The sequence below is a fragment of the Ottowia thiooxydans genome, assembly GCF_040548795.1.
Classification (GTDB): domain Bacteria; phylum Pseudomonadota; class Gammaproteobacteria; order Burkholderiales; family Burkholderiaceae_C; genus Ottowia; species Ottowia thiooxydans_A.
Window position 1 is genome coordinate 57,672 of record NZ_JBEPSH010000010.1, and the last position, 113,392, is coordinate 171,063.

General features: G+C 59.9%; 107 protein-coding genes (2 of these 107 only partly in view). 33 read left to right on the plus strand and 74 right to left on the minus strand.

Annotation, left to right across the window (positions count from 1 at the left end; translation table 11 throughout):
- The 5 genes in view from prfA to ABIE13_RS22690 are tightly spaced (at most 38 nt apart) and all read left to right on the plus strand, a layout consistent with a single transcriptional unit that may run on beyond the window.
- A protein-coding gene (prfA, locus tag ABIE13_RS22670; protein ID WP_354447692.1) for a peptide chain release factor 1 crosses the window boundary here: on the plus strand, positions 1 to 465 show its end. Its footprint begins 618 nt before the window's first position; 465 of the gene's 1,083 nt are visible here — the last part of the coding sequence; its start codon lies beyond the left edge, outside the window; it ends in the stop codon at positions 463 to 465.
- A 16-nt stretch (positions 466 to 481) separates the two neighbouring features.
- Positions 482 to 847, plus strand: coding sequence for a BON domain-containing protein (locus ABIE13_RS22675; protein WP_354447694.1), 366 nt, complete (start codon positions 482 to 484; stop codon positions 845 to 847).
- Positions 844 to 1,740 carry a peptide chain release factor N(5)-glutamine methyltransferase gene (gene prmC / locus ABIE13_RS22680; protein WP_354447696.1) on the plus strand — a complete coding sequence of 299 codons (897 nt, stop codon included), beginning with the start codon at positions 844 to 846 and terminating at the stop codon, positions 1,738 to 1,740. Before ABIE13_RS22675 ends, prmC begins: the two co-directional genes overlap by 4 nt.
- Before the next feature lie 30 nt (positions 1,741 to 1,770).
- Positions 1,771 to 2,715, plus strand: a complete 945-nt coding sequence (locus ABIE13_RS22685) for an ATP-binding cassette domain-containing protein (RefSeq protein ID WP_354447698.1) — start codon at positions 1,771 to 1,773, stop codon at positions 2,713 to 2,715.
- A gap of 38 nt (positions 2,716 to 2,753) precedes the next feature.
- Complete coding sequence (locus ABIE13_RS22690; protein WP_354447962.1) at positions 2,754 to 3,515, plus strand: ABC transporter permease; 762 nt, start codon at positions 2,754 to 2,756, stop codon at positions 3,513 to 3,515.
- Between the two features lie 108 nt (positions 3,516 to 3,623).
- Here ABIE13_RS22690 and ABIE13_RS22695 read toward each other — a convergent pair whose 3' ends face one another.
- The 4 genes from ABIE13_RS22695 to ABIE13_RS22710 form a co-directional block, all read right to left on the minus strand.
- The gene (locus ABIE13_RS22695) at positions 3,624 to 4,463 is read right to left on the minus strand and encodes a fumarylacetoacetate hydrolase family protein (RefSeq protein WP_354447700.1); all 840 of its coding nucleotides are present in this window, start codon (positions 4,461 to 4,463) and stop codon (positions 3,624 to 3,626) included.
- Positions 4,464 to 4,729: 266 nt separating this feature from the next.
- The gene (locus tag ABIE13_RS22700) at positions 4,730 to 5,725 is read right to left on the minus strand and encodes a Bug family tripartite tricarboxylate transporter substrate binding protein (protein ID WP_354447702.1); all 996 of its coding nucleotides are present in this window, start codon (positions 5,723 to 5,725) and stop codon (positions 4,730 to 4,732) included.
- Between the two features lie 88 nt (positions 5,726 to 5,813).
- Entirely contained in the window at positions 5,814 to 6,713 is a 900-nt protein-coding gene (locus ABIE13_RS22705; RefSeq protein WP_354447704.1) for an alpha/beta fold hydrolase, read from the minus strand.
- A gap of 57 nt (positions 6,714 to 6,770) precedes the next feature.
- Positions 6,771 to 7,307, minus strand: coding sequence for a VOC family protein (locus ABIE13_RS22710; protein WP_354447706.1), 537 nt, complete (start codon positions 7,305 to 7,307; stop codon positions 6,771 to 6,773).
- 112 nt (positions 7,308 to 7,419) lie between these two features.
- Between ABIE13_RS22710 and ABIE13_RS22715 the strand changes: the two genes are divergently transcribed.
- Entirely contained in the window at positions 7,420 to 8,202 is a 783-nt protein-coding gene (locus ABIE13_RS22715; RefSeq protein ID WP_354447708.1) for an IclR family transcriptional regulator domain-containing protein, read from the plus strand.
- An 81-nt stretch (positions 8,203 to 8,283) separates the two neighbouring features.
- Here ABIE13_RS22715 and ABIE13_RS22720 read toward each other — a convergent pair whose 3' ends face one another.
- Both ABIE13_RS22720 and ABIE13_RS22725 read right to left on the minus strand, forming a co-directional pair.
- Positions 8,284 to 8,661 carry a dihydroneopterin aldolase gene (locus ABIE13_RS22720; RefSeq protein WP_354447710.1) on the minus strand — a complete coding sequence of 126 codons (378 nt, stop codon included), beginning with the start codon at positions 8,659 to 8,661 and terminating at the stop codon, positions 8,284 to 8,286.
- The gene (locus ABIE13_RS22725) at positions 8,658 to 9,446 is read right to left on the minus strand and encodes an SDR family oxidoreductase (RefSeq protein ID WP_354447712.1); all 789 of its coding nucleotides are present in this window, start codon (positions 9,444 to 9,446) and stop codon (positions 8,658 to 8,660) included. The genes ABIE13_RS22720 and ABIE13_RS22725 overlap by 4 nt, the downstream gene beginning before the upstream one ends.
- 19 nt (positions 9,447 to 9,465) lie before the next feature.
- On the opposite strand from ABIE13_RS22725, the gene ABIE13_RS22730 reads away from it, so the two are divergent.
- Both ABIE13_RS22730 and ABIE13_RS22735 read left to right on the plus strand, forming a co-directional pair.
- Entirely contained in the window at positions 9,466 to 10,569 is a 1,104-nt protein-coding gene (locus ABIE13_RS22730; RefSeq protein WP_436278459.1) for a class I SAM-dependent methyltransferase, read from the plus strand.
- Between the two features lie 15 nt (positions 10,570 to 10,584).
- Positions 10,585 to 10,779, plus strand: coding sequence for a DUF2905 domain-containing protein (locus tag ABIE13_RS22735; RefSeq protein ID WP_028604972.1), 195 nt, complete (start codon positions 10,585 to 10,587; stop codon positions 10,777 to 10,779).
- A gap of 96 nt (positions 10,780 to 10,875) precedes the next feature.
- Here ABIE13_RS22735 and ABIE13_RS22740 read toward each other — a convergent pair whose 3' ends face one another.
- The 7 genes from ABIE13_RS22740 to ABIE13_RS22770 form a co-directional block, all read right to left on the minus strand.
- On the minus strand, positions 10,876 to 11,943 hold the full coding sequence (locus tag ABIE13_RS22740) for a hypothetical protein (RefSeq protein ID WP_354447714.1): 1,068 nt from the start codon (positions 11,941 to 11,943) through the stop codon (positions 10,876 to 10,878).
- Positions 11,944 to 12,093: 150 nt separating this feature from the next.
- Positions 12,094 to 13,050: a transposase gene (locus ABIE13_RS22745; protein ID WP_354447716.1), complete on the minus strand. Its 957-nt coding sequence runs from the start codon at positions 13,048 to 13,050 to the stop codon at positions 12,094 to 12,096.
- Between the two features lie 638 nt (positions 13,051 to 13,688).
- Positions 13,689 to 14,954, minus strand: coding sequence for a CaiB/BaiF CoA transferase family protein (locus ABIE13_RS22750; protein ID WP_354447717.1), 1,266 nt, complete (start codon positions 14,952 to 14,954; stop codon positions 13,689 to 13,691).
- Entirely contained in the window at positions 14,951 to 15,988 is a 1,038-nt protein-coding gene (locus ABIE13_RS22755) for a Bug family tripartite tricarboxylate transporter substrate binding protein (RefSeq protein WP_354447718.1), read from the minus strand. Before ABIE13_RS22755 ends, ABIE13_RS22750 begins: the two co-directional genes overlap by 4 nt.
- A 28-nt stretch (positions 15,989 to 16,016) precedes the next feature.
- Positions 16,017 to 17,582, minus strand: a complete 1,566-nt coding sequence (locus ABIE13_RS22760; RefSeq protein WP_354447720.1) for an acyl-CoA carboxylase subunit beta — start codon at positions 17,580 to 17,582, stop codon at positions 16,017 to 16,019.
- A gap of 31 nt (positions 17,583 to 17,613) precedes the next feature.
- Positions 17,614 to 18,627, minus strand: coding sequence for a tripartite tricarboxylate transporter substrate binding protein (locus tag ABIE13_RS22765; protein ID WP_354447722.1), 1,014 nt, complete (start codon positions 18,625 to 18,627; stop codon positions 17,614 to 17,616).
- 151 nt (positions 18,628 to 18,778) lie between these two features.
- Entirely contained in the window at positions 18,779 to 19,000 is a 222-nt protein-coding gene (locus ABIE13_RS22770) for an acetyl-CoA carboxylase biotin carboxyl carrier protein subunit (RefSeq protein ID WP_354447724.1), read from the minus strand.
- 186 nt (positions 19,001 to 19,186) lie between these two features.
- Between ABIE13_RS22770 and ABIE13_RS22775 the strand changes: the two genes are divergently transcribed.
- Together ABIE13_RS22775 and ABIE13_RS22780 are read left to right on the plus strand one after the other, a co-directional pair.
- Entirely contained in the window at positions 19,187 to 19,675 is a 489-nt protein-coding gene (locus ABIE13_RS22775; protein WP_354447726.1) for a MarR family winged helix-turn-helix transcriptional regulator, read from the plus strand.
- Positions 19,672 to 20,625: an NAD(P)-dependent oxidoreductase gene (locus ABIE13_RS22780; protein WP_354447728.1), complete on the plus strand. Its 954-nt coding sequence runs from the start codon at positions 19,672 to 19,674 to the stop codon at positions 20,623 to 20,625. Before ABIE13_RS22775 ends, ABIE13_RS22780 begins: the two co-directional genes overlap by 4 nt.
- A gap of 56 nt (positions 20,626 to 20,681) precedes the next feature.
- Here ABIE13_RS22780 and ABIE13_RS22785 read toward each other — a convergent pair whose 3' ends face one another.
- Positions 20,682 to 22,262 carry a phospholipase D-like domain-containing protein gene (locus ABIE13_RS22785; RefSeq protein WP_354447730.1) on the minus strand — a complete coding sequence of 527 codons (1,581 nt, stop codon included), beginning with the start codon at positions 22,260 to 22,262 and terminating at the stop codon, positions 20,682 to 20,684.
- A gap of 74 nt (positions 22,263 to 22,336) precedes the next feature.
- Positions 22,337 to 23,485: a rod shape-determining protein RodA gene (gene rodA, locus ABIE13_RS22790; protein ID WP_354447732.1), complete on the minus strand. Its 1,149-nt coding sequence runs from the start codon at positions 23,483 to 23,485 to the stop codon at positions 22,337 to 22,339.
- Between the two features lie 50 nt (positions 23,486 to 23,535).
- Here rodA and ABIE13_RS22795 point away from each other — a divergent pair, with 50 nt between their 5' ends.
- Positions 23,536 to 24,126 (plus strand): YqiA/YcfP family alpha/beta fold hydrolase, encoded by a 591-nt coding sequence (locus tag ABIE13_RS22795; RefSeq protein ID WP_354447734.1) that lies wholly within the window; start codon positions 23,536 to 23,538, stop codon positions 24,124 to 24,126.
- Positions 24,127 to 24,215: 89 nt separating this feature from the next.
- Here the strand turns inward: ABIE13_RS22795 and ABIE13_RS22800 are convergent, their stop codons facing one another.
- From ABIE13_RS22800 to ABIE13_RS22810, 3 genes are all read right to left on the minus strand, one after another.
- Positions 24,216 to 26,012: a patatin-like phospholipase family protein gene (locus ABIE13_RS22800; RefSeq protein ID WP_354447736.1), complete on the minus strand. Its 1,797-nt coding sequence runs from the start codon at positions 26,010 to 26,012 to the stop codon at positions 24,216 to 24,218.
- An 80-nt stretch (positions 26,013 to 26,092) separates the two neighbouring features.
- Positions 26,093 to 26,560, minus strand: coding sequence for a CesT family type III secretion system chaperone (locus ABIE13_RS22805; RefSeq protein ID WP_354447738.1), 468 nt, complete (start codon positions 26,558 to 26,560; stop codon positions 26,093 to 26,095).
- Entirely contained in the window at positions 26,557 to 26,988 is a 432-nt protein-coding gene (locus ABIE13_RS22810) for a hypothetical protein (protein WP_354447740.1), read from the minus strand. The genes ABIE13_RS22805 and ABIE13_RS22810 overlap by 4 nt, the downstream gene beginning before the upstream one ends.
- A 365-nt stretch (positions 26,989 to 27,353) precedes the next feature.
- On the opposite strand from ABIE13_RS22810, the gene ABIE13_RS22815 reads away from it, so the two are divergent.
- From ABIE13_RS22815 to hmgA, 7 genes are all read left to right on the plus strand, one after another.
- Positions 27,354 to 29,426 carry a ribonuclease catalytic domain-containing protein gene (locus ABIE13_RS22815; protein ID WP_354447742.1) on the plus strand — a complete coding sequence of 691 codons (2,073 nt, stop codon included), beginning with the start codon at positions 27,354 to 27,356 and terminating at the stop codon, positions 29,424 to 29,426.
- A complete protein-coding gene (locus ABIE13_RS22820; RefSeq protein WP_436278464.1) occupies positions 29,426 to 30,307 on the plus strand; it encodes an energy transducer TonB in 882 nt (293 codons plus the stop codon). The genes ABIE13_RS22815 and ABIE13_RS22820 overlap by 1 nt, the downstream gene beginning before the upstream one ends.
- Positions 30,308 to 30,349: 42 nt before the next feature.
- Positions 30,350 to 31,075, plus strand: a complete 726-nt coding sequence (gene mtgA / locus ABIE13_RS22825) for a monofunctional biosynthetic peptidoglycan transglycosylase (RefSeq protein WP_354447746.1) — start codon at positions 30,350 to 30,352, stop codon at positions 31,073 to 31,075.
- Positions 31,072 to 31,701, plus strand: coding sequence for a lysophospholipid acyltransferase family protein (locus ABIE13_RS22830; RefSeq protein WP_354447748.1), 630 nt, complete (start codon positions 31,072 to 31,074; stop codon positions 31,699 to 31,701). The genes mtgA and ABIE13_RS22830 overlap by 4 nt, the downstream gene beginning before the upstream one ends.
- Positions 31,702 to 31,703: 2 nt before the next feature.
- Positions 31,704 to 32,708: a phosphatidate cytidylyltransferase gene (locus tag ABIE13_RS22835; protein ID WP_354447750.1), complete on the plus strand. Its 1,005-nt coding sequence runs from the start codon at positions 31,704 to 31,706 to the stop codon at positions 32,706 to 32,708.
- 59 nt (positions 32,709 to 32,767) lie between these two features.
- The gene (gene ruvC / locus ABIE13_RS22840) at positions 32,768 to 33,307 is read left to right on the plus strand and encodes a crossover junction endodeoxyribonuclease RuvC (protein WP_354447752.1); all 540 of its coding nucleotides are present in this window, start codon (positions 32,768 to 32,770) and stop codon (positions 33,305 to 33,307) included.
- 129 nt (positions 33,308 to 33,436) lie between these two features.
- Positions 33,437 to 34,753 carry a homogentisate 1,2-dioxygenase gene (gene hmgA / locus ABIE13_RS22845; RefSeq protein WP_354447753.1) on the plus strand — a complete coding sequence of 439 codons (1,317 nt, stop codon included), beginning with the start codon at positions 33,437 to 33,439 and terminating at the stop codon, positions 34,751 to 34,753.
- A 131-nt stretch (positions 34,754 to 34,884) separates the two neighbouring features.
- On the opposite strand, the gene ABIE13_RS22850 is transcribed toward hmgA, so the two are convergent.
- Positions 34,885 to 35,715, minus strand: coding sequence for an urease accessory protein UreD (locus tag ABIE13_RS22850; RefSeq protein ID WP_354447755.1), 831 nt, complete (start codon positions 35,713 to 35,715; stop codon positions 34,885 to 34,887).
- Between the two features lie 1,322 nt (positions 35,716 to 37,037).
- On the opposite strand from ABIE13_RS22850, the gene ureA reads away from it, so the two are divergent.
- From ureA to ureG, 7 genes are read left to right on the plus strand one after another with little or no spacing between them, the layout of a single operon-like run.
- On the plus strand, positions 37,038 to 37,340 hold the full coding sequence (gene ureA / locus ABIE13_RS22855; RefSeq protein WP_354447757.1) for an urease subunit gamma: 303 nt from the start codon (positions 37,038 to 37,040) through the stop codon (positions 37,338 to 37,340).
- Between the two features lie 38 nt (positions 37,341 to 37,378).
- Entirely contained in the window at positions 37,379 to 37,981 is a 603-nt protein-coding gene (locus ABIE13_RS22860; protein WP_354447759.1) for a HupE/UreJ family protein, read from the plus strand.
- Between the two features lie 13 nt (positions 37,982 to 37,994).
- The gene (locus ABIE13_RS22865; RefSeq protein WP_354447761.1) at positions 37,995 to 38,303 is read left to right on the plus strand and encodes an urease subunit beta; all 309 of its coding nucleotides are present in this window, start codon (positions 37,995 to 37,997) and stop codon (positions 38,301 to 38,303) included.
- A gap of 47 nt (positions 38,304 to 38,350) precedes the next feature.
- The gene (gene ureC / locus ABIE13_RS22870) at positions 38,351 to 40,069 is read left to right on the plus strand and encodes an urease subunit alpha (protein ID WP_354447763.1); all 1,719 of its coding nucleotides are present in this window, start codon (positions 38,351 to 38,353) and stop codon (positions 40,067 to 40,069) included.
- A gap of 16 nt (positions 40,070 to 40,085) precedes the next feature.
- On the plus strand, positions 40,086 to 40,619 hold the full coding sequence (gene ureE, locus ABIE13_RS22875) for an urease accessory protein UreE (RefSeq protein ID WP_354447765.1): 534 nt from the start codon (positions 40,086 to 40,088) through the stop codon (positions 40,617 to 40,619).
- Positions 40,603 to 41,316, plus strand: a complete 714-nt coding sequence (locus ABIE13_RS22880) for an urease accessory protein UreF (protein WP_436278465.1) — start codon at positions 40,603 to 40,605, stop codon at positions 41,314 to 41,316. Before ureE ends, ABIE13_RS22880 begins: the two co-directional genes overlap by 17 nt.
- Positions 41,313 to 41,975 carry an urease accessory protein UreG gene (gene ureG, locus ABIE13_RS22885; RefSeq protein ID WP_354447767.1) on the plus strand — a complete coding sequence of 221 codons (663 nt, stop codon included), beginning with the start codon at positions 41,313 to 41,315 and terminating at the stop codon, positions 41,973 to 41,975. Before ABIE13_RS22880 ends, ureG begins: the two co-directional genes overlap by 4 nt.
- Before the next feature lie 534 nt (positions 41,976 to 42,509).
- Here ureG and ABIE13_RS22890 read toward each other — a convergent pair.
- From ABIE13_RS22890 to dksA, 24 genes are all read right to left on the minus strand, one after another.
- Positions 42,510 to 42,686: a hypothetical protein gene (locus ABIE13_RS22890; RefSeq protein ID WP_354447769.1), complete on the minus strand. Its 177-nt coding sequence runs from the start codon at positions 42,684 to 42,686 to the stop codon at positions 42,510 to 42,512.
- 9 nt (positions 42,687 to 42,695) lie between these two features.
- Positions 42,696 to 43,619 carry a UDP-3-O-acyl-N-acetylglucosamine deacetylase gene (gene lpxC, locus ABIE13_RS22895; protein ID WP_354447771.1) on the minus strand — a complete coding sequence of 308 codons (924 nt, stop codon included), beginning with the start codon at positions 43,617 to 43,619 and terminating at the stop codon, positions 42,696 to 42,698.
- Positions 43,620 to 43,703: 84 nt separating this feature from the next.
- Positions 43,704 to 44,456: a LamB/YcsF family protein gene (locus ABIE13_RS22900; RefSeq protein WP_354447773.1), complete on the minus strand. Its 753-nt coding sequence runs from the start codon at positions 44,454 to 44,456 to the stop codon at positions 43,704 to 43,706.
- Positions 44,457 to 44,499: 43 nt separating this feature from the next.
- Positions 44,500 to 45,492 (minus strand): biotin-dependent carboxyltransferase family protein, encoded by a 993-nt coding sequence (locus ABIE13_RS22905; protein ID WP_354447775.1) that lies wholly within the window; start codon positions 45,490 to 45,492, stop codon positions 44,500 to 44,502.
- Positions 45,489 to 46,211 (minus strand): 5-oxoprolinase subunit PxpB, encoded by a 723-nt coding sequence (pxpB, locus tag ABIE13_RS22910; RefSeq protein WP_354447777.1) that lies wholly within the window; start codon positions 46,209 to 46,211, stop codon positions 45,489 to 45,491. Before pxpB ends, ABIE13_RS22905 begins: the two co-directional genes overlap by 4 nt.
- A gap of 167 nt (positions 46,212 to 46,378) precedes the next feature.
- Complete coding sequence (gene ftsZ / locus ABIE13_RS22915) at positions 46,379 to 47,596, minus strand: cell division protein FtsZ (RefSeq protein ID WP_354447779.1); 1,218 nt, start codon at positions 47,594 to 47,596, stop codon at positions 46,379 to 46,381.
- A gap of 279 nt (positions 47,597 to 47,875) precedes the next feature.
- Positions 47,876 to 49,105, minus strand: coding sequence for a cell division protein FtsA (ftsA, locus tag ABIE13_RS22920; RefSeq protein ID WP_354447781.1), 1,230 nt, complete (start codon positions 49,103 to 49,105; stop codon positions 47,876 to 47,878).
- Positions 49,106 to 49,141: 36 nt separating this feature from the next.
- Positions 49,142 to 49,936, minus strand: coding sequence for a cell division protein FtsQ/DivIB (locus ABIE13_RS22925; RefSeq protein WP_354447783.1), 795 nt, complete (start codon positions 49,934 to 49,936; stop codon positions 49,142 to 49,144).
- Positions 49,933 to 50,916: a D-alanine--D-alanine ligase gene (locus ABIE13_RS22930; RefSeq protein ID WP_354447785.1), complete on the minus strand. Its 984-nt coding sequence runs from the start codon at positions 50,914 to 50,916 to the stop codon at positions 49,933 to 49,935. The genes ABIE13_RS22925 and ABIE13_RS22930 overlap by 4 nt, the downstream gene beginning before the upstream one ends.
- Positions 50,913 to 52,346: a UDP-N-acetylmuramate--L-alanine ligase gene (gene murC / locus ABIE13_RS22935; RefSeq protein WP_354447787.1), complete on the minus strand. Its 1,434-nt coding sequence runs from the start codon at positions 52,344 to 52,346 to the stop codon at positions 50,913 to 50,915. Before murC ends, ABIE13_RS22930 begins: the two co-directional genes overlap by 4 nt.
- Positions 52,343 to 53,452 (minus strand): undecaprenyldiphospho-muramoylpentapeptide beta-N-acetylglucosaminyltransferase, encoded by a 1,110-nt coding sequence (gene murG / locus ABIE13_RS22940; RefSeq protein ID WP_354447789.1) that lies wholly within the window; start codon positions 53,450 to 53,452, stop codon positions 52,343 to 52,345. The genes murC and murG overlap by 4 nt, the downstream gene beginning before the upstream one ends.
- An 8-nt stretch (positions 53,453 to 53,460) precedes the next feature.
- Positions 53,461 to 54,741 carry a putative lipid II flippase FtsW gene (ftsW, locus tag ABIE13_RS22945; protein ID WP_354447791.1) on the minus strand — a complete coding sequence of 427 codons (1,281 nt, stop codon included), beginning with the start codon at positions 54,739 to 54,741 and terminating at the stop codon, positions 53,461 to 53,463.
- Positions 54,738 to 56,264 carry a UDP-N-acetylmuramoyl-L-alanine--D-glutamate ligase gene (gene murD / locus ABIE13_RS22950; RefSeq protein ID WP_354447793.1) on the minus strand — a complete coding sequence of 509 codons (1,527 nt, stop codon included), beginning with the start codon at positions 56,262 to 56,264 and terminating at the stop codon, positions 54,738 to 54,740. The genes ftsW and murD overlap by 4 nt, the downstream gene beginning before the upstream one ends.
- Entirely contained in the window at positions 56,264 to 57,442 is a 1,179-nt protein-coding gene (mraY, locus tag ABIE13_RS22955) for a phospho-N-acetylmuramoyl-pentapeptide-transferase (protein WP_354447795.1), read from the minus strand. Before mraY ends, murD begins: the two co-directional genes overlap by 1 nt.
- A complete protein-coding gene (locus ABIE13_RS22960) occupies positions 57,432 to 58,841 on the minus strand; it encodes a UDP-N-acetylmuramoyl-tripeptide--D-alanyl-D-alanine ligase (protein ID WP_436278466.1) in 1,410 nt (469 codons plus the stop codon). Before ABIE13_RS22960 ends, mraY begins: the two co-directional genes overlap by 11 nt.
- Positions 58,842 to 58,846: 5 nt before the next feature.
- Positions 58,847 to 60,358 (minus strand): UDP-N-acetylmuramoyl-L-alanyl-D-glutamate--2,6-diaminopimelate ligase, encoded by a 1,512-nt coding sequence (locus ABIE13_RS22965; protein ID WP_354447799.1) that lies wholly within the window; start codon positions 60,356 to 60,358, stop codon positions 58,847 to 58,849.
- A complete protein-coding gene (locus ABIE13_RS22970) occupies positions 60,358 to 62,088 on the minus strand; it encodes a peptidoglycan D,D-transpeptidase FtsI family protein (RefSeq protein ID WP_354447801.1) in 1,731 nt (576 codons plus the stop codon). The genes ABIE13_RS22965 and ABIE13_RS22970 overlap by 1 nt, the downstream gene beginning before the upstream one ends.
- Entirely contained in the window at positions 62,085 to 62,384 is a 300-nt protein-coding gene (ftsL, locus tag ABIE13_RS22975) for a cell division protein FtsL (protein WP_354447803.1), read from the minus strand. The genes ABIE13_RS22970 and ftsL overlap by 4 nt, the downstream gene beginning before the upstream one ends.
- On the minus strand, positions 62,381 to 63,295 hold the full coding sequence (gene rsmH, locus ABIE13_RS22980; RefSeq protein WP_354447805.1) for a 16S rRNA (cytosine(1402)-N(4))-methyltransferase RsmH: 915 nt from the start codon (positions 63,293 to 63,295) through the stop codon (positions 62,381 to 62,383). Before rsmH ends, ftsL begins: the two co-directional genes overlap by 4 nt.
- A 7-nt stretch (positions 63,296 to 63,302) precedes the next feature.
- Positions 63,303 to 63,731 (minus strand): division/cell wall cluster transcriptional repressor MraZ, encoded by a 429-nt coding sequence (gene mraZ / locus ABIE13_RS22985; protein WP_354447807.1) that lies wholly within the window; start codon positions 63,729 to 63,731, stop codon positions 63,303 to 63,305.
- Positions 63,732 to 64,175: 444 nt separating this feature from the next.
- Positions 64,176 to 65,510, minus strand: a complete 1,335-nt coding sequence (hslU, locus tag ABIE13_RS22990; protein WP_354447809.1) for an ATP-dependent protease ATPase subunit HslU — start codon at positions 65,508 to 65,510, stop codon at positions 64,176 to 64,178.
- 93 nt (positions 65,511 to 65,603) lie between these two features.
- A complete protein-coding gene (gene hslV / locus ABIE13_RS22995) occupies positions 65,604 to 66,149 on the minus strand; it encodes an ATP-dependent protease subunit HslV (RefSeq protein WP_354447811.1) in 546 nt (181 codons plus the stop codon).
- Positions 66,150 to 66,200: 51 nt separating this feature from the next.
- A complete protein-coding gene (locus ABIE13_RS23000; protein ID WP_354447813.1) occupies positions 66,201 to 67,994 on the minus strand; it encodes an STAS domain-containing protein in 1,794 nt (597 codons plus the stop codon).
- A gap of 145 nt (positions 67,995 to 68,139) precedes the next feature.
- Entirely contained in the window at positions 68,140 to 68,709 is a 570-nt protein-coding gene (gene dksA / locus ABIE13_RS23005; RefSeq protein WP_354447968.1) for an RNA polymerase-binding protein DksA, read from the minus strand.
- Here dksA and ABIE13_RS23010 point away from each other — a divergent pair.
- Entirely contained in the window at positions 68,633 to 68,992 is a 360-nt protein-coding gene (locus ABIE13_RS23010) for a hypothetical protein (RefSeq protein WP_354447978.1), read from the plus strand. The two genes, dksA and ABIE13_RS23010, sit on opposite strands and share 77 nt — an antisense overlap.
- Positions 68,993 to 69,145: 153 nt before the next feature.
- Here ABIE13_RS23010 and ABIE13_RS23015 read toward each other — a convergent pair whose 3' ends face one another.
- Positions 69,146 to 70,213 carry a CobW family GTP-binding protein gene (locus ABIE13_RS23015; RefSeq protein ID WP_354447815.1) on the minus strand — a complete coding sequence of 356 codons (1,068 nt, stop codon included), beginning with the start codon at positions 70,211 to 70,213 and terminating at the stop codon, positions 69,146 to 69,148.
- A 197-nt stretch (positions 70,214 to 70,410) separates the two neighbouring features.
- Here ABIE13_RS23015 and ABIE13_RS23020 point away from each other — a divergent pair, with 197 nt between their 5' ends.
- The gene (locus tag ABIE13_RS23020; protein WP_354447817.1) at positions 70,411 to 71,253 is read left to right on the plus strand and encodes a phosphate/phosphite/phosphonate ABC transporter substrate-binding protein; all 843 of its coding nucleotides are present in this window, start codon (positions 70,411 to 70,413) and stop codon (positions 71,251 to 71,253) included.
- A 612-nt stretch (positions 71,254 to 71,865) separates the two neighbouring features.
- Here ABIE13_RS23020 and ABIE13_RS23025 read toward each other — a convergent pair.
- From ABIE13_RS23025 to ABIE13_RS23050, 6 genes are all read right to left on the minus strand, one after another.
- A complete protein-coding gene (locus ABIE13_RS23025; RefSeq protein ID WP_354447819.1) occupies positions 71,866 to 72,849 on the minus strand; it encodes a tyrosine recombinase XerC in 984 nt (327 codons plus the stop codon).
- 20 nt (positions 72,850 to 72,869) lie between these two features.
- On the minus strand, positions 72,870 to 73,535 hold the full coding sequence (locus ABIE13_RS23030) for a DUF484 family protein (RefSeq protein ID WP_354447821.1): 666 nt from the start codon (positions 73,533 to 73,535) through the stop codon (positions 72,870 to 72,872).
- Between the two features lie 11 nt (positions 73,536 to 73,546).
- A complete protein-coding gene (dapF, locus tag ABIE13_RS23035) occupies positions 73,547 to 74,437 on the minus strand; it encodes a diaminopimelate epimerase (RefSeq protein ID WP_354447823.1) in 891 nt (296 codons plus the stop codon).
- A gap of 128 nt (positions 74,438 to 74,565) precedes the next feature.
- The gene (aqpZ, locus tag ABIE13_RS23040) at positions 74,566 to 75,252 is read right to left on the minus strand and encodes an aquaporin Z (protein ID WP_354447825.1); all 687 of its coding nucleotides are present in this window, start codon (positions 75,250 to 75,252) and stop codon (positions 74,566 to 74,568) included.
- 337 nt (positions 75,253 to 75,589) lie between these two features.
- Entirely contained in the window at positions 75,590 to 76,663 is a 1,074-nt protein-coding gene (ruvB, locus tag ABIE13_RS23045; RefSeq protein ID WP_354447826.1) for a Holliday junction branch migration DNA helicase RuvB, read from the minus strand.
- A 119-nt stretch (positions 76,664 to 76,782) separates the two neighbouring features.
- Positions 76,783 to 78,249 carry a trypsin-like serine peptidase gene (locus tag ABIE13_RS23050; protein ID WP_354447828.1) on the minus strand — a complete coding sequence of 489 codons (1,467 nt, stop codon included), beginning with the start codon at positions 78,247 to 78,249 and terminating at the stop codon, positions 76,783 to 76,785.
- Between the two features lie 177 nt (positions 78,250 to 78,426).
- Here ABIE13_RS23050 and radA point away from each other — a divergent pair, with 177 nt between their 5' ends.
- Positions 78,427 to 79,815 carry a DNA repair protein RadA gene (gene radA / locus ABIE13_RS23055; protein ID WP_354447830.1) on the plus strand — a complete coding sequence of 463 codons (1,389 nt, stop codon included), beginning with the start codon at positions 78,427 to 78,429 and terminating at the stop codon, positions 79,813 to 79,815.
- 57 nt (positions 79,816 to 79,872) lie between these two features.
- On the opposite strand, the gene ABIE13_RS23060 is transcribed toward radA, so the two are convergent.
- From ABIE13_RS23060 to ABIE13_RS23075, 4 genes are all read right to left on the minus strand, one after another.
- Complete coding sequence (locus ABIE13_RS23060; RefSeq protein ID WP_354447832.1) at positions 79,873 to 80,667, minus strand: ABC transporter ATP-binding protein; 795 nt, start codon at positions 80,665 to 80,667, stop codon at positions 79,873 to 79,875.
- Positions 80,664 to 81,578, minus strand: coding sequence for an ABC transporter permease (locus ABIE13_RS23065; RefSeq protein WP_354447834.1), 915 nt, complete (start codon positions 81,576 to 81,578; stop codon positions 80,664 to 80,666). Before ABIE13_RS23065 ends, ABIE13_RS23060 begins: the two co-directional genes overlap by 4 nt.
- A 114-nt stretch (positions 81,579 to 81,692) precedes the next feature.
- Positions 81,693 to 82,673, minus strand: a complete 981-nt coding sequence (locus tag ABIE13_RS23070) for an ABC transporter substrate-binding protein (protein ID WP_436278460.1) — start codon at positions 82,671 to 82,673, stop codon at positions 81,693 to 81,695.
- Positions 82,674 to 82,816: 143 nt separating this feature from the next.
- On the minus strand, positions 82,817 to 83,722 hold the full coding sequence (locus tag ABIE13_RS23075; RefSeq protein ID WP_354447836.1) for a LysR family transcriptional regulator: 906 nt from the start codon (positions 83,720 to 83,722) through the stop codon (positions 82,817 to 82,819).
- Positions 83,723 to 83,820: 98 nt separating this feature from the next.
- Here ABIE13_RS23075 and ABIE13_RS23080 point away from each other — a divergent pair, with 98 nt between their 5' ends.
- Genes ABIE13_RS23080 through ABIE13_RS23090 form a run of 3 tightly spaced genes read left to right on the plus strand, consistent with a single transcriptional unit; the run spans position 83,821 to position 86,195 of the window.
- Entirely contained in the window at positions 83,821 to 84,141 is a 321-nt protein-coding gene (locus ABIE13_RS23080; protein ID WP_354447838.1) for a hypothetical protein, read from the plus strand.
- 9 nt (positions 84,142 to 84,150) lie between these two features.
- Positions 84,151 to 85,170 carry an alpha/beta hydrolase-fold protein gene (locus ABIE13_RS23085; RefSeq protein ID WP_354447840.1) on the plus strand — a complete coding sequence of 340 codons (1,020 nt, stop codon included), beginning with the start codon at positions 84,151 to 84,153 and terminating at the stop codon, positions 85,168 to 85,170.
- Positions 85,171 to 85,217: 47 nt separating this feature from the next.
- The gene (locus ABIE13_RS23090; protein ID WP_354447842.1) at positions 85,218 to 86,195 is read left to right on the plus strand and encodes a Bug family tripartite tricarboxylate transporter substrate binding protein; all 978 of its coding nucleotides are present in this window, start codon (positions 85,218 to 85,220) and stop codon (positions 86,193 to 86,195) included.
- Positions 86,196 to 86,258: 63 nt separating this feature from the next.
- Here ABIE13_RS23090 and ABIE13_RS23095 read toward each other — a convergent pair whose 3' ends face one another.
- From ABIE13_RS23095 to ABIE13_RS23175, 17 genes are all read right to left on the minus strand, one after another.
- Entirely contained in the window at positions 86,259 to 87,263 is a 1,005-nt protein-coding gene (locus ABIE13_RS23095; protein ID WP_436278461.1) for an ABC transporter substrate-binding protein, read from the minus strand.
- A gap of 163 nt (positions 87,264 to 87,426) precedes the next feature.
- Positions 87,427 to 88,164 (minus strand): enoyl-CoA hydratase/isomerase family protein, encoded by a 738-nt coding sequence (locus tag ABIE13_RS23100; protein ID WP_354447844.1) that lies wholly within the window; start codon positions 88,162 to 88,164, stop codon positions 87,427 to 87,429.
- A 49-nt stretch (positions 88,165 to 88,213) separates the two neighbouring features.
- On the minus strand, positions 88,214 to 90,334 hold the full coding sequence (locus ABIE13_RS23105; RefSeq protein ID WP_354447846.1) for an acetate--CoA ligase family protein: 2,121 nt from the start codon (positions 90,332 to 90,334) through the stop codon (positions 88,214 to 88,216).
- 388 nt (positions 90,335 to 90,722) lie between these two features.
- On the minus strand, positions 90,723 to 92,162 hold the full coding sequence (locus ABIE13_RS23110; protein ID WP_354447848.1) for an NAD-dependent succinate-semialdehyde dehydrogenase: 1,440 nt from the start codon (positions 92,160 to 92,162) through the stop codon (positions 90,723 to 90,725).
- Positions 92,163 to 92,228: 66 nt separating this feature from the next.
- Positions 92,229 to 93,872, minus strand: a complete 1,644-nt coding sequence (locus ABIE13_RS23115; RefSeq protein WP_354447850.1) for an ABC transporter ATP-binding protein — start codon at positions 93,870 to 93,872, stop codon at positions 92,229 to 92,231.
- Positions 93,869 to 94,702, minus strand: coding sequence for an ABC transporter permease (locus ABIE13_RS23120; RefSeq protein WP_436278462.1), 834 nt, complete (start codon positions 94,700 to 94,702; stop codon positions 93,869 to 93,871). The genes ABIE13_RS23115 and ABIE13_RS23120 overlap by 4 nt, the downstream gene beginning before the upstream one ends.
- Positions 94,699 to 95,676 carry an ABC transporter permease gene (locus ABIE13_RS23125; RefSeq protein WP_354447852.1) on the minus strand — a complete coding sequence of 326 codons (978 nt, stop codon included), beginning with the start codon at positions 95,674 to 95,676 and terminating at the stop codon, positions 94,699 to 94,701. The genes ABIE13_RS23120 and ABIE13_RS23125 overlap by 4 nt, the downstream gene beginning before the upstream one ends.
- 25 nt (positions 95,677 to 95,701) lie before the next feature.
- On the minus strand, positions 95,702 to 97,282 hold the full coding sequence (locus tag ABIE13_RS23130; protein WP_354447854.1) for an ABC transporter substrate-binding protein: 1,581 nt from the start codon (positions 97,280 to 97,282) through the stop codon (positions 95,702 to 95,704).
- A gap of 22 nt (positions 97,283 to 97,304) precedes the next feature.
- Complete coding sequence (locus ABIE13_RS23135) at positions 97,305 to 98,687, minus strand: aminotransferase (protein WP_354447856.1); 1,383 nt, start codon at positions 98,685 to 98,687, stop codon at positions 97,305 to 97,307.
- A gap of 29 nt (positions 98,688 to 98,716) precedes the next feature.
- Positions 98,717 to 99,751, minus strand: a complete 1,035-nt coding sequence (locus tag ABIE13_RS23140; protein WP_354447858.1) for a histone deacetylase family protein — start codon at positions 99,749 to 99,751, stop codon at positions 98,717 to 98,719.
- A 291-nt stretch (positions 99,752 to 100,042) separates the two neighbouring features.
- Complete coding sequence (locus ABIE13_RS23145; protein ID WP_354447860.1) at positions 100,043 to 101,080, minus strand: AraC family transcriptional regulator; 1,038 nt, start codon at positions 101,078 to 101,080, stop codon at positions 100,043 to 100,045.
- Between the two features lie 405 nt (positions 101,081 to 101,485).
- Positions 101,486 to 103,051 (minus strand): acetolactate synthase large subunit, encoded by a 1,566-nt coding sequence (locus ABIE13_RS23150; protein WP_354447862.1) that lies wholly within the window; start codon positions 103,049 to 103,051, stop codon positions 101,486 to 101,488.
- Positions 103,052 to 103,066: 15 nt separating this feature from the next.
- Complete coding sequence (locus ABIE13_RS23155) at positions 103,067 to 104,056, minus strand: Bug family tripartite tricarboxylate transporter substrate binding protein (RefSeq protein ID WP_354447864.1); 990 nt, start codon at positions 104,054 to 104,056, stop codon at positions 103,067 to 103,069.
- Between the two features lie 110 nt (positions 104,057 to 104,166).
- Positions 104,167 to 105,153, minus strand: coding sequence for an acrylyl-CoA reductase (NADPH) (gene acuI / locus ABIE13_RS23160; protein ID WP_354447866.1), 987 nt, complete (start codon positions 105,151 to 105,153; stop codon positions 104,167 to 104,169).
- Positions 105,154 to 105,257: 104 nt separating this feature from the next.
- Complete coding sequence (locus ABIE13_RS23165) at positions 105,258 to 105,926, minus strand: 3-oxoacid CoA-transferase subunit B (RefSeq protein ID WP_354447868.1); 669 nt, start codon at positions 105,924 to 105,926, stop codon at positions 105,258 to 105,260.
- Positions 105,923 to 106,621 carry a 3-oxoacid CoA-transferase subunit A gene (locus ABIE13_RS23170; RefSeq protein ID WP_354447870.1) on the minus strand — a complete coding sequence of 233 codons (699 nt, stop codon included), beginning with the start codon at positions 106,619 to 106,621 and terminating at the stop codon, positions 105,923 to 105,925. The genes ABIE13_RS23165 and ABIE13_RS23170 overlap by 4 nt, the downstream gene beginning before the upstream one ends.
- Positions 106,618 to 107,538, minus strand: a complete 921-nt coding sequence (locus ABIE13_RS23175) for an enoyl-CoA hydratase/isomerase family protein (protein WP_354447872.1) — start codon at positions 107,536 to 107,538, stop codon at positions 106,618 to 106,620. Before ABIE13_RS23175 ends, ABIE13_RS23170 begins: the two co-directional genes overlap by 4 nt.
- Before the next feature lie 188 nt (positions 107,539 to 107,726).
- Here ABIE13_RS23175 and ABIE13_RS23180 point away from each other — a divergent pair, with 188 nt between their 5' ends.
- The gene (locus tag ABIE13_RS23180) at positions 107,727 to 108,512 is read left to right on the plus strand and encodes an IclR family transcriptional regulator domain-containing protein (RefSeq protein WP_354447874.1); all 786 of its coding nucleotides are present in this window, start codon (positions 107,727 to 107,729) and stop codon (positions 108,510 to 108,512) included.
- A 23-nt stretch (positions 108,513 to 108,535) separates the two neighbouring features.
- Here the strand turns inward: ABIE13_RS23180 and ABIE13_RS23185 are convergent, their stop codons facing one another.
- The 3 genes from ABIE13_RS23185 to ABIE13_RS23195 form a co-directional block, all read right to left on the minus strand.
- Positions 108,536 to 109,606: a PDR/VanB family oxidoreductase gene (locus ABIE13_RS23185; protein ID WP_354447876.1), complete on the minus strand. Its 1,071-nt coding sequence runs from the start codon at positions 109,604 to 109,606 to the stop codon at positions 108,536 to 108,538.
- A 186-nt stretch (positions 109,607 to 109,792) separates the two neighbouring features.
- The gene (locus ABIE13_RS23190) at positions 109,793 to 110,797 is read right to left on the minus strand and encodes an NAD(P)H-quinone oxidoreductase (protein WP_354447878.1); all 1,005 of its coding nucleotides are present in this window, start codon (positions 110,795 to 110,797) and stop codon (positions 109,793 to 109,795) included.
- A gap of 199 nt (positions 110,798 to 110,996) precedes the next feature.
- Positions 110,997 to 112,352: an amidase gene (locus tag ABIE13_RS23195; protein WP_354447880.1), complete on the minus strand. Its 1,356-nt coding sequence runs from the start codon at positions 112,350 to 112,352 to the stop codon at positions 110,997 to 110,999.
- 141 nt (positions 112,353 to 112,493) lie between these two features.
- Here ABIE13_RS23195 and ABIE13_RS23200 point away from each other — a divergent pair, with 141 nt between their 5' ends.
- A protein-coding gene (locus tag ABIE13_RS23200; protein WP_354447882.1) for a Bug family tripartite tricarboxylate transporter substrate binding protein crosses the window boundary here: on the plus strand, positions 112,494 to 113,392 show its 5' portion. The gene runs 88 nt beyond the window's last position; 899 of the gene's 987 nt are visible here — the first part of the coding sequence; it begins with the start codon at positions 112,494 to 112,496; its stop codon lies off the right edge, out of view.

Below are 113,392 nucleotides of genomic sequence, written 5' to 3' on the forward strand. Positions count from 1 at the left end.
CCGGAACCCGACGAAGCCGAAGCGATCACGCTCAACCCTGCCGATTTGCGCATAGACACCTTCCGTGCGTCCGGCGCCGGCGGCCAGCACATCAACAAAACCGATTCTGCCGTGCGCGTGGTGCATTTGCCGACCGGCATCGTGGCGGAATGCCAGGACGGGCGCAGCCAGCACGCCAACAAGGCCAAGGCTTTGCAAGTGCTGCAAGCCCGGATCCAGGAGAAAGAACGCAGCGAGCGTGCCGCCAAGGAAGCCGCGACGCGCAAGGGACTGATTGGCTCAGGCGATCGCAGCGACCGCATACGCACCTACAATTTCCCGCAGGGACGGCTCACCGACCACCGGATCAACCTCACGCTGTACAAGCTTTCCTACATCATGGAAGGCGACCTGACCGAAGTGATCGGCGCACTGCGCGCTGAGCGGGAAGCCGAACAAATGGCAGAGCTGGAAGTCAACACCTGAACGAAGGGGCATTTCTATGCAACAACCCAAAGTACCGTTGGCCATTTTGTGCTGCACCGCGCTGGCGCTGGCCGGATGCAGCGGCGGCACGCCGTGGGGCGCCACGCCGCAGAACATACCTTTGCCGCGCCTTGAAAACATCCCCGCCACGCTGGATGCGGGCTCCACCGCAGGCTCTCAGCGGCTGGCCGATCGCGTTCGCGCCACTCTGACGGCCGAGCCTCGCCTGGCGGGCTCCAACCTGCGCGTGGAAGGCCTGGAAGGCGGCGTCGTAGTGCTGAGCGGCTCTGTGCCTTCCGCAGCCGACCGAGACCTTGCCCGGCAGACGGTGCAGAAAGTCCCTGGTGTGCGGGACGTCGTGGACCGCATGGCCAACCCTTGACCACACAGCCACTCGCACAGAAACTGGCTCAGGCACTGGCGCATGCGCAGGACCTCGGCGTCGCGCGCGAGGACGCACGGATATTGATGCTGCATTCCCTGGGGCGTCCGCTCCATGAGCGCGCGTGGCTGGTAGCCCACGACACGGACACCTTGCCCCCGGAGACTCTGGCCCAATTCAAAGCCTTGCTGGTCCGCAGGATCAATGGCGAACCAGTGGCCTACCTCACAGGCCGCAAACCCTTCTACGGTCTCGAGCTGGCCATAGACTCGCGCGTGCTGGACCCCCGCGATGACACCGAAACCTTGATAGATTGGGCGCTCTCTCTTTGCGCCCATCCTGCTGGCCCGGCACCCTTGCGGCTGCTCGATCTGGGTACGGGCAGTGGAGCGATCGCGTTGGCGCTTCGCAGCCAGCTTCCAGAAGCGGAGATCACTGCCATAGACCAAAGTGAAGACGCGCTTGCCGTGGCCTCGGAAAATGCCCATCGCTTGCGCCTGCCGGTTCGATTTCTGGCCGGTAGTTGGTTCGCCCCAGTGGCGGGCGAACGGTTCAATCTGATTCTGAGCAACCCGCCCTACATCTCAGAGAACGACCCGCATCTACAAGCCTTGCAGCACGAACCCAGAGAAGCCCTGGTCAGTGGATCAGACGGACTGGACGATATCCGGCACTTGGTGGCCCACGCGGCATCGCACCTGGTCCCTGGTGGCTGGCTTCTGATGGAACATGGCTGGGATCAGGCTGTCGCAGTGCGCGCCTTGCTGATGGACGCCGGTTTCGAACACGTGCAGTCACGCAAAGACCTTGCAGGCACCGAGCGCTGCACTGGTGGGTGCATGAGTAGTGCCGGAAACGCTCCCGCTGAATTCAGCTCTGCCACGCCACGCTGACCGCCCGCATTCAAGGCAAAATAGGCTCCCATGAATGTCCCTCCGCTTCTGGATGCCCGAGGTCTCGTCAAGCGCTACGGCGAAAACCGCGTAGTCGATGGCGTTGATCTTTCCATCGCGCCCGGCGAGTGCCTGGGTGTGATCGGGCCCAACGGCGCGGGCAAGACGACCACCATTCGCATGTGCCTGGGTCTGACGGGAGTGGATGAAGGCCAACTCCATTACTTCACCCAGGCTGATGGCTCCTCCTGGGCCATGCCCCAGGACGCGCTTGCCATCAAGGCCAGGCTGGGCGTGGTGAGTCAGTTCGACTCCCTTGACCCTGATTTCACATGTGCTGAGAACCTGTTTGTCTTTGGCCGCTATTTTGGCCTGGGGCGCGCGGCGCTGGCTGAGCGCGTACCGCAACTGCTTGATTTCGCGGCTCTGAGGCACAAAGCGAATGCCAAGCCGGGTGAGCTCTCTGGCGGCATGAAGCGGCGCCTGTCTTTGGCGCGGGCGCTCATCAACAACCCAGACCTGCTTTTGCTGGATGAGCCCACCACGGGGTTGGACCCGCAGGCGCGCCATTTGATGTGGGAGCGGCTGCAGATGCTGCTGCAAAGTGGCAAATCCATTCTGCTGACCACGCATTTCATGGATGAGGCCGAACGGCTGTGCCACCGCCTGCTGGTGCTGGACCATGGCCGCAAGATTGCCGAAGGCCGGCCAAGAGAGCTCATTGCGGAACACCTTGAGCCCGAGGTCGTCGAGGTTTACGGCCAAGGCGCCCTGGAGCTTGCCGGATCGCCCCTGGCGCAGCACGCTGCGCGCATGGAGCGAAGCGGCGAGACACTTTTTTTCTACACCCATCATGCGCGGCCCCTGATTCAGGCGCTTGAGGCCTATCCCCAGTTACGCACGCTGCACAGGCCCGCGAATCTGGAAGATCTGTTTCTCAAGTTGACTGGCCGCCAGATCCGGGAGGACGGTTGAGCAACGAAACTTCCCCCTGGGCCCCGCCGCGCCTGAGCATGCGCTGGTGGCCGATTTTTCTGCGCAACCTCCTGGTATGGCGCAAGCTGGCCGTGCCCAGCCTGCTGGCCAACATTGCCGAACCGCTGATCTGGCTGGTCGCCTTCGGCTACGGCCTGGGCGCCCTGGTGGGCCAGGTGGAGATTCAAGGGCGCCAGGTGCCCTACATCCTGTTTCTGGCCAGCGGCTCCATCTGCATGAGCGCCATGAACGCGGCCAGTTTTGAGGCGCTGTATTCGGCCTTTTCTCGAATGCACGTTCAAAAAACATGGGACGGCATCCTGAATGCCCCCGTGAGGCTGGACGACATTGTGCTGGCCGAGATGCTGTGGGCCGGTTTCAAGGCGCTGTTTTCCGTCACGGCCATTTTGTGCGTGATGTTCGCGCTCTCCATCAGCCACAGCCCCAAGCTGTTGATTGCGTGGCCCGTATTGCTCGGCGTCGGCATCACCTTCAGCTGCATTGCCTTGATTTTCAATGCACTGGCCAAAGGCTACGACTTCTTCACCTATTACTTCACGCTGGGACTGTCGCCGATGATGTTCCTGTCCGGGGTGTTCTTTCCGCGTGAACAGTTGCCTGGATTCATACGGGCTATTGCAGACTGGTTGCCGCTTTCGGCAGCCATTGATCTGGTGCGTCCGCTGTTTCTGGACCAATGGCCTGAGAACCCCTGGCGCCATGCCGCTGTCCTGATCGTCTACACCGTCTCGGCGTTCTGGATTGCACTGGCACTGACCCGCAAACGCTTCAAAGGCTAGCCTGCGCTTCAGAAGGATCGTCTTCTGTCGCGCAAACCTCCAGGGACACACTGCCGCTGACTGCGTCAGATTTGCTGGAAACGCCTTGTTAACCAGGGCGCGTTCACACTAAACAACCCGCTGGCGCTGGTTCCCGAGGGGGCCACCGTCTAGTGTCATCACGTCGCCGCGCTTGAGGAATACAGGTGCCGGTTTGGCACCCAAGCCGACGCCTTCTGGTGTGCCGGTGATTACCAGGTCGCCGGGCAGCAAGGTCATGAAATGGCTTAGATAAGACACGATTTCGGCCACAGGAAAAATCATGTCGGCGGTGTTGCTTTGCTGTTTGGTTTGGCCATTGACTGCGAGCTTGAGCGCGATGTTTTGCGGATCCGGCAATTCGTCACTGGTCACCAACCAGGGGCCGATGGGACCAAACCCATCAAAGCTCTTGCCCTTGCTCCATTGCCCATTGCGCTTCATCTGCCAATCGCGTTCGGAGATGTCATTGGCAAGGCAGTAGCCAGCCACGTGCGAGAGCGCTTGTGCGACGGGGACTTTCCGCGCCCAGGTACCCATCACGAAACCAAGTTCGATTTCCCAGTCGCTGGCTTGTGAGCCTTCGGGGAGTTCGACGTCATCGTTCGGGCCTGCGATACAACTGACGGCCTTTGTGAAAACAACAGGCTCTTTGGGAATTTCCATACCGGATTCTTCGGCATGCTTGCGGTAGTTCAAGCCAATGGCCACGAACTGCCGAATGCCGGTGAGAGGCGCACCCAGGCGCGTACCTTCTGGCACCAGCGGCATGCGCGATAAATCGATGGCCGCCAAGGCCTGCAGCTTGGCGGGCGCCATCCAGTCGGGGGTGAATTCAGGGACCAAAAGCGACAGGTCGCGGATTTGTCCGTCGGCATCAAGTGCGCCGGGTTTTTCCTGGCCTGCGGTTCCGTGGCGTAACAGCTTCACTGGTTGTTCCTGGAGTTGATTGGCGAATGTCGGAGAGGAAAACGTCTTGGCTTGTAAGTCTAGTGGCGTGGATGGCTGATGGCTGAACCGAGCGTTTGAATCACAAACCTCCGTTCGGGCTGAGGTTCTATGGTTCTCAAGCGGAAGGTGGCGTTTGAACCAAAAAACACCGTTCGGGCTGAGCCTGTCGAAGCCTGCCCTGAAACTGTCGAAGTGACCTTGCGCAAGGCTTCGACAGGCTCAGCCCGAACGGGAGGGGGAGGCCATCAATCCTCGCGCTCGATATTGCGCAACTTCACCACACGCGTCCAGCGGTCTATCTCCCGTTGAACGCGAGAGCGCATTTCTTCGGGTGAAGAAGGTGCGGGGACACCCCCCAGTTGCGCAAACCGCTCGGCCGTTGCCGGCTCGGCGAGAACTGCCCGCAACTCCGTATTGAGACGGTCAATGATGGCCCGTGGCGTGCCGGGCGAGACTACGAGTCCCAGCCACGAAGTGGGGTCAACGCCGGGAAGGGTTTCAGAAATCGTCGGCACATTGGGAAAGTCTTTGAGGCGCTGCGAGGAAGACACCGCAAGCGGCCGCACCTGGCCATTCTTGAAGTTGACATTCAAGAAGGTCATGGTCTCGACGAACACATCAAGCCGCCCGCCCAGCAACTCTGTGTACGCTGGCGCTGCCCCCTTGAAGGGCACATGAATCATCTCCGTGCCTGATTCAATCTTGATCCACTCGCCAAGCAGGTGATGAAGGCTGCCGATGCCAGCGGACGACATGCTGAGTTTGCCCGGCTCTGCCTTGGCACGTGCCAGTAAATCCGCAAATGACTTGATGGGAGAGTCTGGCCTCACGCCAATGGCCATCGGGTATTCGATGATCGTCGACACCATGCCGAAGTCGTTCACCGGGTGGTAGGGCAGCTTTTTCTTCATTGCCGCAGATGTAGGATGCCCGCCGGTGAGCAACACCATGGTGTAGCCATCCGGCGGAGCTTTGGAGACGGCATCTTGCGCAATGATGCCGGTGGCTCCCAGGCGTTGCTCCACCATAATGGGCTGTCCAAGCCGCTCGCCAAGCTTTTGGGCTACGAACCGGCTGATGAGATCAGCGCTGCCGCCAGGCGTGAACCCGACGAGGAACTTGATGGGTTTTGACGGATAGTCCTGGGCCGCTGCAGGCACGCCCGACAGGAGACCGCAAAGTCCCGTGCAGACCGCCAGGGCGGTGAAAGCCAGGTGCCGACGGCGCGCGCGAATGTTCATGATTTGTCTCCTGTGGGTATATGTGCCTTCTGAGAGGCATCTGACGTGGTCGACATCGCCCTTTCGGGCAGGCTCGGGGTGGAGCGAATCAGCGCACTGTGCGTTGCAGAAAATCCAGCCCCGCGCGGTTGAACTCCTGCGGAGACTCAAACTGGGACCAGTGAGAAGAGCGGTGAACTTCCACATATTCCACTTGCGGAATCAGCTCTGAAATGCGTTGGGCGGTTTCAAGAAAAATGTCCTTGTGGTCCACCGCGCCTATGACCAGCGTGGGCGCTTGAAGGCCGCGCCACTCGCTCTCTGCAATCATGTTGCGGGCACGAACCTCGGGCTCCTGCAGGCACAGAATGTGTTCCATGGCACGGCGCATGCCGGGTTGGCTGTAGACCGCTTGCCTCACACCCACAAAGTCGTCTATACGGTTGTGCTCCTCAAGAATGAGGCCCTTGAACACGGCACTGACATTCGCCCAGCTGGGGTCATCCACCGCCTTGAAACGCGCACCCTTGATGTCTGCCGACGTTTGCGCGTCGGTGAGCAGCCCCGCCGCAGAAACCAGCACCAGGCTCTGCGTTTTCTCCGGATGCGTCAAGGCAAATCGAACCGCGACCCACGCACCGAGAGACACGCCGATGATGGACGCCTTATCAATACCTACCGCCTGCATGAAGTTTCGCACGTGTTCGACATACACCGGGATCTCGTAATCGATGTCTGGCTTGCTGCTGAAACCTGCGCCCACGGTGTCGAGGGCGTAGCAGTTGTAGCGTTTGGAGAAAGCCGCCAGGTTCGCACAAAAGCACTCCCAGCTACCGCCGGTGCCGTGCACCATCAGCAGCGGCGGGCCATCCGCGGGTCCCGCTTGCACGTAGCGCGTACTGATGCCACCCGCGTCGACCCATCCCTGACGGAAAGAGGTTTCTCGCAGTTCGGACCAGACGCTGCGAAACGCTGGAGGCAAGGTGGCGGTGGGCGCGTCGGTTTTCATTTCAGTGCTCATGTCTCGTGGGGGTTGTGGTGTACAAAGAAGTTCCTGACGACCGTCTCAAGCGGCCAGGCGCGCACTCAGCGTGCTTTGCCATGTCTCACGCGGCTGAAAGCTTGCATCGCGCCTGACCATGGCTTCTGTACTGGCACGGATTTCATCAGCGGGTGCGTCGAGGTCCAGCGGCTGCAGGTGCGGCTGGTTCACGTACCAAGGCGATGCTGCATAGATCTCTACCTTGTTGCCTTCGGGATCCAGGAAGTAGATGCTCCATGCGTTGCCGTGGTTGGAAGGACGCACATCACGCAATCCCATCGCTGCCACGGCGCGGTGGTAGTACTGCAGATCCTCCAGCGTCCCCACGCGAAAGGACATCTGGCTGACAGGGGAATATTCATCATCAGGACGACCGCTGATCATCACCAGCTGGTGATGTTCTTCTGGATTGCGGCTCATGAACGTGATGCGCGCACCGCGCAGCTCACCGCTGTCTGTCACCACCATGCCAAGCAAGTCGGCGTAAAACGCCACCATCGTGTCGAGGTCACGGACATAGAGCCCCAGGTGGGTCAGCTGCGCATCAGGAGGGCGGGTCATGGGTTCTTCCTTCAGTGGCGTCATTCGAAGCGATGGCCGAAGGATATGGATTGCTATGATCCGAAGTCAAACGATTTCACCTGAATGTCCAGCCCTTGAACATTGCATTTTCATGAGCGAGTCGTCTTACCACTCTGTGCGCGGGCTTGAGCGCGGCCTGGCTGTGCTGCGCGCCGTGAACGCACTGGGGCATGCCACTTCGGTAGAAGTGGCGAGCCATACAGGCCTGCCTCGGCCCACCGTGCATCGGCTGCTGGAAACGCTGCGCACAGAAGGTTTTCTTCGCCGCAGCGGTCTACGCGACCCCTACCGCTTGACACTGAAGGTCAAGAGCCTCTCCGGTGGATACAAGGACGAGGACTGGATCACCGAGATTGCCGATGTCGTACTCGCTGAACTTTTCGATGAGGTGGTGTGGCCGACCGATATCGCCACGTTTGAAAATGAAGGCATGGTGATCCGATCCACCACACATACCCGAAGCCCACTGTCCATAGAACGCTCATGGGTCGGCCGGCAGCTACCCATGCTGAGCACAGCAGTCGGCTGGACCTACCTGGCTTTCACGCCCGCGAAGGAACGCCATGCCATTTTGGAGCGCATCGGCGCCATGGCGGGTCCGGATCAGGACAAGGTGCGCGATCCGGAGGCGGTGCGCAAAACGCTGGCCACGACAAGGCGGCGTGGTTACGGTACCCGGCAACGCGAATTCATGCCCAAGACTTCAAGCATCGCCGTACCGATCATGAACGGCACCCACGTATTGGGCTGCATCAACATCATCTGGATAGATTCTGCGATGACTTTCGATGTCGCCACCCGCCGTTATCTGCCCCTGCTGCGTCAGGCCGCAACCCGCATCGAAGTAGCCTACGCCGAACGCGTGGCGGTATGAACAAGGCCGGCCTCAAGGCGGCGTGAGCGGAATGAGCCGTATGAGTGCGTTGAGAAACGGATCACGCCAGGACGTGGGTTCTTACCACTCTCCCGATTCCATCCGGATCGCCACTTCGCAATCGTCAAAAATCTCCAGCTTGGCGATCTTCACGCGCACCCCCAGCACGCCGGGTAGCTGCAGCAGGCGCTGAGTCAACTTGCCGATCAGCGTCTCAAGCAGATTCACATGGTCAGCGGTGCATTCATCAATGATGATCTGGCGCACTTTGCGGTAATCCAGCACATGGTTGATGTCATCGTCGTGCGGCTTGAGCGCCTGGACACCGAGGTTCAGCTCTGCGTCCACCTGGATGGGCTGGGTGTCCGTCCGCTCATGCGCCAGGATGCCTAAAGTGGCGTCAAAGCGCAGGCCGGTAAGTGTCAGGGTCTGCTGACCTGTGGAGAGTGAAGATGTCATGGTTTCATCAAGGAAAAATCGCGCTCGAACTTCATCAGGTGTTGGCCACCATCAACCAGCAACGTCGTGCCTGTGATGGAGCGGTTCTCCAACGCAAACACCACAGTACGCGCTACATCTTCTGGCGTGGATGAGCGGCCAAGGGGGCTGAGTGTATGCAATGCGGCAAACTCATCTTGCTCCAGCAGGTGGCTGGTGAGGGTGAGGCCTGGCGCCACACCCACCACCCGCACCAAGGGACTGAGAGACTGTGCCAGCAGGGTGGTGGCCGCGTGCAAGGCCGCTTTGCTGAGCGTATAACTGAGAAAATCCGGGTTTGGATTGAAAAGTTTCTGATCCAGCAGGTTCACCACCGCTCCACTGGCTGCATCGGCGGCACGCTCGGTTAAGTGAGCGTGCAAGGCTTGAGCCAGCAAGATAGGTGCGGCGGTATTGGTGCGCCAATGGCGCTCCATGGCCGCGGAGGTGAAGCTGGCGGCATCATCAAATTCGAACAGGCTGGCGCTGTTGACCACCGCGTCGATTCGGCCCATTTCAGAGACCACGCGGGGCAACAGGGCACGCACCGCTGGCTCATCCGCAAGATCCGCCTCAAAAAGGCCAGCGACGCCTGACAACTGTTTGCAAGCGGTGGCGGTCTCCACAGCATCCTGGCTGGAAGTGCGGTAATGGACTGCGACATGCCAGCCGGCACGCGCCAAAGCCAGGGCAATCTCGCGGCCAAGCCGCCTGGCGGCTCCCGTCACCAACACGGTTCTCGGCGCGTCGGAAGAAGGTGTAGGCATTTGGAGAGACAATCAAGGTGTGCAAAGCGAAGCAATCAGTTTAGCCTCCCCCTTGCAAACCCGGGTGGAAAAGGTCATCGCTGCCTCTGGTGGCTGGATAGGGTTCGACCATTTCATGCAGCTGGCACTTTATGAGCCCGGCCTGGGCTACTACGCCAACACCACGCCAAAATTCGGCGCCATGCCCTCCAGCGGAAGTGATTTCATCACCGCCCCGGAGCTTTCACCCCTGTTTGGCAAGACGCTGGCGATACAGGTGGAGCAAGCGCTTGATGCCACTCGCAGTGACGATATCTGGGAGTTCGGCGCGGGCTCCGGCGCGCTCGCGGCTCAGCTGCTGGGGTCGCTCAGCGCACGGGTCAAGCGCTATCACATCGTCGACGTCTCCGGAACCCTTCGACGCCGGCAGCAGACGGCTCTGGCCCAGTGGGCAGAGCAAGTGCAATGGCACGACAGCCTGCCTGCGGCCATCAACGGCGTCGTGGTCGGCAATGAGGTGCTTGATGCCATGCCGGTGCAGTTGCTGGCACGAATAGACGGGGTATGGCACGAGCGCGGCGTCGCTGTGCATGGCCACGCGTTGGCTTGGGCTGATCGCCCTACGGACCTACGCCCTCCGCTTGACATCGAAGGCGAGCACGACGTGGTGACGGAAATCCACCCCCAGGCACGCGCTTTCATAGCCACGCTGGCAGCCTGCATGCGTGCCGGGAACGGCGGCGCCGCATTCTTCCTGGATTACGGCTTTCCTGAGGCGGAGTATTTCCACCCGCAACGCACAGGCGGCACTATGGTGTGCCACCGGGCGCATCAGGTAGATGACAATCCGCTGATAGATCTGGGCCTCAAGGACATCACCGCCCACGTTGACTTCACCGGCATTGCCATGGCGGCCCAGGACGCGGGACTTTCCGTGCTGGGCTATACGTCCCAGGGCAGATTTCTACTTAACTGCGGTATTGGCGAACTCATGCAGGCGTCCAGCCTGCCAGAACGCGCCACCGCCATGAAACTGGTGGCTGAACATGAAATGGGCGAGTTGTTCAAAGTCATCGGTTTTTCCACCAGTGAAAACTGGACCGCGCGCGGGTTCGCCGAGGGCGACCGCACTCACCGACTCTGATCCAAGGCCAGTTCCATGATCCGTTGGATTATCGTCATCTTCGTCGCGCTGATGTTCATCAGCTGGTTTACTCCGCTGCTGCAGAAACTTGGATTCGGACGCTTGCCCGGGGACTTTCGCTTTCGCCTCTTCGGGCGAGAGTGGTTCATACCGCTCACCACCACGTTATTGCTCAGCGGGGTGGCGAGCTTGATCGCACGCGTGCTGTGATCACGAAAGCCTGCTTGCACTGCTGAGGCAAGTCAGCGACTGACCGGTCCGAGGCCCGAAGTCTCTTAGACAACCCCGGAGCAGGCCTAGCAATGCTCAATCACCTAGCAGGGTCAAATGCTTCGTCAATGCCGCATTGGGTTGCAGGCAAACATCATTCACCGGAGACGTGGCAGGCATGCATTGAGCCAAATGGGTGGAGATGGCGCGGTTCGCACGCTTGAAACTCTCGTGCGCTTGCGGCGAGCGATCACCCCGGTCGGCCAGCTCTTCAGCGGTCAAGGTCTCCAGCAAGGTCGCACTCGTGAGGCTGGTGTTGACCGGAAAACTGACTTGGTATTGCAGAACGAGTCTTTTGCGCGGGACATCGATCGTGACCAGCACAATGCGCGCAGGCGCCAGTGCAGCTAACCCATTGGCGTACTCCAGTGCGGCATATACCTGCGGCTCGCGCGGTAGCCGCACTTGAAGAGGCTTGCGCTGACCGGGCACTTGCACCGACAAGCGGTCGCCGGCCTGTACAAAGCCAGACCGTGTGCGATGGCCGCGCTGAACCGCGTGCGGTCCCACACATCCTGCAAAAACAAAGGGCGTGGTTTCACGCTTGACCCACAACTCGCCCACTTCGCTGCGCTGGTCCATCACCACGGTGGCACGCGGTGCGCCGCCGGTTTGGATCACGCCAGTCAGGCTGCCGCCGTGCACCAGCAGCCCCGTGTAGGGGTACCACATGGTGGCCTGGTTATAGGCCGCACCGCGTTCAGAGCATTGCAAGGCTCCTTCACCCTCCACGTCGTTGTTGAACACCCCCTCGGCGCGCACGTCTGGTGCATCGTCCTCGTCGTACTCCACACGCTCCAGTGCATTGCCGCGTAGGGCGTAGGTGAGCTTGGTCACCATGGTGTGGTAATGGCCAAATTTATCTTTACCCTCCAGGGTCACGTACGGCTCCAGACCATCGAACTTTGTGGTGTTTCCAGCTACAGCTTTTTTATCTTCGCCGGAGCTCGTGCTGCTCTGCGAGGCACCTTGGCTGGACGCGGGCACATCGCTAGCCGCACTGCCTGGACCACCGGGAACGCCACTCGCACATCCCGCCAACAGCGCACCCAGCAGCACTAACGTACTCATACTGCGGCCGAGCCCAATCCATTCCTGTGTCATCACCTGCTCCCCAGAATACTTTGAAGGTGATTGTATTTTTTAACTGCAGTGAATGCTCCTGGGGAGCACGGCGTGAATGCAACCTACTGACGTTTTCGGACTTGTTGTCAGTCGAACTACACCGTTCACGCTGAGGTTCTATGGTTTTCGTCAAGCTTTTGCGGCAGCTATGGAGGCGTTGAAGTTGCTTTTTTGCTTGAACAGTGAGAAGGCCACACGCAGGAGCTTTCGGGCGAGCACGATCAACGCGGCGGTCGTGCTCAACCCTTTATCTCGTTGAGCATGATAGAACCTACTCCAGGTCTTGGTCCGTGCAGCAGACATTGCAGCTGCGTACAGAAGGCGCCGGATCTCCGACCATCCTCTCTTGGACAGGCGCCTTTGGCCGGTTTTATTGCCTGAGTCGTTCGGGCGCGGGTCCAGTCCGGTGAAGGCGACAACCGCATCAGCACTGAGCTTGTGCATGCGCGCGAAGATCATCACCAACAGCGATCCACAGACCGGGCCCAGGCCGGGCACCGATGTGATGTATCCGAACGCCTGGCGGCTTATTGGGTCAGCTTCTATGGTGGCAAGCAGTTGCGCGTCGATGCGCTCAATAGCTTTGTGCAGCGCCTTGAGCACCGGTGCGTCCAGACACGAGAGCACCTTGTTATGGCTACCGGCCTGCGCCAGTGCGCTGCGTTGGCGCACCAAGGTTGCGCGATGACCAATGAGCTCGCGCAGCTCGGCCTGGCTGGCCGTAGGCGGCTGCCATTGGTGCATTTGGTCGTGTTCGCGAGACACATAGCGCGCTAACATCAGCGCATCAGTCCGGTCGGTCTTGCCGCGCTGGCCCAGCGACTGCGCGTAGCGACGAGCGTCCAGGGGGTTAAGAACATAAACATGCTGGCCTGCAGCATGAGCGGCCTGTGCCAGGGCCATGTGATAGCGCCCAATCGACTCTAGCCCCAGCACGCTGGCGCGAGCAATTGTGCGCAGCAATTGGGCGATGCCTTCGCGTGTGTTGGCGTATCGGCGCACGTTGGTTTGCCCATGCACGGCGACATCCAAGTGGGCGCTTGCGACATCTACGCCAACAAATTGAGTAGCTTGTTGGATATTCATCGTACAAAATACGAGTGCCGGGGTGGACCCTGCTGTCGGCGTGAGCTTGCAAGAATTGGAGATCGAGCCTGCATCATGCAGGTGACGTCGCCAGGTTCCTAATCGTCGCTCGGCGCAGGGATGGGGTGGTAACTCAGTAAGTCGGTCCGTTGGATCTAAAGCAACGGCCGATGCCTGTCGATGTCCCTCCATCCCGGCTCCTCGCCCTTTCTTCATGGTTTGTTGATGGAGCCTCAACCATACAAGCCTGTCGAAGCGTTGCGCAAGGCTTCGACAGGCTCAGCCCGAACGGTGTTTGGTGTTTGCCTGAATTATGGAACCTCAGCCCGAACGGTGTTTGGTGTTTGCCTGAACTATGGAACCTTAGCCCGAACGGTGTTTGGAGCATGACGTAGAGCATGAAATTCAATGCACGCCTTTAGACACTTGAATTTCATGGGCCTAGAAATCACCAATGTCCGTTCGCGCTGAGCCTGTCGAAGCGTTGCACAAGGCCACTTCGACAAGCTCAGGGCAGGCTTCGACAGGCTCAGACCGAACGGAGTGGAGTTTGGCTGAGCCATAGAACCACAGCCTGACGGGTGGTTCTCCTGATTTAGGAAAGTCTCAACAGGTCGTCAACGGACAAGGGATAGGTTCTAGGCCCCCGCTGGTTTTTCGAACACCACCTGCCGCTCGAACAGATCTGCAATCTCACTGGTAGACAGGCCCAGCTCGTCACTCAGAACTGCACGCGTGTCCTGGCCCAGGTCAGGGCCGCTGTGCACGATGCGTCCGGGCGTGTCCGACAGCTTGGGGACTATCCCGGGATGCACCAGTTCGCCCAACTGCGGGTGCGGCACGCGTGGCAGCATATCGCGAGCAGCGAAGTGAGGGTCCGCAAAGATGTCCGGCATGGTGTAGACCCGCGAGACCGGCACCTCGGCTTCTAGCAGCATGCGTTCAATCTCTATGCCATCAAACTGCATGGTCCACGCAGACACGATGTGATTGCAATAGGGAATGTTGGATCCGCGCAGACGGATCGAGGCCATGAGGGGGTCGTTGATCAACTCGGGTTGCCCCATCACGTCAATCAAGCGCTTGAAGGTGGCGTCACTGTTGGCAGCGATCAGCACATAGCCGCCGTCCTTGGTGGGGTACAGACTATTGGGCGCCATGTTCGGCAGATTGGGGCCGACCCGGTTGGGTACGAACCCTGTCGTCTCATAGGCGGGCACATAAGCTTCCATTTGCGAAAACGCTGCTTCATAGAGCGCCGCATCGACAACCTGGCCGCGTCCTGTACGCCCGCGCGCCAGCAGCGCAGTGACGGCACCAAAGGCGGCGTAGACCGAGGTCAGGTAATCGGTGGTGGCCAATGCCACTCTTGCAGGAGGACGATCCGGGTCTCCGGTGAGGTGGCGCACGCCAGCCACCGCCTCGCAAATCGCGCCGTATCCTGGTCGCCCGCTGTAGGGGCCGGTCTGGCCGTAGCCTGAAATTCGCACCATGACCAAGCCTGGATTTTCCTTGGACAGCTCTTCGTAGCCGAGACCCAGCCGCTCCATGACCCCCGGGCGGTAGTTCTCTACCAATAGATCGCTTTTGATGGCCAAGGCCCGCACGAGCTTCACGCCATCAGGTTTTTTAAGATCGATGGTGATCGCCCGCTTGTTGCGCAAAATGGTGGCGGCGTACAGCGATACATCGCCTTTGTGCCGCCCCATGCTGCGAAGCGGGTCACCTGCGGGCGGCTCGACCTTGATGACATCCGCACCAAAGTCGGCCAGCAACTTCGCGCAGGCTGGGCCTGCTACGGTGGAGCACAGTTCGATGGCGCGGTAGCCGGAAAGCGGTCCCCAAGCCGCCGGCCCTGCGGCAGATGTTTCGGCTTGCGCTGCGTTCGAATCACTTTGCGTCATGCCTTCACCTGCAACAGCCCCAATTCACTCACGATGCCACGCATGGATTGGTACTCCCTTTCATAGTAAGCCTGTGCTTCGGCGTGCGGCATGAAGTTCGAGCGGCTCTGATTGCGCTCGACCAGCAACTTCCATTCCTTGTGCTCTACCAGCTCCTTGCACCGGCCTTCCCAGTAAGCGAGCTGGTCGGCCGAGATTCCTTTGGGCGCGATGATGCCCAGTGCGGAGCTGAAATCGGAATCGACGCCACTCTCGCGCCAAGTCGGCACATCCTTGAACGCGCCACCAAGCCGCTGCGGAGAGCTGATGGCCAACAGCCGAATCTTGCCGCTCTGCATCATGGTGATGACGTTAGGCGTGGTGGACGCCACCAATTCAAGATGGCCACCCACCAGAGCCACAATCGACTCGGATGAGGATTTGAAGGGCGCCACCACCAACTTCTTGATGTCGACTCCGCCGGCCTTCAAGGCTTTGGCCGTGCCCACGTGGATGTGGTTGCCAATACTGGTGGCTACGCCCATCCGTTGGCTACCAGGGTCGCGCCGCATGGCTGTCAGCAAGTCGCGCACATTCTTGATGGGGGAATCAGCGCGCACCGCCAGCGTCAGATACTCATCTTGCAGCACGGCGATGGTGGTGAACTCGCGGTGCGGCAAGACATCCAGGTTGCCCGTCAGGTAGCTGGCAATGTAGCCATGCGTGTTGAGGGAAAGGAAGTTGCCATCACCAGGCCGCTGCTTGAGAAAATCGAATGCGATCTTGCCGTTGGCCCCTGGCTTATTGGTAACCAGGAATGTCTTTCCGGGCGGGGCATCGCCTGTCTCATCATAGAACTGCTTCATGGCTCGGCCCACCTGATCGAGAGCACCCCCAGCACCCGCTGGCACCACGAACTCCACATTCTGATCAGGCTTCCATGCCGCCGCCGCTATGCCAGGCAGCAGCCCAGCCAATGCCACGCCTGCCATGCCCCCTACCGCACGGCGCCGACTCACACCGGGCCTTGGTACTTGCGATTCGCCGTTGCTCATGGTTGTCTCCTGATTATTTTGACGAAAATCACGGTCTGACGCCGGTCCGTGCCTTGGGCCCGGTCTGAGTACGCAAACGATGCTGCGCGGCCTCAATGAACTGACACAAATAAGGCCTGGTCTCGCGCGGGTCGATCAAATCCTCCACCGCGAAAGCCTCTGCCGTACGGAACGGCGAGGACAGTGCTCGGAGCTCTGCCTCAATCTCTGCTTCCCGGGCCTGGGGGTCTGGCGCTTCCTCGATCTCCTTGCGGTAGGCGGCCTTGACGCCGCCCTCGATAGGCAGCGAACCCCAGCTCGCAGATGGCCATGCAATCTTGAAATTCAGGCCGCTTCGATCCATCACACTGCCGCCCGCCACTCCGAAGCACTTGCGGACAATGACCGTGTAGATGGGCACCGTAGCCTGTGCCAATGCATAACGCTGCTGAATACCAAAGCGCATGATGGCTTCGGATTCAGATTCGACACCGACCAGCAAGCCAGGCACATCGACGAAGAACACCAGCGGAATATTGAACGAATCGCAAAGTTCAATGAAGTGCGACTGCTTGCGCGCTGCCTTCACATCGACGATGCCGCCCACCATGGGGTTGTTGGCGATCACGCCCACCACGTGCCCGTTCATCCGCGCCAATGAGGTAATGACTGCACGCCCGAAGGTGGGCTGAATTTCGAACATGGAGCCCTCATCGACCACCATGCCCACCAGTTTCTTCATGTTGTAGGCCCGCCTGTCCGAGCGCGGCACGATGTCGACCAGCGCATCCTCGCAGCGGTCCACCCGATCGGCCGACACGATGGACGGCGGCAACTCCCAGGCGTTTTGCGGCATGTAGGAAAGAAAGCGACGAATCTGCTGCAGGCAGTCCTCTTCGTTCGCAGCCACGTTGTCGATGGTGCCAGCGGTATCCGCGGCGATCTTGGCACCGCCCAGGTCGTTCTTGTGCAAGCGCGTACCGAATGCTCTCTCCACCACGGGAGGCCCGGCAGCAAAGATCTGGCTGGTATCACGCACCATCACGGTCCAGTGGGCCAGCACCGCACGGCCCGCCGGCCCGCCGGCCACGGTCCCCATGACGGCACTGACCACCGGCACGATGCCCATCAGAGAGGCTGAACGCTCAAAACCATCCCAGCCATAGCCAGGAATGACCGAATAGCCCTTGCGCTTGACGGTATTGACCGTGCCACCGGTTCCATCGATCAGGTTGATCAAAGGGATGCGGTACTCAAAGGCCAGATCTTCGACGAACCCCCCTTGCCCCCCCTTGCGCCGGTCGCTGCCGAAGCCCGTGCCGGCACGGATGGTGTAGTCCTCACCGCCCACCGCGACGGCTCGACCATCAATCGAGCCCAGCCCCATGACGTAGGGTGCAGGCTCAAAGCCTGTGAGTTTGCCATCGGTGTAGACGGCCTTGCCTGCCAGCTTGCCCACCTCCCGAAACGATCGCTCATCCAGCAAACCGGAGATGCGTTCGCGCACCGTCAGCTTGCCAGCGGCGTGATGCTTTTCAACCGCGGCCACCCCACCGCAGGCTTCCGCCAGCTCCCTGCGGCGATGGATCTCTTGCGCTTCTTCTCTCCAACTCATGCTGACATCTCCTTCATTGGATTCACTGGATTCATTTGCCTTGGAGCTTCAACTCATCAATCAGGCTTTTGGTGGCCGTGTATTCGGCAGCCAGGTAGCGACTCATCTCTGCGGACCCCATGAACATGGGCCGCCAGTTCTGCGCCGCGAGGAACTTCTTCCATTCAGGTGTTTCGCTCACTGTGCGGAAGGCGTCTTCCCAGTACTTGATCTGCTCCGGGGTCATACCCTTGGGTCCCAGCACGCCTTGTACCGATGAAAACACCGCGGGCACGCCTTGCTCGGTCCATGTGGGAATGGACGACAGCACACCACCGAGGCGCTCTGCCGTTGCCACCGCGATCACCCGAATCTTTCCGGCCTGCATCTGTGTGATCACATTGGGTGTGGAAGCGGCCACCAGATCCAGATGTCCGCCCAGCAGTGCAGTCATCGATTCGGCTGAGGACTTGAACGGAATCATCTGCAACTTGGCGATATCGACTCCGGCCACCTTGAGCGGTTTCGCGATGCCTGCGTGTATGTGGTTGCCGATGGCAGTGGCCACGCCTATGGAGAGCGAGTTGGGCGCAGCCTTGAGTTTGTCGACAAGGTCTTTCGCGTTCTTGATGGGCGAATCAGTTCGCACCGCCACGACAATGGATTCCTCCAACATGACGGCGATAGGCGTGAGTTCTTCATAGCTCGCGGCGACGTTGCCAATGGCTCGGGCATTGAGCATGCCGGTCGTGAAGGTAGACAGCCAATGTCCGTCGCCCGTATGCTGAAGCAAGGCTTGAATGGCCACCGTCCCCGCACCACCGCTCCGGTTGGAGACGATGATGGGCTGGTCGATCATCTTCTTGCGCTCCAGCGACTGCGTGATCTCGCGTGCGGCAAGATCCAGCGCGGCCCCAGGGCCTGAGGGAACCAGATACTCCACCTTGCGCGTAGGTTGCCAGCCCTGGGCTGACGCCAGGGAGGGCCAGCCCACCGCCAATGCCGCCGCTGCGGCAGCACAGGCCCAAATACGCGAAACCGACGCCAACTGAACAACGATATTCATGGAAACCTCCTTGATATCAAGATATTCAAAGCCTCACCACGATGCCCGGTGCGCTTGATCGTGGACGAGGCCCCAAGCCCCCTTGCGTTTGCCGGGCGCCAACTTGGCGGTGTGCCAATGCTTTTTCTGGCCCACCATCAGCCATCACCTCTCAGGTCTGCACAATGGCAACGACCTGTCCGTCCTCCACGGGGTCCCCCTCCCCCACCATGAGCTCGACGACCTCTCCGCCTTTCTCACTATCGACTGGGATCTCCATCTTCATGGACTCCACCACCATCACGGTGCCTTCAGCCTCGACCCTCTGGCCGACTGCAACCAGGATCTTCCAGACTTTTCCAGTGACCTCGGACTTCACCTCAATGCGTGCCATCTACATCTCCTTTGTTCAATAGTTGCCACCGACTGAACTGCAAGGCGCGTCGCCTGCAAGTGCGCCAACGGCGTAGGACGGTTCATTTCAGAATCTAAGTTCAAACCATTATTTAGTCAACATCGTTTACCATCATGTCGCAAACTCTGGAAATGGGGCGAGTGGCGGTGCTACATTCCCCGGCTCATGCTCACTAGAAATCAACTGCAAACCCTGCAAGCCGCACGGCGCCATGGCATTGGCCGCCTGCTCCTGCTGGCAAGACGTGACTTCCTCGATCGGCTGACCGATCACATGGCCAATGACGACTTCGTCAAGAGCCACGCCACCGGCCACAAGGCCGTCATGGGTCAGGCCAGTGGAAGATTGCTTCCCTTCATCGATCTGGACGGCACGCGCAGCGTGGACCTTGCCCGCCGCATGGGTGTATCCAAACAGGCGGTAGGACGCCTGGTCAAGGAATTGGAAGAAGCCGGGCTGCTCCATAGAGAACCCGACGGTGCGGACAAACGCGCCTTTCTGGTCAAATTCACCGAACCCGGCTTGGAATACATCCGATGCATGCACGCCAGCATCCAGCTGATCGAAGACGAGTACACGGAACTCGTGGGCGCTGAACGCATGAAATCCTTGCGCGAAGCCCTGATCCAGATCGCCTACGGTGATGAGAAATGAAAGTTGTCTACTGGCCCAATATCCCCCTCGGACGAGACGAGCTCATTGCCGTGCTCCAGCAAGTTAGGGGCATTGACCTGGAAATCGTCAAAACCCGGGAAGAGGTCGCCCTCGCGTTGCCCACCGCCCATGGGCTGATATCCGCCAATCCCTCGCCAGAGGAAGCGGCCTTGATCGCATCCATCGTCAAGTCGGGTGGCGTGCTGCAATGGATGCACGTGGTCAGCTCCGGCAACGACGGCGTACCGCTGTGCGAATTACCACCCGAGATCCGGACATCGAACACGCCAGGCGCCACCGCCAATGCAGTGGGTGATCACGCCATTGCTCTGCTTTTTGCTTTGCTGCGTGGCTTGCCCATGGCATGGGAGCAACAGCGTGCACAAACCTGGTCCAAGGGAGTTCTATCGCGCCAAGCGACTTCCATCGAGGGCAAGACGGTCACGCTCCTTGGCCACGGCGCCATTGGCCAATACCTGGCTAAAGTTTTGGCGGGTTTCGATGTCAACATCCGCTTTGTGTCACGCAGCCTGTCTGACACGGCAGGCACAGCCCAGTCGTTCCAGTTGCATCAGATCCACGAAGCACTGAAAGGCGCAGACGTTCTTATTTGCGCCATATCCCTGAGTGATTTGACCATGGGCATCGTTTCCGAAACCGCCCTCCGGCAGATGAACGCGGGCGGTATCGTGATCAATGTAGGACGCGGCCCCCTGGTTGAACGCCACGGATTGCTGCGCTGCCTGCAAGACGGCCATCTGCGAGGCGCGGGCCTGGATGTCACGGACCCCGAGCCCTTGCCTGCGGGGGACGAGCTCTGGTCAGCGCCCAATCTGATCATTACGCCGCACTACGCTGGCGCCGGCAGCAAGCAGGCGGGAGCCCGGGTCGCGGCAGTCGCGGAATCTGTCATTGCCTCGGAGCTGCAGCGTCGCGCGAAGCCTCTTTGAGGGCTAAGGGGCGTTTGTAGCTTCCGCGTCGCACCCCTGGCGGGTGTTAACACGCCCTAAAGCATCTCATCAGGCGCCAGAGGCCCGAGCAACCAAAGGATGAGCCTCAACATCCGGCTGGCGTCTGGCTCCGTACGGGCGTCGTCAAAGTCGGCCCCGGGCGGCGCCTGCCAGACCAGATCACCATCGCCTTCGTTCAGTTTCAGCTTCCACGCGCCCTCATCCAGCGTCTGCTCAATCAGCTTGCTGGCTTGGCTGGACAAGGCCCGGCTGCGGATGAGCAAGGCCACTTCGCTGTTCTGGAGTTGCGAGCGCAGATCAAGGTTCATGGAACCAATGCTGATGAGGCGGCCATCGATCACGATCATCTTGGCATGAAGACTGGCCTTGGATCCGCCCCCGGAAGAGCCGAAAACCGTGCGCGCCATTTCCCGCTGCAGGGCACGCATCTCATGCAATTCAACCCCCATCTTGATCAGATCTTGCCTGTAGCGCGCATAGCCCACATGAGCCAGGGGCGCATCATTTGACGCCAGGGAATTGGTCAGTATGCGAATGCGGACGCCCCGCGCGCGCATGGCAGCCAGGAACTCCATCATCTTCGGTCCGGGCACAAAATAGGGCGAGACGATCAGCACGTCCTGCCGAGCCTGCTGCATCCATGAAAGCAGGCCGTCGATCACCGTGTCTTGCTCTTTTTCTGTGACCTGTTCGTTTTCTTCCGGCACCAGCTTGGCAGGTTTATCCACCAGAAGTGCCGCGGACGCCCAAATCAAGGGCTCGTTTTTCAGATCCATGGCGGCAGGCAGATCGGCGACCACCTTGCGATCCACAGGCGGGGCCTCAGCTTGCCTTGCAGCGTCGCGCAGGACCTTCAGCTCATCCGCGGTGATGAGCGAAGGCACGGGATAGGCTAATTTATCGTTCCAGTACCTATCAAAACTAGCCGACATGTCCTGGACGATGGGCCCTGCGGCCAGCACGTCCATGTCAATGAAGTTGCTCTCCTGCGCATGCCCGAAATAGGCGTCGCCCAGGTTACGCCCGCCAGTGATGCCCCAGGCGTTATCTGCGATATACACCTTGTTATGCATGCGGTGCTGTATGCGCATGAAATCATTGAGCGACCCCAGTGCGCGCAGGGTCCCTGAACCGCGCCGGCCTGGCAGGGGGTTGAACATGCGCATTTCCACCCCGGGTACAAAGGCCATGCGCATGATCTGCGCATTCTCCCCGGTAGAGTGAAAATCGTCGAGCAGAATGCGGACCCTGACGCCCCGTGCGGCCGCCTGGCGCACGGCGCGCAGCAACTCTCTGGTGCTCGGATCAGAATGGATGGCGTAATACTGAATGTCCAGAGTCTTTTCCGCTTGCTCGGTCAAAGCCAGGCGACTGGAGTAGGCCGAATCGGCGGAATCTATCAGCGCGAAGCCCGAATAGCCAGGCCGGACACCCTGGCGCCTGGACTTCACCAAGTCACCCAAAGAGGTGGCAACTTCCGGCTTGATGGCCGTGGAAACAGGCCTGTCCACATAGTCAGGCAAGCTCGCGCACCCCGTGAAAGCCAACAGGGCTATCGCCATCACGCCCAACATCAAAGCGTGGCGAACGGTCAACCTGGCAACTTTGGAAAACACTTCAGACATCCTCTGCACATGATAGTGCGTGCAACGAACCCGTGTGCGTAATCCAGGGCGCGTTCTCACCACGCTCAAGGGGTTCTGCGCGCTTTGGCCACCGACATCAGGATTCCAAGCCCCAAACCGAGGGTCACCATGGCGGTTCCGCCATAGCTGATGAAGGGGAGAGGCACACCCACCACCGGCAAAATACCACTCACCATGCCCATGTTGACGAAGGCGTAGGTAAAAAAGATGCTGGTTACGCCAGCTGCCAGGAGCCTTGAGAACAGGGTGGGGGCTTCGGCGGCAATGACCATCCCGCGCGCCACCAGAAAAATGAACCCGGCGATCAGGCCCAGGTTGCCAAGAAGGCCAAACTCTTCAGAGAACGCGGCGAATATGAAATCCGTCGTGCGCTCGGGTATGAATTCCAGGTGAGTCTGGGTGCCTTGCATGAAGCCCTTGCCATGCAAGCCGCCTGAGCCAATGGCGATCATGCCCTGCAAAATATGAAAGCCTTTTCCTAGAGGGTCCCGGGCGGGATCCAGGAGTGTGCAGATCCGTTGCTGCTGATATTCGTGAAGCACGGGCCACCGTACGCCCTCCGCACATATCTGCGGCTCATAGGCCACGATCAGCACAATGCCGACGAGACCCAGCACCACGGGCGGGAGAACCAGCTTCCACGGAAGACCTGCAAAGAAGATGACCGCCAGGCCTGCTGACATGACCAAAAGCGATGTGCCGAGATCAGGTTGCTTCATGATCAGGCCCACCGGCACGGCCAACAGGACGAAAGCAATCACAAAATCCAGCGGTCTCTTATGTCCTTCCCGCTGCTGAAACCACCACGCCAGCATGAGCGGAGTCGCTATTTTCAGCAGTTCACTCGGCTGTATGACCACCCCGACGTTGATCCACCGCTGCGCGCCTTTTTTGGTAATGCCGAACAGGGCCACGGCGATCAGCAGCGCGACACCAAAGGCGTACAACGGGGGAGCCAGAGCCATCAAGCGCTGCGGAGGCACCTGAGAGACCACAAACAGGATCCCACCGGCCAGCATCATGTTGCGGGCATGATCAAAAAATCGGGTGCCATGATCGAAGCCAGACGAATACATGGCCATCAGGCCAGCGCCCGCGAGCAGCACGACGGCCAGAAGCAGCAGCCAATCGAAGCCGCGCAACATGGGTAGCATGCGTTGCCACAGGGGGGGTCGTTCCAACACTACAGGCATGACGAATTATCCGCTCTATCGCGCCTGTTCAATGAAGGAGAATTCACCGCATGAGCACCAGCCATCTTCTCTATCTGCACGGCTTCCGTTCCTCCCCCCAGTCTGCCAAGGCCCGCCAAATGGCCGAGCGGATGGCAGCGGACCACCCGGGCGTGACCTGGTGGTGCCCGCAACTGCCCCCCTCGCCCGCCGAAGCGGCCGCGCTGATCGATCAAGGTACGAAGACCTGGCCTTCAGAGAACATGGCCATTGTGGGCTCCTCCCTGGGGGGGTTTTACGCCACCTGGTTGGCCCAACAGCGGGCATGCCGTGCCGTCGTGCTCAACCCTGCCGTAGATCCGGCCCGCGATTTGACCGCCTACATTGGTGAATTACGCGCCTGGCACAACCCTGCCGAGCAATTTTTCTTCCGGCGGGAATATATCGACGAGTTGCGGCAGCTGGAAAGTGGCGTGATCAGGCATCCTGAGCGCATTTACGCGCTGATTGCAAAAGGCGATGAGCTGCTCGACTGGCGAGAAATGTTTTCCCGCTATGCCGCCTGCCGTATCCAGTTGCTGGAAGGGGGCGATCATGCTTTGTCGGATTTTCACCTGCACCTGGGACAGGTGCTGGAGTTTCTGCGACTGCAGTCGGCTTAGGGCCTACATGGACTGAGCACAGGATTGGCCCTAGGGGTTTTTCGACCAGTCCGGCAGGCAAGCCTGCACCGGACCGGCCGCTGAAGTGATCACACGTAGTTGACTACATGCAAGCTCGCCCAGGATTTTCCTCTCTCCAGGGCAAGGTGGTAGAGCTCAAGCTCGGCACGATAGGCCGGATCATCGGTGTAGCGGGGGTAGTCGAAGGGGGTCGGGGCACCTCCTTTGACCAGCGCCTCTCTTTCTGCGTTCGTGAGCAGGCGAAAGCACTCCGCGACACTGTCGCAATCCACGGCATACGCTTGTCCCTGGCGCTGATCGATTTGCTCCAAGGTCTTGAGCGTAGACATGAGTTTGGCCTTTTCCACCCTCTCGGGCGACGCACGAAGATCCAGGGTTCCAATATCTCCATGGAAAATCACATAGGCGCTGGGCCCCATGTCGTTTTCCTTGGCCTTGTCAGCGGTAGCTGACTGCCCGTAGCCAGGATTACCGCTGAGCAGGGAGAGAATCCAATCCATGAAGCCATTGCGCGCCTCTGGTGGACGGTGCATCACGTCGTATGCCTCTCCGTTATCGTCGAACGTCATGATGGCGGTGCGCGAGCGCGCTTGCTCCAGGTCGCGACCGCTCAGATGGCCCATGATGACCTCTGTGGGCATATTGCTTCCCACCCCGCCATCTACGAATGTTCGCTTCCCAAGGCCGTCGCCAGGATCGAGGGTGACCGACTTGAATACGATGGGAAAGCTCATGGAAATGCGCCCCGCGACCGCTATAGGCATGCTGGGAGTGGTCTGAGCATTGAAATAGGTCATGCCATCGTTCGTGTCATCCCAGCCTGTCAGCACCAGTTCCTTGAATTTCGCTGGATCCAGTTCGCGCATGAGAGCCAGATCATTGAAGGTGATCATCTGGTCGGCCCGATTGGCCTGAAAGTCTTGCTTTCGCAAGCATTCCAGGCGAGCCACGGCTTTGTCCCCGACCCTGCTACGCAGAAGCGCCAGCTTGTTCTGAAATTGGGCGGTATTCCAGTTTTGATTCAGAAAGGTGGACACGCTTGTCGCTGAGACTTCGTCCAGCAATTCCAGGGTCCGGCCACCGTGAAAGCCCACGCGCCAGTTCACATCAATGCCCGGGTAACGCGCATCAAACCTGGCGGGCTCATTCCTCAGCTTGGTCATGTCCAGCCCATCTGCCAGGGCTGAAAACGCAGTGATATCCTGCCCGCTGGCGATGCTCACCGCCGTCAGCGCCCCGACGGAAGTACCCACGATCTTTTTGAGGCCAGACAGCAGGCCGGCATTTTCCATCTCGACCAGGGCTGGCGCATTGCCCACGCCCTTTGCGCCGCCGCCACGCAGCACCAGGTTTTCAATGCGAGGCGCTGGACGTATCAATTGCAGGGATTGATCGGCGCGCACCACGATCTGTGGCCGCTCGTCATAAAGAGGTTGATCGACCAGTCGCGCCCGCAGCGAATGCGATTGCAACTCCATCAACGCATCTTGAGCTTGCTCGTTGGCGCGGGCGATTGCTTTGAACAGGGCCGCTTGTGCAATCTTGCCATCGCCTCGCGCCACTGCGGCGTCCATGGTCTGGTTGAACGAGCCTTCAAGAATCTCCTGCATCAGGTCTTGCTCCCGCTCTCTCAAGTTGTCACGCTGCGACGAGGGCACGGTTTGACTCAAGGCGTCGGCCCGGTCCTGGATATACCCCTTGAAAACCTCTCGTACGTTGATGAGCTGTGCTACCCCCACCAGCGGGGTGCTGAACAGGCCTTTCAGCCTGGCCCAAAGCCCCTGTGAAGCCCCTGCATCCGTGGCGACTTGCCACTGGAGGCTATTGACACCCATCCGTGTAGCGATGCTGGAAAGTTCAGTCATAGTACGTCCTGTTCAGGTGGTTTCAAGAAGGTGATGGGCGCCAATGGCTTGGCGTCGACGTCGGAGGCCCCGCGGATAAGTCAGTGCAAAAGTGCCCCGCGTGGATGGGCGGCACGCGTTTGGGAATCTGGCTCTTCCTCATACGTGTTGAGAAGGGTGCGAATCCGCCGGCCTTGCTCGACCAACTGGGTCAGCCAGTTCAAAAAGGAGGTGCCTTGCAGCCCTTCCAACACCTGGCTGCCATGCAGCAGGATGAGGCCCCGGGAGTCCATGCCAATGCGCACGGCCTGCTCTGTCAGGGCAGCGTGGTTCAACATGAGCAGAGACTTGACGATATTGCGACGGACCTGCGCCTTATGCGGTGCTGCGTCGTAACACCAGACGTCGATGGCGACTTCCAGGTCGTTCGGGTGGAGCGAAACGGTCACAGGAAGCCCCCCTTCGAACACCAGGTCGAAAGAGCGTGGCGTAGAGAGCACCAGTGGACACCCCAGGCTGTCCACCAAACGCTGAAATCCGGGGTGGTCGGCCAAAATCGCGGGTTTCATGCATAGCCCCCAGCCATCAACCTTCCCTTGGATCCCACAGAGGATGAAGAAATGGACGCTGCAGATGTGAGTGCGAGCAAACGGCTTAGAACGCGCTCCAGGCTGGCTTGCACCCGGACGGCGTCTTGCGGCTGGCCAAGCGTGAGAGATATGCAGTTCCAGCCGTTCTCGTCTACTCCCCCCAGCAGCCTGTCGCTCCAGCGCGTTTCGACACCCAGCCCCAGGAGCATCACTTCCAGGGCATCGACTTCTTCCGCCGTACAAGGCAGGGGCCTTTGAGCCATGACTGCGATCACACCGGACTTTCCGGACGAGCGAAGCAGGCGAAGTTCGCGCTGCTCATCAAGTGGAATATGGAGCCATTGATTGGCCTCCAACGGGGAGATGCTCTCTGAGAGAGCTGCGGCGATGTCGGAAAGGGAGTTCATCTCACACTCGAAAAAAAGTCTCTCGGCACATTCAAGGAAGCACCACAGATTTGCTTTGCGAGCGGGCTTTCCGGGGTAAATGCTTGACTCATGGAAAGCATCATTTCAGCCTATTTGAATTTCGCAAAGAAGGTTTTTTACGTATCGAAATACTTCTTAAGTACCTATATACTGCTCAGCCTTAACAATTAAAGAATACTTATCATCTCAATCATTGAGAGAGTCTTGCTGGTGCGGATGATGGTTTCAGGGTGCTCCAGGGACGGTCGTCTGGTGGCCGTGGTGTGGTCGAGAGGTGCTCTTTACTTGATGCACCTGCGTCCATAGGAACATTCCCGAGCCCAAGGTGCGAGACAATGCAGCCCATGTTTGTATTGTTTGATGAAGCCGGGAAATTCCTGGCCGGAAAAGTACTGTCCGAGACGGAAGCATCGGCGCAGGTGGAGTTGGATTCGGGCAAACGCCTGAAGGTCAAATCCGCCAATCAGTTGCTGCGTTTCGAGAAGCCCGCACCCGCCGCCTTGATGGCGGAAGCCTCCCTGTTGGCAGCCGAGGTCGAATTGCCATTGGCATGGGAGTTCGCTCCGGAAGAGGAATTTGGGTTCGCCCAATTGGCAAGCGAATACTTTGGCGATGCGCCTAGCCTGGTCCAACAGGCTGGCATGCTGATGGCATTGCAGGAAGCGCCTCATTATTTCCGCCGCGCCGGCAAAGGTCGGTTTCGCAGAGCAGCGGCCGAAATCCTGGCACAAGCGCTGGCAGCCATTGAGAAGAAAAAGCAGATCGCTGCGCAGATAGAAACTTGGGCAACGGAACTGGGTGAAGGGCGCTGCCCGGAACCCATTCGCGAGCAGCTCTACAAGATTCTGTTCAAGCCCGACAAGAATGCGCCCGAATACAAAGCGGTGGTCGAGGCCAGCCGTGCTACACGGGCGGCACCTCTGGCTTTGCTGCAAAAGGCTGGCGCGATCGAGTCAGCCTACCAGTTCCACTGGCAGCGCTTTCTTTTCGATAACTTCCCCAAGGGCACGGGTTTCCCCCCCCTGGAAGCGCCCGTTATTGCAGAAGAGTTGCCCCTGGCGTCAGTTCAGGCCTATTCCATCGACGATTCGCAGACCACAGAGATCGACGACGCCTTGTCCCTGCAAGGATTGGGGACCGGCACCGTGGTATTGGGTATCCATATCGCCGCGCCCGCACTCGCTCTTCAGCCCGGTGACGCCTTGGACCAGATTGGCCGAAACCGCCTGTCCACCGTTTACATGCCCGGCTACAAGATCACCATGTTGCCGGACGAAGTGGTGCAAACCTACACGCTGAGCGAAGGGCGCGCCGTTCCTGCCGTCTCGCTCTACGTCACTCTGGACGAAGCCACGTTCGAAATCAAAGGCAGCGAGACCCGCCTGGAGCGCGTACCTATCGCGGCCAACTTGCGTCACGACCAGCTGGATCATCTGATCACGCAAGAATGGCTCACGCAAACTGATGCGCCGAACGACCCCGAGAGCCTGGCGCTGCCTATCCAACGCGAAGCGTTGGCCTTTCTGTTTGAACTGGCCAAGCACCTCAAAGCCAGGCGCGAGCAAGTGCGTGGCAAGCCAGAGACCTTCAACCGGCCTGATTACAACTTCAGGCTCGTGGGCAACGATGGAAATATCCCGACCGGCCAGGAAACGGTGCAGATCACCACGCGCCAACGCGGCGCTCCGCTGGATCTGATGGTCGCAGAGCTCATGATCCTGGCCAACAGCACCTGGGGCCAGTGGTTGGCCAGCCTTGGCGTGCCGGCCATCTACCGCAGCCAGGCCAGTCTGGCGCCTGGGGTCAAGGTTCGCATGGGCGCCAAGGCTCTGCCGCATGCGGGCATAGGCGTGCCCAGCTACGCCTGGAGCACATCGCCTCTGCGCCGCTATGTGGACCTTGCCAACCAATGGCAGATCATCGCAGCCGCACGCCACGGGCAGACCGCCGCGCTGGCTGCCCCATTCAAGCCCAAGGATGCGCAGCTGTTTGCCATCATCAGCGCGTTTGATGCCGCTTACAGCGCCTACAACGCCCATCAGTCAAGCATGGAGCGTTTCTGGACCTTGCATTACCTGCGCCAGCAAGGCATTACCGAGCTCACCGCCAGCCTGCTGCGCGAGCAAACAGGCGGCGCCTGGCTGGCAAGAGCCGATGAACTTCCGCTGGTGTTCACCGTGATGGGCGCGCAAGGTCTGCCGCGCGGCACCCAGGTGCGGGTGAAACTGGGTGCCATCGACGACATTGCTCTCGACGTGGGCGGTACGGTCGTTGAGGTGCTGAGCAAGGTCGGCAATGAGACCAGCAGCGCCGACAGCGAGCCTGAAGACGACGACGAAGATGCCGCAGCCGGCCCGATTGCAATCGCGGTCGATGTGAGCGAAGCCGAAACAGCCAACGACCATCCAAGCCCGTGATTGGACGCTTCTTCAAGTCGCTCTCGGTCCTCCAGTGGGCTTTGGGACTTTCGTTCGTGGTGCATGCCGCACTACTGACCGTGCGATTTGTCGACCCCGAAGGATTCAAACGGGCGTTCGAGGAGTCTCCACTTGAAGTGATACTGGTCAACTCCAAATCTGAAGCCAAACCCGAGAAGGCTCAGGCGCTGGCGCAAGCCAGCCTGGCGGGCGGAGGAGAGGCAGCCGACAAGCGGATTGCCAGCACACCTTTACCCCCCAGTGTCGTAGAGGTTCAGGGCAACAGCGCCGTCGATCAGAACCAGCGCCAGATCGACTCCATGCTTCAGCAGCAGGAACAGTTGATGGCGCAGATACGCGACCAAATGGCAGCGCTGCCGCCTCCGGATCCAGATCGGAACAAGTCCACCCCCGATGCCGAGGCCCAGGAGGAAAAAAGGCGCCAGCTCGCCAAGCTTCTGGCGGCCATTGAACGGCGCGTGGAGGAAGAAAATTCCCGGCCCAAGAAGCGTTACCTGAGCCCAGCCACACTGGGCACCACCTACGCCCTGTACTACGACGAACTGCGGCGCAAGATCGAAGCCCGCGGCACTCGTAATTTTCCGGAAGTCGCGGGCAGAAAACTCTACGGCCAGTTGATGATGGCCCTGCTGATCAACCACGACGGTCGAATCCTCGATGCGCGGGTGGTGCAAGGCTCCGGCAACCGCGCCCTGGACCGGCTGGCAGAAGCCATTGCACAGGCCTCTGCACCCTTTGGAGCTTTCAGCCCCGCCATGCGCAAGGAAACCGATCAGATCGACATCACTGCACGCTTTAACTTCACCCATGAAATGACGCTGGAGACGGCGTTGCAGGATGAAGCGCCTGCATCAAAATAGCGATAGCGTTCTTGTCTCCAACGAGCCATTTTGTTTCTGAACATGCGCAAAGCTTTCCATTGGTTGATGCTGGTAGCCCTGTCCTTGCTGGTGCTGCAGTTGTTTTTCATTGGCCGTATCGTGCTGATGACCGTGATCGACCCCCAATCGACCAGTTTCCAGCGGTCGGAAGCCTGGCGTCTGGCTACCAGTGGCACCCTGCGCTGGAACCAGCAGTGGCGTGACTATGACGAGATTTCCAGCAACCTCAAGCGCGCCGTGATCGCGTCGGAAGATGATGATTTCATCAACCACGACGGCGTCGAATGGGAAGCCATAGAAAAAGCCTGGGCACGCAACGCCAAAGCGGAGGAAGCCGCAGCCAAGCGTGCCGAGAAGAACCTTCCACCGCGGCAAGTCAAGCTCCGCGGCGGATCCACCATTACCCAGCAGCTGGCGAAGAATCTTTTTCTGTCAGGCGAACGTACGCTGGCCCGAAAAGGGCAGGAATTGGTCCTGACCTACGCCCTGGAAAAGATCCTCAGCAAGGAGCGGATTCTGGAGATTTATCTCAACAACGTGGAATGGGGTGAGGGCGTCTTTGGTGCCGAGGCCGCTGCACGCCACTATTTCAGGAAAAGCGCGGCGCAACTGAGTGCTTACGAGGCTGGCCGGCTCGCGGTCATGCTGCCACGCCCACGCTATTTCGAGAAGGTTCCCCGTTCTGCCTATTTGAATCATCGTGCTCAGGTCATTGTGACCCGCATGCGCAGCGCGGAATTACCATGATCACAGGCAATCAATGGGCCGCCAAGGCCATGGGGTATCTGCTGCTGGGCATTGTGCGGCTTCTGACAGGCGCACAGGCTCGCTGGTATGGCGCTCCGCCAAAGGCCGAGCAACGCATTTATTTTGCCAATCACCAAAGCCATGCTGACCTGGTGATGATCTGGGCGGCGCTGCCCGAAGAATTACGAGGCATTACCCGGCCTATTGCCGCCAAGGACTACTGGACCAAAAGCAATTTCCGGCGCTGGATCACGACGGCAGTCTTCAATGCGGTCTACGTGGAACGCGAACGCAAGGGGGACGAAGATCCTCTGCAGCCATTGATAGATGCACTGACCAGCGGCGATTCACTCATCATCTTCCCGGAAGGCACGCGTGGCAACGCACCAGAACCCCAATCCTTCAAAGCGGGCCTGTACAACCTCGCCCAGAAGTTTCCTGAAGTGGTGCTCGTGCCGGCCTGGATCAATAACGTGCAGCGCGTCATGCCCAAAGGCGAAGTGGTCCCGGTGCCCGTACTGTGCTCCGTAACTTTCGGCGCGCCCATTCGCCTGGAGCCCGATGAAGAGCGCCGCGCATTCCTTGACCGGGCAAGACAGGCGGTCGTCGCCCTGAGAGACATATAAGCATGACTGAGTTTCTTGGCCGCCTGACGCCCGATCAGCAGGTGACTGCGCTGTTCCTGTTTGTCTTCGGCATACTGATCCTGGCGACGGCTGCATTGCTGGCTCTGTCACTGCGGGAGCGTGGTAGTGAAGAGCCCGAGGAAGGCAAACCAGGTTTCGGACATGCCGCAGACCTTCAGCACGGTCGTGTGCTTCTGCGCCATTCCTGGTTCATGGCGCTCATATTCTGGTGCGCCTGGGCCACCGGCAACACAGCGGCCACAGTGCTGTTCGCGCTGGTCTCTTTCCTCGCCTTGCGGGAGTTCATCACCCTCTCGCCCACCCGAAGAGGCGACCACCGTAGCCTGGTACTGGCTTTCTTTGTCGTGCTCCCCATCCAGTACTGGCTGGTCGGCTCTAGCCATTTCAATCTCTTTACGGTCTTCATTCCCGTCTATGTGTTCCTGGCCATACCGGTGGTCAGCGCGTTGGCGGACGACCCCCATGGCTTTCTGGAACGAACCGCCAAGGTGCAGTGGGGGATCATGGTCTGCGTTTTTGGACTCTCCCACGTCCCTGCTCTGCTGCTTCTGAATTTTCCAGGTTGGGGTGGTCGCAACGCATTTCTGGTTTTCTTTCTCGCCATCGTTGTGCAGAGCTGCATGCTGGCGCAGCATCTGGCCAACCGATACTGGCCGGGAAGTCCGCATGCGCCCAATGTGAGCTCCAGTTTTTCCTGGCGCAACTGGTTTGTTGGCATAGGGGCAGGCGCACTGGTCGGCGTTATTCTGACCGGCGTCACCCCATTCGATTTAGCCCAGGCAGCAGTCATGTCTGTGATCGCCGGCGTTGCAGGCTCGCTCGGGCATCTGGTGATGAAAGCCCTCAAACGCGACCGAGGTGTCACCAACTGGGGCGGTCACACGCCTTCCGTCACGGGAGCCAGCGGCTTGCTCGACCGCGTGGATGCTTTGTGCTTCGCTGCGCCGGTTTTTTTCCATTCCGTTCGTTGGTACTTTGGCATTTAGAGCGTGTGGATACGCCCTGAATTCCCTGAACCAGCGCTTTGCTATAAACTCAGTAGCAAATGAGAATTCTCGGCATAGATCCCGGCTTGCGCACGACCGGCTTTGGTGTGCTTGATGTCGAAGGGTCCGCGCTCCGATATGTGGCAAGCGGGGTCATTCAGACCTCCAGCGCCGACATCGGCAATTTGCCTGCACGGCTGAAAATCCTGTTCGATGGCATTTGCGAACTCAAGGCCCGCTATCAACCTGACTCCGCCGTGGTGGAGATCGTGTTTGTGAACGTGAACCCCAAAGCCACTTTGCTGCTAGGACAAGCGCGCGGCGCCTGTGTCACTGCTTTGGTCTCCTGCGATCTCGAGGTGGCCGAATACACCGCGCTGCAGATGAAGCAGGCAGTAGCGGGGCACGGCCGCGCTGCCAAGGAGCAGGTACAGGCCATGGTGCAGCGTCTGCTCGACCTTCCCTCTGCGCCCCGCCCCGACGCAGCCGATGCGCTGGGCCTTGCCATCACCCACGCGCATGCGGGCCGCACGATTGACCGCCTGCATGCTGCCGGTCTGGCGCGCAGCACCAACAGCATGTATCGGCGCACCCGCTAGCACCCACAATCCGAGACGTGTTCATAATCTTGCTCAAGTCGCGTTGAGTGGGCGACGGTTTGGTTAACAAACTCCGCCTCCCTGACTGACTGTGAATGGCACTCCCAGCTTGCAACTCACGAATCTGGCATGAACGATCAAATCAATACAGAGCGCCGCTACCAAAGCGGATTTGGCAACGAATACGCCACCGAAGCAGTGGCAGGCGCACTGCCGCAAGGACGCAATAGTCCGCAACGAGCGCCCTTTGATCTCTACCCCGAACTGATCTCGGGCACCGCCTTCACGGCGCCGCGGCACGAGAACCGCCGCAGCTGGCTCTACCGCCGCCAACCTTCGGTGGTGGCAGGCCGGTACCAGCCTTACGAGCAGACAACCTGGCGTACGGGCGGCGATCGATCGGTGGCCGCCCCGCCTGAGCCAATGCGCTGGCACCCCGCGCCCCTGCCAGCTGACGTGGCCAACATCGACTTCATCGACGGTGTACACACCATGGCGGCCAATGGCGATGCAGACTCTCAACACGGTTTGGCTGCCCATGTTTACCTGGCCGGCCGTTCCATGGAACGCCGCGCCTTCGTCAATGCGGACGGCGAGATTCTTTTTGTGCCGCAGCAAGGCCGCCTGGTGATCACCAGCGAGATGGGCGTGCTGGAAGTCAAACCCGGCCAGATCGCACTGATGCCGCGCGGCGTGGTGTTCAAGGTAGGCTTGCCCGATGGCCCTTCGCGCGGCTACCTCTGCGAGAACTACGGCGCACATTTCCGCTTGCCGGAACTCGGTCCGATTGGATCCAACGGCTTGGCCAATGCGCGCGATTTCCAGGCGCCTGTCGCCGCTTGCGAAGAAGAAGCCGAAGTCGCCTATGAGTTGGTGAAGAAATTTGGCGGCCGCTTCTGGCATGCGCCCACCAGCCATTCGCCCTTCAATGTGGTGGCCTGGCACGGGAACCTCTCACCGGTGAGGTATGACACGGCCAATTTCATGACCATAGGATCGATCAGCTTTGATCACCCTGATCCGTCCATTTTTACTGTGCTCACTTCGCCCAGTGACACCCCTGGCACCGCCAACTGCGATTTCGTGATTTTCCCGCCGCGCTGGCTGGTGATGGAAAACACTTTCCGCCCGCCCTGGTACCACCGCAATGTCATGAGCGAATTCATGGGCCTGGTGTACGGAGAGTACGACGCCAAGCCTGGAGGCTTCAAGCCAGGCGGCGCCAGCTTGCACAATCTCATGGTGCCCCACGGGCCAGACGAGGAAGCTTTCGACAAGGCCAGCCATGCAGATCTCAAGCCGCAAAAACTGGACAACACCCTGGCCTTCATGTTTGAAAGCCGCTATCGCTTGATTCCCACTGAAAGCGCATTGAACAGCCCCACGCTGGATGCTGGCTATGCGGATTGCTGGGCAGGTCTGAAGGATCAGTTCAAGCCAGGCTGATGTCCAAGCCCGGTCATGCAGCGTGATATGAGGCGATATCGCGTACTGGCCCAATCACCCAGGAGGTCGCTACTTGCCAGGGTTTACAGGACAAGGCGCGGGCGGCACAGCCGATTTCTCGGCCTGAAGGACTAGGTGGACCAGATCCTGGGCGCATCACCGTTCACGCCCCAAAGTTCCGATCGCCAATGTGCCCAGACGCTTTTCCAGAGCTGCATCATGGGCTCGACCAGCGGAGAGAGACCGCGCAGCACCAACATATGCTCATTAGGTGCGGTGACACCAGCGATCAGACCTTCAGGGGCAGACTCCAGCATCGCATGAGTACTCTCCTCTAGCGACTCGCGCTGGCCACGCGCCAAGGGTGTGCCGCTGGCCAGGATCAAAGTACCCATGCAGCGGCGCCCGGCCAGACCCAAGGCGCCATCGAGCAGCAGACTATCTTTCGCAGCGATCTCGCCATGCTCCAGAAAGTGGCCTGGCCACTCGATGTGTTGCACGAACGCGCCTTGCTCGAAAGGCTGACCGGCATTGGGCAAACCCAGGGCTGTGATGTCCCAGTTCAGCAGCTGCGCACCCTCAGCCAGTGCGAACTCAAGCTGATTGGCGGCATCACAGGCGTTATAGGCAATGGCTTCGAGCGGAAGCCATTCCAGCCGAGCGCCAGAATCAAGCTGCAGACGTGTGCGCTGCAGTGCTCGCTGGCCGTTGCTTTTGTAAAACCGTGTCGCGCCCGGAGTCGTCACCAGGGCGTGCGCACCTTGGCCGACATGCACGGAGATATCGAGGATATCGCCACCGACCAAGCCACCGGGCGGATGCACCAGCACGTTATGGCAGATGGCCGGGCCTTCCGGATACAGGCTCTTGAGGACGCGCAACGGGCCATCGTGCAGAAACTGGACGGTGGATTTTCCTTGCTGCGTCTGATAGTCAAGCGATAGTTGTGCGTGCCATGCCATGGGTCGAAAAGTTGAATGAGTTTGGCATGCTCGGGCAGACCACAAGAACGTCTGATCTAGTGTACTGCCCTCGTTTACTAGTCGCTGGCGCGAGGGCCTTGTGCCGTCTCCCACGTGTAGGAGAGACTGATGCAGGTCCCCTCTCCCTTTGGGAGAGGGTAGGGTGAGGGCAGGCGGCGGTAGTTTTAGGCGCAGTGATTACTAATTGCCTTCTGCTTTTTTTCAATGTCGGAGGCCGGGGAGTGCGCCCGGCAGCGCAGCCACCTTCTTTTGGTCCGCCAAAAGAACCTGGCGCAAGAAAAGGCGGCCCCAAGTCCGTGTCCCTGCGCTTCGCTCCGGGCACCCTCCGGTGCTCAATCGAGCGGCGGCGCTGCGGAACTCGCTTTGTTCACTTCGTTCACGCCGCTCAGACATCCGCAGCAAGCTAGATCTTGAAGCAAGGGCATCTTGCAGTGCCCTTGCCCGCCCCTCGCTCTGCGCTCCTCGGCACGGCCAAAGGGGGTGGGAACCTGATTCGGGCCATTGCTTCGCTCGGCCTTGGAACAACGAAAGTTCAGCAATGTGCTTTAGGCGGTCACTTTTTCCGGGGCCAAAAAAAGATGCGCTTGCGCTATCGACGACGAGTTGTTTGCATGGCGAAGCCCCTCAACGGTTGGCCGGCCCCCCTCTCCCCTAGCCGGGCGCCCCTAGCCGGGCGCCCGGCTAGGGGAGAGGGAACAAGATACTCGCGCCAGCGACTGGTTATTCGAGGGCCGAGCGCAGCAATGGCCCGAGTGGGTATCCCACCCCTTTGGCCGTGCCGAGGAGCGCAGGGCCCAAGGTGGGCAAGAGCACTGCAAGATGCTCTTGCTTCGTGAACTAGCTTGCGGCAGCTGTTTGAGCAGAGAGAGCGCAGCGAACGCCGCGAGTTCTGCCGCACCGCCTTGGGCATGAGCACCGGAGGTTGCCCGTAGCGAAGCGAAGGGACACGGACAGTGGGGCCGCCTTTTCTTGCGCCAGGTTCTTTTGGCGGAGCAAAAGAAGGTGGCTGCGCTGCCGGGCGCACTCCCCGGCCTCCGACCTTAATGCAAGCGCAGACGGCAACTAGTAACCGCAGCCGGGCCAATCAACCGCTGCGTGCCCTCACCCCTGCCCTCTCTCTATAGGGAGAGGGAGTGAAGCACCCGCCACATGGCCGACCCCGCCCACAGCACCAACCCAGTGCAGCAACGCACCAAAAAATGACACAAATACTCACCCCCGCATAACAAGCGCGCCATATTGGTGAATTAGCGCCCCAATTCCATAGCCGACTTGGCATGCCGCTTGCGCTCATGCCATACATGGAACTCACCCCCCGCGAAAAAGACAAGCTGCTGATCTTCACCGCCGCACTGCTGGCCGAGCGGCGCAAGGCACGAGGCGTGAAGCTCAACTATCCGGAAGCCGTGGCTTTCATCAGCGCCTTCGTGATGGAGGGCGCGCGCGACGGCCGTACGGTGGCCGAACTCATGAGTGCGGGACGCACTGTGCTGGCGCGAGAAGACGTGATGGAGGGGGTACCGGAAATGATTCCAGACATCCAGATCGAAGCGACCTTTCCTGACGGCACCAAACTGGTCACCGTGCACGACCCTATCGTTTGAACCTCTGAACACCCCTTGACATCTCTTTGGTGCGCTTTATGAAAATCACAAAACTGATCATTGCCGCGACCGCCACGGTCTGTTCACTGCCCGTCCTGGCGCACACGGGTGCCGATGCCGGCAGCCACCATGGCCTGCTGGACAGTTTCGCCCATGCCTTCGTGCATCCATTCACGGGCGCGGACCATTTGGCCGCCATGCTGGCCGTGGGAGTCTGGAGCGCTCTGACTGTCACCCCAGCATGGCGAGCGCCCGCAGCTTTTGTGGCGCTGCTCGTGGCCGGAGCGCTCGCAGGCTTCGCCGGCTTGTGGATCCCCGGTGTGGAGCCCATGATTGCGGCTTCTGTGCTCGCAATGGGCCTGCTGGTAGCCGTTCAAAAGCAGATGCCCTGGGCAGCGGCTGCGGCGCTCGCAGGCGTGTTTGCCTTTTTCCACGGAGCAGCGCACGGACGAGAACTGTCTGCAGGCAGCGCAGAAGCCGTGTTGGGCGCCCTGGCTGGCGTGGCGCTGGGCTCGGCGGTGTTGCACATGGCCGGCATCGTCTTGGGCCGTGCGGTGATGCAGCGCCAGAAATGGCTGGCTACGCTGGGCGGCGGTGCCACGGCGCTGCTGGGCGCGTTCATGCTGGTGCGACTGGCTTGACTGGGAGGTGGGTATGACTCCGGGCGAATTTTTCGTGGACGAGGGCTCGCATACCCTCAATCCCGGTCGGCGCACCTTGACCCTCGTGGTGAAGAACGCGAGCGACCGTCCTATTCAGGTGGGTTCCCACTACCACTTCGCAGAGACCAACGCGAGCCTGGATTTCGACCGCCCGGCCGCGCAGGGCATGCGCCTGAACATTGCCAGTGGCATGGCAGTGCGTTTTGAACCGGGCCAGCAAAGAACGGTGGAATTGGTTGACATAGGGGGCGACCGGCGTATCTACGGCTTTCGCGGCCTGGTCATGGGCGCACTGAAATGAGCCGTGTTGCTTCATTTCATCGCGGCCCTCGAAAGGAAGGCATTTAAATGGCAACCATGAACAGGCGCGCCTACGCCGAAACCTTCGGCCCGACAGTGGGCGATCGTGTGCGCTTGGCGGACACCGATCTCATCATCGAGGTAGAGAAGGACTTCACTCTGGCGGCTGGCGGCTATGGCGAAGAAGTGAAGTTTGGCGGTGGCAAAACCATACGCGACGGTATGGCGCAAAGTCAGCGTACGCGGGAACAGGGTGCCATGGACACCGTGCTCACCAATGCCCTGATCATCGATCACTGGGGCATCGTCAAGGCCGACATTGGCCTCAAGGACGGCCGCGTCGCCGCCATTGGCAAGGCAGGCAATCCGGACACTCAGCCCGGCGTGGACATCATCATCGGGCCAGGGACTGAAATCATCAGTTGCGAGGGCTTGATCGTCACGGCGGGGGGCATTGATACGCACATCCACTTTATCTGCCCACAGCAGATTGAAGAAGCCCTGGCCAGCGGTGTGACCACCATGATAGGGGGCGGCACCGGCCCTGCCACCGGCACCTTTGCCACCACCTGCACACCAGGGCCTTGGCATATGGAGCGCATGCTGCAGGCCGCAGACGCTTTCCCCATGAACCTGGGGTTTCTCGGCAAGGGCAACGCCAGCCTGCCAGCGGCGCTGCACGAACAGATCAACGCCGGCGCCATCGGCCTGAAGCTGCACGAGGACTGGGGTAGTACGCCCGCAGCCATTGACAATTGCCTGACGGTGGCCGAAGAAACCGACACGCAGGTCGCGATTCACACCGATACGCTCAATGAGAGCGGCTTTGTCGAAGACACCGTGGCCGCTTTCAAGGGCCGCACCATTCATACCTTCCATACCGAGGGAGCCGGTGGCGGCCATGCACCTGACATTCTGAAAGTGGTGGGCGAAGCCAACGTGCTGCCCAGCTCCACCAATCCTACGCGTCCCTACACGGTGAACACCCTGGACGAGCACGTAGACATGCTCATGGTCTGCCACCACCTGGATGCGGGCATTGCAGAAGACCTGGCCTTTGCCGAAAGCCGCATCCGCAAGGAGACCATTGCAGCCGAGGACATCCTGCATGATATCGGCGCCATCAGCATGTTCAGCTCTGACAGCCAGGCCATGGGACGTGTGGGCGAAGTCATCCTGCGCTGCTGGCAGACCGCGCATAAGATGAAGCAGCAGCGCGGGGCCCTGCAGGGAGATGGCTCTCGCAATGACAACTTCCGCGCCAAACGATACATTGCCAAATACACCATCAACCCCGCCATTGCCCATGGCATCAGCCACGAGGTGGGTAGCCTGGAAGTCGGCAAGTGGGCCGACATCGTGCTCTGGAAGCCCGCGTTCTTTGGCGTCAAACCAGCCTGCATTCTGAAGGGCGGCAGCATCGCCATGGCGGCCATGGGTGACCCCAATGCCAGTATTCCCACACCCCAGCCGGTGCACTACCGCGCCATGTTCGGCTCGTTCGCAGGTAGCAACGCGCGCGGCTCGCTGACCTTTGTTTCACAGACTGGCCTGGCCGCAGGTATTGGCCAGCGTTTCGGACTGCACAAGAATTTGTCGGCGGTCAAAGGCATCCGCGGCGTTCAGAAGCGCCACATGATCCACAACGACCTGGCGCCCCATATGGAAGTGGATGCCCAGACTTATGCCGTGCGCGCCAACGGGGAACTGCTCACTTGTGAGCCGGCGGTCAGCCTGCCTATGGCTCAACGTTATTTTCTGTTTTGAACGAAATCCGGGCTATATGTTGAACGTCAACAAACTCCTGACTCAAGGGCAAGGCCTCTCACCGGCCCTCATCAAACGCGCAGCCACCGTAGAGTTGGATTGGGACGTACGCCAAAAAAGCCGTTTCTCTGCGACCGACAGCCAGGGGCGCAGTGTGGCTGTCTTCTTGCCGCGCGGCCAGGCCGTTCGGGGTGGTGATGTGTTGGTGGCCGAGGATGGCAGCCTGATCAGCGTACTGGCTTCACCCCAAAAGGTCATGCACATCACGGCCTGCGCCCAGCATGGTTCACCCTTTGATCTGATGCGAGCCGCCTACCATCTGGGTAACCGCCATGTGCCCATAGAACTGCAGCCGGATCACCTGAAGATCGAACCTGATCATGTGTTGGCCGACATGCTGCGCTCCATGCACATGACGGTGATCGAAGCTGAACTGCCCTTCGAACCAGAAGGGGGTGCGTACGGCGGCCACGTCACCAATGACGGGCATAGCCACGGCCACCATCACGACCATAGCCATCACGGGCATTCACATGGGCATGAGCACTGAGCCCTCTCCCGCGACGCTCCTGCAGTTGATGTGGCTGGCCTCGCCAGCGCTGCCCGTCGGGGGGTTTTCCTATTCTGAAGTGCTGGAAGCCGCCATCGATGCTTCGCTGGTCAGCACAGAGGCCGAGGCTGCCGATTGGCTGGTGCAGCAACTTCATTTGACCCAGGCACGCAGCGACATGGCCGCCATTGCACAAGCGCTGCCGGCCTGGCAGGAGGGCGATATGCTCCGCGTGGAAGGACTCAACGATTGGGTCCTTTTCACCCGTGAAAGCAGAGAGCTGCGATTGCAGACGGAACAGATGGGCAGGTCTCTGGCCGACTGGCTGCGCAATCAGCACCTCCAGGATGCTCTGCGCACCGGACAAGTGACCCAGCTGGCGGCTTTGTCCCTGCAACGGCCCACCTACCCTGTCGCATTCGCATTGGCCACCGCCTTCACCGGCGCATCCGTACAGCACGCTCTACTGGCTTATGCCTTCGGCTGGGCCGAGAACATGGTGCAAGCCGCCCTCAAGGCTGTGCCCCTTGGCCAAAGCGCGGGGCAGCGCATCCTGGCCCAGCTGGCCCATGAAATCCCCACCGCAGTAGCGCATGCCCAGGCTCTGCCAGACAACGCGCGCCAGGCGTTCTCACCCATGCTGGCGATTCACTCCGCCCGGCATGAACATCAGTACTCCAGATTGTTCCGCTCATGACCTCTACAGCGCTCCACCACATTCCTCATCGCACCAAGAAACTGCCGCCCTTGCGTGTGGGCATAGGCGGCCCCGTAGGGTCGGGTAAAACCACCATTCTTGAAATGCTATGCAAGGCGATGCGAGACAAGTGGGATCTGATCGCGATCACCAACGACATCTACACCAAGGAAGACCAGCGCATCTTGACCGTCAGCGGTGCGCTGCCGCCCGAACGCATCATGGGTGTGGAGACAGGAGGCTGCCCGCACACCGCCATCCGTGAAGATGCGTCGATCAACCTCGAAGCGATCGACCGCATGCTGACGCAGTTCCCCGATGCAGACATCGTGTTCATCGAATCGGGCGGAGACAATCTGGCGGCCACCTTCAGCCCCGAGTTGTCCGATCTCACGATCTACGTGATCGATGTCGCTGCGGGTGAAAAGATACCGCGCAAAGGGGGCCCTGGCATCACCAAAAGCGACTTGTTCGTCATCAACAAGACCGATCTCGCCCCCTATGTTGGCGCCAACCTGGACGTGATGCGCGAAGACACCGTACGCATGCGCACCACGCGCAAGGAACTCAAGCCCTTTGTCATGACCAACCTGAAGACCTTGCAGGGACTGGATGAGGTGGTGTCGTTCATAGAGAAGCAGGGGCTCCTGGTGGCCTGAGGCGATCGGTTAACGTCGCGACAGCGACTAATTATTCGAGGGCCGAGCGCAGCAATGGCCCGAGTCAGGCCCCCTAACCCCTTTGGCCGTGCCGAGGAGCGCAGGGCCAGGGGCGGGCAAGAGCACTGCAAGATGCTCTTGCTTCGTGATCTAGCTTGCGGCAGCTGTTTGACCGAAGAGAGCGAAGTGAACGAAGGGAGTTCTGCCGCGCCGCCCCTGGACCGAGCACCGGAGGTTGCCCGTAGCGAAGCGCAGGGTCACGGACAGTGGGGTCGCCTTTTCTTTGGTTTCTTTCTTTTGGCGACGCAAAAGAAAGAGACTGCGCTGCCGGGCGCACTCCCCGGCCTCCGACCTCAATTCAAGAGCAGAAGGAAATTAGCAACCGCAGCGCCTAAAACTACCGCCGCTCGCCCTCACCCCCACCCTCTCCCTAAAGGGAGAGGGGGTTAACACGGCATGCCCTCACCGGCCGGCCGGCCCCACCCCACCCTCGCCCAAAGTCAGAGGGAGCACAGACGGCACTGGCAACACCCCCTAAAGCACCCGCTCCGCAATCAATACCGCAAAGAAACCCAGCGCTGCAAGCACAGTCCACTTGAGCACCACCCAGCCGATGCGCTTGAAACGGTCCTGCCCAGTGGCCGCGTAATAAGCAAAGCACACGCCCGCAAACAGCAGGAGCAGCAGGATCGCCCAGCGAAGCAGCAACATAAGGCTTCCTTACCAGGCCCGCGACAACTGCGCGAAACCGATAGGGGCTTTTTTCTCGTCAGAAAAAGTCACGAGGTCGTAGGCATCAGGCTGAGCCAGCAACTCGCGCAGCAGCTTGTTGTTCAGCCCATGCCCTGAGCGGAACGCGCCGTAGGCCGCCAACATGGGCTTGCCAATGCAGTACAGATCGCCAATGGCATCCAGGATCTTGTGCTTGGCAAACTCTTCGGCATAACGCAGTCCATCGCTGTTGAGCACTTTGAAATCGTCCATGACGATGGCATTGTCCAGGCCTCCGCCCAGCGCCAGACCACTGGCGCGCATCATCTCGACATCACGGCTGAATGCAAAAGTACGCGCACGGGCGATGTCGCGGCTGTAGCGGCCCGACCCCATATCAAACTCGACACGCTGGGCAGTGGAGTCCACCGCCGGGTGGTCAAAGTCGATTTCAAAGCTGAGGGTGAAGCCATGGTGGGGATCAAGGCGCGCCCATTTGAGTTGATCGCCCTCGCCTTCACGCACCTCTACCGATTTCTTGACGCGCAGAAACTGCTTGGGTACCTTCTGCAGTTCTATGCCGGCGCTCTGAAGCAGGTACACAAAGGAAGAAGCCGAGCCATCAAGAATGGGGACTTCCTCTGCGGTAATGTCGATATACAGATTGTCCAGACCCAAGCCGGCACAAGCCGACATCAGGTGTTCGACCGTGCGAACTTTGGCATGCCCACTGGAGATCGTCGACGCCAAACGCGTATCTGTAACAGAGATGGCACTGACCGGAATATCCACCGGCTCGGGCAGGTCAATACGGCGAAAGACAATGCCTGTATTGGGCGGAGCGGGGCGTAATGTCAACTCTACCCGCTCACCACTGTGCAGGCCGACGCCGACAGCGCGAGTGAGCGATTTCAAGGTGCGTTGCGAAAGCATGGCGCTATTTTATGTTTGTATTGGCAATCTCACATCCGGGCGGGAGTGCCATGCTGAAGGGTCTTTGCCTGTTCACGTTCTGCGTCATGCCTTCGCCACAACAATGCCCTGAGCCTCAAGGGCGGCGCGGATGTGGCGGGCAAATTGCACGGCACCCGGCTGGTCACCGTGGATGCAAAGCGTCTCGGCCACGATAGGCACCTCTTTGCCGGACAGCGCCCGCACGACACCTTCCCTGACCATGCGCTCGACCTGAGCGGCAGCCTCACCCACATCTTCGATCATGGCGTGCGGCTGTGATCGGGGTGTGAGCGTGGCGTCGTCCTGGTAAGTTCGGTCGGCGAAGACTTCTCGCACGGCCCGCAAGCCAAGCGCTGTGGTGGCCCGGGCCATCGTTTCGTTGCCGACGAAAATCGACCACTGCGGATTGAGATCGCGCACGGCCTGGGCCACAGCCTCGGCCAAAGACGGATCGCGGGCGCTCATGTTGTAGAGCGCTCCGTGGGTTTTGACGTGGCTCAGAACTCCGCCCTGCGAACGCACCATGCCATCCAGGGCGCCCACCTGGTAGAGCGTGAGCGCATAAACCTCCCGCGCATCCACCGCCATGGCGCGCCGGCCAAACCCCTGCAAGTCGGGCAGGCCCGGGTGCGCTCCTATGGCCACGCCCAGTGTCAGCGCTGCCCGCACCGTGTTCAGCATCACGTTGGGATCACCCGCGTGGAAGCCGCAGGCAATATTGGCAGAGCTCACGTATTGGAGCAGCTCGAGATCCTGGCCCATCACCCATGAGCCAAAGCTCTCGCCCATGTCGCAATTGATGTCGATGCTTGGCATGATGTTGTTCGTGTGGAAGTTGTTGTGGGGATATTCAAGAGGCTTAGTCCAACGCCGCCGCAGCAGCCATGCAAGCGTCGGCCAGTTCCGTCTCGAAACTTCGCCAAAGAACTTCGGCAGCCTCCTGCGTGATGGCCTCGAAGCGCACCTCATCTCCTGGCAGACGCTGGGCCATGCTTGGAAGATCGGCACTCGCCACGTAGGCTATCTTGGGATAGCCTCCCGCGCTTTGACGGTCTGCCATGAGGACAATCGGTTGCCCATCTGGTGGGACCTGAACGGTGCCGTACACGGTAGCCTCCGAAATCATTTCCAGCGGCCGTTCGAGGTTGATCGCCGTGCCGCTCAGTCGGGTTCCCATTCGGTCAGACTGCGGCGACATGCTGTAGCGCTGAGTGGTGAAGGCCGCTCTGGACTCTGGCGTGAAAAGACTCCACTGCGGGCCTGGAACAAAGCGAATCGCATCGCCATGCCATGACTGCCGCGCCGCAACCTGGCGCCCGGGCACCAGGGCTAAACCACTTTGCCGCCCCAGGATTTCCACTTTGAGCGGAGCTGCTTGTGCGTGCGGCCTGAACGGAACCTGGTCGCCCTTGCGCAAAGCCCGTCCTTGAAAGCCGCCGAACCGTGCGCGCGTATTGGTGCTGCGACTGCCCAGAACCGCTGGCACATCAAGGGCCCCCCGCACCGCCAGGTAGGCATAGGCTCCGCTGTGACGCTTGCCCAAGTCCAGCACGGCATCACGGCGGACATAGACCGCCGTTTGATAAGGCAGTGGCTGGCCATCTACCGTCGCGTCCATGGTTGCGCCACACAAGGCAACCACCACGTCACCGGAGAACGTCACCCGAGGGCCTGTGATCGCGCATTCCAGCACAGCCGCCTGGGGCGAATTACCCACCAATGCGTTGGCCAACCGGTGTGACCACTCGTCCATGGGTCCGTTGACCGGTACGCCGAAACACTGCTGCCCCACACGCCCCAGATCCTGGTACGTGCTGAGCAGACCTGCACGCACCACATTCATCACAATCATGCGCGCTCCTCCCGCATTTGTTCAAACTCGCTGGGAGTGATCGGCTTGAACCTGACCTCATCGCCTAACTGTAGACGCACCGGGGGGTCTTGGTGCACATCGAAGAAGGTCCAGGGTGTGCGCGCAATGATGTTCCAACCACCTGGCGACGCAGAGGCATACACCGTAGACAATCCGTTCGCAATGCCGACTGATCCGGCTTCCAGGCGCGTGCGCGGCGATGCCCGCCTACCCACCCGAAGATCAGGGTGCAGCGGCCCGAAGAACGGGTTTCCAGGGGCAAAGAAGTAGGTGTAGAGCGCCATCGCTCGCTCACTGTGCAATGCGATGGTTTGCTCCACCGTGAGCCCGCTGCGTTCGGCCACTTCCTCCAGATCCGGGCCGAATTCTCCTCCGTAGCACGCAGGAATTTCCACCAGTCGGCCCGTACCTACCCGGGCTGGGAGATCCGTCGCCAACAACTGCTTCAACTGTTGGGCGACCTGAGCTGTGGGCAGCCCGTCATCCATGGCATAAGCCATGGGATTGAAATGGACTGCGACTGAGTTGAACGCAGGCACCACTTCGTTCAGCCCCGGTATGCGTTGGGTCTTCAGGAACTCTGTCACGGCGTGCGCCTTTTGACTCGTCGCCAGATCAATGCCCTGGCCCAGGCGAATCAGTACGCACCGGTCGCCGACAGGTTCGATGACCAAAGGTTCGGGAGAAATCTTTTGCATGGTTCTTACATTGTCAGGGTATGGCGCTGTCTTCGCGTGAGGCAAGACAGGACCAGGGCGCACGCCAGTATGCTATTTCGACAACGCAAAAAAAGACAGGGTGTCCGTTTTCACGAACCCCTGTCTTTTGTCCAGAGACGCTGCTGACCAGCGCCCCGCCTTGGCGATCAGTCTGCTTGCTTGCGCAGGAAGGCAGGGATTTCGAAATCATCCATGCCGCCCGAAGACAGTGCATCGACGCGCGCCGCTGCATGCGTGCGATCTGGTGGCTTGCGCCAGACGCTAGGGACGCTCATCTGGCCATAATCGTGAGAGTTGCCAACGCCTCCACCCATTCCGCTGGCGGAAGGCATGGAGAACGGCACGTTGTCGGTGCCGGTACGCAGGCCGCCCTGAACCACGGTAATGGGCTGACGGCGCACGCCCTGGCGCGACAGGCCTGTCGCCACCACGGTCACGCGGATGCTGTCTCCCAAGGTGTCGTCGTAGGCTGCGCCATAGATGACATGTGCGTCTGGAGAAGCGTAAGCACGGATCGTGTTCATGGCTTCGCGCGATTCGCTCAGTTTGAGCGAGCCTTTGGCTGCAGTCACGAGAACCAGCACGCCCTTGGCACCTGAGAGATCAATACCCTCCAGCAGCGGGCAAGCGACGGCTTGCTCTGCAGCGATACGGGCACGATCCGGGCCATTGGACACTGCAGTTCCCATCATGGCCTTGCCAGGCTCACCCATGACGGTGCGGACGTCTTCAAAGTCGACGTTCACATGGCCGTATTCATTGATGATCTCGGCAATACCACCCACAGCGTTTTTCAACACATCGTTGGCGTGCGCAAAAGCTTCGTCCTGAGTGATTTCATCGCCCAGGACTTCGAGCAGCTTCTCGTTAAGCACCACGATCAGAGAGTCGACATTCGATTCCAGTTCGGACAAACCGGATTCGGCGTTGGTCATACGGCGACCACCTTCCCAATCGAATGGCTTGGTCACCACGCCGACGGTCAGAATGCCCATGTCCTTTGCAATACGGGCGATGACCGGTGCAGCGCCAGTCCCCGTACCGCCACCCATGCCAGCGGTGATGAACAACATGTGCGCGCCACGGATGGCTTGACGAATGTCGTCGGTGGCCGCCTCTGCCGCTTCGCGGCCCTTGTCGGGCTTGCTGCCCGCGCCCAGTCCGCTGACGCCCAACTGGATCGTGGCGTAGGCCTTGGTGCGACCGAGCGCTTGTGCGTCCGTATTGGCGCAAATGAACTCCACGCCTTGAACGCTGCGCGAGATCATGTGATCGACGGCGTTGCTGCCACCGCCGCCAACCCCGATCACCTTGATCAGTGTGCCCGCGTGAAATCCGTCCGTTTCAATCATCTCGATGCTCATGATGTCACTCCTTGTCTGCCTGCAGTTGCCGTAAATGGGAAAAATCTTGAAATTTGTTTTGTTTTCATTGACCTGAAACTTTCGTTCTTTGGGGGACCCAGGTCGGTGGCCCCGTACTCAACCAGAAACAGGACTTGCCGCCTGCGTCCGGAAAAAAGGACCGCGTAGACTTGCTTGCGGCTTCGACGCCTTGTCTGAGCACGCCCGCGTGAGGCGCACCTGTCCTCGACCGCAAGCGAGAGGAAAAGAAGCACAACGCATGACGACTCAGAATGGACATCAGAAGTTCCCCACAATGAAATCCTTGAGGCGGCCAAATGCGGTTTTCATGCCACCGCTCTTTTGCGCCACCTTGAAACCGCGCAGGCGAGCCTGCCGGGCTTCTTCCATCAAGCCCATGACAGTCGCTGCTCTTGGTTGAGCCACCATGTCTGACAGGGCCCGGGAATACTTGGGAATGCCGCGCCGAACTGGCTTGAGAAATATGTCTTCTCCCAACTCCAGCATGCCGGGCATGACGGCGCTGCCACCCGTGAGCACCACGCCGGAGGAAAGCACCTCTTCGAAGCCTGACTCGCGAATCACCTGCTGCACCAGCGAGAATATTTCTTCGACACGCGGCTCAATGACGCCAGCCAATGCCTGTTTGGACAGCATGCGAGGTGTCCGGTCGCCGAGTCCAGGGACCTCTACCTGGGTTTCGGCGTCGGCCAGCAATTGCTTGGCAAAGCCGTGTTCGACCTTGATATCTTCGGCGTCCATGGTGGGCGTACGCAGGGCCATGGCGATATCGCTGGTGATCAGATCGCCAGCGATTGGAATCACAGCGGTGTGCCGAATGGAGCCGCCCGTGAAGATGGACACGTCGGTCGTGCCGGCGCCGATATCCACGCAGACCACACCAAGTTCACGCTCGTCGTCAGTCAGTACTGCCTGAGCTGACGCCAGTGGATTGAGCATGAGGTGATCGACATCCAGACCACAGCGGCGTACGCACTTGATGATGTTCTCAGCGGCACTCTGCGCGCCAGTGACAATGTGCACCTTGGCTTCCAGGCGCATACCGCTCATGCCAACCGGCTCTCTTACGTCCTGCCCGTCGATGACAAATTCCTGCGGCTCGACCAACAACAGGCGCTGGTCACTCGAAATATTGATCGCCTTGGCCGTCTCCACCACGCGAGCGACATCCGCAGGCGTGACTTCCTTGTCCTTGACCGCCACCATGCCGCTGGAATTGATGCCGCGGATATGGCTGCCGGTGATGCCTGTGTAGACGCGTGCGATCTTGCAGTCAGCCATCAGCTCAGCCTCTTTCAAGGCTTGCTGGATGCTGGCCACCGTTGCGTCGATGTTGATCACCACACCGCGCTTGAGGCCATTGCTCGGCGCCACTCCAAGACCGGCGAGCTTCAGATCGCCGCCGGGCAACACCTCTCCCACCACCACCATGATTTTGGCGGTGCCGATATCGAGGCCGACGATCAAATCCTTGTACTCTTTTGCCATCTTTTCACCAGTATTTCTTGTGCTTTTTGCTCGTTCTCATCTCTTGGGCCGCACGAGCTTTTGCTCAGGCTGGCCCGTCGCCACGCCGCGCAAGCGCAGCGCGTAGCCGGAGGTATGCCGCAGATCGGCGAATTCAATCGCGTCCGCTTTGCGCTGATGCCGTGCCGCCACACTTCCCACCGTGCTGACGAACTGCGTCACACGGGCTTTCAGCTCCTCCGCCGATCCTTGTCCCAACTCAAGGACAGCGCCGTTGGCCAATTCCGCGCGCCAGTTTCCCCGGCCCTCCAGAGCCAACTCCTCCACCGGTTGTCCCAGGGATTCAAGCATGGGCGCCAGAACGCGGTACATCTCCAGTATTTGAGGCGCGCGCCCCTCGGGGCCCAGCAACCTGGGCAGGCTGTCCTCTTCATCGTCATCAGCCACGGCTTCAAAGACTTCGCCTTGAACATTGACCAGGCGGTTATCGTCTTCGCCCCAGATGGCAACTGGCACGTGCTCCTGCAAGCTGACATTGAGCTGATCAGGAAACACGCGTTGCACCATGGCTTTGCGCACCCAGGGTGCCGATTGAAAAGCCATCCGCGCGGCGTCCAGATCCAGCGTAAAGAAATTGCCTGTCAATCGAGGTGCCACATTGGCGCGAAGACTTGCAGCACTGTTGTGCGCAGTATCACCTTCCACCGTGATTCGGCCGATGGCGAAAGCTGGATTGCGCATGACCCACCACAGGCCGGCCGCCAGACACACCAACAGCAAAGCCGTGACCAAAATTGAAGTGGTCAGGTTCATCAGTCGGACATCCAGCGGTAACGGCATGGCACTGTTCATGCATTCGCCTCCTGCGCTTGCCTTGCGGGGTAATCCAGCGATGCGGACGCCAGCAAGCTGACGCACAGCTCTTCATAGCTGATTCCAACAGCCTTGGCGGCCATGGGCACCAGGGAATGGCTGGTCATGCCTGGCGCTGTGTTGATTTCCAGCAAATAGGGCTTGCGGGTGGCGGCGTCAATCATGACGTCCAGACGTCCCCAGCCCCGGCAGCCCAGCACCTTGTAGGCCTTGAGCACCAGCGCCTGAATGGCTTCTTCCTCACCCGCAGGCAGGTCGCAGGGCACACGGTATTGCGTGGAGTCGGTGAAGTACTTGTTCTGGTAGTCGTACTGGCCTTCAGGGGCCACGATGTGGATCACGGGCAGTGCACGTGCACTGTCACCAGCGCCCAGGACAGCGCAGGTCACCTCGTCTCCGGAGATGAACTGTTCACACATGATGTCTGCGTCCATGGCCGCAGCGGCCTGGACAGCTGCCTGCACTTGAGAGGCGTCCGTGACCTTGGTAACGCCCAGCGACGAACCTTCGCGAACCGGTTTGACTATCAGCGGCAGGCCGAGTTCGCGCGGCAATGACAGCAGCTGTTCGCTGTTGGACTGACCTCTTTGTAGCAAAACATGACGAGGAGTGGACAAGCCCTCGGCTATCCAGATGCGCTTGGTCATCACCTTGTCTATGGCCATGCTCGAGGCCAGCACACCGGCGCCGGTGTAGGGAATGCCCAGCAACTCCAACGCGCCCTGGACCGTACCGTCTTCACCGTAACGCCCATGCAAGGCGATGAAGCAGCGCGAGAAACCTTGGCTGCGCAATTCGTGCATGCCTTGCTGCGCAGGATCGAAGGCATGCGCATCAACGCCGCGGCTGCGCAGAGCGGCCAGCACGCCGGCACCGGACATCAGCGAAACGTCGCGTTCCGCTGACTGGCCTCCCATCAGGACAGCCACTTTTCCGAATTGAACACTGCTTGTCGTCATGATGGATTGATAACGTCCGAATTATGCTCTATTTTTTGTAGCAACTCAACGATTTTGGCCGGGATCGCCCCTATGGAACCAGCCCCCATGAACATCACGACATCACCACCGCGTGCATGCTCAATCGCGAAGGCTGGAAGATCAAACACATCCGCCACGAAGACGGGCTCCACCTTGCCAGCCACACGCAGTGCTCGCGCCAGCGACCGGCTGTCTGCAGCCACGATGGGATCTTCTCCCGCGGCATAGACTTCGGTCAGGACCACGCGATCGGCTGTGCCAATCACATCCACGAAGTCCTCAAAGCAGTCACGGGTGCGCGTGTACCGATGGGGCTGAAACGCCAGCACCAGGCGGCGGCCAGGAAACGCACCGCGGGCAGCCGCCAGGGTGGCCGCCATTTCCACCGGATGGTGACCGTAGTCGTCGATGACCGTAAACGTGCCGCCGTCCTTGGCGGGCAGGTCCCCGTAGTGCTGAAAGCGACGGCCCACCCCTTTGAACTCTGCCAATGCCTTCTGCACTGCAGCGTCCGGTACGTTCAGTTCCACGGCGACCGCAATGGCCGACAAGGCGTTGAGCACGTTGTGCTCGCCTGCCAGGTTGAGCACGATGGGTAGATCAGGTAGTTGAACGCCATTGCGGCGCTGCACGGTGAAATGCATCTGACCGTGCTCGGCGCGCACGTCGACCGCGCGAACCTGCGCGTCTTCGGCAAACCCGTAGGAGGTGACGGGGCAAGCCAGGGTGTCCGCAATTTCACGCACGGCCGCGCTTTCCAGGCAAAGAATGGCGGTGCCATAGAACGGCATGCGGTGCAGGAAATCTACAAACGCCTTCTTCAGCTTGTTGAAGTCATGGCCATAGGTCTCCATATGGTCGGCGTCGATGTTGGTCACCACCGCCATCACCGGCAGCAGGTTCAGAAAGGATGCATCTGATTCATCGGCCTCGACCACGATGTAGTCGCCTGCTCCAAGCCGGGCATTGGCTCCCGCGCTGTTGAGTCGGCCGCCTATGACGAAGGTGGGATCGAGTCCTGCTTCAGCCAACACGCTGGCCACGAGGCTGGTGGTGGTGGTCTTGCCGTGCGTACCCGCGATGGCAATACCCTGCTTCAGGCGCATCAATTCGGCCAGCATCATGGCGCGCGGAACCACGGGAATACGCTTTTCTCGGGCAGCCAGTACTTCAGGGTTGTCTGGTTTGACTGCAGTCGAGGTGACTACGGCGTCTGCACTTTCGGTGTTGGCAGCCTCATGGCCGATAAAAGTCTTGATGCCCAGGGCCGCCAGGCGCTGCAGCGTAGTGCTGTCTGAAAGATCAGAGCCTGAGATCTTATAGCCCAGGTTGTGGAGGACCTCGGCGATGCCACTCATGCCTGAGCCACCGATGCCCACAAAGTGAATGTGACGGATGGCGTGCTTCATGCGGCCAGCTCCTCACAAGCCGCAACGATTTTCTCGACGGCGTTCGTTTTTCTCATTGTTCTGGCCTTCTCTGCGAAGGACACCAAGCTGGCACGGGTCGTATTCCTTAAAAGATCAGCGAGTATTTGGGGGGTCAGATCACGCTGCTGAATCAACCAGGCGGCTTCCTGATCAACCAGGAATTTCGCGTTGGCAGTTTGATGATCGTCCACCGCTGCGGGAAATGGCACGAAAAGAGCGGCAGCGCCAATGGCGGCGATTTCGCTCACCGTGGTCGCGCCCGCACGGCAGATCACAAGGTCTGCCTCGGAGTAGGCCGTCGCCATATCGTCAATGAAAGGCAGGAGCGTGGCTTCAACGCCGGCTGCCCGGTAGGCCGCACGCAACTCGTCGATCTGCTTGGCGCCGCTTTGATGAGTGACGATGGGCCGCTCTGCGGTATCAATCAGTGCGAGCGCTTTGGGAACGACATCGTTCAGCGCCTGGGCACCCAGGCTGCCACCCACCACCAGAATGCGGAGCGCTCCGCTTCTTCCGGCAAAGCGCGCAGCGGGTTCTGCACATTGTGTGAAGGCCGCGCGCAACGGATTACCCACCCACTGCACTTTGCGTGCCTTGGGCAGCACGCCAGGAAACGCTGTGAAAACTCGGTCAGCAATGCCCGCCAGAACCTTGTTGGCCATGCCAGCTACCGAGTTCTGCTCATGCAGCACCAGTGGTTTGTTCTGAGCCACGCCCATCATGCCACCGGGGAAGGTGATGTATCCGCCAAAGGCCACCATGACGTCGGGTTTCACGCGTCGGATCACACTGACGCTTTGCCCGAAAGCCCGGAGCAAGCGCAGCGGCAACAGAAAGAGTGTCTTGAGTCCTTTGCCACGGACACCGCTGAAGGCGATGGGTTCGAACGCATAGCCGCGAGGCGGCACCAGTTGCTCCTCCATACTGCCCGGAGCGCCCAGCCAGTGCACCCGCCAGCCGCGCTCTCGCAGGGCATCGGCAACGGCCAGCCCCGGGAAGATGTGCCCACCGGTACCTCCGGCCATGACCAGCGCGCACTTAGGGCCGGCAATGCCTGTACCGAGAGACGGCTGGGAACGGCTCATGTCTGCGCTCATGCCCGCCCTCCACGCATCAGTTGGCGGTTTTCGACGTCCACCCTCAGCACGATGGCAATGGCCACAAGGTTGACCAAAATGGCTGAGCCTCCGTAACTCATCAAGGGCAGCGTCAGTCCTTTGGTGGGCAGCGCGCCAAGATTCACTCCGATGTTGATGAAGGCCTGAAACCCCATCCAGAGGCCGATGCCTTGTGCCACCAGACCCGAGAACACGCGGTCCAGAGCAATGGCCTGACGACCGATGTGCATGATGCGCCGGGTCAGCCACATGAACAGGCCGATCACGCAGACGACACCAATCAGGCCGAACTCTTCACCGATGACGGCCAATAGAAAGTCGGTATGGGCTTCTGGCAGCCAATGAAGCTTTTCGATGCTGCCCCCCAGGCCCACACCGAACACCTCGCCTCGTCCGATGGCGATCAAGGAGTGTGAGAGCTGATAGCCCTTGCCCAGGGCGTGTTGCTCGCTCCATGGATCGAGATAGGCAAAGATACGTTCGCGTCTCCATTCGGAAGAGGCAATCATCAACCCGAAGGCCACCACCAGAACGGCCGCAATGAGGAAGAACATGCGTGCGTTCACCCCGCCCAGGAACAAGATTCCCATGGCGATGACCGCAATCACCATGAAGGCACCCATATCAGGTTGAGCCAGCAACAGCGCGCCCACCACGCCGACAGCGACTCCCATGGGGAGCACCGCGCGGAAAAACCGCTCCTTGACTTCCATCTTGCGCACCATGTAGTCGGCGGCGTAAAGCAGCACCGCCAGCTTGGCGACTTCGGACGGCTGGAAATTCATGGGACCCAGAGAGATCCAGCGCCGCGCACCATTGATCACGCTTCCCACATGCGGGATCAACACCGCGATCAAAAGGGCCAGCGCCACCACGAAAAGCCAGGGGGCGGCTTTTTCCCACCAATCCATGCGCACCTGGAACGTGATCAGCGCAGCCACAAAGCCCATACAGATCCACAGGGCGTGGCGATAGACGAAGAAATTCGGCCCGAAGCGCGCAAAGCGTGGGTTGTCCGGCATAGCAATGGTGGCCGAATACACCATGATCAAGCCCCAGGACAGCAGAAACAGGCAGGCCCAGATGAGCGCCTGGTCAAACCCGAGCACGCGTGTGGGTGTGCTGGCCGTGCGTGCGTACTCCATGCCGCCAATGCGCACTGGCAGATGCTCACTGGCCGCCCTTGCCGAACGGCGTCGACGGGGTTTGGCCTCTGGCACTGGCGATGCCGCAGAGGGTTCGACAGCAGCATTCATGCTGGCACCTCCAGTTCAAGGCCTTCGGCGTGAGCCAGATCTCTCACAGCAGCGCAGAACGCGTCTGCACGGTGAGCGTAGTTGCGGTACATGTCGAAGCTGGCGCAGGCCGGCGAAAGCAGGACCGCATCCCCCGCTTCAGCGTTGTCGCGCGCGAGTGCAACAGCCTCTGTCATGTCAGAGGCGTTGATCAAGGGGGCACCTGAGCCTTCCAGGGCGGCGCGAATCTTGTCAGCGTCGCGTCCGATCAGGATAGCGGCTCGCACGAAGCGCTTGACGGGCTCCAGCAGCGGTGAGAAGTCCTGGCCCTTGCCCTCACCACCCAGAATGACAATCAGCCGGCGGTCAGCACCCAGGCCGTTCAACGCAGCGACGGTAGCACCCACGTTGGTGCCCTTGCTGTCGTCGAAGTACTCGACGTCGCCCAGCAGACCTATGGATTCAACGCGGTGCGGCTCGCCGCGGTATTCACGCAGGCCATACAGCATGGGGGCCAGCTGGCACCCGCAGCTCACAGCCAACGCAAGCGCCGACAGTGCGTTGACCGCATTGTGGCGCCCGCGGATCCGCAAGGCATCGACGGGCATCAAGCGCTGCAGGTGAATTTCCTGGGCAGCGTCCTTGCGGCGGCGCAAGGTTTCATCCGCCTCCAGCGCACGCACCAACCAGGCCATGCCGTTGACCATCTCAATGCCGAAGTCTTCCGGCGCCTCCGGCAAGCCAGCACCAAATGTGAGCACCGGGCGCTGAGGCAATTTGGCAGCTTTGCCCTTGGCAACCGGGGGCCGCAGGGCGGCCACCAGAGGGTCGTCCCGGTTGAGAATCATCACCCCGCTGTCACCAAATACCTTGGCCTTGGCCGCTGCATAAGCAGCCATATCGCCGTGCCAGTCAAGATGATCCTGCGTCAGGTTCAAGATGGTGGAAGCAGCAGGCTCAAAACGGGTCACCGCATCAAGTTGGAAACTGGAAAGCTCCAGCACCCAAACCTCTGGCAGTGCATCTTGATCCAGCGCCTGACCAAGCATGTCGAGCATGGAAGGGCCAATGTTCCCAGCCACTACCACGCTCTTTCCAGCGCGCTCTACCAACTGCCCCGTCAGGGAGGTCACGGTGGTCTTACCGTTCGTTCCCGTGATGGCCAACACGGAAGGGGCGTAGTCACGCTCAGTCTTTAATTGCTCCAGGGCATGCACGAACAGGCTGAGTTCCCCCTCTACGCAAAGACCACGCTCCCTGGCAGCTGAGGTCACCCCGGACACTTCATCAGGCGAGAGCCCGGGGCTGCGGTAGATCGCATTGAACCCGCGGTCCGCGTCCGCTATCAGCTTGGCGTCCAGTGGACCAGCCACGAAACGCACAGCCGGCATCTCGGCACGCAAAGTCTCCAACTGAGGGGGTGCTGCACGCGTATCGGCAACCGTCACCTCTGCACCCAGGCGGGCGCACCAGCGCGCCATGGCCAGACCGGACAGGCCCAGGCCCAGGATCAGAATGTGGTGGTCTTTCAGGTGGTCGTTCATTACCTGAGCTTCAGTGATGACAACCCCACCAGGCAAAGCAGCATGGTGATGATCCAGAACCGGACGACGACCTGAGTTTCGGCCCATCCGCTCTTTTCAAAGTGATGGTGCAGAGGCGCCATTTTCAGAAGGCGGCGACCTTCGCCATAGCGGCGCTTGGTGAGCTTGAACCAGGTCACTTGCAACATGACCGACAGCGCTTCAACCACAAAAATGCCGCCCATGACGGCCAGCACGATTTCCTGGCGCACGATGACGGCAATCGTTCCCAGGGCGCCCCCCAAGGCCAATGCGCCGACATCGCCCATAAACACTTGGGCGGGGTGGGCATTAAACCAGAGGAACGCCAATCCAGCGCCGGCCATGGCGGCACAGAAGATCAACAACTCGCCCGTGCCAGGGATATGCGGGAACAACAGGTAGCGGGCGTAGACGGAACTGCCCGTCACGTACGCAAAGATACCCAGGGCTGATCCCACCATGATGACCGGCATGATGGCCAACCCATCCAGGCCATCGGTCAGGTTGACCGCATTGCTGGATCCGACGATCACGAGGTAGCTCAGGATGACAAATCCCAACACGCCCAGGGGATAGCTCACCTCTTTGAAGAAGGGCACCATCAATCCGGCAGCGTGTGGCAGGTCAATGGTGAAACCCGAGCGAATCCAGTCACCAAAAAGCTCCAGGACGCGTGCGTTCGAGCTTTCGGAGATGCTGAACACCAGGCACAGCGCAGCCAGTAGACCAATGACCGACTGCCAGAAATATTTTTCGCGCGAACGCATGCCTTCGGGGTCCTTGTTGACCACCTTGCGCCAGTCATCAACCCACCCGATGGCACCGAACCCGAACGTGACCATCATGACAATCCAGACGAATCGATTGGATAGATCAAACCAGAGCAAGGTGGATATGGCGATGGCGATCAGAATCAGCACGCCGCCCATGGTCGGCGTGCCTCTCTTGCTCAGGTGCGTCTCCATGCCGTAGCCGCGGATGGGCTGGCCGATCTTGAGTTCAGTCAGGCGGCGGATCACATACGGACCGGCGACAATGCCTATCACCAACGCCGTGAGCGCAGCCATGAGAGCGCGGAAAGTCAGATACTGAAAGACGCGGAAGAAGCCAAATTCGGGCGACTGCGCCTGGAGCCAGGTTGCAAGACTAAGCAGCATGAGCACCCTCCGCGTGACCGTCAGCGGGCGCTGTGAGCGCTTGCACCACGCGCTCCATGCGCATGAAGCGGGATCCCTTGACAGCGATGCTGATGCATTGCCCCATATGTGTACGCACAGCGTCTGTCAATTCCGTGATGTCCTCAAAATGCCGTCCCCCTCCAAAACCCATGGCGGCGTGAATGGCCAGGGGTCCATGGGCCAGCAAGCGCTCGATGCCGCGCTCTCGTGCATACGCGCCCACTTCTGCGTGAAACGCAGGGCCTTGCTCGCCCACTTCGCCCATATCACCCAGCACCAGAAGGCGCGGGCCGGGCAGCTCTGCCAAAACGTCGATGATGGCCCGCACCGAATCCGGGTTGGCGTTGTAGGTGTCATCCACCAAGGTGATGGCACGCCCGCGCTGACGCAAGAGGATGGAACGGGAACGGCCCTTGACCGGGCGAAATGTGCCCAGCCCTTGCGCCATGGCATCCAGCGGCGCACCTGCCTCAGCCGCGCATGCGAGCGCAGCCAGCGCATTGGTCACGTTGTGGCGACCAGGCATGTGCAGCTCAAAGCCCACTTCGCCAGCGGGTGTGGAGGCACGGATGCTCCAGCGGTCAGCCAACCATTCGGCAGATAGGACGTGAACAGCAGCGCCTTGGGCCTGGGTTCCAAACAAGCAGTGCCGGGCACCAAGCGACAGGCCGCGCCAGAGTTCCTCAAAGGGGTCGCCCGCCGGGAACACGGCAGAACCACCCGCTTGAAGCGACTTGAACACCGCTCCGTTTTCAAGCGCCACCGCCTCCACCGAGGCCATGAATTCCTGGTGTTCGCGTTGAGCATTGTTGACCAAGGCCACGGTAGGCCGTGCAATGGCCGCCAGCGTTGCAATCTCTCCGGGGTGGTTCATACCCAGCTCCACCACCGCCACTTTCGTAGAGGAGCGCAGGCGCAACAAAGTCAAAGGCAGACCGATGTCATTGTTGAAATTGCCTTCAGTGGCCATGGCGCCCTCGCCTCGCCACGCACTCAGTATGCTGGCAATCATCTGCGTCACGGTGGTCTTGCCGTTGCTTCCCGCCACCGCAATCAAGGGCAGATCGAACTGGTTACGCCAACCACTCGCCAGCGAGCCCAACGCCAACCGCGCATCAGGGACCACCAGGCCCGCTAGACCCGCAGCAAGCAAGAGCGGTTCTGCGTCTGCATCACAAATAGCGGCCACGGCGCCCTTGGCCTTGGCTTCAGCAAGGAACTCAGCGGCATTGAATCGATCGCCCTTGATGGCAACGAACAAGTCGCCTGGCGCGAGTGTTCGGGTATCCGTATGCACGCGCGACACCTGCAGTGAGCCATCTCCCACGATGCGCGCAGCGGGCAGCCAGGAGGCTGCCAGGTCCAGGCTCAAGTTCATAGGACTCATGCCACCGACCTCCGCCCCATGAGAGCTGCGTGGGCCTGCTCATGATCGGAGAACGGCTGGCGCTGCCCATTGATCTCCTGATAGTCCTCGTGCCCCTTGCCGGCAATCAGCACCACATCAGAGGCTGCCGCCTCGGAAAGCGCTTGTGCAATGGCCCGGGCCCGATCGACCTGGACCAGCACGCCCTCGGTATCAGAGAAACCCGCCAGCACGTGCTGGATGATGTCCATGGGGTCTTCACCACGCGGGTTGTCACTGGTCACCACTGCCCGGTCAGCACCAGCTTCAACGGCAGCGGCCATCAACGGCCGTTTGGTGGCGTCGCGGTTGCCCCCACAGCCAAATACGCACCACAGCGCACCGCCACGCTGTTCCGCCAGTAGCCGCAGGGCTGCCAGCGCCTTGTCAAGCGCATCAGGCGTGTGGGCGTAGTCAATCACGGCCAGGGGTTCGCCCTCACCGCCCACGCGTTCCATGCGCCCCGGGACGGCAGGAAGATCGGCGCATGCCTGCACCGCGGTGGCCAGCGGCAGACCCAGTGCACGCAGTGCGCCCAACACACACAATACGTTGGAGGCGTTGTAGTCACCGATCAGCGAAGTGTCCAGGGTGTGCGCCTGGGCATCTTCTCTGACTTCAAAACTCAGGCCGCGGTCACCGTAGGTCAAACCAGCCCCGCTCAAACGGGCAGGTTGACGCAGAGAAACTGTCCAGACGTCCAGGCCTCGCGCTCTTGCCTTGGCCTCCAACTCAGCGCCCCGCGGGTCATCCAGATTGATCACTGCAGCCTGCAGGCCAGTCCAGTCGAACAGCGCAGCCTTGGCTTGCCAGTAGGCTTGCATGCTGCCGTGGTAGTCAAGGTGGTCTTGAGTGAAATTGGTGAATACGGCCACCTTGATGGCCATTCCATCCAGCCTGTGCTCGGCGATACCAATCGAAGAAGCCTCAATGGCACAACTCTTGACACCCTGATCCACGAATGCGCGCAAGCGGCGGTGCAGCAACACCGGGTCCGGGGTGGTCATGCCTGTGGAACACACTTCTGGCGGCACACCTGTGCCCAGCGTACCGATCAAACCGCAAGGCGCATTCTCGGGCAAGCCTGCACTGGAAAGTGCCGATGCCAGCCACCACGCCGTAGACGTCTTGCCGTTGGTGCCCGTAATGGCCACCACACTCAACTCGCGCGAAGGCGCTTCGTAATAGGCATCGGCAATGAGGCTGGTGGCCGCCTTCAAATGCGCATAGGCCGCAACGCTGTCCTGCTCAAAGCCAAATTGATCCGCACCGTCGAGCTCCACCAGGCAGGCCTGCGCGCCTTGGGCGAGCGCAGCGCCTACGAACTTTCGGCCATCGACCGCTGCGCCGGGCCAAGCGATGAATCCATCGCCCGCCTGCACAGGGCGGCTGTCTGCATGCAGCTTGCCTGTCACCCGCGCACGAAGCCACTGTGCAGCCTCGGATGGCGAATGAAGTTCTGCCAGCGCAGACTTGAGGGTGCGCGTCATCAGAACGACTCCTCTACCGAACTGGCCACAATTTGGGGTTTCACCGCCATATCAGGCTGCACACCCATGATGCGCAAGGTCTGCTGCACCACTTCACTGAAGACGGGCGCAGCCACCGCTCCGCCGAAATAAACCCCATTGCTCGGCTCATCAATCATCACGGCCACAATGATGCGAGGTTTCTCGATCGGCGCCATGCCCGTAAACCAAGCACGGTATTTGTTGCTGGCATAGCCCTTACCCACTTGCTTGTGCGCAGTTCCTGACTTGCCGCCGACCGAATAGCCCAGCGTCTGTGCGCGCTGGCCAGTACCCCCTGGACCAGCGGCCATTTGCAGCATCTTGCGGATCGCGCGCGCATTGTTTTCCGAGAAAACCTTCACCCCATGGGCAGGCTCCGAGCGCTTGAGCAAAGTGGCCGCGATGACTTCCCCATCATGCGCGAAGGCCGTATAGGAGTGCGCCATCTGAAATAGCGATGCCGAAAGACCATAGCCGTAAGACATCGTGGCCTGCTCTACAGGACGCCAGCTCTTCCAGGGCCGCAGGCGCCCGGTCGCCGCACCGGGAAATGCCAACTGGGGCTTCTGTCCATAGCCCAGCGCTGTATAGGTATCCCACATTTCCTGGGGACGCATCTTTTGCGCAATCTTCAATGCGCCGACGTTACTTGACTTCTGAATGACACCTTCAACCGTCAGAGACCCATAGTTATGGGTATCACGGATGGTGAACCGGTCGAGCTGGTAGCTGCCCGGAGAGACGTTGATGATGGTCTGAGGAGTAACGCGCCCTGCCTCCAGGGCCATGGCGGCGGTGATAGGCTTCATGGTGGAGCCTGGCTCGAACGTGTCCGTGATCGCAATGTTGCGGAGCTGCGCGCCGGTAAGTTTGCGCCGGTCATCAGGGGTGTAGCTCGGATAATTGGCCAGCGCCAGAACTTCACCGGTGACCGCGTCAAGCACGACAGCACTGCCTGATTTCGCCTTGTGTGCGGTGACTGAATCCCGCAGCTTCTGATAGGCGAAAAACTGGACCTTGGAATCAATGGAGAGCTGGATGTCTTTGCCGTCGACTGGCGGCACGTCATCTCCCACACCCTCGACCACTCGACCAAGCCGGTCTTTGATGACGCGGCGAGACCCAGCTTGCCCTGACAACTGCTTTTCGAATGAAAGCTCAGCGCCTTCCTGACCCAGGTTCTCTACGTTGGCGAAGCCGACCACGTGGGCCGCAGCTTCACCTTCAGGATATTTGCGTTTGTATTCCTTGCGCTGATAAATACCCGCAATCTTCAGATCTGCGATCTCCTTGGCCACAGGTTCGTCGACCTGGCGCTTGAGCCAGACAAAGGTTTTGTCTTCATCGGCCAGCCTCTTGTTCAATTCGGACAGGGGCATGCCGAGCAGGCGAGCCAGCTTCTGCAGCTTGGCACTATCGCGCTCCACATCTTCAGGAATAGCCCAGATGCTGGGCGCCACCACGCTGGACGCCAGGATGAGGCCGTTTCGGTCAAGGATTCGGCCACGGCTGGCAGGCATTTCCAGGGTGCGCGCGAACCGGACCTCGCCCTGGCGCAAGAAGAAGTCGTTGCCAATGACCTGGACATAGGCCGCGCGCGCAACCAATCCCAGAAATGCCAGGGCCAGGCACGCCACGATGAACTTGCTGCGCCAGACAGGGGTCTTGGACGCAAGAAGCGGGCTGGAGGTGTAGCGGATGCTTTTCATGGCTTGCCACCTTGAACAGCAGGCGCTGGAGCTGCGCTCACTGAAACATATTCAGTGATGGCAGGCGTGACCGTGCGCATGGCCAGTTTTTCCTTCGCAAGCTTCTCGACACGCAATGAGGTGGCTTCGGCCCGCTTTTCCACTTCAAGCCGGCTGCGCTCGGTTTCCAGACGGTGAGCCTCGGCATTCGCACGATCGAGCTCCGTGAACAGGCGCCGCGAATCGTATTGAACGCGCACGAGGTAAAGCGCGCTGAAAATGACCGCGGCAAACAGAACAACGGAAAGACGCGTCATAGTGGCGCCTCTGTGCGCTCGGCCACGCGCATGATGGCACTACGCGAGCGCGGGTTGGCAGCCACTTCTGCAGGACTGGGTCGCACGCGACCCAGTGCCTTCAGAAGGGACGGAGGTGGCTCTGCGAAAGGCGCGCGGCGATCCACCACCGCACGCGAATGCCGTGCGATGAACTGTTTGACGATGCGGTCTTCCAAGGAATGGAAGCTGATCACCACGAGCCGCCCTCCGGGTTGCAACACCTCAAGACATCCTTTCAGCGCTTTTTCGAGCTCTTCAAGTTCGGCATTGACGAAAATCCGAAGAGCCTGAAATGTGCGCGTTGCAGGGTTCTGGCCCGGCTCGCGGGTTTTGACCGCGCCAGCCACGAGTTCGGCCAGTTCAAGGGTGGATGAAAACGGGCCCCGTTCCTGTCGGCGAGCGACAATCGCCTTTGCAATGGGGCCAGCAAACCGTTCTTCGCCATACTCACGAATCACCTCTGCGATCTGCTGCTGTGAAGCACTTGTCAACCAATCGGCCACACTCTGTCCGCGCGTGGTGTCCATGCGCATATCCAGCGGGCCGTCTGCACGAAAAGAAAAACCCCGCGCGGGGTTGTCGATTTGTGGCGAGCTGATTCCGAGGTCCATGAGAACCCCCGCCGCACTGCGCGGCGGAAGCTCGCCCAGGCTGGCAAAGCCCTGGTGACGGATGTCGAAACGCTCGTCCTTGATCTGAGCCGCTGCTGCCAACGCCTCCAGATCCTTGTCGTAAGCTGTCAGGCGCCCTGCGGGATCGAGGCGCGACAAAATCAGGCGCGAATGCCCACCGCGACCGAACGTGGCATCCACGTACTGTCCTTTTGGGTCCGTTACCAGGGCGTCGACAGCCTCCTGGAGCAGGACCGTGATGTGTGACCATTCGCTCACCTGCCTCCTAAAACACGAGTTCCTCGAATGCCTGAGTCATGCCGGCTTGAATAGCCTCGGCTTCCTTGGCTTCGTATGTGATCTTGTCCCACAGTTCAAAGTGATTGCCCATGCCAAGCAGCATGAGGTCGCGCTCGAGCCCTGCCGCCTGACGAAGTTCTGGAGAAACGAGGACACGCCCGGTGCCGTCCATGTCCACGTCCATGGCACTGCCCAGGAAGATGCGCTTGAGCCACTGGGCGGACATAGGCAACTGAGCGATACGTTCGCGAAACTTTTCCCACTCTGGACGCGGAAACACCATGAGGCAGCCGTGCGGATGCTTGGTAATGGTGAGTTGACCCGAGGCAGTGGCCGCCAGGACGTCACGATGCCGGGTCGGCACAGAAAGCCGACCCTTCGCATCCAGACTCAGCGACGACGCCCCTTGAAACACTTGGATCCCTTTTGAAACAGTGTCAAACTAATGGCGAAGGCACTTTTCACCACTTAATTGCACTTTTTTGCACTGTAGCAGGAAAACCGTAGCAGTCGATAGGGCATCTACAAATTATTTCAATGAAATCAATGCTTTAGCTGGCTTTCAAGCGCAGGGGTATAAGGGTTTTTTCTTTTAAATAAAGAACTTAGGAGAGATATCGAAAGTAACCCTGGAATCGAGCATGAAATTCCGAAAAAAAGCGGGTTCGTGAACAGGTTGGCAAATGAGCGCGAGAACGCAAACAGAGGTTCTCAAGACTTCAAGTAAAAAGCCGCCTGGCAAGAGGCGGCTTTGAAGGCGCTATCGCAGAGCGAATGGGACAACGGGGAGGAATGGGTGGGGTGGGCTGTCTTTACTGCGCTGCAGCCCTGCCCCGAGCCCGATGGCCCTTCCAGGCCATCAGAGTATGTAACGGGAGAGGTCTTCATTGCGGCTCAGCGCCGACAGCCTTTCGTCGACATAGGCCGCATCGATGCTGACCGTCTGCCCCTCCAGCTTGGTCGCATCGAAACTGATCTCATCCAGCAGACGCTCCATGACCGTAGACAATCGGCGCGCCCCGATATTTTCCGTGCTCTCATTGACGGCGCATGCTATTTCAGCCAGACGGGAAATGCCTTCAGGGGTGAATTGCAAGTTGACCCCTTCGGTGGCCAGCAAGGCTTGGTACTGGCGCACCAGAGAAGCATCGGTCTGGATCAGGATGGCTTCAAAATCCTGGACCGAGAGCGAAGCCAGCTCTACCCGGATAGGCAAACGGCCTTGGAGCTCGGGTATCAAATCGCTCGGTTTGGCAAGATGAAACGCGCCGGAGGCGATGAACAGAATATGGTCGGTGCGGACCATACCGTATTTGGTGCTGACCGTGGTGCCTTCGACCAACGGAAGCAGATCGCGCTGCACCCCCTGGCGCGAGACCTCGGCCGTACCTCCTTCACCACCGCGCGAGGCGACCTTGTCAATTTCGTCAATGAAGACGATTCCATTTTGCTCCAGGTTCTGAAGCGCCTGCGTGCGGATTTCGTCCTCGTTGACGAGTTTGCCCGCCTCTTCGTCAACCAGCAACTTCATCGCTTCGCCGATTTTCACGCGCCGCATCTTGCGGCGGCTTGCCCCCATGTTGCCCAGCATGCCTTTGAGCTGCTCGGCCATGTCTTCCATGCCGGGAGGCCCCATGATCTCGAGCGCAGGTTGCGGCTGGACCAGTTCGAGCTCGATTTCCTTGTCGTCCAGCTGGCCTTCCCTCAGCTTCTTGCGAAAGCCCTGGCGTGCTGCGCTATCGCTGGCAGGCTGCGCTGCTGCGCCTTCAGGAAGGCGCGCAGGCGGGATCAGTACGTCCAGAATGCGCTCTTCAGCCAGATCTTCTGCACGGGTACGGTGTTTTTTGACAGCGCCTTCGCGCGCCTGTTTGACCGCCATTTCAGCGAGGTCGCGGATGATGGAGTCGACGTCCTTGCCCACGTACCCCACTTCGGTAAATTTTGTGGCTTCAACCTTGATGAACGGCGCCCCAGCCAACCGCGCGAGCCGGCGGGCAATTTCTGTTTTTCCCACACCAGTGGGACCAATCATGAGAATATTCTTGGGCGTGATCTCCGGACGCAGCTTTTCATCGACCTGCTGGCGGCGCCAGCGGTTGCGCAATGCAATCGCCACCGCGCGCTTGGCGTCTTTCTGGCCGACGATGTGGCGATCGAGTTCGGAGACGATCTCCTGGGGAGTCATTGAGGACATTGACGTTGAGCGTGAATCGTTTGACATGGGGCTTGGGCGCGTGCCTTGCCGTTGAGAGGGCGTTGAAGACTGAAGGTTCCGCGCCCGGAGCTCTTAGAGCGTCTCGATGGTGTGATGCATATTGGTGTAGATACACAACTCACCGGCGATCTCCAGTGACCGCTTGACGAGTTGGTCAGCCGGGAGGTCAGAGTGATCAAGCAAGGCCTTGGCCGCTGCGTGCGCATAGGCTCCCCCAGAGCCGATGGCGACCAGGCCGTGCTCTGGCTCAAGTACGTCGCCGTTTCCGGTGATGATGAGGGAAGTTTCCCTGTCGGCCACTGCAAGCATGGCTTCCAGGCGGCGCAATACACGATCAGTGCGCCAATCCTTGGTGAGCTCGATGGCGGCGCGAGTCAAATGGCCCTGGTGCTTTTCCAGCTTGGCCTCAAAACGCTCAAACAGGGTGAAGGCATCGGCGGTGGCGCCAGCGAAGCCCGCCAAAACCTTGTTGTGATAGAGCTTACGCACCTTGCGCGCCGTACCTTTGACAACGATATTGCCCAAGGTGACCTGCCCGTCCCCGCCAATGGCGACCTGCCAGCCGTCAGGCGTCTTGCGCCGGGCACTGATGATAGTAGTACCGTGAAATGCTTCCATCGCGCGCACATGGGGGCGATGGCACGATTTGCAAGCCCCGAAAATGAAATCTCAATCCTTGCGCAGTCTGACGCGAGCCACTTCGCTGATACCTACGACGCCAAAAAAAGCCGCCACCAACCGATTGACGTGCCTGAACACGACCTGGCGGCCCTGCAACTGTTGAGCGGTGGCCCAATTGAGCAGCGTGCCTGCCGCACCAAAGTCGACGCGTTCAAGCTGGCTGCAGTTGAACTCGATGGAAACCACCCCATCGGCCAATGTCAAGTCACGCAGCGCCGCCTCCGCATCTCCGAGCAGAACCCCCTGAAGCTCGCTCTTGATGGCCCCCTGGTTCGCCGGCTCTCCTGCTCCAAGCAGCGGCGAAACGTCGGCACCGAAAGACGCCTCTTGCGCTTCATGCGGCGGATTCTGATCGTCTTGCGCGCTCAGAATGGAATCGCCATCACTTGTCATGGCCGTGAAAGCACTGCTGGGCTCCTGCCATGCCGGCGGGGACACCTCATAGGTCACACAATACTTGAGCGCTACAAGCTCGAATTCATCCATTTCATTCAGGACGCGCAGCAAGGCCAGGCGCGCCACCCACCACATGGGATCGACCGAGCGGTCATCCGTGGGGGACTGCTCATCGAGCAGCTGCAAGAGAATTTCACTGCCGATGAACTTGAGCCGGACCGCCGTGTCCGCCCAACGCTGCAAGGCTTCGGTAAAAACGGGAAGCGCTGCCGGTTCAACGGTCTTCAGATAGCGCCAATCGATACGCCATGGAGATCCGGTTCGCGCCAGCGTGGCATTAAGAGCCGCCACCGACTGCACGCCCAGTATGGAAGGGGCCACCCAGTGCGCCAATGCGTTGCTGGGCTTGTTGATCTCCTGGGGAAGCAAGCTTGCATTCTGAGACGAAAGCAGCGGCCCCAATGTCCATTGAGGTGCAGAGCGGTCAAACCGGCTGGCAAACTCAATGGCCACATCATCAAATTTGTCCTGTTCGCCGGTGGCGCGATAGAGATCAAACAGGGTCAACCAGGTGTCCTGGGGCTGGTTGTGCGAATCGCCTCCACGAAGAAGTTCGCGCAACCCAGACTCCGCGCCAGCAGTATCTCCGTTGGCAAACCGAATCGCAGCCTCTTCAATTTCGGGCGCCTGCTTGGCAATAGCCTGAGCTTCCAGCCCCATCGGACCGCTGGACAAAGCGTCGTTCGCCTGCGTGGGGATCGTCGGCGCCAGGCTTCCCATTGAATCCAGAAGCGGAGGCAGGCTGTGTGCACCGGATAGCGGCGCCATGGCCTCTTCTCGCACTATCTCCCGGGGAAGAGCTTCAAAATTGATGGTTGGATCAAAGGGGCGCGCAGCAGCAATGCCCGGCGCAATGGTCGTTCTCTCACCAGAGGTCCTGTGGGCCGCAGAAACCGGAGCGAGCACGGTATCCGCGTACGGCGCAGAAGGCTCTCGGGCCTGTACAGAAGGCGATACGCTTTTGTTGCGCAGCCAGGCGCTCGACATCTGCTTTTCAATTTCGTCGATTTTCTCCAGCGTCCGCGCACGTTCTCCCGTGCTGGCGAATTCGCTGTTTTGAGAGAGGGACGAAGAGGCACCGCGATCAGGAGCTGCGGGAGACTCGCGGCGACGCGCCTTGCGCAACAGATCGAACTCCCGGTTCCGCACAAAGTCATTGCGGCGCTTGCGTTCAATCATCTCCTTGAGCGCCAGCCGGGAGTCATTTTCCTCGGGTGTCACTTCAGGGCGATCAAGATCCGCCCAATGAGTGGTCGGGCTGCTCACGAACCTGACCACTTTGGACAGCAGACCGCCTTTACCTGATGAGCCGGAGTCTTTGCTCATGATGCTGCTTCTACCGCAAGAACTCCGGGATCGCGGGGTAGCGCGGCCGGTGGCCCCGCGCGTGCCCAATGCGGCCCGCCCTGGTGCCCACGCAAAGTCGATTACTCTGATTTACTGGACCAGTCATACCATCCCAAAGCGCTGATCAATCGCCAAACATTTTTTGCTTGAGCTCGCGCCTTTGCTGCGCCTCTAGCGAAAGCGTCGCCGTAGGCCGAGCCAACAGACGCCCCACACCGATAGGTTCGCCGGTTTCGTCGCAGTATCCATAGTCACCGGCATCGATCCGGGCAATGGATTGCTCGATTTTCTTGAGCAGCTTGCGCTCGCGGTCGCGCGTGCGCAGTTCCAGGGCATGCTCTTCTTCAATAGTGGCACGGTCAGCAGGATCAGGCACCACCACGGTGTCTTCACGCAAATTTTCAGTGGTCTGACCAGCATTTGCCAGCATATCTGCGCGGAGCTGCGAAAGCTTCAGGCGGAAATAGGCCATCTGCTTTTCATTCATGTACTCGCCGTCAGGCATGGCGATGATTTCGGCATCCGTCATTTCAGCGGGCGATTTGGTTTTCCAATTGTTAGCCAGGCTCATATCCTTTTTGATGGGGGTAGGGACGGGCTGAGAAGCAACGATGGGCATGGGCAATATCTTAGGAGCTGTTGGCGCAGGAGCTGCAGCTATAGGGGTAGCGGTTGGACGGACGGTTTTCGGCACAGCCGTCTTGGACGGTGTGGTCTTGACCGGTGCGGGCGCGCGAGCCGCTTTGGCTGGCGACGATGTCTTGACAGCCGCAGCCCCCTTGGTAGGGGCTGAGGTCGCTTTGGCTGGCACCGCCTTGGAAGGTGGTGCCTTGGATTTCGCCGTGCTCTTTGCAGCCGCTGATTTCACTTTGTCTGTCTCCCGTGGCCGATGGAGCCGGAAGGCATCTATCAGTCCACTGAATGTACAAGGAAGGGATGAAGTGGGTCTTTCTTCATTCCTCAAAGCCCTCTTATAGACCTTCTTGGGCGACTTAGCCATGGGGCAAGAACTCAATGTTCCACACCCTACCGGTTAAAAGTGCGGCGATTGTATCGGCGTTCTGGCCGAACGGGCACCCTAAACCGTTATTACTTCACGGGAAGGGGTCTTGAAGCGGCATTTGCCGCCCTCAAGACACCAAACTTTGCTCAAGGCCCTGCACGAGGATGTCTTTGGGTAAATCAATTCCGATGAAGACCATTTTGCTGATCCGTGGCTCGTCTTCGCCCCACGCGGGGCCCAGATCGCTACCCATCAGCTGATGCACACCCTGGAAAATGACCTTGCGCTCCGTCCCTTTGATGGCCAGAACGCCCTTGTAGCGAAGCATCCGCGGACCATAAATATTGACTATGGCCCCCAGGAAATCCTCCAGCTTGGCGGGGTCGAAGGCGCGTTCGGAACGGAAAACGAAACTCTTGACATCATCATCGTGGTGGTGATGGTGGCCGTGCCCATGGTCATGACCGTGATCGTGTCCGTGGGCATGAGAAGGGTGATCGCAGTGCTCGCCATCATGGTGGTGGTGATCGTGCTCGTCTTCCTTGAGGAAATCCGGATCGATGTCCAGCTTGGTATTCAGGTTGAAACCACGAAGATCCAGGACTTCGTTGAGCGGAACATCGCCAAAATGAACGACCTTTTGGGGTGCGCGGGGGTTCATGTGCTTCAGGCGGTGCTGCAGCGCCTCGAGCTCGGTAGGGCTCACCAGATCAGCCTTGCTGATGAAGATCTGGTCAGCAAACCCGACTTGCCGGCGCGCTTCCTGGCGCTCATTGAGTTGCCCAGCCGCGTGTTTGGCGTCCACCACGGTGACGATGGCGTCCAGAAGGAAGCTCTCAGCGATCTCGTCATCCATGAAGAAAGTCTGCGCCACGGGACCTGGGTCCGCCAGACCTGTTGTTTCGATCACAACACGCTCGAAATCCAGCAGGCCCTTGCGCTTCTTGGCCGCCAGCAATTGCAGTGTGCTGCGAAGGTCTTCACGGATGGAGCAGCAGATGCAGCCGTTGCTCATCTGGATGATCTGCTCCTGTGTGTCATTGACCAGGATGTCGTTATCGATATTTTCTTCGCCGAACTCGTTCTCGATCACGGCGATTTTCTGGCCGTGGGCTTCGGTCAGCACGCGCTTCAAAAGCGTGGTTTTTCCAGCACCGAGAAAGCCGGTGAGGATGGTTGCGGGGATGAGAGACATGGTAGGTGACAGTCAAAGTTATCAGTAAAGCACCGAAAGCACCGGCGGCCGAACCTGTCAGTTTAGCGCCCTGGGACTTTCCCTGTATGCTGGCGGCCACATGTCTGCAAATATTGCATGTAGAACTTGTTTATGACTCCGCACGTTTTCTGTAGAACCTGCTGGGTCATTTTTTCGCATCCCTGGAGGGGGAAGAGATGAACTTACGATCCTTGCTGGTGATGGGCACGGTGGCTGTGTGTGCTCACCAGGTGCAGGCAAAAGACTTGATTTTGGGAGTGAGCGAAGGCACTTCTGGTGGTACGGATCACGCAAGGGTGCTGCTGAAGTACGGGGGATTGGCCAAAGTACTGAGTGGGGCACTCAAGACGAACGTCAATGTCGTGTTCGTGCGGGAGTTTGCTCAGCTCGAAGAGGGTATGGAAACCGGCCGGCTTGACCTGGCTCTGGCTCGGCCGAGCGACTTTCCGGCTCGGGGCTTGCGCAACTATGGTTACCAGTACGTCGCCACAGCCAAGCCAGACGGTCAGTGTTTCATCACCATTCCCAAGAACTCCCCCATCAAATCACTGGCAGAGATCAAGGGCAAGAAGATCGTCATGCCGGAAAAGATCTCCTACATGACGAAATTTTGCGCCGCTGAATTGCGCAACAACGGCATCGACATCAACAAGGAAGCCGTGACCTACGTCCGTGAGCAGGAAGCGGTGAGTTTCTACATCACGAATGGCTTCGGCCAGGTGGGCGCGCTGGCTTCCTACTCCGGCGCTGCCAAGAAGTGGGTCAAGGAAGGCGGCCAAGTGTTGCACAAGAGTGTGACGCAACCCTTTTTCCCTCTGATCGCAGAGAAATCTTTCGACAAAGCGGCCATTGCCTCCATGCAGAGGGCTTTGCTGGATCTTCCGAACTCTGCGGAAGGTCAGGCTGTTTTGAAATCCATCGGTATTGAGGGGTTTGATACGGGGTCTGAAGCGAAGTTGCGGCAGTTGCTGGATTGGTTGGGGTGTAAGGGTGGGGAGTGTGTTGCGGCGCAGAAATAGTGCTTCTGCCCTCCACTTTCCGAGCCCATGCATTTAGCTGATTGGCTCCTGGGCGGCGCCGGCCAACCGGTAAGAGCAAGCGGCGGTAGTTTTACGCCTGGTGATTGCTAATTGGCTTCTGCTTTTGCATTGAGGTCGGAGGCCGGGGAGTGCGCCCGGCAGCGCAGCCACCTTCTTTTGCTCCGCCAAAAGAACCTGGCGCAAGAAAAGGCGGCCCCAAGTCCGCGTCCCTGCGCTTCGCTCCGGGCAGCCTGCGATGCTCGGCCCAGGGGCGGTGCCGCCGAACTCACTTCGTTCACTTCGCTCTCTACGTTCAAACAGCGGCGGCAAGCTAGATCACGAAGCAAGAGCATCTTGCAGTGCTCTTGCCCGCCCCTGGCCCTGCGCTTCTCAGCGCGGCCAAAGGGGTGGGATACCCATTCGGGCCATTGCTGTGCTCGGCCCTGTACCGATTGGTCGCACGCGAATGGTCTTATTCCCTCTCCCCTAGCCGGGCGCCCGCCCGCAGGAGAGGGAGTCTCAATCAGAAGGCCGCGGAGCAGGCCATTCGGGAGTAGCCGCGGAGCTGGCTTTGCCAGGCCGCTGGCTGCGTCCCCCTGGGGGGAAGGCGCGTTAGCGCCTCAGGGGGGGGGGATTTTTCCTAGCTCGCGGATGCGCAGCATCGTAGGCTTTGGCCAAATGCTGAAAGTCCAGGCGGGTATAGACCTGAGTGGTGGCAATGTTGGCATGGCCCAGCAGTTCCTGGACAGCGCGCAGGTCCCCGCTCGATTGCAGCATATGGCTGGCAAATGAATGGCGCAGCATGTGAGGGTGTACTGGCGTGGCCAGGCCCGCCAGCAGGCTGCGACGCTTCAGGCGCTGCCAAACTGATGCGGCTGTCAGACGCGTACCGTAACGCCCGTTGAACAAGGCTCGCGCAGCGTCTGCATCGACCCCCGCAGGTGCATCGGAGCGAATCTCCAGCCATCGGCGCAAAGCAGCCTCTGCCGCACGGCCCAAGGGGACGGCGCGGCGCTTGCCGCCCTTGCCTCGCACCTGCGCCTCTCCAGACTGCAGATCTACCCAGCCCCGGCCACTGCGTTCAGCCTCGGTACTTGCGGACACGTCAAGCGTCACCAACTCTCCCACACGCAAGCCGCAACCATAGAGCAGCTCAACCATGGCGGCGTCACGCGCTTCCAGCCATGGGTCATCATCGGTTTCCTGGTGTTCAGCCAACTGGACAGCTTCGTCCACACCCAGGGCTTTCGGCAAGGGATTGGCCTGTCGCGGTGCACGGATGTCTTGTACCGGGTTGGAGGCAATGCGGCCTTCACGCCCAAGCCAGACATAAAACCCCCGCCAGCCCGAGAGGATCAAGGCAATGCCCCTGCCACTGCGGCCGCCACCGTGCATGTGGGCCACCCAGCGGCGCACATGATGGCTTTGGACATCCTTGAGCTGCACCTCAGCTTGCAGGGCGTAGGTCTTCAGCTTTTCAAGATCCAGGCTGTAGAGCGTGACCGTACGATCAGCCAAGCGCTTCTCGACCCGTACGTGCTCCAGATAGCGCTCGATCAGCGCTGCATCGTCCTCAGGAAGGGGTAAATGCGCCATACAGGTCTTGAAAAGTTATCTCATCGTTTCAGCCGAGAAAGTGCTGCGCTGGCGATTTGGGCGATGCGCTCGAGGAAATCGGTGGCCATGCCGGCCTGATAACGCTGGCTGTCGGGAGAGGACAGTACCAGCAGGCCAAACGCTGGCGCACCTTCGGCAGGCCGCAAGGGGATCAAGGCTAGCGATGCGGCGGCTTCAGGGTCTTCAAGCCAGCTCACGGCTTCAAACCCGGCGTTGACGCCACAATAAGGCGTTACCAGGGACGACGCGAGGCTTTTAACGTCGCCGCTGACTTCCTGCGCAAAGGGCTCTGCTGCGTAGGTGTCCGCAACGTCCCACAATTTGATGGCCGCCTGCGGCACACTGAATTGGCTTTTGATCTCGCTCACCGTCACCACGGGCAGGTCAGCTGGGCGTTGCACCAGAAACAGCTGCCGCGACCAACGCTGGAGCTTGTCGCCAATCAGCATATTCTCGTTGCCGTGGCGCATCATTTCCATCAGGCGCTGCTCCAGCACCTTGATCTTCTCGCGAAGCATTTCTGCCTGGCGCTCCTGAAGGCTGACAGCGCGGCCGCCATGGGGACTGGTAAGTTGCACTGCACTGAGCAAATCGGCGTGTCGCTCGAAAAAATCAGGGGTATGCACCAGAAACTGCGCAATATCTTCTTCGGTGATGGGATTCATGGCGGTGGAATTCATAAGCTTTCTGGAATGTCGATCTCGCCTTCAAAGACGGTAGTGGCTGGACCTGTCATCAGCACCGGGCTGCCTTCCCGGCCGGCCCACTCAATGGTCAGGTCGCCGCCATGCGTGGAGACCTGAACACGTTGATCAAGCAGGCCCAGACGAATACCCGCCACCACAGCCGCACAGGCGCCCGTGCCACAGGCCAAGGTTTCACCCGCCCCGCGCTCGTAGACGCGTAAACGGATCTGGCCGCGATTCTCAATCTGCATGAAACCCGCGTTAACCCGGTTCGGAAAGGCAGGATGGTTTTCAATCAAGGGGCCTTGGGTCAGGACAGGCGCCTTGTCCACATCATCGACCAATTGAACCGCATGGGGGTTACCCATGGACAACACAGCCAGGTTCACCGTGCCTGAAGTTGCACCACAGGAAGTTTCAGAAGACAAAGCCACGGGCCAGAGTTGCCAGCCGCCATGGTCAATGGGATTCATGCCAGCGGGGTTGAATGGCACCGCAGGCAGATCAAACACCGGGGCGCCCATGTCCACGGTGACGCCACCGTCCACGTTTTCGGTCAGCTCGATAACGCCGCGCTTGACCTTGACGCGAACCGTACGCTTGTCAGTCAGGCCACGCCCGCGCACAAAGCGCACGAAGCAGCGCGCGCCGTTGCCGCAGTGTTCGACCTCGCCCCCATCATTGTTGTGGATCACATATTCGAAATCCACATCAGCTTGCGGTGCAGGCCGGACGCCCAGGATCTGGTCAGCTCCGACGCCAAAATGGCGATCCGCCAGCCAGCGGTATTGCGCAGGCGTGAGCCCCAGCGGTCCCGCCGTCTCGTCGAGCACGACAAAATCGTTGCCCGCGCCTTGCATCTTGGTAAAGCGAATGTGCATGGCAGGATTATCCCTTTATCCTCCCATTGCGAAAGCCACAGGGTCTTAGAGCGTGTGTGCGATCGATTCAAGGAACGGCCAGGTCCTGGGTCGAGGATGTTTTATGCAAACATCCTCAGGCCGCGTGCTCAGTCTTCGTTGCTGGCAACGACCTTGTAGACCACTGCGCCGATGATGCCGCCGACGATAGGGGCCAGCCAGAAGATCCACAACTGACTCAGAGCGCCAGTTTGTGCAAAAAGCGCCACGCCAGTAGAACGTGCGGGATTCACCGAGGTATTGGATACGGGAATGCTCACCAGGTGGATCAGCGTCAGGCACAGGCCAATGGCAATGGGCGCAAAACCGGCTGGCGCCCGCTTGTCAGTGGCCCCCATGATGACGAACAGGAATACCGCCGTCATCACGACTTCGCACACCAGTACGGCCATCAGGGAATATTTGCCCGGAGAAAGATCGCCATATCCGTTGGTGGCGAACCCGCCTGGCTGCCAGCCTGGCTGGCCACTGGCAATCACATACAGCACGGCAGCAGCAGCTACTGCGCCAATCACCTGAGCAATAACGTAAGGCACGAGATCCTTGACCGGAAAGCGACCACCAGCCCACAGCCCGAACGACACGGCAGGATTCAGGTGGCAACCTGAGATGTGCCCTATGGCAAAAGCCATGGTCAGCACCGTGAGGCCAAATGCGAGCGACACACCCGCAAAACCTATGCCCAATTCGGGAAACGCGGCTGCCAGCACAGCACTACCGCACCCTCCGAGAACCAACCAGAAAGTGCCAATCAGTTCCGCCAGATATTTTTTCATTAGATTCCTCCAGTAGCACCAGAAAAAGGCAAGGCGAGCCCTTTGCTGCCCCAACCCCACTCGAGAGGAATTTCAACACAGACAACATCCGCGCGCTAGCGCAAGTGTTGCGTTTGGAACTAGGCCGTGAGAACTTTGTGGGGAGAAACTGAAAATAATGGAGTAAAAGGCTGTAACGCCTCCAGGTGCCCACGGTCGCAAATCAAAAAAAGAGGTCGAGGCCTAAAGCACGGCCCTACCCAGCGATCTCGCGATCATGGACTCGGCCCTGTCCGAGCGACCCGAAGACTTACGTTGGCCGATGGCCCCTGCACGCCAGGACTTGGTCGGCCCTGCCTCAAGCTGTGTCGCCAAACAGTCCGCTCGGTGCCTGCGGCGCAGCCAACCCCAAGTGTCTGTAGGCAGCCAACGTGGCGATGCGCCCTCTTGGCGTGCGCTGCAGATAGCCTTGCTGGATCAGATAGGGCTCGATCACGTCTTCTATGGTGCCTGGCTCCTCGCCGATGCTGGCAGCAATGTTGTCCAGCCCCACCGGTCCACCATCGAAGCGGTGGATCACAGCCTCAAGGAGTTTGCGGTCCATGACGTCCAGGCCGATAGGATCCACATCGAGCATGGCCAGCGCTTTGTGCGCGATGTCCTGCGTGATTCGCCCGTCACCCTTGACATCAGCGTAGTCGCGCACACGGCGCAGTAAACGGTTGGCAATACGCGGGGTGCCGCGGCTGCGGCGGGCGATTTCCCGGGCACCTTCCGAATCGGTTTCCACCTTCAAAAGGCCCGCAGAGCGCTCGACAATGCGCGTCAGTTCATCCGGCGTGTAGAACTCCAGCCGTGCGACGATGCCGAAACGGTCGCGCAAGGGATTGGTGAGCATGCCCGCGCGCGTCGTGGCGCCCACCAGAGTGAAGGGCTGAAGGTCGAGCTTGATGGAGCGCGCGGCAGGCCCTTCGCCGATCATGATGTCAATCTGAAAGTCCTCAAGCGCCGGGTAGAGAATCTCCTCCACCACGGGACTCAGCCGATGGATTTCATCAATGAACAGAACGTCATTGCGCTCCAGATTGGTAAGAAGCGCCGCCAGGTCCTTCGGCTTTTCCAGCACGGGGCCGCTCGTCTGGCGCAGGTTGACGCCCAACTCATGCGCAATGATGTGAGAGAGCGTCGTTTTACCCAATCCCGGGGGGCCGAACAGCAGCACGTGGTCCAGCGCCTCGCTGCGTTTTCTCGCAGCGCCGATGAAAATCTCCAGCTGTTCACGCGCCTTGGCCTGACCAACGTAATCATCCAGCAGCTTGGGTCGCAGCGCGCGTTCCAGCGCCTCCTCCTTGGGCGACGCAGTCGCGGCGGACACCATGCGGGGAGCCGTGCGGTCCGAGGGCAGATCAAAGTCATCAACGGTAATGCTCATGACTCGATTGTGACTTGGGTTTATGCCTGACGGGTGTTAATCACGGGCTGGCCGAACCTTCTAAAGCGCGCCTGCAATGGGGCTCAGAAGGCGGGCATGCCGATTTCGCTCACACCTTCTCAGTTCAACCAACGGTTGATGCCTGCAGCGTAGGAGTTCTCTAAACGTCCGTAATAGTCTGCGCCATTAGGATTCTGGCAACTGGCAGCGCCGCCCCAAAGCGATCCAACGACATAGCGCGTGCTATTGATCTGTGTAAAAAGAGGTCCGCCGCTGCTGCCTTGTTGAGTCACCCCCTGCTGCCAGGCCACTTTGAGCCGAGCACCGAGGCTGGCACTGCTGTCCACGCAAGTGGATCCCGTACAGGCAGCGTATCCGGTCACTTGACCCACACTGTATTTCTGCAGATCACCCTGAGGATTGTGGACGCTCGCCACACCAACGCCAGGCGTGACTCCTGAACCAAAATAGGAACCTGCGTAAACCACTCTCGCAGGTGGCTGCATATTGAGTTTGACCAGTGTGTTGTCTATGGTTGCGTTGGCATACAGCAAATCGGCACCGCCCGTGGTGCGGGTCATCGCGGTGTCAACGAGTGGAGCGCTATTGCAAGCTGAGGCCCGGAAGAACCAGTAGGCGACGATGGTGGAAGCTGAGGCCTGATCCGATATGCAATGGGTAGCCGTCAGGAAGTATGGTGTTCGACTACTGCGGACATCGTTCAGCAGTGTTCCGGTGCACATGAAGGCACCCGAACTGGTGGAATAGATGATCTTGGCCACCGATCGGCTTTCAGTGTCCAGATCCGGCCTGCACATCACATCCAGGTTGCAGCTGTCAGCTGCCCCAATATTGCGGACATCCTTTGGTTGTGCCCAGGTTTGCTCGACGGTAGTGGTGAAATGCGATAGCCGAGGCACCGCCAGGCGCAACATACTGGCGTCTACGCCTGCCGGCAACTGAACCTCAAGAGTACTGACTGCACCCGCCGTGTCCGGGCCCCACACCATGCGAGCAGCCTCACCCATCACACCCCTTGATTCATTGGTGGCACGTAGCTGGGAAAGTTGGTCAGACGTCATTTCGACGACTTCATCTCCAACGCCGTAGAAGCGCAAAACAGTACCCGCAGGCACGCTGTCGGCCAATACCGCCAATCGAATGGCCCGGGCGCCTTCTGCCTCAAAAGCCACTGCAGCCACCTGCCCGCCCTCCGCAGTGGGCTTCCAGCTCCACAAGGCAGCCAGATCCCCGGAGTCTGCCGTGGCAGCCACCTCCCGACCTTCACCGATCTTCAAGGCTGTTCCCATCTCCCCGAAGGCTGCGGCTTTCACTACAGTCAACGGCCCAAGGCTCACGCGCGGCGTAGGCGCGCCTGAAGGGAACTGCTTGGTGGCCACGACGGCCGTCTTGGCAAGGGTGCTACGCGGAGAAAGCGCCGTGTCCAGGGGCTCGATGCGGTCACCGGCTACCGGCGTGGGCGCCGGGGTGGGCGTAGGGGAAGGCGCTGGCGAATCAGAGCCTCCGCCACAGGAAACCAGTGCTGCGGCCGCTACGGCCGCCCACAGAGCATGCAGTTTCTTCATCGAGTCTCTCCGCAAAGGGGTCTATATCCAACAAGAGCCAGCCTTCCTGCAGTCACCCAGGAAGAAGGAGCTCGGACAACTTATAACGAACATTCTCAGCCACGCCGTCACCGGATCCAAGGCCAATCGCTTTCCACATTCTGCACGATTGAACGAAAGCGCCATTACGATCGGGTGATGGCAAAAGAAAAGAGCATATTCACCTGCAACGAATGCGGTGCGACCAGCGCACGCTGGCTGGGCAAATGCCCCTCCTGCGGGGCATGGAATTCATTGATTGAGTCGGTGGCCGAAGCTCCTGCTTCGGGGAAGAACCGTCTGGGTACGGCTTTTACAGCCTTGGCCCCCAGCAGCGAAGTCCGGGCACTCGCTGCCATCGATGCGGTGGAGGTGGCGCGTACGCCGACCGGACAAAGCGAGTTGGACCGTGTGCTCGGCGGTGGCATCGTCGAGGGTGGCGTGGTGCTGATTGGCGGTGATCCGGGCATCGGCAAATCGACCTTGTTGTTGCAAGCACTGGATACCCTTCAGCGGGCGCAGTTGAACACTTTGTATGTCACGGGCGAAGAAAGCGGCGCGCAGGTTGCCTTGCGGGCGCGGCGGCTGGGCATCGTCGGCTCTGAGGTCAACGTCCTGGCAGAAATACAGCTGGAGAAGATCCTGGCTACCCTTTCCAGTCAGCGACCTGCCGTGGCGGTGATCGACTCGATACAGACTGTTTTCAGCGATCAATTGACCAGTGCCCCAGGTAGCGTGGCCCAGGTCCGCGAGTGCGCGGCTCACCTGACCCGCTATGCCAAAGCCAGCGGCTGTGCCATCGTACTGGTAGGCCACGTGACCAAGGACGGGCAACTGGCTGGGCCTCGCGTGCTGGAGCACATGGTAGATACCGTGCTGTACTTCGAAGGCGATACCCATTCGAGCTATCGGCTGGTGCGGGCCATCAAGAACCGATTTGGGGCCGTCAACGAGATTGGGGTCTTCGCCATGACCGAGCGAGGGCTGAAGGGCGTGAGCAATCCCAGCGCTATTTTCCTCAGCCAACATGCGCAACCGGTGCCCGGCAGTTGCGTTCTGGTGACGCTGGAGGGAACCCGGCCGATGCTGGTGGAGATCCAGGCCTTGGTGGATTCCGGGGGACCGAGCCCTCGCCGACTTTCGGTGGGACTCGAGCGCGACCGCCTGGCCATGCTGCTGGCCGTGCTGCACCAACATGCGGGTGTCGCGACCGGAGATCAGGATGTGTTCGTCAATGCGGTGGGCGGGGTACGCATCAGCGAGCCTGCGGCCGATCTGGCGGTGATGCTCGCCATTACCAGCAGCTTGAGAGGCAAGCCACTGCCCAAAGGCTTCATTGCCTTTGGAGAAGTTGGCCTGGCGGGCGAAATTCGCCCCGCTCCGCGCGGGCAGGAGCGATTGAAGGAGGCCGCAAAGCTGGGCTTTTCCGTCGCAGTTGTCCCCAAAGCCAACGCCCCCAAGAAAGCGGAAAAATCCCTGGAAGGCCTGACCATTCACGCCGTGGAACGCGTGGACGAGGCGATGGCGCTGGTGCGCGGTCTGGATTAACGCGCGAGTTAGCACTTCATAGGGCATATGCCCTGTGACCTGCCCGGCAACCGTCTGTCAGCCGAGCAGCAACGCGTCGTCGCTCACCTTTTCACCCCGCGTGCGCTCGAACAGCGCCAACAGATCTGGTACATCCATGCGTGCGCGCTCTTGCCCTGCAACATCAAGCACAACCTCGCCCTGGTGCAGCATGATGGTGCGCGTGCCGTGGTCCAGCGCCTGCCGCATCGAATGTGTGACCATGAGCGCGGTCAGCTTGTTTTCATTCACGATGCGATCCGTGAGTTGCAACACGAATGCAGCGGTCTTGGGGTCGAGCGCTGCAGTATGTTCGTCCAGCAACAGGATGCGTGAAGGCTGCAGGGCTGCCATCAAGAGGCTCACGGCTTGCCGTTGCCCCCCCGAGAGCAGGCCCATGCGGTCGCTGAGCCGGTTCTCCAGGCCAAGATTCAGCTGAGCCAGACGCTCGCGAAACAGCGTACGCAATTCCGATCGTACGGCCCGACCAAACCCCCTGCGCTGGCCTCGTTGCCAGGCCAGGGCCAGATTTTCCTCAATGCTGAGCGCCTCGCAGGTACCCGCCATGGGGTCCTGGAACACGCGTGCAACGAGGCTGGCTCTTTCCCAGGAGTTCAGGCGGGTCACATCCCGGCCGTCTATGACAATCTGGCCGTCATCGACCAGCAGATCTCCGCTGATGGCATTCAACGTGGTGGACTTGCCTGAACCATTGGAGCCGATGACGGTGACAAACTCCCCCGCCGAAACGTTGAGTTCCACGCCGCGAAGCGCTGGGTTCTCTATGGGCGTTCCTGGATTGAAAGTCTTGTACAAGCTGCGCAGTTGCATCATGGCTGGCTTCCTCCTGCAGGCTTGGCAGATTTGACGGGTTTGCGCCATTTGGCCTTCAAGCGCGGCAGCACCAGCGCCACAGCCACCAGGACCGCGGTAATCAGATTCAGATCCTGCGCCTTCAGGCCTATGAAATCAGCCTCCAGGGCCAGAGCAATGAAGAGCCGATACATCACTGCACCTACCACCGTGGCCAAAGTGATGATGTAGAGCGTGCGGCTTGGCATCAGCGTTTCACCAATGATGACCGCAGCCAGGCCGATCACGATAGTGCCCAGGCCCATGGACACATCTGCCCCGCCTTGCGTTTGCACATACAGAGCGCCTCCCAGTGCGATCAAGGCATTGGATAGCGCCATGCCGCCCAGGACCACCCGGCCAGTGTGCACGCCTTGAGCACGCGCCATGCGCGGATTGGCGCCGGTGGCGCGCAGGGCCAATCCCATCTGAGAAGAAAAGAACCAGTCCAGCATCAGCTTGACCAATAGAACAATGCCCGCGAGCACCAGTGGCTGCACCCAATAGGCGTCGTTCTCTCCGACAAATGGCATGAAGACTGTGGGCTCGCCCAGCAGCGGAATATTGGGTGCGCCCATGATGCGCAGGTTGATGGAATACAGCGCGATCATGGTCAAAATGGACGCCAGCAGTTGCAAGATGCCCAGCCGCACGTTAAGCCAGCCTGTCAGCAGCCCAGCTGCAGCGCCAGCCAGCATGGCAATCAGACAAGACAACCACGGATTCCAGCCTGACACAATCAGCACGGCTGCCACCGCCCCACCGAGAGGAAAGCTGCCATCAGCGGTCAAGTCCGGGAAATCGAGTACGCGAAACGAGATCCACACCCCCAGCGCCACCAGCGCGAAGATGAGTCCGATTTCCAGCGCACCCATGAATGAGAGCATCGACATAGGGTCGGTCCTTTAGGCAAAAAGCAAAACCGGCGCCACGAAGGCGCCGGTTGATAAGCGAGATTTTATTTCACCCTCAAAGCGAGTTCGGACAAGACGAAGAAGTCACTTAAGTCACTTCACGACTTCGGCGGCTTCCTTGATCAAGGCCTCTGGCAGCTTGACGCCCTGCTTCTCAGCCGCGCCCGGGTTAACCACGAGTGACATTTTGGCGCCGACTTCTGGCGCAATGGCTCCCGCCTTGGTGCCTTTGAGGATGCGGTCCACGATCTTGCCGGTCTGACGACCCAGGTCGTAATAGTTCATTCCCAAAGCAGCAACGGCGCCGCGCTTGACGGAATCGGTGTCAGCGGCCACCAGCGGCAGCTTGGCTTCTTCGGCCACGCGCACCATGGATTCATATGCCGAGACGACGTTGTTATCCGTGGTGGTGTAGATCACATCCGCCTTGCCCACCAGGCTTTTGGCAGCGGAAGGAATATCGACGGTGCGTGGCGCAGCGGCTTCAGCCACAGTCATACCCCTCTTGGCCAGCTCCGCCTTCAGCTCTTTCAGAACGATGGTGGAATTGACTTCGCCGGGGCTATAGACATAACCCACCCGCTTGGCACCTGGTTTCACTTTCAACAGCAAATCGATCTGCGCTGCCAGAGGCAGGGCATCTGAAGCACCTGTGACATTGGTGCCGGAAGGCTGCCAGCTCTTGACCAACTTGGCCGCGACCGGGTCGGTCACCGCAGCGAACACGACAGGAATACTTTTGGTTGCAGCCACAGCTGCTTGCGCGCTGGGAGTGGCCACGGCCACGATGACGTCGACCTTGTCGCCAACGAACTTGCGAGCAATTTGCCCGGCGGTGGCGGAATTGCCCTGTGCACTTTGGTAACTGAGCTTGAGGTTCTTGCCCTCTTCCCAGCCCAGAGCCTTCAATTCGTCCTGAACGCCCTTGCGAACGGCATCGAGCGCCGGGTGGTCAACGATAGCGGTCACGCCAACGGTCTTGACTGCCTGGGCTTGTACGCCAGGCGCCATTGCCAATGTCGCGAGGGCAGCCAGGGTGCCCACAGCCCATCGACGAGCAACAAAAGTGGTCATGATCGTGCAATCTTTCTAAATTCAAAACCAATAACGAGTGTGCAATGTTCGCACACTCTGCGCCTATATCGACTCATGGAAAACCTGATGTCACCTGAAGCCTTGGCTGGGTTATCCGCGTCAGGCAGATCCGTTGCGCGATTTCAGCCATGGCCTGCCATATGCTCACGCAGCATGTCCCAAAGCGTCGCCGCCGGCTGACTCAATGAGGTGTCGCGCCGCCTGAACAGTCCGATGCGCCGCACGATATCAGGGGAGTGCAATGGCCGCGACAACAGATCAACCGCCGCGTCCGATTGCAACGCCAGATGGGGCAACACGCCAATGCCAACCCCGCCACGCAACAGCCCCAGCATAGAGGACAAATGCTCCACTTCGTCGAACCACGGCGACGCGATACCCTCCGCGGCGAGGGTTTCGTCGATCTGCTGGCGGTTGGCGCTGGTCGATCGCAGCGCCACCACCCGCCACGCTTGTAGCTCTTTCCAGGAAACACGCTTGCGGCGTTGCAGTGCGTGGCCTGCTCTGAACGCGATGACATAGGGGTCGTCCACGCAGTACTCAGCATGGAGCTCGGTCGACGGATGGCCCAGCACGCCAATGCCGAACTCTGCTTCGCGCGCAAGCACAGCGTGTGCAACGCGCTGTCCAGTGTCATCTCGCAGGTGCAGGCGTACGTTGGGATAGCGTTTGCGGAACGCATCCAGTACAGGAGGCAGCATCGAATAGGCGACCGTCGTGAGGCAAGCCACATCTATGCGCCCAGATTCACCACGCGCACTTCGGCCAGCCTCAGCTACCGCATCGTCAAGTTGATTGAGCAGCAGGGCTGTCTTGCGGATCAGATTAAGTCCAAGCGAGGTCAACGCGACACGACGGGTAGTGCGCTGAACGAGGCGACCACCCACCACCGCCTCCAACTGAGAAACGCGTCGACTCAAGGCCGATTGTGTGATGTGTAGGCGCTCTGCTGCCCGCACGAAGCTTCCAGCGGCATGCAGCGCTGCCAATGCCCTCAAGTCATCGACGCGGTAATTCGTGATCGCCATGCATTAAATCTTGAGAATTGATCAATTTACAGAATGTAGTCCAACACCAAGAATTCGCCCCTCCGCTCCTGGTTCTTCTTTTCTTTCTGGTTGTCTTCATGCCCGTCATCAAAATTTTCAGCGCCGCGTCCCTCTCGCCCGATCAGATAGAAATAGTGGGATCGGATTTGGAAAAGCTCTGCATGGAATTGCTGCGCGCGCAACCCACGGCAATTCAGATTGCCTTCCTGCCTGCGGTCATGGCCCGAGGCGCCTCGATCCTCATGGAAATGCATTACCGCGCGCAGCCTTATCGAGATACGCAGGCTCTGAATGCCTTCATGGATGGCGCTGAGCGTTCGTTGCTGAAAAACCTTGGTCAGACACCGCGCATCCGGTGTTTCTCCGTGGATGTGATTGGCCTGTCTGCACGCAACTAAGGAGTAGCCGTGAAAGATGTCAACACGCGCGTGGATGCCCCCTGCGCGCCCATGTGCCTGCGTGAGATCCGCAGTTTCTTCGTAGGAGGTTCGGTGCGCACTTTGACAGGGCTGCCGGTCGAACAGCGACGCTTTTCCCAGAATGGACCTTCACGTGGTGTAGACCCCAACGGTGACCACGTCAGCGGTCAGATGTATGTGCAGGCCTACCTGCAGGCACAACCCACCAGACCTTTTCCTCTTCTGCTTTGGCACGGAGGTGGCATGACTGGCGCCAACTGGGAAACAACACCCGATGGCCGCGCAGGCTGGCTCACTATATTCCTGCGCGCGGGCTTTGATGTCTATGTCAGCGATGCTGTCGAGCGCGGCCGCGCAGGCTGGTCGCGGTGGCCCGAGATTTATGCGGACGCCCCCCTGCACCGGACCCTTGATGAAGGCTGGGACATGTTTCGCATCGGGCCACGCGCTGGCTATTCAACCCAGGCAGCAGATCGGTGCGCCTATGCAGGCCAGCAGTTCCCGGTCAATGCCTTTGACACCTTTGCTGCCCAGTGGGTGCCGCGTTGGACAGACCATGAAGCGCAGACACTCGCAGCTTACGATTCGCTTCTGCAGCAAGTCGGCCCCTGCATCGTGCTCGGCCACAGCCAGGGTGGCGGTTTCTCTCTTGAGGCCACGCGCAGACGACCCAACTCAGTGGCAGGGGTGATCGCCGTGGAGCCGTCTGGTGCCCCCGGAGCGGCAGATATCCACGGCGCCGCGGCGCTGCCCGCGCACTTGTTGGTCTGGGGAGACCATATTGCTGAGCACCCCGTCTGGCAGCGCTATCGCTCCAATGTGGATGCCTATGCCAGGGCGCTCAAGGCAGCCGGCGTGCAAACGGACATCTGTGATTTGCCCAGTGAGGGGATCAGCGGGAATTCGCACTTTCCAATGATGGACCTCAACTCTGACGCAGTCGCCGCTCGGATCTTGCACTGGCTTGACAGCATTGCGCCCACAGTGCCAACAGCGCCCGCTCATTGAATTCACCTTTCCACGCATCGCCTTTTTTTTTTCGGAGACACCACCACATGACCCGACGCCAATTTCTTCTGACTGCCGCATCCACTGCGGCGATTTCAGGCTTGACCGCGCTGCCGGCGTTTGCTCAGGACGCCACTTGGCCTTCACGCCCATTGCGCATCATCGTGCCGTTTGGACCAGGCAGCGGCAACGACATCGTGGCGCGCCTTGTAGCCGATCATCTTTCCCGCGCACTGGGTCAGCCCGTCGTGGTAGACAACCGCGCTGGAGCCAACGGCACCATAGGAGCGCTCGCAGCGGCCCGTTCCGCTCCCGACGGCTACACCCTGTTTGTCACGACCAACACGACGCAAGCAGCCGCACCGGGCTTGATGAAGAAAATCAGCTACGACCCAATCAAGGATTTCGCGCCCGTCGGGCGAATCGCCAACACACCCGCACTGTTGGTGGTCAATCCTGCTCTTCCGGTGAAAACACTGCCTGAGCTGATCGCCTTGGCCAAGGCTCGTCCAGGCAAGTTGAGCTACGCATCTGGAAGCGCCGGCACGCTGCTGCCGGGCGCCATGTTGACGAGCATGGCAGAGATAGACATGCTTCATGTGCCCTACAAATCCATCCCCCTGGGTTTGAACGACGTGGTCGCAGGTCAGGTCGACATGATGTTCACGGACATGGCGACCGGAACGCCTCAAGTCAAGGCAGGCAAGCTGCGCGCGCTCGGCGTGAGCAGCGTAGGCGCCTCTCCTGTACTGCCGGAGGTACCGCCCATTGCACAAACACTTAAAGGCTTTGAACTGCTCGCGTGGTATGCGATGTTCGTGCCGACGGGCACGCCAGGGCCAGTGGTTGAACGTCTCAACCGGGAAATAAACGCGGCTGTGGGGAGCCCGGCGATGCAGGAGCGTCTGGCCACATTGGGTTTGCAACCGGTGACCAGCACTCCACAGGAACTGGCTGACTTCAGCCGCAGCGAACTCACAAAGTGGACCCGCTTGATCAAGCAGGCAGGCATTCAGCCCGAATAGCCATTAATGCTTGCTCTGCCTGCCTACGAAGCGAAAGAGCAAGGGCCGGAGAGGGGCATCCCCTCAATTCACAATCTGAGCAGCTTCCTTCATCAAGGCATCAGACAGCTTGAGGCCTTGCCTTTCAGCAGCTCGTGGATTCACCACCAGAGACACGCCTTGGCTGGTCTCCGGCGCTATCGCCCCTGGGGGAGTGCCCCGAAGAATTCGGTCCACGATCTTTCCCGCCTGCCGACCCATTTCGTGGTTGTTCATGCCGAGTGCAGCCACGGCTCCGCGCTTGACGGAATCCACGTCGGCTGCCACCAAAGGAATCTTCGCCTCCACCGCCACACGCACCATGGATTCATACGCCGACACCACATTGTTGTCGGTGGTGGTGTAGATCACATCGACTTTTCCCACGAGGCTCTTGGCTGCGTGAGGAATATCCACCGTGCGCGGTGCAGCCGCTTCGACCACGTTCATGCCCCTCTTGGACAGCTCTGCCTTGAGTTCTTTCAACATGGATGTGGAGTTGGCTTCTCCTGGGCTGTACACATAGCCCACGCGCTTGGCGCCAGGCTTGACTTTGAGCAACAAGTCCACTTGCGCTGCCAACGGCAGGCGATCAGAGACGCCGGTCACATTGGTGCCACTGGGCTTCCAATCCTTGACGAGCTTCGCCGCGATAGGGTCTGTCACAGCGGAGAACACCACAGGAATGGTTTTGGTCACCGCGGCGGCGGCTTGAGCGGTGGGCGTGGCAATGGCCACGATCACATCCACTTTGTCGCCCGAAAATTTGCGAGCGATCTGCCCCGCCGTGGCCGTGTTGCCTTGCGCGCTTTGGTAGTGAAGGCGAAAATTCTTCCCGTTTTCCCAGCCTAGTGCCTTCAATTCGTCTTCCACCCCTTGGCGTATGGCGTTGAGCGCGGGGTGATCCACGATGGCCATCACAGCCACCACTTTAGGCTGCTGCGCTTGAGCAACGGACATCGATGCCAGAAGCGCCAGGACGGAGATAAGTCCAACCGCCCACTGGCGGGTATCGAAACGGAACATCAGCACGTACTTTCCGGAAATCATGAAAGGGCGTGATGTTCGCACAAGCCGGAGCGTGCTTGGCGCTTTGTCCGCCCATCCGATAGCGCCTGCGATAGCGCAGGCCAGAGCCTTGGAATTACCGAAATTCCCGCCCCGCCTGACGCACTGCCATGCCGCACGCGAAGTGCACGCGGTTACCGGGATTTCAACGGCCTGTGTAGTTGGGCGTGCGCTTCTCGCGGAAAGCAGCCATGCCTTCGCGGGTATCGGCACTCTCACGCACCACATCCAGTTGGCGCATGGTCTCCGACATGATCTCCGAGGGGCTCTTGGGCATCACGTGCTGATTCACGAACCGCTTGATAGTTGCGAGCACCAGGGGCGCGGAATTCGCCATGCTTTGCGCTTGCTCCATAGCGATTTCAACTTGCTTGCCCGTCTCAACCACATCGCTGGCCAATCCGACACTGTAGGCACGCTCAGCGCTCATCGGACGGCCCAGCAGCATCAAATCCATGGCAGCCTTGTGCGGTATGCGCGCAGCCAGGCCAGCAATCATGCCGCCGGTAAAGCCCAAACGGGCCTCCGGGTATGAAAAGCGGGTGTTCTCTGCGGCCACGATGAGATCGCACATCATGGTCAGCACCAAAGCGCCACCTACGACCCATCCCGCAGTCGCGGCGATGATGGGTTTGTCAGTGGTAAAACCGGAGCCCGGAATGCAGCGCCAAAGCTCGGGCAGATTGGTCACGTCGGCGCCCGATGAGAACGCATCGTTGCCAGAACCGGTGATGACCGCCACGCGCTGCTCCGAGGCATCAAACTCTGCAAATCCAGCCTGCAACTCGAGCGCTGTGTCTTTGCAGATGGCATTCTTGCGAGCGGGCCGGTTGATGGTAAATAGCGTGACTTTTCCGTGTTGCTCAATGATGACTTGCGACATGACGATCTCCTGAAGTGATGAGGTGATAAAAAAGACGATACAAGCCCGTTCAGGCGTTTCCAAGCCGCGCGCGTGCATCCACAGCGACAACGCCTTGCCCGGCCAACCTGACTTTCAAGGGATTGATTTCGATCTCGAAATCCGTGGCGCCGCCGCGCTCCTGTGAGCCTTCCAGGTCATGCGCCAACCAGCTCAAGCGCACGACGGCGTCCACCACGGCGTCAAGGTCCAGCGCACCCCGACCTCGGTAGGCACCAAGCAGGGGCGCAATCTTGAGCGCCTGTACAGCGCGCCGTGCGCTTGCGGCGTCAATGGGTGCTGGCATGACCGCCACATCCTCGAGCAGTTCCACCAACACCCCCCCTGCGCCCACCACGACCTGCGCTCCAAACTGCGGGTCACGACGAGCACCAACGAGCAATTCCAGTTCGCCACTTTCCTGCTTCTGAAGCGAATAACCTTCAATGCGCGCCTGGGGAGCTTCCCGGCTTACCCGAGCCTGCATGGTTTCCACGCGAGCGCGAAGCTCTTGGGCATCCGCAATGTTCAAGACCACGCCACCCACATCAGATTTGTGCGCGATATCGGGAGAGACGATCTTGAGCACCATGGGATAGCCGACATCGTCCGCGGCAGCCACCGCTTCGGCTGCACTCTTGACCAGGCGTTCCTGATTCACTGGAATGCCTGCGCTAGCCAGCCATGCTTTGGAGGCAGCTTCACCGAAAAGGCCTTCGCCCGGTGCTTGCAGTGGCGCCATGCCTGCAGGCCGCTGCGGCGCATCGGGCGCTTCATAAAGGGACCACGACTTCCAAGCCCGCAATATGGCCGTCCCTTCAGCCAGGGTATCCACGTAGGGCAGGCCGCGCTCGACGAGCATCTGCCTCGCTGGTTCAGCGACCCGCCCAGGCAGCATGACATAAAGCGTGGGTTTGCCGCCTGCCGCCGGCCGCTCCGCGCCGTCGGCCAGTTGTCGGGTAAATGCAGGTACATCAGGTGCCGTCGTCAGCACCATCAAGGCCAAATCTGTGGCGGCATCGGCCAGGGCAATCTCTGAGGTGAGCATGCCCAGCTTGGGTGTGGCGTCCGACTTGCGCCCACCAATGTCGACAGGGTTGGATGCCTGCCCTTCTGAATAATGCTCTGCCAGAGCGGCGCGCGTGGCATCATGAAACCGCGCCAAGCCAATGCCGCTGCTCGAGAGTTGATCCGCCGAAATGGCACCTCCACCGCCAGAGGTGGTCAGAATCGCCACATCCCGCACACGGCGGTTGGGGTAGCGCACCATGGCACGGGCCAGGCTGAGCATGTTCAGAGGGTCATCCATCATGATGACGTTCTCGCGCGCGCAGATGGCTTTCAAGGCCGCGAAGTCGCCAGCAAGACTGGCCGTGTGGGAGTAAGCAGCGCGGCGGCCGTCATCACTGGCGCCTGCCTTGACCATCAACCAGGGCTTTCCGGCCGCGCGCGCACGGCGCGCCAGATCGACAAATCGTTCAGGCGACTTGATACCCTCGACATAGCTGGTGATCACCTGAGTGCGCTCGTCTTCGATAAGGAACTCTATGAAGTCGCAGAGCTCCAGATCGGCCTGGTTTCCTACCGACACGCAGTGCGAGAAACCTATCCCCATGCCATAGGAGCGATCGAAGAGAGTACCCATGAGAGCGCCGCTCTGGCTGATGAAGCCGATGGGCGCTTCAATCAGACTCGGGACGTTGAGCGCAGGAGATGAACACAACACCAGCTTGTTGGTCGGGCTGATGAGGCCCAGGCAGTTGGGCCCGATCAGGCGCATGCCATGTGCCTGGGCCGCAGCGACCACTTCACGCTCCAGCGCCAGCCCCTGGGCACCCTCGTCCGAGAACTTAGATGTGATGATGATCCCCGCTTTGGCGCCGCGCGCCGCGCAGGCGGTAATCGATTCTTTCACCTTGTCGCGCGGCAAAGCCATGACCACCATGTCGGGCGCTTGGGGCGTGGCGTCGATCGAAGGAAAGGTTTTCAGGCCGAAAAGGCTTTCCCTGGCTGGATTGATGGGATAGACCTCACCCGCGTACTGATGTTGCAACAGGGTCTTGTACAACCTGCCGCCGAACTTCGTCTGGTCTTCTGAGGCCCCAATCACCGCAACAGAGCGAGGGTTCAGCAAATTCTTAAGAGTCGTCATGTGTAGCGTGGAAGTCCGGTGGAAAAGGTTGTGAAAGCGCTCTGGGCAGGCTCTCCAGACACCGCAGACCTGGATACAGTGCGTGAAAGGAAAAGCTTGCGCGGAGAAAGCTCAAGGGGGTCTTGAGCTTGCAGACCAAGCGAGCTAAGGCCCGAGCCGTTGATTCAATTTTGCACGCTGAGCCCGTTGCCGGCAGTCACTAAGAAGACCTGGTGCCTGCCTGGTGCCTGCCTGGCAGGCTGGGGGGCAATGGCGAGGTCAGGCCCTTCCCCGGCTTGATGCCGAGTTTTTTGCCAGACTACTGCGGTAACCAGCCATAACCCTGACAGCCTAGCGTAGCCACGCCGCTATAAGCACCCGGAGCACCCGGTTTTCAAAGCTGAGATTCTCAATCCATCTGAGTCACGAACTTGGTCACCAGATAGCCGTCAAAGGTCTCTGTGCCCCCTTCGCTTCCAATACCGCTGTCCTTCACGCCACCAAATGGGGCTTCGGGCAGTGCCTGTCCAAAGTGGTTGATGTTGACCATGCCCGCTTCCACACCGTTCTGGATTCGGAGCGCATTGCGGGTGTTGCTGGTAAAGGCATAGGAAGACAGGCCGTAAGGCAAGCTGTTGGCGCGTTGAATGACGTTGTCCAGGTCCTTGAAAGGCACGCAAGATGCAATGGGGCCGAAAGGCTCCATCTGCATAATTTTCGAATCGTCCGGCGCAGCCGTGAGTACGGTGGGTGAAAAGAAATTGCCCGAATTTCCAATCCGCTCGCCACCAGCTTCCACGCGCGCACCTCGCGTCCTGGCGTCTTCAACGAACTCACTCATGGCTGTCACGCGACGCTCGTGGGCCAGAGGCCCCATCTTGGTGCTGGATTCCAGTCCTGCGCCGACCTTGATTCCACGGGTCAGCTCAATGAACTTGGCCATGAAGCGGTCATAGGCGGGCTCTTCAATATAGAAGCGCGTGGGAGACACGCAAACCTGGCCGGCGTTGGTGAACTTGAATGCGGAGAGCATGGTCGCCGCGCGTTCGACTTCCGCGTCGGCGCACACGATCACAGGAGAATGCCCGCCCAGCTCCATCGTGATGCGCTTCATATGGCTTCCTGCCAGGGCGGCCAGTTGCTTGCCTACCGGCACGGATCCTGTGAAAGAAACCTTGCGCACGATGGGTGAAGCAATCAGGTACTCAGAGACTTCGTGCGGCACACCCCAGACCACGTTGAGCACACCGGGAGGAAGGCCTGCCTCATGGAACAGACGTGCAATCGCTACCACAGCACTTGGCGAGTCTTCGGGGCCTTTGAGGATGATGGTGCAGCCGGCGGCAATGGCTGCAGCGATCTTGCGAATGGCCTGGTTGAACGGAAAGTTCCAGGGCGTGAACGCGGCACATACACCGATGGGCTCACGCAGCACAAACTGGCGCACATTGGGCAGCCGGGGTGGAATGACGCGGCCGTAGATACGCCGGCCTTCTTCCGCATGCCAGTCACAATGGTCAGCACAACGCAGCACTTCACCCACCGCTTCCGCCAAAGGCTTACCCTGATCCAGCGTGATATTGCGACCAATCTCCTGCGAGCGATCACGGCTGAGCTGCCCCACCTTGCGCAGCAGTGCACCGCGCTCCGTTGGCGAGACGTGACGCCAGGTGGTAAATGCGCGTTGCGCCGCCGCAAGCGCACGGTCAAGATCAGCACGGCTGGCGTGAGGAAGCTTGCCTATGGTCTGGCCCGTAGCGGGATCAAGCACCGCCTGCTCCACTCGGCCTTCGCCTTCGCAGAATTCGCCGTCAATATAGAGCGCCAGCTTCTCATATGCGTTGGACATGGAAAACTCCTGAAAATATCTGAATCAATTCGTTCAAAAATAATGGAAGCGGTATTGCGCGCCGTCCTAAACCAGCAAGCGCTCCGCTTCTTCGACGTCACGCTCCCAGGCCTGTCCCGGCATGGCCTCGAACAAGCTGCGTGTATAGGGATGCGCTGGCGCGCGGGAGATGGCTTGAACCGTGCCGGTCTCCACAATGCGGCCTTTGTGCATCACGGCAATGCGGTCACAGATCTGGCTCGCCACCCTGAGGTCATGGGTAATGAAGAGCATCGCCAACCCCAGGCGATCACGCACCTCCCGCAGCAAGCCGAGCACCTGCTGCTGCACGGACACATCAAGTGCAGACACCGCTTCGTCCGCAACGATGAGGCGAGGCTGCATCACAAGTGCCCGCGCAATGCCGATGCGTTGCCGCTGCCCCCCACTGAATTCGTGCGGGTAGCGGTTGACCACGCTTTCATCCAACCCCACGACCTTCAGGACTTCGCGCATACGCCGATCGGCCTCCGTCTTTTCCACGCCGCACAGGATGGCGTTCTCCGTGACAATGCGCCCCACCTTGTGCCTGGGATTCAAGGAGGCAAAGGGGTCCTGGAAAATCATCTGGATCTGTGGCCGCAACGCCTTCAGCTGCCGTCCGTGCCATTCATGCACCGGCTGGCCTTGAAAGAGGATTCGACCGCTGTCCACGTCCAGCAGACGCATCACGCATTGGCCCAGTGTGGTCTTGCCCGAACCTGATTCACCAATCAGGCCCACGGTCTCGCCCTCTCCAATCACAAGGCTCACCTCATCGAGCGCGAGCGTGCGAGACTTGCCTCCGAAAAGTCCCAGACCTCTTGAACGGTAGCTCTTGCTGACTTGCTCAATGCTCAGAAGAGGGCTAGACGCCTCTGCACTGCCAACGGCATCCCGCATGCGCGGAACCGCGTCGATGAGCCGGCGGGTGTAGGGATGGACGGGCTGGCGCAGAACCTGCGTTGCCTCACCGCTTTCAACCACTTTTCCGTGCTGCATCACAACCACGTGGTCCGCGATGTCCGCCACCACACCAAAATCGTGGGTGATAAACAGAACCCCTATGCCATGCGTGGCTTGCAGGCGCTTGATCAACGCAAGGATTTGAGCCTGCGTAGTGACATCCAGCGCGGTGGTGGGTTCATCGGCGATCAGCAGACGAGGCTCCAGTGCCATGGCGATGGCAATCACCACGCGCTGCCGTTGCCCGCCGGAAAGCTGAAATGGGTACCGGTGGCGAAGCGTTTCAGGTGTAGGCAGACTCATCTCAGTCATCAGCTCCACGACCCGGCGCTCACGCACTTTCGCGTCCTGCTGGCCGTGCACCATGAGCACTTCGTCAATCTGATCGCCGACGGTCATCACCGGGTTGAGCGCCGTCATAGGTTCCTGAAAGATCATGCCCATGCGCGCTCCGCGCATGCGGCGAAGCGACTCGGCATCCAACGCCAGCAGGTTCTCACCCTCCAGCGCGATCTCACCGCCCGTCACGCGAAGCGTTCGCTCCGGCAACAGGCGCATCACCGCATTGGCCATCACCGACTTGCCGGAGCCTGACTCTCCTACCACGCAAACCGTCTGTCCTGCACGGACGTCAAGAGACACGTCTTCCACGGCGAACTCGCGATCACCGCCAGGGGGCAGGGCCACGCACAGGGTCCGAATACTCAGCAAAGGTTCCTTGCTCATGAATGCCCCCTGCGCCTTGGGCTTAGTGCATGGTTCAATGCGTCTCCCAAGAAGTTCAAGCCCAGTACAGTCACGAAAATCGCCGCCCCGGGAATGGCCGAGAGCCACCAACTCTGGAGCAGCGTCGTCCGACCGGCACCGATCATGAAACCCCATGAAATCATGCTGCGGTCTCCCAAACCCAGAAAGCTGATGGCTGATTCCAGAAGAATCGCCGTCGCCATCATGAGCGATGCCGCCACGACGATGGGTGAAAGCGTATTGGGAAGGATTTGCCGGAAAACGATTCGCAGATCAGATTGCCCCCCGAGCACCGCGGCCTTGACGAAGTCACGTGTGCGCAGCGAGAGGAACTCCGCCCGCACCAGCCGTGCGACCGAAGGCCAGGAGATGACTCCGATCGCTCCTACGATGGAATACATCGATGGGCCGAATATCGCCACCATGAGCAATGCGAGCAGAAAGCCAGGGATGGTCTGGAAGATCTCTGTGAACCGCATGATGCTGTCATCGACCCAGCCTCCGTGGTAGCCCGCCACGGCGCCAAGCACCGTCCCGACCGAGACCGCCACCAAGGTGGCCACAAAGCCGATCAACAGCGACACCCGTGCCCCATGGGCCACACCCGCCGCCACGTCACGCCCGAGCATGTCCGTTCCAAACGGGTAACCCGGGCTGAAGGGCGGTAGATTGGGATCCGCAACCATGGACCAGGGGTCACCCGGATACAGCCAATGCGCTCCCACGGCCACAAGCATGATGAAGGCCAACATCGTGGCACCAGCGATGCCGGCCGGCTGGCGCAGCAATCGGGACAGCAGATCCTTCATGTTTGAAGCTCAATGCGTGGATCCGCCAGGCTGTAGAGCAGGTCGGCGATCAGGTTGAAGATCACGACCATCACCGAGCTGACGAAGAACACAGCCAGCAGAAGGTTGTAGTCGCGTTGGAAGAGCGCATCGAACGCTAATCTTCCGATGCCCGGCCAGGCGAACACAGTCTCGATCAGCACGGAACCACCGAGGATGTGCCCCGCCTGAAGCGAAATGAAAGTGATGACCGGCAGCACCGAATTTCTAAGAATATGGCTGCGCCACACGCGCCCCTCTGGCACACCTTTGGCTCTGGCAGTTTTGACAAAGTCCTGGTCCATCACCTCAAGCGCTGCCGCCCGCGTTACCCTTGTATAGATGGCCACATAAAAAAGCCCAAGGGTCACGGCAGGCATGATCAGGTGGTGAGCCACATCCATGATCGCCGCCCAGCCGGTCAGGTCCGCGCCCACGGTGCTCATGCCGTAGGGTGGAAACCAGCCCAGTTTCATGGAGAAGAAAACGATCGCCAGCAAGCCGATCCAGAACAGGGGCATGGCGAAGAACACCAGAGAGCCCGCCGTGATGAGGGTGTCAAACCACGTCCCTGCCCTTCTGGCTGCTGCAATGCCCAAACTGACGCCCACAGCAACGGAGAAGACGAAGGCGCTCAGCGTCAGCAGCAACGTAGCCGGAAGCTTCTCCAGCACGATGTCCTTGACAGGCCTGTTTTCCCGGTAAGAGTTTCCCAACTCGAAGCTCAGCAGTTGCTTCATGTACGTCAGCAACTGAACGGGCACCGGCTTGTCCAGCCCGTAGTCCTGGCGAATCCGCTCGACGAAACCGGCATCGACCGCGCCCGCTTCGCCCGCCAGAATGGTGGCTGGATCGCCAGGCGCTGCACGAATGAGCGCGAAGTTGATGGCGATCACACAGAGGATGACCAGCACTGCCTTGAAACAGCGCCGCCCGAAAAATAGAAATCTATCCATGTGAGCCCTGTACTCCGGAAACTGCTTACTTATCCAACCAGACGTCGGCGAAGTTCTCGTTCATCCCCTGGCCTGTGGTGATGAGGTTCTTCACCTTGGTGCGATAGACCGTGGGCATGATCATCTGGTGCGTCCAGAGAATCGGCAACTCGCGAGAGAGCGTTTTTTGCAGTTGCGAATAAAGCTTGGCCCGTTCCGCCTTGTTCGTTTCCTGTTCGGCCTTGATGAGCAACGCGTCGACTTCTTTGTTGACATAACCATCAATGTTCGCGGCAGTCCCACGGTTCAGTTGGTTGGTAGACAGGTAGGTCTGGCTTACACCAATGGCGGGATCTCCAAGAAGGTAGACGAAGTTGTACGCCAGATCGAAATCACCCGATGAAGCACGTGAGAACCAGCCGGGTACGTCGGTGGCCACGATGGTGGTCTTGATGCCTACTGCGTTCAAGCGCTCACGGGTGTATTCGGCAAGTCTCTGCCAGGTTTCGCCATAGGGTAAGGGCAGCAAGCGCAAGCTCACACGCGTGCCGTCCGCCCCAGGTTTGAGGCCCATCTCGTCAAGCAGCGCTTTGGCGCGCGCGGGGTCATACGGGTACTTGGTCTCCACACTGGCATCACGGAACGCATAGCCTGGTGGAAAGGCGCCGTGGACCGGTTCCCCAAAGGTCGAGAAGATGTTCTTGATGATGAAGTTCCGGTCAATGGCGTGCGCTATCGCTTGTCGGAAGCGCAGGTCACCAAGCGGTTTGTTGCGCAGATTCATGTTGAGAAAGCCTACCGGCTGCAGAAACTCCCATCCGGCCTTTGTCAGGCTGACGCCGGGTGCCGCGGCCAGGCGCGCAATCTCGAAGTTCTCGACATCTCCTGCGCGGATCGCATCCACTTTGCCGCTTTCAAAGGCAATGGAGCGCCCCACCGCATCGGGAACAATATGAAAGAACAGATTGTCGAGATGCGGCTTGCCCTTTTCCCAGTAGTCGGTGTTTTTCACCAGCTTGATGAACGATCCCCGGCGCCATTCACCCATCTTGAAGGGGCCGGTTCCCACGATGGTGTTGTTGACCTGAGTCGTGCGGTAGTCGGTCACGCCTTCGTAGAGGTGCTTGGGCATGATGGTGCCGCCCACGACCTCGAAGATGTACATGAACGCCGGGTAGGGCTGCTTCAATGTAAACACCACGGTCAGATCATCAGGCGCCACTATGCTGGCCACCTGCTCCATGATCAGCTTGGTGCGTGCAAACGTGACAGGCAAATAGTCTTTGAAGCTGAAAAGCACATCGGCCGAAGTGAATGGCTTGCCGTCGTGCCATTTGACGCCAGGACGCAGCTTGAAGGTATAGACCTTTCCGTCAGGTGAGATCGTCCAGGACTGAGCCAGTCTCGGAATGGGTTCCAGCTTGGGTGTGAGCGAGATCAAGCCCTCATAGATCTTGCTGCCCACGAAGGAGCTGGGGCCCAGCTTGGCCAGGCCAAGGTTGATTCCAGGCGGCTCAGGATTCACGATGAGATTGAGCGAACCACCTGCACGCGGTGCCTGTGCAAAAGCGGCACCGGCCAACAGGGCCGCACCTAGGGTGAGTGCAATTTTCTGGACGATCTTCATGGGGAGTCCTCTGGAAAAGGGATCAGGCAGGAACAGCGGCGCCAAAATGCGCCTGCGCTTCATCAAGGGCTTTGGCAAGACCATCGACCAGCTGATCGATGTGCTGGCGTTCGCTGATAAGCGGTGGGCACAGCGCAATGCAGGTGGAGATGGCGCGCACGATCACGCCGTGTTCCATGGCCTTGTTTTGTATCCACGCGCCAATGCCGGCCTCCGGGGGGAATGGGGTTTTCGAGGCCTTGTCAGAGGTAATTTCCACGGCCGCCAGCAACCCCATGCCGCGCACCTCGCCTACCAGCGGATGACCGGAAAGCTGGTTGAGGCGTTCGAAGAAATAGGGCGCTACGGACTGCACGTGCTCGACGATCTTGCGCTCTTGATAGATCTTGATCGTTTCGAGAGCTACCGCAGCGGCCACTGGGTGTGCCGCATAGGTCAGGCCATGGGCAAACGCGCCATGCTTGCGACTGCCCGCTTTCAGCGCGTCATGAATGGCATCGGTCAGCAACAATCCAGAGATGGGTTGGTATGCGCCCGACAGCCCCTTGGCCACCGTCATCATGTCTGGTTTCAAGCCAAAACTGTCGCTGCCGAACATCTGACCCGTACGCCCGAACCCACAGATGACCTCATCGACGATGAACAGCACGTCGTATTTCTTCAAGATGGCCTGCACCCGCTCGAAGTAGCCTTTGGGAGGCACGATCACGCCACCTGAGCCTGAGATGGGCTCGGCAATGAAGGCAGCCACCGTATCCGCGCCCTCTTCAAGAATCATCTTCTCGAGGTTGTTGGCCAGGCGTTCAGCGAACTGCTCTTCGCTCTCACCAGGCTGAGCAAAGTGGTAATGGCTCGGGCAGTCCGTATGCTTGACCTGAGGAATAGGCAGATCGAAATCCCGGTGCACATGCACCAGCCCCGTGAGGCTGCCCGAGGCCACGGTCACACCGTGATAGCCATACAGGCGTGAGATGATTTTCTTCTTCTTGGGCCGGCCCAGCAGATTGTTGTAGTACCAGACCAGCTTGATCGCTGCATCGTTGGCTTCAGAGCCGGAGTTCGCGAACAGCACATGGTTCAAGCCCTCCGGCGCAATGGCGGTGAGCGCTTCAGCCAGCTCAATGCCCGGCGGGTGGGAACGGTGGTTGAACAGATGGTAGTAGGGCAGCGTGTTGAGCTGTTTGGTGGCAGCCTGCACCAGGCGCTTTTCCGAGAAACCCAGCGATGCGCACCACAGGCCCGACATGCCTTCCAGGTACCGGTTTCCGCTCTCGTCTTCTACATAACAACCGTCACCACGAGTGATCACCAATGGACCACGGGTATCGTGAGCATCCAGATTGGAATAGGGATGCACGACGTGCGCAACGTCTTTCTGCCAATTGGCGCTCTTGGGGGTACTCATGAGATGTTTATCCTGGTGTGGTGAAGAAATCAGCCGGCGTTGCGAGCTCGCATAAAGCCTTCGAGGAAGGCCGAGAGGTTCTCGCCGAGCTTTTCAACGAGATAGCCTCCCTCCTGAATCAGGACCACTGGTCCGCGGTAGGCGCCAATGCGCTCACCCGCACCGCGGAAACCTTCGGTGCTGACAGCCAGATCCGACGACGGATCTCCCTTGAAGGGATCGAAGCCCAGTGAGATCAGAAGGGCCTTGGGCGCATAGGACTGAATCGATGCCATCCCCTGGTCAATGGCGGCCAGCCAGACGGGGTCTTCCGACTTCAGGGGCAGTGGCAGGTTGAGGTTGTGACCCTCGCCCTCACCTTCCCCGCGCTCATCAGCGTAGCCTGCATAGAACGGGAACAGCACGTTCGGATCGCCATGCACCGAGACGAAATGCACATCGCGGCGCTTGTAGAAGATGGACTGGGTGCCGTTGCCGTGGTGGGTGTCTATGTCGAGAATCGCCACCCGCCCCAGTTGGCTGGCCATATAGTTGGCAGCAATGGCTACGTTGTTGAGATAGCAGAAGCCCCCACCGAAATCTGCATAGGCGTGATGACCGGGGGGGCGGCACAGCGCATAGGCTTCGCGCTCACCTTCCTGGACCAACTTCGCTGCTTCCAGCGCTGCATGGGCCGAACCCACTGCGGCATCCCAGGTGCCTTCTGCCAGGGGTGATGACCCGCCCGCAAGATAAAAGCCCACCTGCCCCTGAATACTGGAAGGACGGCGACGTGAGCTGTAATGCGCAAAGGCATGAGGATGAATCAGGGGCGTGGCATTAGGCAACTCGCGCCAGCGTGGATAGGCGCTGGAGAGAAAGTCCAGATAGCCGGCGTCATGGACTGCCGCTATCCACTTCTGATCCCAGCCCTGGGGGCTGACCTGCTCATGGCCTTGATCCAGAAGCTGCTTGAGCAGCGCTTCGGCGCGCTCTGGAGATTCCAGGTTGGCAACCATGGTGCCACGCACCATGATTTGATCGGGGGCGTGCTGACGATGCAAAGGAGAGAAGGTGAATTTCACGGCAGATTTCCTGAATACGTGTGCACAGCGTAGTCAGTGAAGCCGGAAATTAATTGACCAATCGCGACAATCCGCCATGTGGCCGCCAAGTACCTCCACAGCAGCAGGAACGCCGGCCGTCATGCGCGCGCTCTTGACTCCTGTCGCCGCTTTCTATTGATGTTTTCGTAGTTCATGACAATCAACCTATTACCGTTCACGCTGAGCCTGTCGAAGCGCCGCGCAAGGCTTCGACAAGCTCAGCCCGAACGGGGTTGGGTCCTGACTCGTGAAGGTTTAAATGGTCCCAACTCAGTGAATCGGGCCAGCGAGCGCCGACTGACGGAATGCACTGGGGCTTTGCCGCGTATAGCTGCGAAATGCCCTGGTGAACGCACTGGTCTCGCTGAAGCCCAGCTGATCCGCAATATCCATCACCGCCAGAGTGCTTTGAGACAGCATGTGCTGCGCCGTCTCCATGCGCACCTGCGCCAGCAGCGGCTGGAAACTGATGTGCTGCTCCTTCAAGCGCCGCTGCATGGTCCTTGGGGTCACGCCGAAGTCGGCCGCAGCGTGGTCGAGCGTGGCACGCCCCATCCGCACCGCATGCACCATCCAGGCACGAAGGGCATCTTCCAGAACCTCGGGTTCTTGCCCGGCTGGCATCATCCGCTCGAGATGAGCGCAGAAATCCGCATACCGTCTGGAATCAGCAGAGGCAATGGGTTGACTGAGAAGTTGAGGCGAAAAATGGAGTGCAGTATGCTGGGCATCGAACACCACCGGGGCCCGGAAAACCCGCTGATAAGGGGTCTGCAACCGGGGTGCCGGGGCGGACAGTGTCACGTGATCCAAGGCCCACGACTCGCCCACACCCCGGCGAAGTGAACGACACAGCTTACCCAGGGTGTAGGCGGCGTCGTGTAGACGATCTGTGCCCGCGAGATTGTGTATGTCGTAGATCAAACGGGCGCTACCCTGGTTCTGGACCAGCTCGACACGGGTACCTGTCTGCACCACAGGAAAATAGCGCGCCAGAGACTCCAGTGCACTGCCTACAGTAGGTGCATAGAGAAACAAGCCACCGAAAATGCTGTGGCTGGGTCCCATGTCAGTGCAGGCCATATCAAGCCCCAGGTGGGCACGCCCACTCTGCTCCGCCGCGCTGGAGAGCATGCGCGTAAAGCCCAACAGGGAGGTTTTGGAGGCCTCAGGCGAAGGGCGGTGTGCAGGCCAGGCCAGAAAGGCACCGTCTGCAGGAATTTCGTCGCGCAGCAGGTGATGCATGAGATGGGTGGCCACACGATTGGCTTCAGCACTGATCGCGCCCACGACGAGTCGAGTGGTCATTGCAGCAGGTTTCGGTTGGATGAGAGGCGGCTATTCACATCCGGATCGTGGCACGGGTTCCGCAAAATAGAACTACCGTTTTATAATTTGCAAATGCGGATTTCGCATTAGGGCAAACCCCAGGACCGATCCAGTGCGCTGTCCTTTGCAAGAATCGAGCCAGCCAACAAGAAGTTATTCGGACTTCTTGGCAGGGGGATTGCTCTCCGGGCTGCGACCTTTTGCGCCACCTGATGCCCTCAAATGTCAGCGCTGACACGTTCGAGCGGCTCCCGTGCCGAACGAAGCGCGAAGAAACTTGCGTGGCTTTGGGCCAGCGCCCAGTCAATCTGCATGAGGGCGTGTGTGCAGTGCCGCACGCACCGAAAAGATCGCTGGCAGCATGCAGGAGCGCTTTCTAAAGGATCAGATCAGGGCTTCAATCAGGAAGGGTCCGGGCGCCGACAGCCCCGCGCGAAGTTGGCGGATAAATTCTTCTGCCGTGCGGGCCTGTACGGCTTCTACGCCCATCCCTTGGGCTATCAAGGTCCAGTCGAGTGCGGGATTTTCCAAATCAAGCATGCGCTGCGCATTTCCGTTGGGGAGCGCACTGCTTCCTACATTGACCATCTCTCCGTGCAAGATGGCGTAGCTTCGGTTCGCCAAGATGATGGTCAGGCAGTCCAGCGACTCCCGGGCTTGCGTCCACAGAGCTTGCAAGGTGTACATCGCGCTGCCGTCGCCTTGCAATGAAATGACCTTGCGCTCAGGACACGCTACAGCGGCACCCACCGCAAGGGGCAGCCCCATGCCAATGGCGCCGCCCGTCAACTGCAGATAGTCGTGGGGGGCCGCATTCAAACTTGCGGCCGGGAATTCGCGCCCCTCGGTTAGCCCTTCATCACAGATGATTGCATGTTCGGGTAGGTAGTGGGCCAGGATACGACTGACCACGGCACCCGTAAGGGGACCGGTCGAAGGATGAGTGGCCACTTCATTTTGTAGGCGCAGACTTGGCGCACCCACGGGAATGCCTAGTTCCTGCGCCAGCAGTTGGAGGCCAACAAGGACATCTTGCCCCGGCGCCGCCAGTTGAATGCACGCACAACCCTCAGGCATAAGCACACTGGGCATGTTCGGGTAAGCAAAGAAGGCCACAGGCTGACGTGCCCCAACAAGTACGAGTTGCTGCACGTCACTCAGAGCGGCCTGCGCTTGAGCAACAGAATAGGGAATGCGAGCAATGGGCACACGGTTACGTCCGCGCTCCATGCGCTGGTTGGAGGTCTCTGCGAGTAACCTTACTCCTGTGGCGCACGAAATCGTGCCCGCCAGATCCAGCGCCTGACCTCGCAAGGCGGCACCACCCAGCAACAGCAATGCTCCAGGGCCGTTTGCGCGGATCGCCTTGGCGGCATCACGCACCTCATCCTGAGAAGGCACCGCCAGAGGTGCTGGTACGTGGGGACTTCGAGGCTTTTGTCCAGATGGGAGCTCAGACCACGCCGCATCTGCGGGAAGAATCAGGGTGGAGATCTGTCCACCGGCCTCACGAGAGGCGCGGATGGCCTCGCACGCATCCTCCGCAACGGTAGCTGCACTGCGCGTCCGGCGAACCCAGTGCGACATAGGCTTGGCCAGGGAGACGATGTCACTGGTCAGCGGTGCGTCGTGCTTCAGGTGATAGCTGGCGTGGTCTCCAACGATGTTGACCATGGCGCTGCCCGCACGCTTGGCGTTATGAATGTTGGCCAACCCGTTCGCCAAGCCCGCGCCCAGGTGCAGCAGCGTCGCTGCGGGCCTCTGCATCATGCGTGCATACCCATCAGCAGCGCCCGTCGCCACGCCTTCGAACAACCCAAGGATGCAGCGCATTTCCGGTTGGCGATCCAGCGCACTCACGAAGTGCATCTCGGAGGTCCCTGGATTCGCGAAGCAAACGTTCACATTATTCGAAAGGAGCGTTTCGCACAGGCTCTCGGCGCCGGTCATTGGGTGTCTCATCGCTCAGAGCGCACCGAACGCCTTCATCTGCGCCGGCATGGCGGCATACTGGCTTCGCATGTAGTCGTCATAGGGTTTTCCGATACGCACCCACCTTGCCATGTTGAGCCTGTCAACTATTTGTTGGTGCTCTGGGTCTGCCACCGCCTTGCGCATGGCGTCTTCCAGACGGGCGATCACCGCAGCAGGCATTCCGGCGGGTCCTCCTAAACCGTAAGGCAGAGTGGTCGTGGCGTTGATCCCCAACTCACGCGCTGTAGGTACTTCAGGCCATTGCGGCAGGCGCTGGTCTGAGGACACCGCCAGCATGCGCAAACGGCCGCCGCTCACGGTGCCAGCCAAGGCGCCGATCGCGTCACAGATCAAATCGATCTGCCCACCAATAGCGGCGGTAATGATGGCGGCGCTGCTGGGGTAAGGCACGCCCAGATAGCTGGCGCCCGTCTGGCCTTCCAGCAACTTCATGGCCCAGGAAGGCAACTTGGGCGAGCCCGCTGCGCCATAGCTCAGTTTGCCTGGAGACTTCTTGCCTTCCTCGACCAACTGGTTCAGTGACCTGATGGGCGAATCGGCCCTGACCGCCCAACCAAAAGGAACGGAGGCTCCCACGCCGATGTAGGTGAAGTCTTTCGCAGGGTCGTACTGGGTATTACCTAACAAATGCTCGCGCATCATCACTTCGGTTAGATTTCCAATGGTGTATCCGTTCGGTGCTGCATTCTTGATGTAGGCCGATCCCACAGCACTCCCGGCGCCCGGCTTGTTGACGATCACGACCGACTGCCCCAGTTGCCTGGAAAGGATCTGTCCGAGGACACGGTAGTAGCTGTCGCTGCCACCTCCCACGCCGTAGCACACGACCAACTCGATGGGCTTGCTTGGATAGGAATTCGCATAGCCTGGAAAAGCCACTGCGGCTGCGCCTGCGCTAAGCAGCCCCAGGGTTTGACGCCGGTTGAGTGGCTTACGCGAAGATGTGGGTGTGTCGCACATGAGGTTGATGTCTCGCTGTTCTATGAATGAGGAATCGGAGAAGCGATTGCTCGTCTCAGCAATCGTGAGTCAAAGATTGACTAGGCAGAGGACGGGCCCATCTCACTGGACTAGAGACTCGGATCGACCAGCACCCGGCCCCGAATCCGCCCATCAAGCAGTGCACCAGCGGCGTCAATGGCATCTTCCAAAGAGAGCACACGCGGGCACAGCAGGCGAAGGGTGTCGGCATCGACCTCACGAGCCAGCGCCTCCCAGGCTGATTGGCGCCGCGCCAAGGGTGCCATCACGCTATCAACACCGGCCAGGGTGATGCCGCGAAGAATGAACGGCGCGACCGATGCCGGCAAATCCATGCTCTGAGCCAGCCCGCATGCGGCAACCAGCCCTCCATATCGGGTGGCCGCGCAAACGTTGGCCAATGTCGCGCCACCCACACTGTCAACCGCGCCAGCCCAGCGTTCCCTTTGCAATGGCTTGCCCGGATTGGAAAGTGTTGCCCGGTCAATCACTTCAGCGGCGCCCACCTCGAGCAGGTGTGGCGCTTCCTCCGTGCGCCCCGTGGACGCCACGACTCGATAGCCGCGCCGGGCCAGTAAAGCAATCGCGAAGCCACCCACTCCGCCATTGGCACCGGTGACCAGAACGTCTCCTGCGTCCGGCCCAATGCCAGCTTTCTCCAGCGCCTGTACACATAACATCGCCGTGTACCCAGCAGTTCCGATCGCCATTGCATCCTTGGTCGTCAACGCGGGAGGCAGATCGATCAGGTACTCAGCCGGTGCTCGCGCCATGGCGGCAAGCCCGCCCCAGCGGGTTTCACCGACGCCCCAGCCGTTGAGCACTACTGGTGCACCGATCGCGAAGCGGGGGTCGGTGCTGGATTTCACCCTTCCTGCGAAATCAATGCCGGGCACCATAGGCCAGGTCCTCACCACCGGCCCTCTGCCGGTGATGGCCAGTGCGTCCTTGTAATTCAATGTGGAGTACTCGACCTCCACGGTCACCGCGGCGTCTGGCCACTGCACCTCGTCGAGGTCGGTCACCTGCGCGAGGGTTGCACCGCCGTCCTGCGTCAGCAAGATTGCTCTAGGCATGTATCGTTCTCCATTTCAAGTGTTGTCAACGACAACGAGGTATGTCAATTCCTGAGGGCTGCAAGCCGTTGTCTACCTGGCCCCCGCGGTGCATTGCAGTCAGATCAACACGGAATGCATAACGGCGCCACGTTCGCAGCAAATGTCAAAGGCAAACCGGTTCGAGACTGCAGCTCCTCGCGCGACAGATCCGGCAGCATGTCGCTCACGATGGCGCCCTTGCTGGTCAGATCGATCACGGCAAGATCGGTATAGATGCGCCGCACCACTCCCGCGCAAGTCAGGGGGTAGCTACAGCGCTCCAGGATCCGGGGCGTGCCATCAGATTGGGTGTGAGCCATCAGAACCCAGACGCTGCGTGCCCCTCGCGCGAGATCCATGGCGCCACCTATGGCCGGCAGCCTATCGTCATGCGCTCGCGACCAGTTGGCGAGATCCCCGTTGCCAGCTACCTGGAAGGCGCCAAGCAGGCAGAGGTCGATGTGGCCGCCACGAACGAGCGCGAACGACTGAGCCTGGTCGAAGATGCTCGCACCGCGTGCCATGGTGATGGGAACCTTGCCGGCATTGATGAGATTCGGAACGATCTCATCGGGCCGGGCCAAACGCCCCATGCCAAGAATTCCGTTCTCGCTGTGCAAGATGACTTCATGGCCAGTCCGGATATGGTTGGCCACACCTTCTGGCAATCCGATCCCTAAGTTGACGGCCATGCCGTCTTCAACATCCTGCGCTGCGCGCCAGGTGATCTGATCTCTTGTCAACGGCTTCATGCCAGAGCCCTTTCCCAGACACGCGCATCGACGGGTTGCGTGCGAACGACCGCATCCACCAAGATGCCCTGGGTCACCACGTGTTCAGGGTCGATATCGCCTAGCTCCACGACCTCATCCACCTCAGCGATGACCGTGCGAGCCGCCATGCACATCAGCGGCGAGAAGTTTCGCGCCAGCCTGTCGTATGTGAGATTGCCCCAGCGATCGGCACGCCCCGCCTTGATCAGGGCCACATCGGCGGTGAGCCCTGTCTCCAGCACACAACCAAGTCCATTGAACTCGCGCGTTTCTTTGCCGCGTGCGGTAGTCGTGCCAAATCCGGTAGGACAGTAGAACGCCGGAATACCTGCGCCCGCAGCGCGCATCCGCTCGGACAGCGTGCCCTGCGGCATCACTTCGAGCTCAATGGAGCCGGCTTTCACCATCCGCTCAAGCTCCACCGCCAGATCGCCGCGAGGGTAGGAACAGATCATCTTGCGCACGCGACCACTGAGCAGCAACGCAGCGAGTCCGACGCGCCCTGTTCCCGAGTTATTGCTGACCAGCACGAGGTCACGCACCCCCCTGTCGAGTACTGCAGCTATCAACATGTTGGGGCGCCCGCATTCGCCGAAGCCCCCAATCATGAGACTGCTCCCATCTTTCAGGCAAGACAGCGCTTTATCGACATCCGAACGTATCTTGTCGATCATTTGCTGGCGTCCCCTGCTCCGTTCCCCGTGGCGGACAGCGGATTCGGGCGGGCTGACTTCGGTCCGAAGGGTTCCGGCAGAAACGGGCCATCCCGCTGCGCCACAAAAGCGCGCATTCCCTTCAGACGCATCGTTTCCCACAGCTGCAACCGCTCTTCGTTGTTCGATGCATGCGCCAACGCAGACAAAGGCGCATTCAAAGCCAGCCCTGCCTGCAACCCCGATGCCAACAGGCCTGAACAGGTCACGGCCTTGTTCAGGCGAACTGAGGGCTCGGGTACAAGGGCGATGCGTTCGGCAAGGGCGCAGGCCCGCGCCATCAACTCATCGTGTGGCACCACCTCGTTGACGATACCCAGGCGATAGGCCTCCGCCGCATCCATGTGATCCCCGGTCAGCCCGAACCGATGAGCTGCCTTCCATCCCACCAGGGCAGCCAACAGAAAGCTGGTGTTGGAGACATGACGCACCTCAGGTTGCGCGAAAACGGCCTTGTCGGAAGCGAGCGTGATGTCTGATGCCAACGCATACCAGAACCCCGCGCCCATCGCCCACCCATTGATGGCCGTAATGACGGGAATGGAGATGTGCCAAATGCGCATCAACCGCTCCAGTCCTCCTCCGTCTATGTTCATCCAGCCCTTGAGCAACTCAGCGTTGGACAACTCGCTTGCCCCCAGCAGGGAGGGCCGGTCATCGCCAGGGCCGCGGGAGATGTCGTAGCCGGAGCAGAACGCGCTGCCCGAACCTGTGAGGACAACGGCTCTGATCTCGGGGTCGGCATCGGCACGGTTGATGGCGTCCCACATCTCCGACTCCATCTCGGGAGAAAGCGCATTCATGGATGCAGGGCGATTGAACGTCACCACCACGATGGAGGTAAGACGGTCGACGACGATGTTTTGATAGGCGGTCACTGAATCTCCACGAGCCAAATACGGCAATGTCTGGATTAATTTCTTGCGCTATGCGCAAACTTTTGCGCATAGCGTAATCATAAATTTGCCTCGTTGGTTTTGTCAAGTAACGCTCAGCGCATAATTGCGAGCCGCATTTCCTTGCGGCATCGACCAATCTGAAGCGACCACTAAAGGAGAGCAGGGACTTGAGCAAGCAAAGTGATGAGATGGAATCGACACGCTCGGACCGGGTCAATTCACTTGCTAAGGGCCTTCAAGTCTTGTTGGCGTTTGGCCGCCGCCACACCCCCATGACCATCAGCGAAGTAGCGAAGGAGGTTTCGCTCACGCCGGCTTCTGCACGGCGCATGCTGTTGACGCTCGTTGATCTTGGTTACGTCGATCAGACCGGCAAACGGTTTTCCGTGGGGCCCAGGGTGCTTGATCTGGGCTATTCCTATCTCGCCTCAAAACCGATATGGCAGCTGACGCAGCCCGTTCTGGAACGCTTCAGCGACGCGCACCATGTCTCGGCCGCAGCTGCCGTGCTGGACGGCTGCGACGCGCTCTACACGATTCGTGCAAACTCGCATCAGCCCATCCAGGTGATGGTCAGCACGGGAACGCGCCTGCCGGCGCACATCACGGCGATGGGAAGAGTGCTTCTGGCCGCTTTGCCGCCCCAGCGCCTGGACGAAGTCATCAGCCAGATCAAATTCGACAGTCCCACAGAAAGATCTGTCGCCAACGCACAGGAGCTGCGCACCATCCTGGCGGACATACGCCGTGATGGGTATTCCATAGTCGACGAAGAGTTGGCCTTTGGCCTGCGGGCTGTCGCCGTGCCACTTCGCAACCGAGCCGGGGAGGTGGTGGCCTCCATCAACGCCTGCGGTACTCTGCGCAGCCTGGAAATCTCAGATCTGCGCGAGCGGGTGCTACCAGCGCTTCAGCTGGCCGCACAGGAAATCCGCATGCACTTGGCCGACTAGGCGTGAGGCTCGCGATCAACAGGTCACAAATCCAGCACCATTCGATCAGAGCGGCAGCGTGAAACACAAACCATCATCGACTTCTGCGCCGCCTTCTGAGCACCGCTGAGCACACTATCGCGGTGCTCCGCCTCGCCTTCCAGAATGCGGGTTTCGCAAGCCCCGCACACGCCCTCTTCGCAACTGAATTCAATGTCCACTCCGGCATCCAGAAAGGCCTGCAGCGCCGGTTTGTTTTTGGGTATCTCCATGGTCATTCCGCTCTTGCGAAGTTCCACCGTGCAATGACCCGTCAACGCTGTTTTCGGACTGACGGGTTGGTCAGCCTTGAAGCGCTCGACATGCACGTTGGCAAAGCCCAACTCTGCGCAAGTGGACTCAAAGTTGGTGAGCATGGGTGACGGGCCGCAGCAATAGAAGTGATCACGCGGCTGGTGTGCTGCCAAGAGCGAGCGAAGGCACGGCGCCCCCCCCGCCTCGTCATCGAAGTGCGTGTGCAAGCTAATTCCTCGGCTCGTCAGGTGCACCAACTCATCCAGAAATGGTGCACTGCTGCGGCTGCGGGCACACAAGATCACGTGGGCACCGCGCCCCAGCTGCACCAGTCTGCGCAGCATCGACAGGATAGGTGTCACGCCAATACCGCCTGCCACAAACACTGAGTGCGCGGGCTGCTGCTCATTCAACGCAAAGAGATTCCGTGGCGATGAAATGGGGATGTGATCACCCGCACGCAGATGTTCGTGGATCCAGCGCGATCCGCCGCGGCTCGCGTTGTCGTTGAGCACGCCAATGGCGTAGCGGTTGTGCTCCCCTGGTGCGTTGTGTAGAGAGTAGCTGCGCACCATGCCGCTTTGCAGATGCAGATCGATATGCGCGCCCGCCTCAAACGCCGGGAACGTCTCTCCCGCTGCAGCAGGGCACAGCTCGATGCTGACTACGCCCGAGCAGACCGTGCTCACCGCTTTCACCAGCGCAGTAAGGCGCCCGGAATGCGCCACGCCCCCCAGAGACGCCGCAGCCGGGGGTGAGAGCGGGTCGGCGGAACTCGGCGACTCCGTCGTGTGAGCTTGTGCAACCAGATGAAGGGTCATGATGGGTTCTCCAGGGCCGTGGCAGGAAGCGATCTGCGACGACCCGTTCAGGGATCAGGGATGGATTGAGCATGTGTGTGCGTTATTGGCGCTTCCTAACGAAACACCGCCGCACACTGTGCTTCGGAAGAGGTGGTGCGAACTCAGGGGTGTCAGTGAATCCGGCGTGGCCTAAAAAGCAGCTTCTCAGTCCTGCGGTACTTCCAGCATGATCTTTCCGATGTGCGTGGATGACTCCATCAACTCATGGGCTGCACCGACATCCGCCAACGCGAACACTTTATGGATAACAGGACGTGCCTGGCCCTGGGCAAGCAGAGGCCACACGTTATGCTGCAACGCCTGTACAGTGCGCGCCTTATCCTGCAGGGAGCGCGGGCGCAGCGTAGAGCCGGTGTAGGTAAGCCTGCGTGTCATCAGCGACAACCAATCCACCTCCACCTTGGAGCCTTGCAGGAACGCGATCTGCACCAACCTGCCGTCCAGCGCCAGGCTGGCAATGTTGCGGGCGATGTAGTCTCCCCCCACCATGTCAAGAATCAGATCTACGCCACGGCCACCCGTCAATTCGGCAATAGCCTCGGCAAAGTCCTTTTCGCGGTAATTGATGGCTTTATCGGCTCCTGCAAACTCACAAGCGCGCGCCTTTTCTGCATTACCCACGGTGGCGTAGACCGTTGCACCACGGACTTTGGCCAGTTGAATCGCCGTCAATCCTATGCCCGATGAGCCGCCATGAACCAGAAAGGTCTCACCCTTCTCAAGCCCACCACGCTCGACCACATTGCTCCAGACGGTGATGTAATTCTCCGGCAGCGCGGAGGCTTCCAGCATCGACATACCCTCAGGCACGGACATCACCTGCCCCGCAGGAGCAGCCACATACTGCGCATAGCCGCCGCCGTTGGTCAACGCGCATACAGCATCGCCCACGGTCCATTGGCTCACCTCTGCGCCAACTGCAGCGATCACGCCGGAAACCTCCAAGCCCAGCCCAGGTGCTGCACCTGGTGGAGGTGGGTAAGAGCCACTGCGCTGCAGCACATCCGGACGGTTCACACCTGCGTATTGCACGCGGATCAACACTTCATCGGACTTTATGGCGGGCGTGGAGCCCTTCTTCAACTGCATCACGGAGGGTGGCCCACCGTTTTCATGGCATATGTGGTGCATGGTTGCGGGCGTGGACATCAGATTCTCCTGGAGCGAAATTCAGTAATCCAAAGCGCTGCATCGAGCCGAATGACATGAATGCCTGCGATGCAGCGTTGTGGGTGCGTCGTGATCAGGGTTGCCTGATCTCGACGCGAGTAGGCCGCAGCGCCCGCTGAGGCGTCAACGCCTTGCGCCAAACATCCACATGGTGAGACACCGGACTCCGCTCACTCGCTCACTGCATCACGAAGGGCGTCAACCGCTGGCCCACCTGCTCCTGCAACCATTGGCCTTGATGCAAAAGGGCATCGTCCGTCCCGCGCGCAGCCACCACCTGCAAACTCACGGGCAAACCATCGATCAGCCCGGTGGGTATCGACAAGGCAGGCACGCCTGCGAGCGAAAAGGGCAAGGTCTGGCCCAGCACCGCTTCACGCACCGTTGCAGAGCCGCTCTCCACCTGTACCTGGGTCTGGCCACGCAGTGGAGGAACGACGGCTGAGGTTGGTAGCAGCATGGCGTCGCAGCCGATCAAGATGGCGTCAAGTTCGGCGGCGATGGCCGCACGCGCATGCAGGGCGTCGATGTAGTCGCCCGCCTTCAATGTCTGCCCCCGCTGAAGCGCCGGCATCACCAGTTCGGAAAAACCCACGCCGCCTTGACCCAGCGCTTCACGATGTACCCATGCGGCCTCAGCCTGCACGATGTCGGTGAAGCACTGTGCAGCTCGAGGTAACAGCGGCGTATCGACCTCCACCAATTGCGCACCCAGAGCAGCCAGGCGCGCGAGGGTTCGTTCGAAATGATCGTGCACCTCCACCGACAGGCGGCCACGCAACCAGCTCGCAGGCACGGCAAAACGCGGCACTCTGGCGATGCGGGTCGCTTCCAGGGTGCGGGCAGCCATGACCTCGAACAACAGCGCGCAATCGGCCACGCTGTGCGCCAGGGGGCCTGCATGATCGCAGGTCCAGGAAAGGTGTAGAGCACCCTCCAATGGAATCGCTCCATGCGTAGGCTTGAAGCCTGTCACCCCACTGAAATTGGCAGGGATGCGGACCGATCCTCCCGTGTCGCTGCCAATGCTCGCCACACCCACTCCTGTGGCCACCGCCACGCCCGATCCGCTGGATGATCCACCGGCCTGACGAAGTGGATCAAAGGGGTTCTTGACATCGCCCGTCCAGACGTTCTCGCCTGTCGACCCCAGCGCGATCTCGTGCATATTGGTCTTGCCGAAAATGACTGCACCTGCAGCACGCAGACGTGCGACCAGCACAGCTTCGTGGCTTGTCACATCCATGGCATCAGAGGGCAATGCAGCGCGGCTGCCGGCCCGGGTGGGCATGCCGCGAACAGGGTACAAATCCTTGATGGAGATGGGAATGCCCCTCAATACCCCGCGTGTATTTCCCTTGGCGAGAGCTGCATCACACTGCACAGCCAAGGCCTGGGCAGCCTCCCAATCGACAAAAGCCAAAGCGTTCAAATCAGCGGATTTGATGGCTTGGTTCTGCGCCTTTTTCAGCAGCAAAGCCGCGCTGGTAGTACGTTCATCAAGCTGGCGTATGAGGTCTGAAATGGAGTGCATGAAGGAGGTCCGATCAAAAAACGGCGCACACGTTATCACGCGGACCAGACGTCCCATGATGTGGACAATCTGAGACGCTGCTTTGCGTTGTCGAGTGCTTATGAAAGACTCCACTCGCCTTCAAATACAGGAACTGCCTCAATGCTCCGCCCCACGTTTTTCAAGCTATCTGCCAAGCTCGGCCTGGCGCTCTCATTCGCGATTTCCGCGCAGTTCGCAGCGGCACAGACCTACCCCAACAAACCCGTGAAGATCGTCGTCGGGTATTCCCCCGGGGGCCCCGTCGACATCCTGGGCCGCGTGCTGGCGCAGAGACTCTCCACCTCGATGGGCCAGTCATTCATCGTCGAAAACAAGGGAGGAGCCGCTGGAGCCATTGGAGCGGAGCAGGTGGCACGCTCGCCCGCCGATGGCTACACGCTGCTCACCACCGTGCCCAGCGTGTTCACCATCGTTCCGCACACCCTCGACAAGGCGCGTGTGCAGGCTGAAGACTTCGCACCAGTCATCCAGTTCGCGGAATCGCCACTGGTGTTGGCAGTGAACCCCTCCGTGCCGGCCAACAACCTGAAGGAGCTCATCGCGTTGCTGAACAAGCCGGGCTCCAGGTTGTCATACGCCTCAGCGGGTGATGGCACTCTGCCCCATCTGGCCATGGAATTGCTGCTTTCGCGAACCGGCGGTCGGCCGGTGCACGTGCCTTACAAGGGCAGCGGTCCGGCGGTACAGGATCTCGTGGGTGGTCAAGTGAATATCGCACTGGAAGTGCTACCCACCATTCTCCCCATGGTCAAAGCGGGCCGCGTAAAAGCTTTGGCAGTGACATCCCGCACGCGGGTGGCTGAGCTGCCCAACGTGCCCACTGTGTCGGAAGCGGGTGTGAGTGGGTATGAGGCGGTGAACTGGTTTGGCCTATATGCACCCGCTGCTACGCCCAAACCCATCATCGAACAATTGCGCTCGAATGTGGAGAAAGTTGTGAGCGACAAGGAAATGCAGCAGCGCTTCAGCGACCTTGGGGCCATCGTTGCGGTGCAAGG

What these genes read in the sequence shown, in the direction of transcription:
- ABIE13_RS22675 (WP_354447694.1), top strand. Translation starts at nt 482, where the DNA reads ATGCAACAACCCAAAGTACCGTTGGCCATTTTGTGCTGCACCGCGCTG.
- ABIE13_RS22685 (WP_354447698.1), top strand. Translation starts at nt 1,771, where the DNA reads ATGAATGTCCCTCCGCTTCTGGATGCCCGAGGTCTCGTCAAGCGCTAC.
- ABIE13_RS22690 (WP_354447962.1), top strand. Translation starts at nt 2,754, where the DNA reads ATGCGCTGGTGGCCGATTTTTCTGCGCAACCTCCTGGTATGGCGCAAG.
- ABIE13_RS22700 (WP_354447702.1), bottom strand. Translation starts at nt 5,725, where the DNA reads ATGAACATTCGCGCGCGCCGTCGGCACCTGGCTTTCACCGCCCTGGCG.
- ABIE13_RS22705 (WP_354447704.1), bottom strand. Translation starts at nt 6,713, where the DNA reads ATGAAAACCGACGCGCCCACCGCCACCTTGCCTCCAGCGTTTCGCAGC.
- ABIE13_RS22710 (WP_354447706.1), bottom strand. Translation starts at nt 7,307, where the DNA reads ATGACCCGCCCTCCTGATGCGCAGCTGACCCACCTGGGGCTCTATGTC.
- ABIE13_RS22715 (WP_354447708.1), top strand. Translation starts at nt 7,420, where the DNA reads ATGAGCGAGTCGTCTTACCACTCTGTGCGCGGGCTTGAGCGCGGCCTG.
- ABIE13_RS22720 (WP_354447710.1), bottom strand. Translation starts at nt 8,661, where the DNA reads ATGACATCTTCACTCTCCACAGGTCAGCAGACCCTGACACTTACCGGC.
- ABIE13_RS22725 (WP_354447712.1), bottom strand. Translation starts at nt 9,446, where the DNA reads ATGCCTACACCTTCTTCCGACGCGCCGAGAACCGTGTTGGTGACGGGA.
- ABIE13_RS22735 (WP_028604972.1), top strand. Translation starts at nt 10,585, where the DNA reads ATGATCCGTTGGATTATCGTCATCTTCGTCGCGCTGATGTTCATCAGC.
- ABIE13_RS22740 (WP_354447714.1), bottom strand. Translation starts at nt 11,943, where the DNA reads ATGACACAGGAATGGATTGGGCTCGGCCGCAGTATGAGTACGTTAGTG.
- ABIE13_RS22745 (WP_354447716.1), bottom strand. Translation starts at nt 13,050, where the DNA reads ATGAATATCCAACAAGCTACTCAATTTGTTGGCGTAGATGTCGCAAGC.
- ABIE13_RS22750 (WP_354447717.1), bottom strand. Translation starts at nt 14,954, where the DNA reads ATGACGCAAAGTGATTCGAACGCAGCGCAAGCCGAAACATCTGCCGCA.
- ABIE13_RS22755 (WP_354447718.1), bottom strand. Translation starts at nt 15,988, where the DNA reads ATGAGCAACGGCGAATCGCAAGTACCAAGGCCCGGTGTGAGTCGGCGC.
- ABIE13_RS22760 (WP_354447720.1), bottom strand. Translation starts at nt 17,582, where the DNA reads ATGAGTTGGAGAGAAGAAGCGCAAGAGATCCATCGCCGCAGGGAGCTG.
- ABIE13_RS22765 (WP_354447722.1), bottom strand. Translation starts at nt 18,627, where the DNA reads ATGAATATCGTTGTTCAGTTGGCGTCGGTTTCGCGTATTTGGGCCTGT.
- ABIE13_RS22770 (WP_354447724.1), bottom strand. Translation starts at nt 19,000, where the DNA reads ATGGCACGCATTGAGGTGAAGTCCGAGGTCACTGGAAAAGTCTGGAAG.
- ABIE13_RS22775 (WP_354447726.1), top strand. Translation starts at nt 19,187, where the DNA reads ATGCTCACTAGAAATCAACTGCAAACCCTGCAAGCCGCACGGCGCCAT.
- ABIE13_RS22780 (WP_354447728.1), top strand. Translation starts at nt 19,672, where the DNA reads ATGAAAGTTGTCTACTGGCCCAATATCCCCCTCGGACGAGACGAGCTC.
- rodA (WP_354447732.1), bottom strand. Translation starts at nt 23,485, where the DNA reads ATGCCTGTAGTGTTGGAACGACCCCCCCTGTGGCAACGCATGCTACCC.
- ABIE13_RS22795 (WP_354447734.1), top strand. Translation starts at nt 23,536, where the DNA reads ATGAGCACCAGCCATCTTCTCTATCTGCACGGCTTCCGTTCCTCCCCC.
- ABIE13_RS22800 (WP_354447736.1), bottom strand. Translation starts at nt 26,012, where the DNA reads ATGACTGAACTTTCCAGCATCGCTACACGGATGGGTGTCAATAGCCTC.
- ABIE13_RS22805 (WP_354447738.1), bottom strand. Translation starts at nt 26,560, where the DNA reads ATGAAACCCGCGATTTTGGCCGACCACCCCGGATTTCAGCGTTTGGTG.
- ABIE13_RS22810 (WP_354447740.1), bottom strand. Translation starts at nt 26,988, where the DNA reads ATGAACTCCCTTTCCGACATCGCCGCAGCTCTCTCAGAGAGCATCTCC.
- ABIE13_RS22815 (WP_354447742.1), top strand. Translation starts at nt 27,354, where the DNA reads ATGTTTGTATTGTTTGATGAAGCCGGGAAATTCCTGGCCGGAAAAGTA.
- mtgA (WP_354447746.1), top strand. Translation starts at nt 30,350, where the DNA reads ATGCGCAAAGCTTTCCATTGGTTGATGCTGGTAGCCCTGTCCTTGCTG.
- ABIE13_RS22830 (WP_354447748.1), top strand. Translation starts at nt 31,072, where the DNA reads ATGATCACAGGCAATCAATGGGCCGCCAAGGCCATGGGGTATCTGCTG.
- ABIE13_RS22835 (WP_354447750.1), top strand. Translation starts at nt 31,704, where the DNA reads ATGACTGAGTTTCTTGGCCGCCTGACGCCCGATCAGCAGGTGACTGCG.
- ruvC (WP_354447752.1), top strand. Translation starts at nt 32,768, where the DNA reads ATGAGAATTCTCGGCATAGATCCCGGCTTGCGCACGACCGGCTTTGGT.
- hmgA (WP_354447753.1), top strand. Translation starts at nt 33,437, where the DNA reads ATGAACGATCAAATCAATACAGAGCGCCGCTACCAAAGCGGATTTGGC.
- ABIE13_RS22850 (WP_354447755.1), bottom strand. Translation starts at nt 35,715, where the DNA reads ATGGCATGGCACGCACAACTATCGCTTGACTATCAGACGCAGCAAGGA.
- ureA (WP_354447757.1), top strand. Translation starts at nt 37,038, where the DNA reads ATGGAACTCACCCCCCGCGAAAAAGACAAGCTGCTGATCTTCACCGCC.
- ABIE13_RS22860 (WP_354447759.1), top strand. Translation starts at nt 37,379, where the DNA reads ATGAAAATCACAAAACTGATCATTGCCGCGACCGCCACGGTCTGTTCA.
- ABIE13_RS22865 (WP_354447761.1), top strand. Translation starts at nt 37,995, where the DNA reads ATGACTCCGGGCGAATTTTTCGTGGACGAGGGCTCGCATACCCTCAAT.
- ureC (WP_354447763.1), top strand. Translation starts at nt 38,351, where the DNA reads ATGGCAACCATGAACAGGCGCGCCTACGCCGAAACCTTCGGCCCGACA.
- ureE (WP_354447765.1), top strand. Translation starts at nt 40,086, where the DNA reads ATGTTGAACGTCAACAAACTCCTGACTCAAGGGCAAGGCCTCTCACCG.
- ABIE13_RS22880 (WP_436278465.1), top strand. Translation starts at nt 40,603, where the DNA reads ATGGGCATGAGCACTGAGCCCTCTCCCGCGACGCTCCTGCAGTTGATG.
- ureG (WP_354447767.1), top strand. Translation starts at nt 41,313, where the DNA reads ATGACCTCTACAGCGCTCCACCACATTCCTCATCGCACCAAGAAACTG.
- ABIE13_RS22890 (WP_354447769.1), bottom strand. Translation starts at nt 42,686, where the DNA reads ATGTTGCTGCTTCGCTGGGCGATCCTGCTGCTCCTGCTGTTTGCGGGC.
- lpxC (WP_354447771.1), bottom strand. Translation starts at nt 43,619, where the DNA reads ATGCTTTCGCAACGCACCTTGAAATCGCTCACTCGCGCTGTCGGCGTC.
- ABIE13_RS22900 (WP_354447773.1), bottom strand. Translation starts at nt 44,456, where the DNA reads ATGCCAAGCATCGACATCAATTGCGACATGGGCGAGAGCTTTGGCTCA.
- ABIE13_RS22905 (WP_354447775.1), bottom strand. Translation starts at nt 45,492, where the DNA reads ATGATTGTGATGAATGTGGTGCGTGCAGGTCTGCTCAGCACGTACCAG.
- pxpB (WP_354447777.1), bottom strand. Translation starts at nt 46,211, where the DNA reads ATGCAAAAGATTTCTCCCGAACCTTTGGTCATCGAACCTGTCGGCGAC.
- ftsZ (WP_354447779.1), bottom strand. Translation starts at nt 47,596, where the DNA reads ATGAGCATCGAGATGATTGAAACGGACGGATTTCACGCGGGCACACTG.
- ftsA (WP_354447781.1), bottom strand. Translation starts at nt 49,105, where the DNA reads ATGGCAAAAGAGTACAAGGATTTGATCGTCGGCCTCGATATCGGCACC.
- ABIE13_RS22925 (WP_354447783.1), bottom strand. Translation starts at nt 49,936, where the DNA reads ATGAACAGTGCCATGCCGTTACCGCTGGATGTCCGACTGATGAACCTG.
- ABIE13_RS22930 (WP_354447785.1), bottom strand. Translation starts at nt 50,916, where the DNA reads ATGACGACAAGCAGTGTTCAATTCGGAAAAGTGGCTGTCCTGATGGGA.
- murC (WP_354447787.1), bottom strand. Translation starts at nt 52,346, where the DNA reads ATGAAGCACGCCATCCGTCACATTCACTTTGTGGGCATCGGTGGCTCA.
- murG (WP_354447789.1), bottom strand. Translation starts at nt 53,452, where the DNA reads ATGAGCCGTTCCCAGCCGTCTCTCGGTACAGGCATTGCCGGCCCTAAG.
- ftsW (WP_354447791.1), bottom strand. Translation starts at nt 54,741, where the DNA reads ATGAATGCTGCTGTCGAACCCTCTGCGGCATCGCCAGTGCCAGAGGCC.
- murD (WP_354447793.1), bottom strand. Translation starts at nt 56,264, where the DNA reads ATGAACGACCACCTGAAAGACCACCACATTCTGATCCTGGGCCTGGGC.
- mraY (WP_354447795.1), bottom strand. Translation starts at nt 57,442, where the DNA reads ATGCTGCTTAGTCTTGCAACCTGGCTCCAGGCGCAGTCGCCCGAATTT.
- ABIE13_RS22960 (WP_436278466.1), bottom strand. Translation starts at nt 58,841, where the DNA reads ATGAACTTGAGCCTGGACCTGGCAGCCTCCTGGCTGCCCGCTGCGCGC.
- ABIE13_RS22965 (WP_354447799.1), bottom strand. Translation starts at nt 60,358, where the DNA reads ATGACGCGCACCCTCAAGTCTGCGCTGGCAGAACTTCATTCGCCATCC.
- ABIE13_RS22970 (WP_354447801.1), bottom strand. Translation starts at nt 62,088, where the DNA reads ATGAAAAGCATCCGCTACACCTCCAGCCCGCTTCTTGCGTCCAAGACC.
- ftsL (WP_354447803.1), bottom strand. Translation starts at nt 62,384, where the DNA reads ATGACGCGTCTTTCCGTTGTTCTGTTTGCCGCGGTCATTTTCAGCGCG.
- hslU (WP_354447809.1), bottom strand. Translation starts at nt 65,510, where the DNA reads ATGTCCTCAATGACTCCCCAGGAGATCGTCTCCGAACTCGATCGCCAC.
- hslV (WP_354447811.1), bottom strand. Translation starts at nt 66,149, where the DNA reads ATGGAAGCATTTCACGGTACTACTATCATCAGTGCCCGGCGCAAGACG.
- ABIE13_RS23000 (WP_354447813.1), bottom strand. Translation starts at nt 67,994, where the DNA reads ATGAGCAAAGACTCCGGCTCATCAGGTAAAGGCGGTCTGCTGTCCAAA.
- ABIE13_RS23010 (WP_354447978.1), top strand. Translation starts at nt 68,633, where the DNA reads ATGGGCAATATCTTAGGAGCTGTTGGCGCAGGAGCTGCAGCTATAGGG.
- ABIE13_RS23015 (WP_354447815.1), bottom strand. Translation starts at nt 70,213, where the DNA reads ATGTCTCTCATCCCCGCAACCATCCTCACCGGCTTTCTCGGTGCTGGA.
- ABIE13_RS23020 (WP_354447817.1), top strand. Translation starts at nt 70,411, where the DNA reads ATGAACTTACGATCCTTGCTGGTGATGGGCACGGTGGCTGTGTGTGCT.
- ABIE13_RS23025 (WP_354447819.1), bottom strand. Translation starts at nt 72,849, where the DNA reads ATGGCGCATTTACCCCTTCCTGAGGACGATGCAGCGCTGATCGAGCGC.
- ABIE13_RS23030 (WP_354447821.1), bottom strand. Translation starts at nt 73,535, where the DNA reads ATGAATCCCATCACCGAAGAAGATATTGCGCAGTTTCTGGTGCATACC.
- dapF (WP_354447823.1), bottom strand. Translation starts at nt 74,437, where the DNA reads ATGCACATTCGCTTTACCAAGATGCAAGGCGCGGGCAACGATTTTGTC.
- aqpZ (WP_354447825.1), bottom strand. Translation starts at nt 75,252, where the DNA reads ATGAAAAAATATCTGGCGGAACTGATTGGCACTTTCTGGTTGGTTCTC.
- ruvB (WP_354447826.1), bottom strand. Translation starts at nt 76,663, where the DNA reads ATGAGCATTACCGTTGATGACTTTGATCTGCCCTCGGACCGCACGGCT.
- ABIE13_RS23050 (WP_354447828.1), bottom strand. Translation starts at nt 78,249, where the DNA reads ATGAAGAAACTGCATGCTCTGTGGGCGGCCGTAGCGGCCGCAGCACTG.
- radA (WP_354447830.1), top strand. Translation starts at nt 78,427, where the DNA reads ATGGCAAAAGAAAAGAGCATATTCACCTGCAACGAATGCGGTGCGACC.
- ABIE13_RS23060 (WP_354447832.1), bottom strand. Translation starts at nt 80,667, where the DNA reads ATGATGCAACTGCGCAGCTTGTACAAGACTTTCAATCCAGGAACGCCC.
- ABIE13_RS23065 (WP_354447834.1), bottom strand. Translation starts at nt 81,578, where the DNA reads ATGTCGATGCTCTCATTCATGGGTGCGCTGGAAATCGGACTCATCTTC.
- ABIE13_RS23070 (WP_436278460.1), bottom strand. Translation starts at nt 82,673, where the DNA reads ATGACCACTTTTGTTGCTCGTCGATGGGCTGTGGGCACCCTGGCTGCC.
- ABIE13_RS23075 (WP_354447836.1), bottom strand. Translation starts at nt 83,722, where the DNA reads ATGGCGATCACGAATTACCGCGTCGATGACTTGAGGGCATTGGCAGCG.
- ABIE13_RS23080 (WP_354447838.1), top strand. Translation starts at nt 83,821, where the DNA reads ATGCCCGTCATCAAAATTTTCAGCGCCGCGTCCCTCTCGCCCGATCAG.
- ABIE13_RS23090 (WP_354447842.1), top strand. Translation starts at nt 85,218, where the DNA reads ATGACCCGACGCCAATTTCTTCTGACTGCCGCATCCACTGCGGCGATT.
- ABIE13_RS23095 (WP_436278461.1), bottom strand. Translation starts at nt 87,263, where the DNA reads ATGATTTCCGGAAAGTACGTGCTGATGTTCCGTTTCGATACCCGCCAG.
- ABIE13_RS23100 (WP_354447844.1), bottom strand. Translation starts at nt 88,164, where the DNA reads ATGTCGCAAGTCATCATTGAGCAACACGGAAAAGTCACGCTATTTACC.
- ABIE13_RS23105 (WP_354447846.1), bottom strand. Translation starts at nt 90,334, where the DNA reads ATGACGACTCTTAAGAATTTGCTGAACCCTCGCTCTGTTGCGGTGATT.
- ABIE13_RS23110 (WP_354447848.1), bottom strand. Translation starts at nt 92,162, where the DNA reads ATGTCCAACGCATATGAGAAGCTGGCGCTCTATATTGACGGCGAATTC.
- ABIE13_RS23115 (WP_354447850.1), bottom strand. Translation starts at nt 93,872, where the DNA reads ATGAGCAAGGAACCTTTGCTGAGTATTCGGACCCTGTGCGTGGCCCTG.
- ABIE13_RS23120 (WP_436278462.1), bottom strand. Translation starts at nt 94,702, where the DNA reads ATGAAGGATCTGCTGTCCCGATTGCTGCGCCAGCCGGCCGGCATCGCT.
- ABIE13_RS23125 (WP_354447852.1), bottom strand. Translation starts at nt 95,676, where the DNA reads ATGGATAGATTTCTATTTTTCGGGCGGCGCTGTTTCAAGGCAGTGCTG.
- ABIE13_RS23130 (WP_354447854.1), bottom strand. Translation starts at nt 97,282, where the DNA reads ATGAAGATCGTCCAGAAAATTGCACTCACCCTAGGTGCGGCCCTGTTG.
- ABIE13_RS23135 (WP_354447856.1), bottom strand. Translation starts at nt 98,687, where the DNA reads ATGAGTACCCCCAAGAGCGCCAATTGGCAGAAAGACGTTGCGCACGTC.
- ABIE13_RS23145 (WP_354447860.1), bottom strand. Translation starts at nt 101,080, where the DNA reads ATGACCACTCGACTCGTCGTGGGCGCGATCAGTGCTGAAGCCAATCGT.
- ABIE13_RS23150 (WP_354447862.1), bottom strand. Translation starts at nt 103,051, where the DNA reads ATGACCGGCGCCGAGAGCCTGTGCGAAACGCTCCTTTCGAATAATGTG.
- ABIE13_RS23155 (WP_354447864.1), bottom strand. Translation starts at nt 104,056, where the DNA reads ATGTGCGACACACCCACATCTTCGCGTAAGCCACTCAACCGGCGTCAA.
- acuI (WP_354447866.1), bottom strand. Translation starts at nt 105,153, where the DNA reads ATGCCTAGAGCAATCTTGCTGACGCAGGACGGCGGTGCAACCCTCGCG.
- ABIE13_RS23165 (WP_354447868.1), bottom strand. Translation starts at nt 105,926, where the DNA reads ATGAAGCCGTTGACAAGAGATCAGATCACCTGGCGCGCAGCGCAGGAT.
- ABIE13_RS23170 (WP_354447870.1), bottom strand. Translation starts at nt 106,621, where the DNA reads ATGATCGACAAGATACGTTCGGATGTCGATAAAGCGCTGTCTTGCCTG.
- ABIE13_RS23185 (WP_354447876.1), bottom strand. Translation starts at nt 109,606, where the DNA reads ATGACCCTTCATCTGGTTGCACAAGCTCACACGACGGAGTCGCCGAGT.
- ABIE13_RS23190 (WP_354447878.1), bottom strand. Translation starts at nt 110,797, where the DNA reads ATGTCCACGCCCGCAACCATGCACCACATATGCCATGAAAACGGTGGG.
- ABIE13_RS23195 (WP_354447880.1), bottom strand. Translation starts at nt 112,352, where the DNA reads ATGCACTCCATTTCAGACCTCATACGCCAGCTTGATGAACGTACTACC.